106 protein-coding genes and 2 tRNA genes (2 of these 108 running past the window's edge) are annotated in these 111,897 nt (G+C 65.4%); 54 read left to right on the top strand and 54 right to left on the bottom strand.

The window, feature by feature from the left end; genetic code table 11:
• The 5 genes from infB to pnp all read left to right on the top strand — a co-directional run.
• Positions 1–2,380: the 3' portion of a translation initiation factor IF-2 gene (gene infB / locus QOU61_RS00245; RefSeq protein ID WP_289656161.1), read on the top strand. 296 nt of this gene lie to the left of the window's left edge; the window shows 2,380 of its 2,676 coding nt (coding positions 297–2,676); its start codon lies off the left edge, out of view; the stop codon is at positions 2,378–2,380.
• A gap of 153 nt (positions 2,381–2,533) precedes the next feature.
• Complete coding sequence (rbfA, locus tag QOU61_RS00250) at positions 2,534–2,953, top strand: 30S ribosome-binding factor RbfA (RefSeq protein ID WP_289662122.1); 420 nt, start codon at positions 2,534–2,536, stop codon at positions 2,951–2,953.
• Positions 2,950–4,056 (top strand): tRNA pseudouridine(55) synthase TruB, encoded by a 1,107-nt coding sequence (gene truB / locus QOU61_RS00255; RefSeq protein ID WP_289656162.1) that lies wholly within the window; start codon positions 2,950–2,952, stop codon positions 4,054–4,056. Before rbfA ends, truB begins: the two co-directional genes overlap by 4 nt.
• Before the next feature lie 2 nt (positions 4,057–4,058).
• Positions 4,059–4,328 carry a 30S ribosomal protein S15 gene (gene rpsO, locus QOU61_RS00260; RefSeq protein ID WP_289656163.1) on the top strand — a complete coding sequence of 90 codons (270 nt, stop codon included), beginning with the start codon at positions 4,059–4,061 and terminating at the stop codon, positions 4,326–4,328.
• Positions 4,329–4,676: 348 nt separating this feature from the next.
• The gene (gene pnp, locus QOU61_RS00265; protein WP_289662123.1) at positions 4,677–6,833 is read left to right on the top strand and encodes a polyribonucleotide nucleotidyltransferase; all 2,157 of its coding nucleotides are present in this window, start codon (positions 4,677–4,679) and stop codon (positions 6,831–6,833) included.
• A 94-nt stretch (positions 6,834–6,927) separates the two neighbouring features.
• Here pnp and QOU61_RS00270 read toward each other — a convergent pair whose 3' ends face one another.
• Positions 6,928–7,311, bottom strand: coding sequence for a nuclear transport factor 2 family protein (locus QOU61_RS00270; protein ID WP_289656164.1), 384 nt, complete (start codon positions 7,309–7,311; stop codon positions 6,928–6,930).
• Between the two features lie 90 nt (positions 7,312–7,401).
• Complete coding sequence (gene katG / locus QOU61_RS00275; protein ID WP_289656165.1) at positions 7,402–9,555, bottom strand: catalase/peroxidase HPI; 2,154 nt, start codon at positions 9,553–9,555, stop codon at positions 7,402–7,404.
• A 115-nt stretch (positions 9,556–9,670) separates the two neighbouring features.
• Here katG and QOU61_RS00280 point away from each other — a divergent pair, with 115 nt between their 5' ends.
• The 3 genes from QOU61_RS00280 to QOU61_RS00290 all read left to right on the top strand — a co-directional run bounded on the left by QOU61_RS00280 (position 9,671) and on the right by QOU61_RS00290 (position 11,839).
• On the top strand, positions 9,671–10,606 hold the full coding sequence (locus tag QOU61_RS00280) for a LysR substrate-binding domain-containing protein (protein ID WP_289656166.1): 936 nt from the start codon (positions 9,671–9,673) through the stop codon (positions 10,604–10,606).
• A gap of 3 nt (positions 10,607–10,609) precedes the next feature.
• Entirely contained in the window at positions 10,610–11,074 is a 465-nt protein-coding gene (locus QOU61_RS00285) for a GNAT family N-acetyltransferase (protein ID WP_289656167.1), read from the top strand.
• A 168-nt stretch (positions 11,075–11,242) separates the two neighbouring features.
• On the top strand, positions 11,243–11,839 hold the full coding sequence (locus QOU61_RS00290) for a glutathione S-transferase family protein (RefSeq protein WP_289656168.1): 597 nt from the start codon (positions 11,243–11,245) through the stop codon (positions 11,837–11,839).
• 4 nt (positions 11,840–11,843) lie between these two features.
• Here QOU61_RS00290 and fabI read toward each other — a convergent pair whose 3' ends face one another.
• The 3 genes from fabI to fabA all read right to left on the bottom strand — a co-directional run bounded on the left by fabI (position 11,844) and on the right by fabA (position 14,517).
• The gene (gene fabI, locus QOU61_RS00295; RefSeq protein ID WP_289656169.1) at positions 11,844–12,644 is read right to left on the bottom strand and encodes an enoyl-ACP reductase FabI; all 801 of its coding nucleotides are present in this window, start codon (positions 12,642–12,644) and stop codon (positions 11,844–11,846) included.
• A gap of 87 nt (positions 12,645–12,731) precedes the next feature.
• Positions 12,732–13,955: a beta-ketoacyl-ACP synthase I gene (gene fabB, locus QOU61_RS00300; protein ID WP_289656170.1), complete on the bottom strand. Its 1,224-nt coding sequence runs from the start codon at positions 13,953–13,955 to the stop codon at positions 12,732–12,734.
• 40 nt (positions 13,956–13,995) lie between these two features.
• The gene (gene fabA / locus QOU61_RS00305; protein WP_289662125.1) at positions 13,996–14,517 is read right to left on the bottom strand and encodes a 3-hydroxyacyl-[acyl-carrier-protein] dehydratase FabA; all 522 of its coding nucleotides are present in this window, start codon (positions 14,515–14,517) and stop codon (positions 13,996–13,998) included.
• A gap of 367 nt (positions 14,518–14,884) precedes the next feature.
• On the opposite strand from fabA, the gene irrA reads away from it, so the two are divergent.
• On the top strand, positions 14,885–15,376 hold the full coding sequence (gene irrA / locus QOU61_RS00310; RefSeq protein ID WP_289662127.1) for an iron response transcriptional regulator IrrA: 492 nt from the start codon (positions 14,885–14,887) through the stop codon (positions 15,374–15,376).
• A 54-nt stretch (positions 15,377–15,430) separates the two neighbouring features.
• Here the strand turns inward: irrA and QOU61_RS00315 are convergent, their stop codons facing one another.
• Entirely contained in the window at positions 15,431–15,958 is a 528-nt protein-coding gene (locus QOU61_RS00315; RefSeq protein WP_289656171.1) for an SH3 domain-containing protein, read from the bottom strand.
• 335 nt (positions 15,959–16,293) lie between these two features.
• On the opposite strand from QOU61_RS00315, the gene QOU61_RS00320 reads away from it, so the two are divergent.
• On the top strand, positions 16,294–17,295 hold the full coding sequence (locus tag QOU61_RS00320; protein ID WP_289656172.1) for a 2-hydroxyacid dehydrogenase: 1,002 nt from the start codon (positions 16,294–16,296) through the stop codon (positions 17,293–17,295).
• A gap of 167 nt (positions 17,296–17,462) precedes the next feature.
• Here QOU61_RS00320 and QOU61_RS00325 read toward each other — a convergent pair whose 3' ends face one another.
• Positions 17,463–18,383, bottom strand: a complete 921-nt coding sequence (locus tag QOU61_RS00325; protein WP_289656173.1) for a LysR family transcriptional regulator — start codon at positions 18,381–18,383, stop codon at positions 17,463–17,465.
• Between the two features lie 124 nt (positions 18,384–18,507).
• Between QOU61_RS00325 and QOU61_RS00330 the strand changes: the two genes are divergently transcribed.
• Positions 18,508–19,509 (top strand): aldo/keto reductase, encoded by a 1,002-nt coding sequence (locus QOU61_RS00330; protein WP_289656174.1) that lies wholly within the window; start codon positions 18,508–18,510, stop codon positions 19,507–19,509.
• A 177-nt stretch (positions 19,510–19,686) separates the two neighbouring features.
• On the opposite strand, the gene QOU61_RS00335 is transcribed toward QOU61_RS00330, so the two are convergent.
• Positions 19,687–20,487 carry a HesA/MoeB/ThiF family protein gene (locus tag QOU61_RS00335; protein WP_289656175.1) on the bottom strand — a complete coding sequence of 267 codons (801 nt, stop codon included), beginning with the start codon at positions 20,485–20,487 and terminating at the stop codon, positions 19,687–19,689.
• A 141-nt stretch (positions 20,488–20,628) separates the two neighbouring features.
• Here QOU61_RS00335 and QOU61_RS00340 point away from each other — a divergent pair, with 141 nt between their 5' ends.
• Positions 20,629–21,993, top strand: a complete 1,365-nt coding sequence (locus QOU61_RS00340) for a serine protease (protein ID WP_289656176.1) — start codon at positions 20,629–20,631, stop codon at positions 21,991–21,993.
• A 142-nt stretch (positions 21,994–22,135) separates the two neighbouring features.
• On the opposite strand, the gene QOU61_RS00345 is transcribed toward QOU61_RS00340, so the two are convergent.
• Positions 22,136–22,654, bottom strand: coding sequence for a GNAT family N-acetyltransferase (locus tag QOU61_RS00345; RefSeq protein WP_354142500.1), 519 nt, complete (start codon positions 22,652–22,654; stop codon positions 22,136–22,138).
• 19 nt (positions 22,655–22,673) lie between these two features.
• Positions 22,674–23,564, bottom strand: a complete 891-nt coding sequence (gene mutM / locus QOU61_RS00350) for a bifunctional DNA-formamidopyrimidine glycosylase/DNA-(apurinic or apyrimidinic site) lyase (protein ID WP_289656177.1) — start codon at positions 23,562–23,564, stop codon at positions 22,674–22,676.
• A gap of 98 nt (positions 23,565–23,662) precedes the next feature.
• On the opposite strand from mutM, the gene ubiE reads away from it, so the two are divergent.
• The 11 genes from ubiE to trxA all read left to right on the top strand — a co-directional run bounded on the left by ubiE (position 23,663) and on the right by trxA (position 40,715).
• The gene (gene ubiE, locus QOU61_RS00355; RefSeq protein ID WP_289662130.1) at positions 23,663–24,424 is read left to right on the top strand and encodes a bifunctional demethylmenaquinone methyltransferase/2-methoxy-6-polyprenyl-1,4-benzoquinol methylase UbiE; all 762 of its coding nucleotides are present in this window, start codon (positions 23,663–23,665) and stop codon (positions 24,422–24,424) included.
• A complete protein-coding gene (gene ubiB, locus QOU61_RS00360; protein WP_289656178.1) occupies positions 24,421–25,995 on the top strand; it encodes a 2-polyprenylphenol 6-hydroxylase in 1,575 nt (524 codons plus the stop codon). The genes ubiE and ubiB overlap by 4 nt, the downstream gene beginning before the upstream one ends.
• A gap of 58 nt (positions 25,996–26,053) precedes the next feature.
• Complete coding sequence (coaBC, locus tag QOU61_RS00365) at positions 26,054–27,463, top strand: bifunctional phosphopantothenoylcysteine decarboxylase/phosphopantothenate--cysteine ligase CoaBC (RefSeq protein WP_289656179.1); 1,410 nt, start codon at positions 26,054–26,056, stop codon at positions 27,461–27,463.
• Entirely contained in the window at positions 27,460–27,918 is a 459-nt protein-coding gene (gene dut / locus QOU61_RS00370) for a dUTP diphosphatase (protein WP_289656180.1), read from the top strand. The genes coaBC and dut overlap by 4 nt, the downstream gene beginning before the upstream one ends.
• Before the next feature lie 198 nt (positions 27,919–28,116).
• A complete protein-coding gene (locus QOU61_RS00375; RefSeq protein WP_289656181.1) occupies positions 28,117–30,633 on the top strand; it encodes a sensor histidine kinase in 2,517 nt (838 codons plus the stop codon).
• Positions 30,630–32,153 (top strand): tRNA (adenosine(37)-N6)-threonylcarbamoyltransferase complex ATPase subunit type 1 TsaE, encoded by a 1,524-nt coding sequence (gene tsaE, locus QOU61_RS00380; RefSeq protein WP_289656182.1) that lies wholly within the window; start codon positions 30,630–30,632, stop codon positions 32,151–32,153. The genes QOU61_RS00375 and tsaE overlap by 4 nt, the downstream gene beginning before the upstream one ends.
• 116 nt (positions 32,154–32,269) lie before the next feature.
• Positions 32,270–32,578: a PilZ domain-containing protein gene (locus tag QOU61_RS00385; protein WP_289656183.1), complete on the top strand. Its 309-nt coding sequence runs from the start codon at positions 32,270–32,272 to the stop codon at positions 32,576–32,578.
• Between the two features lie 95 nt (positions 32,579–32,673).
• Positions 32,674–33,396 carry a nucleotidyltransferase family protein gene (locus QOU61_RS00390; protein ID WP_289656184.1) on the top strand — a complete coding sequence of 241 codons (723 nt, stop codon included), beginning with the start codon at positions 32,674–32,676 and terminating at the stop codon, positions 33,394–33,396.
• A gap of 282 nt (positions 33,397–33,678) precedes the next feature.
• On the top strand, positions 33,679–36,825 hold the full coding sequence (gene addB, locus QOU61_RS00395; RefSeq protein WP_289656185.1) for a double-strand break repair protein AddB: 3,147 nt from the start codon (positions 33,679–33,681) through the stop codon (positions 36,823–36,825).
• A complete protein-coding gene (gene addA / locus QOU61_RS00400) occupies positions 36,819–40,289 on the top strand; it encodes a double-strand break repair helicase AddA (protein WP_289656186.1) in 3,471 nt (1,156 codons plus the stop codon). The genes addB and addA overlap by 7 nt, the downstream gene beginning before the upstream one ends.
• Positions 40,290–40,394: 105 nt before the next feature.
• Positions 40,395–40,715: a thioredoxin gene (gene trxA / locus QOU61_RS00405; protein WP_289656187.1), complete on the top strand. Its 321-nt coding sequence runs from the start codon at positions 40,395–40,397 to the stop codon at positions 40,713–40,715.
• 66 nt (positions 40,716–40,781) lie between these two features.
• On the opposite strand, the gene QOU61_RS00410 is transcribed toward trxA, so the two are convergent.
• The 11 genes from QOU61_RS00410 to aroA form a co-directional block, all read right to left on the bottom strand.
• Positions 40,782–42,110: a bifunctional folylpolyglutamate synthase/dihydrofolate synthase gene (locus QOU61_RS00410; RefSeq protein ID WP_289656188.1), complete on the bottom strand. Its 1,329-nt coding sequence runs from the start codon at positions 42,108–42,110 to the stop codon at positions 40,782–40,784.
• On the bottom strand, positions 42,107–43,048 hold the full coding sequence (gene accD / locus QOU61_RS00415) for an acetyl-CoA carboxylase, carboxyltransferase subunit beta (protein WP_289656189.1): 942 nt from the start codon (positions 43,046–43,048) through the stop codon (positions 42,107–42,109). The genes QOU61_RS00410 and accD overlap by 4 nt, the downstream gene beginning before the upstream one ends.
• 94 nt (positions 43,049–43,142) lie before the next feature.
• Complete coding sequence (trpA, locus tag QOU61_RS00420) at positions 43,143–43,979, bottom strand: tryptophan synthase subunit alpha (RefSeq protein WP_289656190.1); 837 nt, start codon at positions 43,977–43,979, stop codon at positions 43,143–43,145.
• A complete protein-coding gene (trpB, locus tag QOU61_RS00425; RefSeq protein ID WP_289656191.1) occupies positions 43,976–45,193 on the bottom strand; it encodes a tryptophan synthase subunit beta in 1,218 nt (405 codons plus the stop codon). Before trpB ends, trpA begins: the two co-directional genes overlap by 4 nt.
• Positions 45,190–45,849 (bottom strand): phosphoribosylanthranilate isomerase, encoded by a 660-nt coding sequence (locus QOU61_RS00430; RefSeq protein ID WP_289656192.1) that lies wholly within the window; start codon positions 45,847–45,849, stop codon positions 45,190–45,192. Before QOU61_RS00430 ends, trpB begins: the two co-directional genes overlap by 4 nt.
• Before the next feature lie 53 nt (positions 45,850–45,902).
• Positions 45,903–46,295, bottom strand: a complete 393-nt coding sequence (locus tag QOU61_RS00435) for a lipopolysaccharide assembly protein LapA domain-containing protein (protein WP_289656193.1) — start codon at positions 46,293–46,295, stop codon at positions 45,903–45,905.
• Positions 46,296–46,418: 123 nt separating this feature from the next.
• Positions 46,419–46,715: an integration host factor subunit beta gene (locus QOU61_RS00440; protein ID WP_289656194.1), complete on the bottom strand. Its 297-nt coding sequence runs from the start codon at positions 46,713–46,715 to the stop codon at positions 46,419–46,421.
• Positions 46,716–46,889: 174 nt separating this feature from the next.
• Positions 46,890–47,870, bottom strand: a complete 981-nt coding sequence (gene sppA / locus QOU61_RS00445) for a signal peptide peptidase SppA (protein WP_289656195.1) — start codon at positions 47,868–47,870, stop codon at positions 46,890–46,892.
• 394 nt (positions 47,871–48,264) lie between these two features.
• Positions 48,265–49,971, bottom strand: a complete 1,707-nt coding sequence (gene rpsA / locus QOU61_RS00450; protein WP_289656196.1) for a 30S ribosomal protein S1 — start codon at positions 49,969–49,971, stop codon at positions 48,265–48,267.
• 244 nt (positions 49,972–50,215) lie between these two features.
• A complete protein-coding gene (cmk, locus tag QOU61_RS00455) occupies positions 50,216–50,854 on the bottom strand; it encodes a (d)CMP kinase (protein WP_289656197.1) in 639 nt (212 codons plus the stop codon).
• Positions 50,851–52,188, bottom strand: coding sequence for a 3-phosphoshikimate 1-carboxyvinyltransferase (aroA, locus tag QOU61_RS00460; protein ID WP_289656198.1), 1,338 nt, complete (start codon positions 52,186–52,188; stop codon positions 50,851–50,853). The genes cmk and aroA overlap by 4 nt, the downstream gene beginning before the upstream one ends.
• Positions 52,189–52,363: 175 nt before the next feature.
• On the opposite strand from aroA, the gene QOU61_RS00465 reads away from it, so the two are divergent.
• The gene (locus tag QOU61_RS00465) at positions 52,364–52,774 is read left to right on the top strand and encodes a TIGR02300 family protein (RefSeq protein ID WP_289656199.1); all 411 of its coding nucleotides are present in this window, start codon (positions 52,364–52,366) and stop codon (positions 52,772–52,774) included.
• Positions 52,775–52,918: 144 nt separating this feature from the next.
• Positions 52,919–52,994, top strand: a tRNA-Ala gene (locus QOU61_RS00470).
• 93 nt (positions 52,995–53,087) lie between these two features.
• Here the strand turns inward: QOU61_RS00470 and QOU61_RS00475 are convergent.
• Entirely contained in the window at positions 53,088–53,546 is a 459-nt protein-coding gene (locus QOU61_RS00475) for a MarR family winged helix-turn-helix transcriptional regulator (RefSeq protein ID WP_289656200.1), read from the bottom strand.
• A 148-nt stretch (positions 53,547–53,694) separates the two neighbouring features.
• Between QOU61_RS00475 and QOU61_RS00480 the strand changes: the two genes are divergently transcribed.
• From QOU61_RS00480 to QOU61_RS00515, 8 genes are all read left to right on the top strand, one after another.
• The gene (locus QOU61_RS00480; RefSeq protein WP_289656201.1) at positions 53,695–54,120 is read left to right on the top strand and encodes an organic hydroperoxide resistance protein; all 426 of its coding nucleotides are present in this window, start codon (positions 53,695–53,697) and stop codon (positions 54,118–54,120) included.
• A 121-nt stretch (positions 54,121–54,241) separates the two neighbouring features.
• Positions 54,242–55,447, top strand: a complete 1,206-nt coding sequence (locus QOU61_RS00485) for a CaiB/BaiF CoA transferase family protein (protein ID WP_289656202.1) — start codon at positions 54,242–54,244, stop codon at positions 55,445–55,447.
• Between the two features lie 343 nt (positions 55,448–55,790).
• A complete protein-coding gene (ugpB, locus tag QOU61_RS00490) occupies positions 55,791–57,107 on the top strand; it encodes a sn-glycerol-3-phosphate ABC transporter substrate-binding protein UgpB (RefSeq protein ID WP_502876869.1) in 1,317 nt (438 codons plus the stop codon).
• A 216-nt stretch (positions 57,108–57,323) separates the two neighbouring features.
• Complete coding sequence (gene ugpA, locus QOU61_RS00495) at positions 57,324–58,205, top strand: sn-glycerol-3-phosphate ABC transporter permease UgpA (RefSeq protein WP_289656204.1); 882 nt, start codon at positions 57,324–57,326, stop codon at positions 58,203–58,205.
• Positions 58,205–59,053: a sn-glycerol-3-phosphate ABC transporter permease UgpE gene (gene ugpE, locus QOU61_RS00500; RefSeq protein ID WP_289656205.1), complete on the top strand. Its 849-nt coding sequence runs from the start codon at positions 58,205–58,207 to the stop codon at positions 59,051–59,053. The genes ugpA and ugpE overlap by 1 nt, the downstream gene beginning before the upstream one ends.
• 12 nt (positions 59,054–59,065) lie before the next feature.
• Positions 59,066–60,157: a sn-glycerol-3-phosphate import ATP-binding protein UgpC gene (locus QOU61_RS00505; RefSeq protein WP_289656206.1), complete on the top strand. Its 1,092-nt coding sequence runs from the start codon at positions 59,066–59,068 to the stop codon at positions 60,155–60,157.
• Positions 60,158–60,290: 133 nt separating this feature from the next.
• Positions 60,291–60,716, top strand: coding sequence for an Hsp20 family protein (locus QOU61_RS00510; protein ID WP_289656207.1), 426 nt, complete (start codon positions 60,291–60,293; stop codon positions 60,714–60,716).
• A gap of 53 nt (positions 60,717–60,769) precedes the next feature.
• Positions 60,770–61,033: a BQ00720 family protein gene (locus QOU61_RS00515; RefSeq protein ID WP_289656208.1), complete on the top strand. Its 264-nt coding sequence runs from the start codon at positions 60,770–60,772 to the stop codon at positions 61,031–61,033.
• Between the two features lie 98 nt (positions 61,034–61,131).
• On the opposite strand, the gene QOU61_RS00520 is transcribed toward QOU61_RS00515, so the two are convergent.
• The 3 genes from QOU61_RS00520 to QOU61_RS00530 are packed head-to-tail and all read right to left on the bottom strand — an operon-like array spanning position 61,132 to position 64,710.
• Entirely contained in the window at positions 61,132–62,685 is a 1,554-nt protein-coding gene (locus QOU61_RS00520) for an AMP-binding protein (RefSeq protein ID WP_289656209.1), read from the bottom strand.
• Positions 62,686–62,742: 57 nt separating this feature from the next.
• Positions 62,743–63,864 carry a DUF5938 domain-containing protein gene (locus QOU61_RS00525; protein WP_289656210.1) on the bottom strand — a complete coding sequence of 374 codons (1,122 nt, stop codon included), beginning with the start codon at positions 63,862–63,864 and terminating at the stop codon, positions 62,743–62,745.
• 42 nt (positions 63,865–63,906) lie between these two features.
• Positions 63,907–64,710, bottom strand: a complete 804-nt coding sequence (locus tag QOU61_RS00530; protein WP_289656211.1) for an SDR family NAD(P)-dependent oxidoreductase — start codon at positions 64,708–64,710, stop codon at positions 63,907–63,909.
• Positions 64,711–64,967: 257 nt separating this feature from the next.
• On the opposite strand from QOU61_RS00530, the gene QOU61_RS00535 reads away from it, so the two are divergent.
• On the top strand, positions 64,968–65,606 hold the full coding sequence (locus tag QOU61_RS00535) for a TetR/AcrR family transcriptional regulator (RefSeq protein ID WP_289656212.1): 639 nt from the start codon (positions 64,968–64,970) through the stop codon (positions 65,604–65,606).
• Positions 65,607–65,636: 30 nt separating this feature from the next.
• Here QOU61_RS00535 and ptsN read toward each other — a convergent pair whose 3' ends face one another.
• The 8 genes from ptsN to QOU61_RS00575 form a co-directional block, all read right to left on the bottom strand.
• Entirely contained in the window at positions 65,637–66,098 is a 462-nt protein-coding gene (gene ptsN, locus QOU61_RS00540) for a PTS IIA-like nitrogen regulatory protein PtsN (RefSeq protein WP_289656213.1), read from the bottom strand.
• Between the two features lie 287 nt (positions 66,099–66,385).
• Entirely contained in the window at positions 66,386–66,994 is a 609-nt protein-coding gene (hpf, locus tag QOU61_RS00545) for a ribosome hibernation-promoting factor, HPF/YfiA family (RefSeq protein ID WP_289656214.1), read from the bottom strand.
• 90 nt (positions 66,995–67,084) lie between these two features.
• Positions 67,085–68,686 carry an RNA polymerase factor sigma-54 gene (rpoN, locus tag QOU61_RS00550; RefSeq protein ID WP_289656215.1) on the bottom strand — a complete coding sequence of 534 codons (1,602 nt, stop codon included), beginning with the start codon at positions 68,684–68,686 and terminating at the stop codon, positions 67,085–67,087.
• A 145-nt stretch (positions 68,687–68,831) separates the two neighbouring features.
• Positions 68,832–69,845: an LPS export ABC transporter ATP-binding protein gene (gene lptB / locus QOU61_RS00555; protein ID WP_289656216.1), complete on the bottom strand. Its 1,014-nt coding sequence runs from the start codon at positions 69,843–69,845 to the stop codon at positions 68,832–68,834.
• 191 nt (positions 69,846–70,036) lie between these two features.
• Positions 70,037–70,750: an LptA/OstA family protein gene (locus QOU61_RS00560; RefSeq protein ID WP_289656217.1), complete on the bottom strand. Its 714-nt coding sequence runs from the start codon at positions 70,748–70,750 to the stop codon at positions 70,037–70,039.
• 5 nt (positions 70,751–70,755) lie between these two features.
• Complete coding sequence (gene lptC, locus QOU61_RS00565; RefSeq protein WP_502877004.1) at positions 70,756–71,499, bottom strand: LPS export ABC transporter periplasmic protein LptC; 744 nt, start codon at positions 71,497–71,499, stop codon at positions 70,756–70,758.
• 253 nt (positions 71,500–71,752) lie between these two features.
• Positions 71,753–72,367, bottom strand: a complete 615-nt coding sequence (locus tag QOU61_RS00570) for a ribonuclease D (protein ID WP_289656219.1) — start codon at positions 72,365–72,367, stop codon at positions 71,753–71,755.
• A gap of 181 nt (positions 72,368–72,548) precedes the next feature.
• Positions 72,549–72,707, bottom strand: a complete 159-nt coding sequence (locus tag QOU61_RS00575; protein WP_289656220.1) for a hypothetical protein — start codon at positions 72,705–72,707, stop codon at positions 72,549–72,551.
• Between the two features lie 173 nt (positions 72,708–72,880).
• Between QOU61_RS00575 and QOU61_RS00580 the strand changes: the two genes are divergently transcribed.
• Positions 72,881–73,123: a hypothetical protein gene (locus QOU61_RS00580; protein WP_289656221.1), complete on the top strand. Its 243-nt coding sequence runs from the start codon at positions 72,881–72,883 to the stop codon at positions 73,121–73,123.
• A 71-nt stretch (positions 73,124–73,194) separates the two neighbouring features.
• Here QOU61_RS00580 and QOU61_RS00585 read toward each other — a convergent pair.
• Positions 73,195–73,281, bottom strand: a tRNA-Leu gene (locus QOU61_RS00585).
• 148 nt (positions 73,282–73,429) lie between these two features.
• Between QOU61_RS00585 and QOU61_RS00590 the strand changes: the two genes are divergently transcribed.
• Positions 73,430–74,398: a complex I NDUFA9 subunit family protein gene (locus QOU61_RS00590; protein WP_289656222.1), complete on the top strand. Its 969-nt coding sequence runs from the start codon at positions 73,430–73,432 to the stop codon at positions 74,396–74,398.
• A gap of 88 nt (positions 74,399–74,486) precedes the next feature.
• Here the strand turns inward: QOU61_RS00590 and QOU61_RS00595 are convergent, their stop codons facing one another.
• On the bottom strand, positions 74,487–75,293 hold the full coding sequence (locus QOU61_RS00595) for an undecaprenyl-diphosphate phosphatase (RefSeq protein WP_289656223.1): 807 nt from the start codon (positions 75,291–75,293) through the stop codon (positions 74,487–74,489).
• Positions 75,294–75,490: 197 nt separating this feature from the next.
• On the opposite strand from QOU61_RS00595, the gene QOU61_RS00600 reads away from it, so the two are divergent.
• From QOU61_RS00600 to QOU61_RS00610, 3 genes are all read left to right on the top strand, one after another.
• Positions 75,491–76,183 carry a glutathione S-transferase family protein gene (locus QOU61_RS00600; RefSeq protein WP_289656224.1) on the top strand — a complete coding sequence of 231 codons (693 nt, stop codon included), beginning with the start codon at positions 75,491–75,493 and terminating at the stop codon, positions 76,181–76,183.
• A gap of 144 nt (positions 76,184–76,327) precedes the next feature.
• A complete protein-coding gene (queG, locus tag QOU61_RS00605) occupies positions 76,328–77,476 on the top strand; it encodes a tRNA epoxyqueuosine(34) reductase QueG (protein WP_289662132.1) in 1,149 nt (382 codons plus the stop codon).
• A 50-nt stretch (positions 77,477–77,526) separates the two neighbouring features.
• Positions 77,527–78,324, top strand: a complete 798-nt coding sequence (locus QOU61_RS00610) for an acyl-CoA thioesterase domain-containing protein (protein WP_289662134.1) — start codon at positions 77,527–77,529, stop codon at positions 78,322–78,324.
• 123 nt (positions 78,325–78,447) lie between these two features.
• Here QOU61_RS00610 and QOU61_RS00615 read toward each other — a convergent pair whose 3' ends face one another.
• Positions 78,448–79,242, bottom strand: coding sequence for an alpha/beta hydrolase (locus QOU61_RS00615; RefSeq protein WP_289656225.1), 795 nt, complete (start codon positions 79,240–79,242; stop codon positions 78,448–78,450).
• A 244-nt stretch (positions 79,243–79,486) separates the two neighbouring features.
• On the opposite strand from QOU61_RS00615, the gene infC reads away from it, so the two are divergent.
• The gene (infC, locus tag QOU61_RS00620) at positions 79,487–80,026 is read left to right on the top strand and encodes a translation initiation factor IF-3 (protein ID WP_289662136.1); all 540 of its coding nucleotides are present in this window, start codon (positions 79,487–79,489) and stop codon (positions 80,024–80,026) included.
• Between the two features lie 69 nt (positions 80,027–80,095).
• Here the strand turns inward: infC and QOU61_RS00625 are convergent, their stop codons facing one another.
• The gene (locus QOU61_RS00625; protein WP_502876870.1) at positions 80,096–80,521 is read right to left on the bottom strand and encodes a hypothetical protein; all 426 of its coding nucleotides are present in this window, start codon (positions 80,519–80,521) and stop codon (positions 80,096–80,098) included.
• Positions 80,522–80,784: 263 nt separating this feature from the next.
• Here QOU61_RS00625 and rpmI point away from each other — a divergent pair, with 263 nt between their 5' ends.
• On the top strand, positions 80,785–80,985 hold the full coding sequence (gene rpmI, locus QOU61_RS00630) for a 50S ribosomal protein L35 (RefSeq protein WP_289656226.1): 201 nt from the start codon (positions 80,785–80,787) through the stop codon (positions 80,983–80,985).
• Between the two features lie 74 nt (positions 80,986–81,059).
• Positions 81,060–81,419 carry a 50S ribosomal protein L20 gene (gene rplT, locus QOU61_RS00635; protein ID WP_289656227.1) on the top strand — a complete coding sequence of 120 codons (360 nt, stop codon included), beginning with the start codon at positions 81,060–81,062 and terminating at the stop codon, positions 81,417–81,419.
• Between the two features lie 10 nt (positions 81,420–81,429).
• On the opposite strand, the gene QOU61_RS00640 is transcribed toward rplT, so the two are convergent.
• Positions 81,430–81,846, bottom strand: coding sequence for a hypothetical protein (locus tag QOU61_RS00640; protein ID WP_289656228.1), 417 nt, complete (start codon positions 81,844–81,846; stop codon positions 81,430–81,432).
• Between the two features lie 144 nt (positions 81,847–81,990).
• Here QOU61_RS00640 and pheS point away from each other — a divergent pair, with 144 nt between their 5' ends.
• From pheS to QOU61_RS00660, 4 genes are read left to right on the top strand one after another with little or no spacing between them, the layout of a single operon-like run.
• Positions 81,991–83,073, top strand: a complete 1,083-nt coding sequence (gene pheS / locus QOU61_RS00645) for a phenylalanine--tRNA ligase subunit alpha (RefSeq protein ID WP_289656229.1) — start codon at positions 81,991–81,993, stop codon at positions 83,071–83,073.
• Positions 83,070–85,478, top strand: a complete 2,409-nt coding sequence (gene pheT / locus QOU61_RS00650; RefSeq protein ID WP_289656230.1) for a phenylalanine--tRNA ligase subunit beta — start codon at positions 83,070–83,072, stop codon at positions 85,476–85,478. The genes pheS and pheT overlap by 4 nt, the downstream gene beginning before the upstream one ends.
• Before the next feature lie 52 nt (positions 85,479–85,530).
• On the top strand, positions 85,531–86,307 hold the full coding sequence (locus tag QOU61_RS00655; protein WP_289656231.1) for a sulfite exporter TauE/SafE family protein: 777 nt from the start codon (positions 85,531–85,533) through the stop codon (positions 86,305–86,307).
• Between the two features lie 32 nt (positions 86,308–86,339).
• Positions 86,340–87,284 (top strand): MBL fold metallo-hydrolase, encoded by a 945-nt coding sequence (locus QOU61_RS00660; RefSeq protein ID WP_289656232.1) that lies wholly within the window; start codon positions 86,340–86,342, stop codon positions 87,282–87,284.
• A 20-nt stretch (positions 87,285–87,304) separates the two neighbouring features.
• On the opposite strand, the gene QOU61_RS00665 is transcribed toward QOU61_RS00660, so the two are convergent.
• Positions 87,305–88,708 carry a flavin monoamine oxidase family protein gene (locus tag QOU61_RS00665; protein WP_289656233.1) on the bottom strand — a complete coding sequence of 468 codons (1,404 nt, stop codon included), beginning with the start codon at positions 88,706–88,708 and terminating at the stop codon, positions 87,305–87,307.
• A gap of 287 nt (positions 88,709–88,995) precedes the next feature.
• Here QOU61_RS00665 and QOU61_RS00670 point away from each other — a divergent pair, with 287 nt between their 5' ends.
• Complete coding sequence (locus QOU61_RS00670) at positions 88,996–89,955, top strand: YiiX/YebB-like N1pC/P60 family cysteine hydrolase (RefSeq protein WP_289656234.1); 960 nt, start codon at positions 88,996–88,998, stop codon at positions 89,953–89,955.
• Between the two features lie 40 nt (positions 89,956–89,995).
• Here QOU61_RS00670 and QOU61_RS00675 read toward each other — a convergent pair whose 3' ends face one another.
• On the bottom strand, positions 89,996–90,271 hold the full coding sequence (locus tag QOU61_RS00675) for a metal-sensitive transcriptional regulator (protein ID WP_289656235.1): 276 nt from the start codon (positions 90,269–90,271) through the stop codon (positions 89,996–89,998).
• 48 nt (positions 90,272–90,319) lie between these two features.
• Between QOU61_RS00675 and QOU61_RS00680 the strand changes: the two genes are divergently transcribed.
• Positions 90,320–92,683, top strand: coding sequence for a heavy metal translocating P-type ATPase (locus QOU61_RS00680; protein ID WP_289656236.1), 2,364 nt, complete (start codon positions 90,320–90,322; stop codon positions 92,681–92,683).
• On the opposite strand, the gene QOU61_RS00685 is transcribed toward QOU61_RS00680, so the two are convergent.
• Together QOU61_RS00685 and QOU61_RS00690 are read right to left on the bottom strand one after the other, a co-directional pair.
• Positions 92,684–93,631, bottom strand: coding sequence for a hydroxymethylglutaryl-CoA lyase (locus QOU61_RS00685; protein ID WP_289656237.1), 948 nt, complete (start codon positions 93,629–93,631; stop codon positions 92,684–92,686).
• Positions 93,628–94,785, bottom strand: coding sequence for a CoA transferase (locus QOU61_RS00690; RefSeq protein ID WP_289656238.1), 1,158 nt, complete (start codon positions 94,783–94,785; stop codon positions 93,628–93,630). The genes QOU61_RS00685 and QOU61_RS00690 overlap by 4 nt, the downstream gene beginning before the upstream one ends.
• A 126-nt stretch (positions 94,786–94,911) precedes the next feature.
• Here QOU61_RS00690 and QOU61_RS00695 point away from each other — a divergent pair, with 126 nt between their 5' ends.
• Together QOU61_RS00695 and QOU61_RS00700 are read left to right on the top strand one after the other, a co-directional pair.
• The gene (locus QOU61_RS00695; protein ID WP_289656239.1) at positions 94,912–96,318 is read left to right on the top strand and encodes an MFS transporter; all 1,407 of its coding nucleotides are present in this window, start codon (positions 94,912–94,914) and stop codon (positions 96,316–96,318) included.
• Positions 96,319–96,398: 80 nt separating this feature from the next.
• Positions 96,399–97,151, top strand: a complete 753-nt coding sequence (locus QOU61_RS00700; RefSeq protein ID WP_289656240.1) for a sulfate transporter family protein — start codon at positions 96,399–96,401, stop codon at positions 97,149–97,151.
• Here the strand turns inward: QOU61_RS00700 and QOU61_RS00705 are convergent.
• The 4 genes from QOU61_RS00705 to nth form a co-directional block, all read right to left on the bottom strand.
• Positions 97,148–98,689 carry a DHA2 family efflux MFS transporter permease subunit gene (locus tag QOU61_RS00705; RefSeq protein ID WP_289656241.1) on the bottom strand — a complete coding sequence of 514 codons (1,542 nt, stop codon included), beginning with the start codon at positions 98,687–98,689 and terminating at the stop codon, positions 97,148–97,150. The two genes, QOU61_RS00700 and QOU61_RS00705, sit on opposite strands and share 4 nt — an antisense overlap.
• Complete coding sequence (locus QOU61_RS00710; RefSeq protein WP_289656242.1) at positions 98,686–99,189, bottom strand: isoprenylcysteine carboxyl methyltransferase family protein; 504 nt, start codon at positions 99,187–99,189, stop codon at positions 98,686–98,688. The genes QOU61_RS00705 and QOU61_RS00710 overlap by 4 nt, the downstream gene beginning before the upstream one ends.
• On the bottom strand, positions 99,186–100,238 hold the full coding sequence (locus tag QOU61_RS00715) for a type III polyketide synthase (protein ID WP_289656243.1): 1,053 nt from the start codon (positions 100,236–100,238) through the stop codon (positions 99,186–99,188). Before QOU61_RS00715 ends, QOU61_RS00710 begins: the two co-directional genes overlap by 4 nt.
• Before the next feature lie 162 nt (positions 100,239–100,400).
• Entirely contained in the window at positions 100,401–101,183 is a 783-nt protein-coding gene (gene nth, locus QOU61_RS00720) for an endonuclease III (RefSeq protein ID WP_289656244.1), read from the bottom strand.
• Positions 101,184–101,205: 22 nt separating this feature from the next.
• Here nth and QOU61_RS00725 point away from each other — a divergent pair, with 22 nt between their 5' ends.
• Together QOU61_RS00725 and QOU61_RS00730 are read left to right on the top strand one after the other, a co-directional pair.
• Complete coding sequence (locus QOU61_RS00725) at positions 101,206–101,727, top strand: DUF2244 domain-containing protein (protein ID WP_289656245.1); 522 nt, start codon at positions 101,206–101,208, stop codon at positions 101,725–101,727.
• A gap of 53 nt (positions 101,728–101,780) precedes the next feature.
• Positions 101,781–102,683 carry a methylated-DNA--[protein]-cysteine S-methyltransferase gene (locus QOU61_RS00730; RefSeq protein ID WP_289662139.1) on the top strand — a complete coding sequence of 301 codons (903 nt, stop codon included), beginning with the start codon at positions 101,781–101,783 and terminating at the stop codon, positions 102,681–102,683.
• A gap of 107 nt (positions 102,684–102,790) precedes the next feature.
• Here QOU61_RS00730 and QOU61_RS00735 read toward each other — a convergent pair whose 3' ends face one another.
• From QOU61_RS00735 to dnaK, 8 genes are all read right to left on the bottom strand, one after another.
• A complete protein-coding gene (locus QOU61_RS00735) occupies positions 102,791–103,414 on the bottom strand; it encodes a 2,3-bisphosphoglycerate-dependent phosphoglycerate mutase (RefSeq protein ID WP_289656246.1) in 624 nt (207 codons plus the stop codon).
• Between the two features lie 24 nt (positions 103,415–103,438).
• On the bottom strand, positions 103,439–104,254 hold the full coding sequence (gene dapB / locus QOU61_RS00740; RefSeq protein WP_289656247.1) for a 4-hydroxy-tetrahydrodipicolinate reductase: 816 nt from the start codon (positions 104,252–104,254) through the stop codon (positions 103,439–103,441).
• Positions 104,255–104,320: 66 nt separating this feature from the next.
• A complete protein-coding gene (locus tag QOU61_RS00745) occupies positions 104,321–104,623 on the bottom strand; it encodes a DUF1330 domain-containing protein (RefSeq protein WP_289656248.1) in 303 nt (100 codons plus the stop codon).
• 24 nt (positions 104,624–104,647) lie between these two features.
• On the bottom strand, positions 104,648–105,358 hold the full coding sequence (gene pyrF, locus QOU61_RS00750; protein WP_289656249.1) for an orotidine-5'-phosphate decarboxylase: 711 nt from the start codon (positions 105,356–105,358) through the stop codon (positions 104,648–104,650).
• Between the two features lie 6 nt (positions 105,359–105,364).
• Positions 105,365–105,943: an NADPH-dependent FMN reductase gene (locus QOU61_RS00755; protein WP_289656250.1), complete on the bottom strand. Its 579-nt coding sequence runs from the start codon at positions 105,941–105,943 to the stop codon at positions 105,365–105,367.
• Positions 105,944–105,988: 45 nt separating this feature from the next.
• Entirely contained in the window at positions 105,989–106,591 is a 603-nt protein-coding gene (locus QOU61_RS00760; RefSeq protein ID WP_289656251.1) for a class I SAM-dependent methyltransferase, read from the bottom strand.
• A gap of 185 nt (positions 106,592–106,776) precedes the next feature.
• Positions 106,777–107,910: a molecular chaperone DnaJ gene (gene dnaJ / locus QOU61_RS00765; protein WP_289656252.1), complete on the bottom strand. Its 1,134-nt coding sequence runs from the start codon at positions 107,908–107,910 to the stop codon at positions 106,777–106,779.
• A 140-nt stretch (positions 107,911–108,050) separates the two neighbouring features.
• The gene (gene dnaK / locus QOU61_RS00770; RefSeq protein WP_289656253.1) at positions 108,051–109,946 is read right to left on the bottom strand and encodes a molecular chaperone DnaK; all 1,896 of its coding nucleotides are present in this window, start codon (positions 109,944–109,946) and stop codon (positions 108,051–108,053) included.
• A 392-nt stretch (positions 109,947–110,338) separates the two neighbouring features.
• Here dnaK and QOU61_RS00775 point away from each other — a divergent pair, with 392 nt between their 5' ends.
• Positions 110,339–111,277 carry a hypothetical protein gene (locus QOU61_RS00775; protein WP_289656254.1) on the top strand — a complete coding sequence of 313 codons (939 nt, stop codon included), beginning with the start codon at positions 110,339–110,341 and terminating at the stop codon, positions 111,275–111,277.
• A 260-nt stretch (positions 111,278–111,537) separates the two neighbouring features.
• Positions 111,538–111,897, top strand: the 5' portion of a protein-coding gene (gene pncA / locus QOU61_RS00780; protein ID WP_289656255.1) for a bifunctional nicotinamidase/pyrazinamidase. Its footprint extends 354 nt past the window's final position; 360 of the gene's 714 nt are visible here — the first part of the coding sequence; the start codon lies at positions 111,538–111,540; its stop codon lies off the right edge, out of view.

Here is a 111,897-nt window from a genome sequence, read left to right on the forward strand (position 1 = left end):
CGTGCTGCGCTCGCTGACCGAGGACGAGCATGCCGCGCGCGCCAGCGCGCTGGCGGATGCCAAGCTGCGCGAGATCGAAGAACGCCGCATCGCGGAGGAAGAGGCCAAGCGCCGCGCCAGCCGCGAAAGCATCGAAAAGGCCGAGCGCGAAGCCGCCGAGGCCCGCCGCAAGGCCGAGGAAGAGCGTCACCGCCACGACGAGGAAGCCAAGCGCAAGGCCGAGCAGGAAGCCAAGAAGCGGTTCGGCGAGGGCGAGGCGCAGCAGACCGCCCGTCCGGCAGCGCCGGCCGCGGCACGTCCGGCGACGACGGCTCGTCCTGCAACGACGACGGCCCGCCCGGCGGCGGCAGCGCCTGCAAGCCGCCCTCCGGGAGTTGCCGCCGAGCCGGACGAGGACGAAGGTCCGCGCCTGATTCGCCGCGGCCCCGGCGGCGCCATGCGCCCGGCGGCTGCCCCCAAGACCACCCACCGTCCCGGCCCGCAGAAGCAGCGCGGCCGTCTCACCGTCGTCACTGCGCTCAATGCCGACGACGTACGCGAGCGCTCGATCGCGTCGTTCCGCCGCCGCACCCAGCGGCTGAAGGGGCATGCTTCCAACGAGCAGAAGGAAAAGCTGGTCCGCGAAGTGATCATCCCCGAGGCCATCACCATCCAGGAACTCGCCAACCGCATGTCCGAGCGCGCGGTCGACGTCATCCGCCTTCTGATGAAGCAGGGCGCGATGCACAAGATCACCGACGTGATCGACGCCGACACCGCGCAGCTGATCGCCGAGGAACTGGGTCACTCCGTCAAGCGCGTGGCCGCCTCCGACGTCGAGGAAGGCCTGTTCGACGTCGTCGACGATTCCACCGACACCGAGCCGCGCTCGCCCGTGGTCACCGTGATGGGCCATGTCGACCACGGCAAGACCTCGCTGCTCGACGCACTGCGCCATGCCAATGTGGTGTCCGGCGAAGCCGGCGGCATCACCCAGCATATCGGCGCCTATCAGGTGACCTCGCCGGAAAGCGGCAAGAAGATCACCTTCATCGACACCCCCGGCCACGCCGCGTTCAGCGCGATGCGCGCCCGCGGCGCCAAGGTGACCGACATCGTCGTGCTGGTGGTCGCCGCCGATGACGGCGTGATGCCGCAGACGGTGGAGGCGATCAACCACGCCAAGGCGGCGCAGGTTCCGATCATCGTCGCGATCAACAAGATCGACAAGCCGGATGCGAGGCCCGAGCGCGTGCGCACCGAGCTGCTGCAGCACGAGGTGCAGGTCGAATCGCTCGGCGGCGACGTCGTCGACGTCGAGGTGTCCGCCAAGAACAAGACCAACCTCGACCGGCTGCTCGAAATGATCGCGCTGCAGGCCGAACTGCTCGATCTCAAGACCAATTCGCACCGTCCGGCCGAAGGCACCGTGATCGAGGCCAAGCTCGACCGCGGCCGCGGCCCGGTCGCGACCGTGCTGGTTCAGCGCGGCACGCTCAAGGTCGGCGACATCGTGGTGGCCGGCGCCGAAATGGGCCGCGTCCGCGCGCTGATCTCCGACCAGGGCGAAACCGTCGAGGAGGCCGGCCCCTCGGTGCCGGTCGAAGTGCTCGGCTTCAACGGTCCGCCGGAGGCCGGCGACCGGCTCGCGGTGGTCGAGAACGAAGCCCGCGCCCGCCAGATCACCAGCTACCGCGCGCACCAGAAGCGCGAAAACGCGGCGGCCTCGATCTCGGGCATGCGCGGCTCGCTCGAGCAGATGATGTCGCAGCTCAAGACCGCGGGACGCAAGGAATTCCCGCTGATCGTCAAGGCCGACGTGCAGGGTTCGCTGGAAGCGATCCTGGGCTCGCTGGAAAAGCTCGGCACCGAGGAAGTCGCCGCCCGCATCCTGCATGCCGGCGTCGGCGGGATCTCGGAATCCGACGTAACGCTCGCCGAGGGCTTCAACGCGGCGATCATCGGCTTTTCGGTGCGCGCCAACAAGGAAGCCGCGGCGGCCGCCAAGCGCAACGGCATCGAAATCCGCTACTACAACGTCATCTACGACCTTGTGGATGACGTGAAGAAAGCGATGTCCGGCCTTCTCGCGCCCACATTGCGCGAAACCATGCTGGGCAATGCGCAGATCCTGGAGATCTTCAACATCTCCAAGGTCGGCAAGGTTGCGGGCTGCCGGGTGACCGACGGCACGGTGGAGCGCGGCGCCAATGTCCGGCTGATCCGCGACAACGTCGTCGTCCACGAAGGCAAGCTTTCGACGCTGAAGCGGTTCAAGGACGAAGTGAAGGAAGTGCAGGCCGGCCAGGAATGCGGCATGGCCTTCGAGAGCTACGGCGACATGCGTGTCGGCGACGTCATCGAATGTTACCGCGTGGAGACGATCCAGCGCTCGCTGTAAGTCCAAACCTTAACAGCGTGGTGCGGATTCGAACTTGAGCATCAAACCCTGCGCAAGCCGGGCTTGACGCTGGTCACCGAACTATTTTTGCCACGAAATGCCGGCACAGGCCGCGCTTCGCGCGGACTGTCGCGGCAATTGGGATTATTGACGATGGCTCGTCACAACCAGCGGAAGAGCGCGACGGCCGGCGGCTCGCAACGTCAGTTGCGCGTCGGCGAAGCGGTGCGCCACGCGATTGCCGACATTCTCTCGCATGGTCGTGCGCACGACCCGGACCTCGAGGGCCACATCATCACCGTGCCCGAGGTGCGGATGTCGCCGGACTTGAAGCTTGCGACCATCTACGTGATGCCGCTCGGCGGGCGCGACACCGACGTCGTGATCGCCGCGCTCGAGCGCAACAAGAAGTTCCTGCGCGGCGAAGTCGCGCGGCGCGTTAACCTAAAATTTGCTCCCGATATCCGCTTCCGTGTCGACGAGCGATTCGATGAAGCGGAACGGATCGAGAAATTATTGCGAACACCTGCAGTGCAGAGGGACCTCGCATCAGATCAGGACGAAAATTCATGAGCGTGACCCCGGCAAACAACGCGATTGACCTGCAAGAAGCCGATCAGAAAGACGCGCAGCACGAAATTTTTTCGCAACCGCGTGGTGCCGCCGCAAAGACCAACAACGATCCGCGCGCCGAGCGCAAGCCGCGGCAGAACAACCAGCCGCGGCGCGACCGGCGCGACATCCATGGCTGGGTCGTGCTCGACAAGCCGATCGGCATGACCTCGACGCAGGCGGTCGCGGTGGTGAAGCGGCTGTTCGACGCCAAGCGCGCGGGCCACGCCGGCACCCTCGATCCGCTCGCCTCCGGCGGCCTGCCGATCGCGCTCGGCGAGGCCACCAAGACGGTGGCCTATGTCATGGATGGCCGTAAACGCTACCGCTTCACGGTGCGCTGGGGCGAGGAACGCGACACCGACGACACCGAGGGGCGCGCGGTCGCTACCAGCGATGCAAGGCCCGCCGCGGAGGCGATCGAGAGCCTGTTGCCGCGGTTCACGGGGGTCATCGAGCAGGCCCCGCCGAAATATTCGGCGATCAAGATCCAGGGCGAGCGTGCCTATGATCTGGCGCGCGACGGCGAGCAGGTCGAACTGGCCCCCCGCCCGGTCGAGATTCACTATTTATCCCTTATTGATCAACCAGATAGTGACTATGCCGTATTCGAAGCGGAATGCGGCAAGGGAACCTATGTGCGGGCGCTGGCCCGCGATTTCGGGCGCATCCTCGGCTGCTATGGCCATGTCTGCGCCCTGCGCCGGACCCTGGTCGGCCCGTTCGGCGAGAACGACATGATTCCGCTGGAACAATTGGAGGCTTTATGTCATAGAGCCGCGTCTGGCGAGGGCAGCCTCGCCGACGCGCTTTTGCCCGTTGAGACCGCGCTGGACGACATCCCGGCACTGGCCGTCACTCGGGCTGATGCGGCAAGGCTCCACAGGGGCCAGGCCGTTTTGTTGCGCGGACGGGATGCGCCCAATAGTAGCGGCACAGTCTATGTCACGGTGGCAGGCCGTCTTCTGGCGCTTGCCGAAATTGGCAATGGCGAACTCATCCCCAAGCGCGTGTTCAACCTGACCGGGCTGACCGCCAGCTCCGGTCGCAACGAAAGAGTCTGACGATGTCGATTACCGCGCAACGCAAGGCGGAAGTCATCAAAACCAGTGCAACCAAATCGGGCGACACCGGTTCGCCCGAGGTCCAGGTCGCGATCCTGTCGGAGCGCATCAACAACCTGACCGAACACTTCAAGACCCACGTGAAGGACAATCATTCGCGCCGTGGTCTTTTGAAGCTCGTCTCGACCCGCCGTTCGCTGCTCGACTACCTGAAGAAGACGGACGAAGCGCGCTACAAGGCGCTGCTTGAAAAGCACAACATTCGTCGTTGAGCTTTTGAGAAGGACACGCGCGCCGTTTCAGCGCGCGTTTTTGCATGATCTGGCGAAGCCCGTGCGTTTGCGGCCTTCGCGTCGAGATCGCGCACAGGGCACGGCCCGGACAATCGACGCCGATTTTCCGACAAGGGTCATGCTCAATCGAGAGCCCGGCGGCAATCCGGCGGCTGGGCAGGACGGGCAAGATGCCCGTGAGCACGAGAGGATGGCCGCCATCCGAAACATCAAGACCATGGCAGGATCGCCGGACGCTGACCGCTCGTCAGCGTCCCGCAATCTTGCGCATGGTTTTTGTGCTTTGGGGCAGCCCTCCTTTCGTGACAACCATGAAAGAAGACCATGATGTTCAATATACATTCAGTCGAGATCGACTGGGGCGGACGTCCCCTCAAGCTTGAAACCGGAAAGATCGCCCGCCAGGCCGACGGCGCCGTGAAGGCCACCTATGGCGAGACCGTCGTGCTCGCCACCGTGGTGGCGGCCAAGACGCCGCGCGAGGGCGTCGACTTCCTGCCGCTCACCGTCGACTATCAGGAGAAGACCTATGCCGCGGGACGCATCCCCGGCGGCTATTTCAAGCGCGAAGGCCGTCCGACCGAAAAGGAAACGCTGGTTTCCCGCCTGATCGACCGCCCGGTCCGCCCGCTGTTCGTCGACGGCTGGCGCAACGAGACCCAGGTGATCATCACCACGCTGTCGCACGACATGGAGAACGATCCGGATGTGCTGGCGATGGTTGCCGCGTCGGCGGCGCTGACGCTGTCCGGCGTGCCGTTCAAGGGCCCGATCGGCGCTGCGCGCGTCGGTTTCATCAATGACGAATACGTGCTGAACCCGGTGCTCGACGAGATGATCGAGAGCAAGCTCGATCTCGTCGTGGCCGGCACCACCGACGCCGTGCTGATGGTGGAATCGGAAGCCAAGGAGCTCAACGAGGACATCATGCTCGGCGCCGTGATGTTCGGCCACCGGCACTTCCAGCCGGTCATCAAGGCGATCATCGAGCTTGCCGAGAAGGCGGCCAAGGAGCCGCGCGAGATTCAGCTGACCGACCAGAGCGCGCTCGAAAAGGAAATGCTCGGCGTGATCGAGCAGGACCTGCGCTCCGCCTACGCCATTCCGGTGAAGCAGGACCGCTACGCCGCGGTCGGCGTCGCCAAGGAAAAGGTGATGGCGCACTTCTTCCCGGAAGGCCAGGAGCCGCGCTACGAGAAGCTGCGCGTCACCGACGTGTTCAAGGAGCTGGAAGCCAAGATCGTCCGCTGGAACATCCTCGACACCGGCAAGCGCATCGATGGCCGCGACGTCAAGACGGTGCGCAACATCGTCTGCGAGGTCGGCGTGCTGCCGCGCACCCACGGCTCGGCGCTGTTCACCCGCGGCGAGACCCAGGCGCTGGTGGTCACCACGCTCGGCACCGGCGAGGACGAGCAGTATGTCGACGCGCTGTCGGGGACGTACAAGGAGACGTTCCTGCTGCACTACAACTTCCCGCCCTTCTCGGTCGGCGAGACCGGACGGCTCGGCGGCACCAAGCGCCGCGAGATCGGCCACGGCAAGCTCGCCTGGCGCGCCATCCACCCGGTGCTGCCGCCGCATCACGAGTTCCCCTACACCATCCGCGTGGTCTCGGAGATCACCGAGTCGAACGGCTCGTCGTCGATGGCGACCGTCTGCGGTTCGTCGCTGGCGCTGATGGATGCGGGCGTGCCGATCAAGCGGCCGACCGCCGGCATCGCCATGGGCCTGATCCTGGAAGGCTCGCGCTACGCGGTGTTGTCCGACATCCTCGGCGACGAGGACCATCTCGGCGACATGGACTTCAAGGTGGCCGGCACCGACCAGGGCGTCACCTCGCTGCAGATGGACATCAAGATCGAGGGCATCACCGAGGAGATCATGCGCGTCGCGCTCGCCCAGGCGCGCGACGGCCGCATCCACATCCTCGGCGAGATGGCCAAGGCGCTCACCGCGGCGCGCGCCGAGCTCGGCGAGTACGCCCCGCGCATCGAGACCTTCAAGATCGCAACCGACAAGATCCGCGAAGTGATCGGCACCGGCGGCAAGGTGATCCGCGAGATCGTGGAAAAGACCGGCGCCAAGATCAACATCGAGGACGACGGTACCGTGAAGGTCGCCTCCAACGATGGCGAGGCGATGAAGGCCGCCATCAAGTGGATCAAGTCGATCGCCTCCGATCCGGAGGTCGGCCAGATCTATGACGGCACCGTGGTCAAGGTGATGGAGTTCGGCGCGTTCGTAAACTTCTTCGGCGCCCGCGACGGCCTCGTCCATATCAGCCAGCTCGCGGCCAACCGCGTGCAGAAGACCTCCGACGTCGTCAAGGAAGGCGACAAGGTCAAGGTCAAGCTGCTCGGCTTCGACGACCGCGGCAAGACGCGGCTGTCGATGAAGGCGGTCGACCAGACCACCGGCGAGGATCTCGAGGCCAAGCCGAACAAGGGCGAGGCGCCGCCGCGTGAAGCCGCCGGCGAGTAAGCTCGCTCGCATGATGAAATCGAAAAGGGCGGCCTCGCGGCCGCCCTTTTTGCTTGAATTCGCAAATCTCGGACTTTGGCGACGAAGGTCGCGGCTAGCGCTCGATGATCTTGAAGTAAGTATCCTTCAGCACAATCATGTTGTCGCGGAAGGTGAAGAGGTCGCAGCCGAGCCAGTCCTGCTTCTCGCCGCTGGCCGTGGTCGCGGTGCGATGCCACTCGGCGACGCCGTGGTTGCCCGAGACGTATTCGGCCGAGGCGCGCCACTCGATGTCGGGGCTGCTCGCGAACAGCTTCTCGAAGAAGGCGCGGATTTCCTTCCTTCCCCTGTAGGTGTTGCCGGCTCCGTCCGAGCCCATGGCGTTGCGAAAGACGCCGTCTTCCGCAAAGGAGTCGACGATGAAATCGATGTCGTGGCGGTTGAAGGCCAGCCCGATTTCGTGGACGCGCTCGAGCGAAACGTGGTTGGACCCGTGCATTTCCTTTCCTCCCTGCCTTGTTTTGGTTGACGCTGCGTACCCGGCGGCGGGGGCTTCATACGGAAGCTCCCCGCCGTCGTTTGTGCGTGTTCAGGCGGCGATGTCGAAGCGATCCGCGTTCATGACCTTGTTCCAGGCCGCCACGAAGTCCTTCACGAACTTCTCCTTCGCGTCGGCGCAGGCGTAGACCTCCGCGAACGCGCGGAGCTGCGCATGCGAGCCGAAGACCAGGTCGACGCGCGTGCCGGTCCACTTGACCGCATTCGTCTTCCGATCGCGGCCTTCGTAGGTGCCGTCGGCAGCCGGCTGCCAGACTGTCGCCATGTCGAGCAGGTTGACGAAGAAGTCGTTGGTCAGCACACCCGGTTTCGCGGTGAAGACACCGTGCTTGGATTTGCCCGTGTTGGCGCCGAGCACCCGCAGGCCGCCGACGAGAACCGTCAACTCAGGCCCCGTCAGCGTCAGCAGTTGCGCACGGTCCACCAACGCCTCCTCGGGCGCCATGAACTGGTGCTTCTTGCCGCTGACATAGTTGCGGAAGCCGTCGGCACGCGGTTCGAGCGGGGCAAAGGACTCGACGTCGGTTTGATCCTGCGAGGCGTCCGCCCGCCCCGGCGTGAAGGGAACCTTCACGTCGATGCCGGCGTCCTTTGCAGCCTTTTCGACCGCCGCGCAGCCACCGAGAACGATCAGGTCGGCAAGCGAGATTTTCTTGCCGGACTCCTTCTGGATCGCTTCGAGCTTCGAGAGGACGGCCTTGAGCTCGGCCGGCTGGTTCACCTCCCAGTCCTTCTGGGGGCTGAGACGAATACGCGCACCATTCGCACCACCGCGCTTGTCGGAGCCGCGGAACGTCGACGCCGACGCCCAGGCGGCTGAGACCAGCTGGGACACGGACAGGCCGGAGGCGAGAATCTTGCCCTTCAGCGCGGCGATGTCCTGCTCTCCGACCGGCGGATGATCCGCCGCCGGAATCGGATCCTGCCAGATCAGCGTCTCCTTCGGCACCAGCGGGCCGAGATAGCGCGCGATGGGGCCCATGTCGCGGTGCGTGAGCTTGAACCACGCACGCGCGAATGCGTCCGCGAACTGGTCCGGATGCTCGTAGAAGCGGCGCGAGATCTTCTCGTAGGCCGGGTCCAAGCGCAGCGACAGGTCGGTCGTCAGCATGGTCGGCACATGCTTCTTCGACTTGTCGAAGGGGTCCGGGATCGTGGCTGCGGCATTCTTTGCCCGCCACTGCTTTGCTCCGGCCGGGCTTTTCGTCAGCTCCCACTCGTTCTCGAACAGGTTCTTGAAGAACAGATTGCTCCACTTCGTCGGCGTCTGCGTCCAGGTGACCTCAGGGCCGCCGGTGATGGCGTCGGCTCCGATGCCTGTACCATGCTTGCTCTTCCAGCCGAGGCCCTGATCCTCAATGGCACCGCCTTCCGGCGCCGGCCCCACCAGCGACGGATCGCCGGCACCATGGGTCTTGCCGAAAGAGTGGCCGCCGGCAATCAGCGCGACGGTTTCTTCGTCGTTCATCGCCATGCGGAAGAATGTTTCGCGGATGTCCTTGGCTGCCGCGACCGGGTCCGGATTGCCGTTCGGCCCTTCCGGATTGACGTAGATGAGCCCCATCTGCACGGCACCGAGCGGTTCCGCAAGCTGGCGTTCGCCGCTGTAGCGTTCGTCGCCGAGCCAGCTGCCCTCAGGCCCCCAATAGAGCTCTTCCGGCTCCCAGACGTCGGTGCGTCCGCCGGCGAAGCCGAAGGTCTTGAAGCCCATCGACTCCAGGGCGACGTTGCCTGCGAGAATCATCAGGTCGGCCCACGAAATCTTCCGGCCGTACTTCTGCTTGACGGGCCACAGCAATCGGCGGGCCTTGTCGAGGTTGGCGTTGTCGGGCCAGCTGTTCAGCGGTGCGAAGCGCTGCTGACCTGCGCCGGCGCCGCCGCGGCCATCCGTAATGCGGTACGTGCCCGCGCTGTGCCACGCCATGCGGATCATCAGGCCGCCATAGTGCCCAAAGTCAGCCGGCCACCAATCCTGCGATTCCGTCATCAACGCATGCAGGTCCTTGACCACGGCGTTGAGGTCGAGACTCTTGAACTCCTTGGCGTAGTCGAACGCCTCGCCCATCGGATCGGACAAGCCGGAATTCCGGTGGAGAACCGAGACGTCCAGCGCCTCCGGCCACCAGTCACGGTTGGTATGCGCGCGTTTGCCGCCCGGGAACGGGCACTTCGTTGTGTCATCCATGATTATCTCCTCGAGTGGTCAGGGAATTACGCCCTTAACCAGGCGAGGCGCAATCTACGCATCCCAATCCATCAGGTAAAGTTGACTTTAATGATCGTCGCGATAGGATTTTCTGATGATCAACGTCACGCTTCGGCAGCTTCGGTATTTCGATGCGCTGGCCCGGCATGGCCACTTCGGACGGGCCGCGGAAGCATGTTCGATCTCCCAGCCGGCGCTGTCGATGCAGATCAAGGAACTGGAAGAGGCGCTCGGCGGCGCGCTGCTGGAGCGAAGCGCCCGGCAGGTCGCGCTGACGACGTTCGGGGCCGAGCTCGCCCAGCGCGTTCGCGACATCCTACGCTCGGTCGATGAATTAGGAGATTTCGCCCGCGCGTCACGCGATCGGCTTGCGGGACGGTTGCGCGTCGGCATGATCCCGACGATTGCCCCCTATTTGCTGCCCAAGGTGATCGAGAACCTCGCGCGCATCCATCCCGAGCTCGACATCCACGTCCGCGAGACGGTGACGCCGAAGCTGATCCAGGAGGTCGCCGAAGGCAGGCTCGACACGGCGATCGTCGCTCTGCCGGTGTCCGAACCGTCGCTGGCCGAGGTCGCGCTGTTTTCGGAGAAGTTCCTGCTGGTGCGGCCGGGCGCGGACGAGGGCACGCCGGTGCCGAGCCACGAGATGTTGCGCGAAATGAGGCTGCTGCTGCTGGAGGAAGGGCACTGTTTCCGCGATCAGGCGCTCGCGTTCTGCAACATGCAGTCGCCGCCGCGCGAGGTGCTCGATGCGAGCTCGCTGTCGACGCTTGTTCAAATGGTGGGCGCCGGCATTGGCGTCACCCTGATCCCGGAAATGGCCGTGGCGGTCGAAACGCGCTCGGCGCCGGTCTCTGTCGCCCGCTTCAGGAATCCGCAACCTTCGCGAACCATCGGCATGGTCTGGCGCAAGACCAGTCCGCTGGCGAGACAGCTTCTGCAGATCTCGGAGGTGGTGTGCCTGTCGGCCGGCAAGGTGCGCGGACGGCAGGCGAACGGATCACCATCACGCAATCCGCGGAGCTGAACCATGTTCGACCCCGTGATCCGTCCCGCTCGCATCGACGAGTATGACGAGGTCGGGCGCATCTGGATGGAGAGCTGGGTGTCGACCGGCCTCTCCGAACCCAGCCCGTTTCTGCTCGCCAATTTGCGCGCCCGCGTCCGCCATGAGATGGAGCGGGGCTGGAGCCTTTTCGTCGCTGACGACGCGGAACGGCTGGCGGCGATGCTCGCGATCAAGCCTGACGAGGCCTATCTCGACCAGCTCTTCGTCGCGCCCGGATATCAGGGCCGTTCGCTCGGGCGGAAGCTGCTCGCCTTCACCCGCACGCTGCTGCCGGACGAAATCTGGCTGCGCTGCGTGCGCGAGAACGAGAAGGCCTGGCGCTGGTACGAGCGCGAAGGCTTCGTGTTCGAGAAGGAGCAGGTCGAGCCCATGACCGGCTACATGATGAAATATTACCGGTGGCGGAAGCAGCAGCCCACCGGGTAGGATATTCCCGGCCTGGCCCTCAAGCTTGCGTGACGGCGCGCGACTTTCTAACGCAGAGACCGGACAAAATTCTGCCGGTTTGCTTCAAAGAGTAGCGCATCTCGCGAAAGGGCGCGACCTGGCGTCGCCTACAGCAACCCTCGACACAATGACGAAGGAATTTTGGCCATGATCAAGCTCTACTGGTCGCCGCGCTCGCGCTCGTTCTCCGCAATCTGGCTCCTGGAGGAAAGCGGACTGCCGTATGAGCGCGTGCTGACCGACATCACCAAGGGCGCGCAGAAGGCGCCGGAATTCCTCAGGATCAACCCGATGGGAAAGGTGCCTGCGCTGACGGATGGCGATGCGGCGCTCGGCGATTCGGCGGCGATCTGCACGTATATCGGCGATCGTTATCCCGAAACCGCACTCGCCCCGGCGGCCAATGATCCGCTGCGCGCCCGCTACCTGCAGTGGCTGTTTTTTTCGCCGGGCTGCATCGAGCCCGCAATGATTCAGATCTTCACCAAGATCGAGGTGCCCGCCAGCACCGCGGCCTGGGGCAGCGCGACGCAAACGTTCGACGTGCTCGATCAGGCGCTGGAGAAAGGGCCCTGGATTCTCGGCGAGCGGTTTTCCGCCGCCGACATCATGATCGGCTCGGGCCTGATCTTCGCCGTGCGCCGCTTCAAGATGGTGCCGTCGCGGCCGGCGTTCGAGCGCTACATGGATCTCTGTGAGGCACGCCCCGCCTACCAGCGCGCCGACAAGATCGCGGCAGGCTGATGGCCTATTCCGGCTTGAGGGTTTCCGGCCGCGGCATCGAGATGATGTTGTAGCCGGAATCCACATAGTGGATTTCGCCGGTGACGCCGCCGGACAGGTCCGACAGCAGATAGAGCGCCGAACCGCCGAGCTCCTCGAGCGTCACGCCGCGCCCCAACGGCGAATGCTTCTGCTGGAACGCGAACATCGCCCGCGCATCGCCGATGCCGGAGCCGGCAAGCGTGCGCACCGGACCCGCCGAGATGGCGTTGACGCGAATGCCGCGCGGCCCGAAGTCGGCGGCAAGATAGCGCGTGGAAGCCTCCAGCGCCGCCTTGGCCACGCCCATCACGTTATAATTGGGCATCACCCGCTCCGATCCGCCGAAGGTGAGCGTGATCATCGCGCCTCCGGACGCCGGCATCATGTCGGCCGCGCGCCTGGCAAGCTCGGTGAAGGAGAAGCAGGAAATCAGCATGGTCCGCGAGAAATTCTCGCGCGTGGTATCGGCGTAGCGTCCCTTCAGCTCGTTCTTGTCGGAGAACGCGATGGCGTGGACCAAAAAATCGAGCTGGCCCCATTTGGCGCGCAGCGCATCGAACATGCCGTCGACGCTTGCGAGATCCTCGACGTCGCAGGGCAGCACCGTCTCGACGCTGAGCGACTGCGCCAGCGGCTTGACGCGCTTGCCGAGCGCCTCGCCCTGATAGGTGAAGGCGAGCTCGGCGCCGTGGGCGGCGAGCGTGCGGGCAATGCCCCAGGCGATCGAATGATCGTTGGCGATGCCCATCACCAGACCGCGCTTTCCCTTCATCAGATCCTGCATGGCGCTGTGCTCTCTCCTTCAAGACGTCGATGGCCGGGACAAGCCCGGCCATGACAGTTCAAACGGCCTTCAGTCTGCAAAAGCCTCTCACGCATCCATCCGCTTGAAGACCAGCGTGGCGTTGGTGCCGCCGAAGCCGAAGGAGTTCGACAGCACGGTACCGACCTTGGCGTTGTCGATGCGCTTGCGCACGATCGGCATGTCGGCGAAGACCGGATCGAGCTCGGTGATATGGGCGCTCTCGCAGATGAAGCCGTTGTTCATCATCAACAGCGCGTAGATCGCCTCCTGCACGCCGGTGGCGCCGAGCGAATGGCCGGTCAGCGCTTTCGTCGCGGAGATCGGCGGACACTTGTCGCCGGTGCCGAACACCTTGCGGATCGCCTCGATCTCGGGCGGGTCGCCGGCCGGCGTCGAGGTGGCGTGGGGATTGATGTAGTCGATCTTGCTCTTCACGGTCGACAGCGCCATGCGCATGCAGCGCTCGGCGCCTTCGCCCGAGGGGGCGACCATGTCGTAGCCGTCGGAGGTCGCACCATAGCCTACGATCTCGCCATAGATGCGCGCGCCGCGCGCTTTCGCATGTTCGAGCTCTTCCAGCACCAGCACGCCGGCGCCGCCGGCGATCACGAAACCATCGCGGCTGACGTCATAGGGACGCGAGGCGGTCGCGGGCGTGTCGTTGTATTTCGAGGACATCGCGCCCATCGCGTCGAACAGCACCGACAATGTCCAGTCGAGCTCCTCGCAGCCGCCGGCGAAGATCACGTCCTGCTTGCCGATCTGGATCGTCTCATAGGCGTTGCCGACGCAATGGTTCGAGGTCGCGCAGGCCGACGAGATCGAATAGTTGACGCCCTTGATCTTGAACCAGGTGGCGAGCGTGGCCGATGCGGTCGACGACATCGCCTTCGGCACGGCGAACGGGCCGACCCGCTTCGGCCCCTTGCTCCGCGTGATATCGGCGGCTTCGACGATGGTGCGCGCCGACGGGCCGCCGGAGCCCATGATGATGCCGGTGCGCTCATTCGAGACCTCGGAGGCTTCGAGCCCGGAGTCCTGGATCGCCTGCTCCATCGCGACGTGATTCCAGGCCGCGCCCTGACCGAGGAAACGCATCGCGCGGCGATCGATCACCTCGGCGGGATCGAGCGTGGGAGCGCCCTGAACCTGCGAACGAAAACCGAGTTCGGCGTATTTCTCCGCGCGCGTGATGCCCGACTTTGCCTCATGGAGGCTGGCAAGCACTTCCTGGGTGTTGTTACCGATGGACGAGACAATGCCCATCCCCGTGATGACAACCCGCCTCATGTTCGCCTCACCCTGTCGTTTGGTCCTTGCAATGTGCCGTTCAGTTCGGCGCCGTGCCTTGCTTGAACAGGCCGACCTTCAAATCCTTGGCGCGATAAATAATCTCACCATCCATCGAAAGCCACCCGTCGGCGATCCCGAGCACAAGCTTTGAACGCATCACGCGCTTGATGTCGATGTTGTACACAACCTTGCGGACGTTCGGCAGCACCTGACCGGCGAGTTTGAGCTCGCCCAGGCCCAGCGCGCGGCCGCGGCCCTCGCCGCCGACCCATCCCAGGTAGAAACCCACCATCTGCCAGAGCGCGTCGAGGCCGAGGCAGCCGGGCATGACGGGATCGTTCTTGAAATGGCAGCCGAAGAACCACAGGTCGGGCTTGACGTCGAGTTCGGCACGGACCAGGCCCTTGCCGTACTCGCCGCCCTTATCCGTAATTTCACTGATGCGGTCGAACATCAGCATCGGCGGCAGCGGCAATTGTGCATTGCCGGGGCCGAACATCTCGCCACGGCCGCAAGCCAGCAAATCCTCGTATTCATAACCGCTGCGCCGATCCAGCATCAAACCAGCCTCTTTCAAATCCTGATGGAGCATTTTGGGGCGAAACGGACCCATTTTCATGAGAAGCGCGGCCAATTGCCGTGGCGACGCACCAGCCGCGGGTCACGGTGCTCCCGCGGCGACCAGCGTCCGCCCTGACCCAATCCGCCTTGGCCGATGAAGGTTAAGCAGGTCCGCGCGCTCTCTATCACAGGGCCACTCCCGCCGCAAAGCGCCGACCCATCAGCTAAATCGCCGCATCAGCGCTCTGGTTCCTCCGTTTTCACCCGGTGCCGCTTCTAGTTGCGAGAAACTTGCATCTAAAGCATTTCCTCCTTATATTCCACCGCGATAGTGCCAGAAAACGTGTGCGGTGCCTGACGTGGAAATGCGCGAGGACGGTTCGATTTTGAACGATGACGCTGCTCATTCGGCGTCCCCTCACGGGGGACGGCAACCTTCATTGACCGGTTGCCCATGGCACGACGTCAACGAAATGCTGCAGGCGGCAGGCCTGCGTCCGACACGCCAGCGCATGGCGCTCGGCTGGCTGCTGTTCGGCAAGGGCGCGCGGCACCTCACCGCGGAAATGCTCTACGAAGAGGCGACGCTCGCCAAGGTTCCGGTGTCGCTTGCCACCGTCTACAACACGCTCAACCAGCTGACCGATGCGGGCCTGCTGCGCCAGGTGTCGGTCGACGGGACCAAGACCTATTTCGACACCAACGTGTCGGACCATCACCACTTCTATCTCGAGCACAATCACGAGCTGGTCGACATTCCCGATCCGCATGTCGCGCTGTCGAAGATGCCCGACGTGCCCGAAGGCTACGAGATCGCGCGCGTCGAGATGGTGGTGCGCCTGCGCAAGAGGCGCTAGCGCGTCGCCCCGGCGTTTGCCGGGACGACCCAGAGTTTTGCACTGCAAATAATCTCAATCCACCTTTTCGTCGGCGTAGACGCCCCACAGCCGTTCCTGCTGGATCCAGCCATCAAAACCGCTGCCCGCGATATGGCACCAGCCGGACGCGCATTTCTTCACCTGCGCGACGACGCCGGCCTGCAGCCGCGCGGCGACAGCAGCGGCCTGATCGGCGCGATCATACAGCGCGGCGAGATCGTCCTTGCTCTTCATGGTGACGACGGCGGTGCGGCGGCCGGACAGCAGCGAATGATAGACCCAGCCCTCGGCGCCTTCGGAATCGCGCACGCGCCGCCAGTTCTCGTATTCGGCCGTGATTTCGACCGGGAGGCCGGAACGGGTGTAGACCCAGGCCACGTCATTGTCCTTGGTCGGGCCGGCCCGCACGTTCACATGATCGGACTTGAGGCTGACATAGCGCGGCACCGGCAGGCCGCTCGCGGTTGGGGTCGAATCCTTGGCCGAAGCCCCCGCTGTTACTGACGCGCCGAGCAAGCCCCCGGCAAGCACGACCCCCAACCAAACCCGTCCCAACGCCATTCACGCGTCTCCCACCGAGTACTCTCAAGCTCACATTGGTCGAGCCAGACTGCCCAACGCCCCAAATGCCCTGCGCCGCGTCCCCGATCGCCTCGGCTTGTCGTTCCCTGATGGCTGTTCGGTGGTTCTTGTTTTGCCCCGGCCTTCTGCTAGAGAGGACGGAACAAAGCCCCAGGAACGACCTCAAGAACCAGCACGATCCGCCTGTTTCGCGAGGAAATGGCGGGGCGCCAGGGAAACGCCGGGACTACGCGGCAAACGGCAGTTTCGAACAAGCGGGTTAATGAGGTCTGAATGACGCCGGGCCGCGCGCGGCGCCGCTTGAAGAGCAGGACATGTCGGTTAAGAAAAAGCCTCTCGTTGTCGTCACGCGCAAGCTGCCGGACTCGATCGAGACGCGCATGCGCGAATTGTTCGATGCAAGGCTCAATCTCGACGATACGCCGCTGACGGAGGCGCAGCTTGCGGAAGCCGTGCGCACCGCGGACGTGCTGGTTCCGACCGTCACCGACGAGATCACCGAGGAGCTGCTCAAGCAGCCCGACTGCAAGCTGCGCCTGATCGCCAATTTCGGCAACGGCGTCGACAATATTGATGTCACCGCGGCGCATGCCCGCGGCATCACCGTCACCAACACGCCAAAAGTCCTGACCGAAGACACCGCCGACATGACGATGGCGCTGATCCTCGCGGTGCCCAGGCGGATGATCGAGGGCACGGCGGTGCTGACCGAGGGCAAGCACTGGGCGGGCTGGTCGCCGACCTGGATGCTCGGCCACCGCATCGGGGGAAAACGGCTCGGCATCATCGGCATGGGGCGCATCGGCCAGGCCGTGGCCCGCCGCGCCCGCGCCTTTGGCCTGCAGATCCACTATCACAACCGCCGCCCGGTGGCGCCCGTGATCGCCGAGGAACTGGGCGCGACCTACTGGGAGAGCCTCGACCAGATGCTGGCGCGGATGGACATCATCTCGGTGAACTGTCCGCATACGCCCGCGACCTTCCATCTGTTGTCGGCGCGGCGGCTCAAGCTGATCCGCAAGGAGGCCTATATCGTCAACACCGCGCGCGGCGAGGTGATCGACGAAGATACGATGGTCAGGCTGATCGAATCCGGCGACATCGGCGGCGCCGGCCTCGACGTGTACGAGAACGAGCCGGCGGTGAACCCGAAGCTGGTGCGGCTCGCCAAGCAGGGCAAGGTGACGATCCTGCCGCATATGGGCTCGGCCACCATCGAAGGCCGCGTCGAGATGGGCGAGAAGGTCATCATCAACATCAAGACCTTCCTCGACAACCACAAGCCGCCGGACCGCGTGCTGCCGAGCATGCTGTAGGCGGGCGGCGGCTGTTCTGATCCAAGTTTTCAAAGAGCTACGCGATGTCGTCGCCCGGCTTGACCGGGCGACCCAGTATTCCAGAGACATCCGTATTCATCTGCGACGCCTGTGGAATATTGGATGCCCCGCCTTCGCGGGGCATGACGGGGAAGGACGATGACGAACTATGGCGCGCCACCCTTCCGCCGCTCCTGCTTGCGCCATTCCGCGACAAAGGCGACGAACGCCGCGAGCGCCGGCGGCGGCTGACGCCGGCTCGGATAATAGAGGAACGGTCCCGGAAACGGCGCACACCAATCGTCGAGCACGCTTGTGAGTTCGCCGGAGGCGATGCCCTCGCGCACATAGCCTTCGAAAGTCAGCCAGAAGCCGAGCCCGTCACAGGCGGCGCGTTGCGCGAGCCCGGGATAGTTAACGATCAGTTTCGCCGGCGGCGATACTTTCACCACCCGCCCCGCCTTCTCGAACTCCCAGTCCAACAGCGTGCCCCGGCCGAAGCGGACGCGGATGCAACCATGGTCGAGCAGGTCCTTCGGATGCTTCGGCTTGCCGTGCCTGGCAACATAATCGGGCGAGGCCACCACGGCGTAGCGCTGCGGCGGACCGAGCGAGACCGCTATCATGTCCTGCGCCAGATGCTCGCCATAGCGCACGCCGGCGTCGTACCCTTGCGCGACCACGTCGACGAACGAGCTCTCGCCGACGATCTCGAGGTCGATCTGTGGATAGGCCTCGATGAACGGCGCGACCATCGGCGCCAGCACCAGATCGATCGCCGGCGGCGGCGCATTGATGCGCAAGCGGCCTGACGGCAGGCCGCGCAGGCCACGCACGTGGGTGAGCGCTGCGCCGACCTCGATCAGCGCCGGCGCGACTCGCGCCAGCAGCATTTCGCCGGCTTCGGTGAGCGCCACGCTGCGGGTGGTGCGGTTCATCAGGCGCACGCCGAGGCGCTCCTCCAGGTCGCGCAGGCGCTGGCTGAGGCTCGAGACCGAGACGCGGCTCTCCACCGCCGCGCGGCGGAAGCTTCTGAAACGGGCGACGGCGACGAAGGCGTCGAGATCGCGGAGATCGGGCACGGCCATTGTTCAATATAATGAACAAGCTCTTTAGTATTGTCCAGCTTATCGCCTCAATGGAAAGGGCGCATATCGGCGGCACCAGATAACCGCGCGGGATGCCCCCGCGGCACCTTTCAGGAGAGCGATCATGGAACAGCGCAAACTCGGTTCAACCGGCCCCACCGTCTCCGCCATCGGGCTCGGCTGCATGGGCATGTCGGATTTCTACGGCCCCACCGATCGCAGCGAGAGCGTCGCAACCATTCATGCTGCGCTCGATGCCGGCATCACCCTGCTCGACACCGGTGATTTCTACGGCATGGGTCACAACGAGATGCTGATCCGCGAGGCACTTATCGGCCGCAACCGCGACAAGGTGCAGATCTCGGTGAAGTTCGGCGCGCTGCGCGACATCGAGAAGAATTTTCTCGGCTATGACAGCCGGCCGGCGGCAGTGAAGAATTTTCTCGCCTATTCGCTGCAGCGGCTCGGCGTCGATCATATCGACATCTACCGTCCGGCGCGGCTCGACCCGGATGTGGCGATCGAGGAAACGGTCGGCGCGATCGCGGACATGATCAAGGCCGGCCATGTCAGGCATATCGGCTTGTCCGAAGTGGGCTCCGAGACGATCCGCCGCGCGCATGCGACCCATCCGATCGCCGATCTGCAGATCGAATATTCGCTGGTGTCGCGCGGCATCGAGAGCGACATCCTGAAAACCTGCCGCGAGCTCGGCATCGGCATCACGGCCTACGGCGTGCTGTCGCGCGGATTGATCTCGGGCCACTGGTCGAAAGATCGCGGCAAGGCCGACTTCCGCGGCCGCAGCCCGCGCTTCCAGGGCGAGAATCTCGACGCCAATCTGGCGCTGGTCGATACGCTGCGCGCGATTGCCGCCGATGTCGGCGCTTCACCGGCGCAGGTCGCAATCGCCTGGGTCAAGGCGCAAGGCGCCGACATCGTGCCGCTGGTCGGTGCGCGCCGCCGCGACCGCCTCACCGAGGCCCTCGGCGCGCTCGAGGTGAAGCTGACGCCGAAGCATCTTGCCGCGCTCGCCAAGGCGTTTCCGCCCGGCGTCGCATCGGGCGAGCGCTATCCGGAATCGCAGCTCGCGCACATGGACAGCGAAAGGCCGATGACGAGGTGAGGCTCCCTGCCACCCTCCCCTGGAGGGGGAGGGTCGGCTCTCATTGAGCAAAGCGAAATGTGAGACGGGGTGGGGTGAAATTACCGAGCGAGGGCTCACCCCACCCCGATCGCTCATTTTATTCGCGATCGACCCTCCCCCTCCAGGGGAGGGTAAGAGGACAAATCGAGCTCGCAACTACCTATGCCCGCTCAGATCGGTGACGATCGCGTTGTCGCCGTTGAGCGGGTTTTGCGGATCGCGCGCATAGCGCAGCGTCTCGAAGCGCATGGTGCGCGCATCGATCATCAACAACCGGCCCACCAGGCCCTCGCCGAATCCGACGATCTCGCGGATCGCCTCCAGCGCCATCATCGAACCCAGCACACCGGCGAGCGCCCCTAACACCCCGGCTTCCGCGCAAGGTGGCACCGTGCCGGGCGGCGGCGGCTCGGGAAACAGGCAGCGATAGGTCGGGTTGAACTCGCCTTGCGCGTTCTGCTCATGCGCGCGGATCGTGGTCAGCGATCCATCGAAGGTGCCGAGCGCGGCGGTGATGAGCGGTCGCGCCGCCAGGAAGCAGGCATCTGAAACCAGATAACGGGTCTCGAAATTGTCGGAGCCGTCGAGCACGAGATCATAGCCGCCGATCAGCGCCAGCGCGTTGTTGGCGTTGATCCGCGTCGCGTGCGCGGCGAATTCGACATGCGGGTTGAGCGCCTCGATCTGCTCGGCGGCGCTGTCGACCTTGGGCTTGCCGATGTCGCGCGTGGTGTGGATGATCTGGCGCTGCAGGTTGGAGAGCGAGACGACGTCGTCATCGACCACCCCGAGCCGGCCGACGCCGGCCGCCGCAAGGTACATCAGAGCCGGCGCGCCGAGACCGCCGGCGCCGATCACGAGCACGGAGGCTTCCTTCAGCGCGGCCTGTCCGGGTCCGCCGACCTCGTGCAGCACGATGTGGCGGGCATAGCGTTCGAGTTCGTCGGCGGTCAGCATCTTCGCTCGGTTCCTCGTCTCACCATCGCCGATCCTCTACCCTGAGGATACCGCGCCATCTCCTGAACCCCGGCACCGTTGTTGCCGACCAAATAGATGTGTTTCATTATCGAGCTATTCAATCACCTTCCGGGATTTGTCATGAGACCGCGGTTCGCAGCAACACTGATATTCGTCGCCGCGGCCTCTTCCGCGCAGGCGCAGATGACCGCGCCGACGACCGCGGGCGCCCGGCCGAAGACGGTCGCCACCGTGCCGGTCAAGCCGCCGGCGACCCAGACGCCCGCCGATACCGCCAATGCGATGGCGCAGGCCGAGCGGCTCGCGCTGCAGTCGGACCTCGCCTGGGTCGGCCAGTATAACGGCGCGATATCAGGCGATGTCAGCGAGCGCATGGTCGCCGCCATCAAGGAGTTCCAAAAGGAGCGCGGCGGCAAGCCGACCGGCGTGCTCAATCCGCAGGAGCGCAGCGTGCTGGCCGAGACGGCGCGGCGGCGGCAGGACAATGTCGGCTGGAGGATCGTCACCGAGCCGACGACCGGCGCGCGGCTCGGCATCCCATCAAAGCTGGTGCCGCAGCTCGCGAGCGACGCCAATGGCGCGAAATGGACCTCGCCGACCGGCACGGTGCAGATCGTGCTGGCACGGCGCAAGGAGGCAGGCCCCACCACCGCAAAACTCGCCGAGCGCGAGAAGAGGGAGCCGGCGGGCCGGCAGATCGACTACAGCGTGGTCAAGCCCGATTTCTTCGTGCTGTCCGGGCTGCAAGGCCTGAAGAAATTCTACCTGCGCGGCACCTTCAAGGGCGACGAGGTGCGCATTCTCACCATCCTCTACGACCAGGCGATGGAGAACACCGTGGAGCCGGTGGTGATCGCGATGTCGAGCGCCTTCAACCCGTTCCCATCAGGCGCGCAGGCCGGACCGCCGCCGCGCAAGACCGTCGACTACGGCACCGGCATCGTGGTCAGCGACGACGGCGCTGTCGTCACCGACCGCGAGATCGCCGACGGCTGCCTCGCGATCACCATTGGCGGCCTCGGCCAGGCCGAACGCGTTGCCGATGACCGGGAGCGCGGGCTCGCCTTGCTGCGCATCTATGGCGCGCACGGGTTGAAGCCGCTCGGCGTCGCTGGCCACAGCGCCAAGGCGGCCGTCGAACTTTCCGGGATCGCCGATCCGCAAAGCCAGGGTGGCGGCGCGGCCGCAAGCAGCGTCAAGGCCTCGGTCTCCCCGGTCGGCGCGGGCGGAGATCTTGCGCTGTCGCCGCCGCCGGGTCCGGGCTTTTCCGGCGCCGCCGCAATCGAGGACGGCCAGTTCGCCGGGATCGCACTGCTCAAGCCGGCCCTGGTCGCGGGACCGGCGAACGCCACCCCGTCGGCACAGGCCGTGCTGGTGTCACCCGACGGCGTCCAGGAGTTTCTCAAGGCCAGCGGCGTCACGGTATCGGCCGGTGGCACGGACGCCAAAGCCGCCGCGGTGCGCGTGATCTGCGTGCGGAAGTAGCGGGGGCTGCGCGAGGCCCAGGCGGGTCCCCACTGGATAGCCGAAACGTTCGACCACAGCGGCTGCTGATTCGAACTTCCCGCTATTCCACCCTGGCGTCAGACCGAACTGGTTGAGCTTCGGCTCAACCAGCCTTCACGCGTCACTTTCCATTTTTCCGCTTTGACTGGCCGTTGTGGTGTGGGATCTCGACATGGTCGACGAATTCGGCGCCGGTCTTCTGCTTGACGCGGCGAGACGCCGTGTTGGAAGCCGCGTTGCAGACGTAGAAGCTCTCGATCCCGAGAGTGGTGAAAGCGAAGTCGTTGACCGCCGCGACGGCCTCCGTCATTAGCCCCTTGTTCCAATACGGCTCCGCGAGCCAAAATCCGCGATTGCCCTTCGGCGCGTCGGAGCCGGGGCGGAAGCGGATGTTTCCGATGGCCTCGCCATCGCCTGATCGCAGCACCAGCACCCAGTTGTAGATTTCTGCGGTGGCAGCGGCCTGAAGCTCCAGCCTGATGAACGTCTCCGCACCGTCGTCGGGATACGGCCAGGGCACGACGGTCGCGAGATTCTGGATGATGTTCCAGTTGTTGAAGTGGCGCTGGATGGCCGGCGCATCATCAAGTGAAAGCGGTCGCAGGATCAAACGCGGTGTTTGCAGCACTGGCACGTTCATGGCGTTTCAATCCGTCCAGCTACTTCTGGCATTTGGGGCACCAGAAGGTCGAGCGCCCGTTCTGGGTGAAGCGGCGGACGATGCCGCCGCAGCCGCGTGCCTGGCACTTCTCGCCCTCGCGGTCATAGACCTGGAACGAATGCTGGAAATAGCCGAGCTCGCCCGTGGTCTGGCGATGATCGCGCAGCGACGAGCCGCCGGCCTTGATCGCCTGATTGAGCACCGCGTGGATCGCCTCCACCAGCCGCCGCGCATGATCGGTCGGCTCACCTTTCTTGGTCGATAGCGTGGCGGCAAGCCGCCGCGGCGCGAGATGCGCGCGGAACAGCGCCTCGCAGACATAGATGTTGCCAAGCCCCGCCACCACGCGCTGGTCGAGCAGCGCCGCCTTCAGGCTCGTCTTCTTGTTGTGACAGGCGCGCGCCAGCATCGCGGCGTCGAACTCGTTGCCGAGCGGCTCGGGACCGAGCCCCTTGAGCAGCGGCTCGTCTTCCAGCGCGTTGCGCGCGATCACCTTCATGTAGCCGAAGCGGCGGGGGTCGTTGAAGATCACGTCGGCGCCGGATGACATCCGGAACAGCACATGGTCATGCGCGCGATCCTCGCTGCGCGGATGATGGAATTGGCCGGGCTGGTCGCCGGCCGCGCCATCGCCGTTCCTGACGACGCGGAACGAGCCCGACATGCCCAGATGCATCAACAGCACGTCGCCGGAGGCGAGATCGGCCATCAGGTATTTGGCGCGCCGGCCGAGCCCGGTGACGGTCTGGCCCTGCAGCCGCGCGACGAAATCCTTCTGAAACGGAAACCTCAGGTCGCCGCGCCGGGCCTCCGCTTTCAGGATTCTCGCGCCTTCCATGGCCGGCTGCAGGCCGCGACGAACAGTCTCGACTTCGGGCAGTTCAGGCATTCTTGTTCACCTTACGACGGTGACGTGATAGCGCCATTGCGGCGGGGACGCTATGGTCCCGGCGCGAGGAGTTCAGTGTGACAGATCGGTTGAGTGCGATGGATCGGCCGGAAGAAACCACCCATTTCGGTTACCGCGACGTCCCCCTGCAGGACAAGCAGGCCATGGTGAACGACGTGTTTCACAGCGTGGCACAGCGCTATGACCTGATGAACGATCTGATGTCGATGGGCCTGCACCGGGTCTGGAAAGACATCATGATCGACCAGCTTGATCCGCCGCGCGGCGAGCGGCCGTTCAGGCTGCTCGATGTCGCCGGCGGCACCGGCGACATCGCGTTCCGCGCAGCAAAGGAGGCGGGCCCGAACTTCCACGCTACCGTCTGCGATATCAATGCCGACATGCTCGGGGTCGGGCGCGAGCGCGCCGTCGCGCAACACCTCGACGACAAGGTGTCGTTCGTGGAGGGCAATGCGGAGGCGCTGGGCTTTCCCGACCGCTCTTTCGACGCCTACACGATCGCCTTCGGCATCCGCAACGTGCCGCGGATCGATGCCGCACTGCGCGAGGCCTACCGCGTGCTCAGACCCGGCAGCCGCTTCCTGTGTCTCGAGTTCTCCACCGTCGACGTGCCCGGACTCGACCGGCTCTATGAGCTCTTCTCTTTCAGGGTCATTCCGCCACTCGGCCGCCTGGTGACGGGCGATGCCGAGTCCTATCAGTATCTCGTCGAATCGATCCGCAAGTTTCCCAGAGCCGGCGCCTTCGCGGACATGATCCGCGCCGCCGGCTTCTCCCGCGTCAACTGGCAAAGCCTTTCCGGCGGCATCGTGGCACTGCATTCGGGCTGGCGTTTGTGATTTCAGCAGCCACTCACATCGGACGCGTGCTGCGCGCCGGCTTCATCTTCGCGCGCGAGGGCGTGTTCGGCGCTGTCGATCCCTCGCTGGTGCCGCCACCCGGACAACTCGCGCTCAAACTCGCGCGACTGATCGAGCGGCGCGGCGCCAAGTCGGGCCCTCGATTGTCCCGGGCGCTGACGCGGATGGGCCCGGCCTACCTGAAGCTCGGCCAGTTTCTCGCCACCCGCCCCGACGTCGTCGGCGTCATCATGGCGCGCGATCTCGAGAGCCTGCAGGACCGCCTGCCGCCGTTTCCGCAACACGAGGCCGAGGTCGTGATCACGGCTTCGCTGGAACGGCCGGTTTCGCAGGCCTTTGCCAGCCTGGGTCCGCCGGTTGCGGCGGCCTCGATCGCACAGGTGCATCGCGGCGAGGTGCTGCGCGACGGCGTGCGCCATCCGGTCGCGGTGAAGGTGCTGCGCCCCAATGTCGCCGCGCGCTTCCGGCGCGACCTTTCGGATTTCTTCTTCGTCGCGCACAAGGCGGAAGCCCATTCCGCGGAAGCGCGCCGGCTGCGGCTGGTCGAGGTGATCAACACCATGTCGCGCTCGGTCGCGATGGAGATGGATCTGCGGCTGGAGGCGGCCGCGCTCTCCGAGATGGCGGAGAACACCCGCGACGATCCGGATTTCCGCGTGCCGTCGGTCGACTGGGACCGCACCACGCATAATGTGCTGACGATGGAATGGGTCGACGGCATCGCGCTGTCCGACCATGACGGGCTTGCGCGCGCGCAGGTCGACCTGCCCGATCTCGGGCGCAAGGTGATCCAGAGCTTTCTGCGCCACGCGCTGCGCGACGGCTTCTTCCATGCCGACATGCACCCCGGCAATTTGTTCCTCGACGAGCAGGGGCGGCTGGTCGCGGTCGATTTCGGCATCATGGGCCGGCTCGGCGCCAAGGAGCGGCGCTTCCTCGCCGAAATCCTGCTCGGCTTCATCACGCGCGATTACCGCCGCGTCGCCGAGGTGCATTTCGAGGCCGGCTACGTCCCCGCGCATCATTCGGTGGAGAATTTCGCGCAGGCGATCCGCGCCATCGGCGAGCCGATCCACAATCGCACCGCCGAAGAAATCTCGATGGCCAAGCTGCTCACACTGCTGCTCGAGGTCACCGGCCTGTTCGACATGCGCACCCGGCCCGAGCTGATCCTGTTGCAGAAGACCATGGTGGTGGTCGAAGGCGTGGCGCGCTCGTTCGATCCCAAGCTCGACATCTGGCGGATCGCCGATCCGGTGGTGCGCGAGTGGATCGAGCGCAATCTGGGTCCCATAGGCCGCATCCAGGGCGCGATGTCCGGCGCCAGCGACCTCGCCCGCGTCGCGGCCGGCCTGCCGCGGATTACAAGCCGCGCGTTGGCCGTGCTGGAGCAGCTCGAGACCATGACGCGCGAGGGCGTGCTGCTGTCGCCGGAGACGATCGCGGCGATGGGCCAGACCGAGGCCAAAAAGAACCGCTGGCGCACGCTGGCGCTGTGGATCATTGCCGGCACGTTCATCGCGATCCTGGTCGCCATCCGGCAATTGTGATTGCAATGCAAGCGGAATATGCTAGCATTGCTAGCATATTCTCTGGCCGGAGGCGCTCATGGCCAACCTTACCATCCGCAAGCTCGACGACGCGATCCGGGACGAATTGCGCCTGCGCGCGGCCCGCAACGGCCGCTCGGTCGAGGATGAGGTCCGGGTGATCCTGCGCGAGGCAGCCCAGCAGCCCGCCGCGGGCGCGCCCGAGGCCGCCGAGCCCCATCCCGCGCGGACCCACACGGCGGCCGGGGGTCAGCCGCGCATCACCCTGATCATCGGGGGCGGTATAGCCGCCTACAAGGCACTCGATCTGATCCGGCGGCTGAAAGAGCGCGGGATAGCGGTCCGCTGCGTGCTGACCAAGGCAGCGCAGCAATTCGTCACGCCGCTGGCCGCGAGCTCCCTCTCCCATGAGCGGGTCCATACCGACCTGTTCGACGCCGAAAGCGAGTTCGACGCCGGCCATATTCGCCTGGCGCGCGAGGCCGACCTCATCGTGGTGGCGCCCGCCACCGCCGACCTGATGGCGAAGATGGCGCAAGGCTCAGCCGACGACCTCGCCAGCGCCATCCTGCTTGCGGCAAGCGGTCCGATCCTGCTCGCGCCGGCGATGAACCCGCTGATGTGGAACAATCCGGCGACCCGACGCAACGTCATGCAGCTTCGCCGCGACGGCGTCCTCACCGTCGGCCCCAATGCCGGCGAGATGGCGGAAGCGGGCGAAGCCGGCGTCGGCCGCATGGCGGAGCCGACCGAGATTGCCGCTGCCGCCGAGCACATCCTGCGCCCGCCGCGGCCGCAGCCGCTGAAGGGCAGGCGCGTGCTGATCACCGCCGGTCCCACCCATGAGGCGATCGATCCGGTGCGCTACATCGCCAACCGCTCCTCCGGCAAGCAGGGTTTTGCCATCGCTGCGGCCGCTCACGCCGCGGGCGCCGAGGTGCTCCTGATCTCCGGGCCGGTGACGCTGTCAGATCCGCCCGGCGTGCTGGTGAGCCGGGTCGAATCGGCGCGGCAGATGCTGCAGCGGGTGGAAGCGGCGCTGCCGGTCGACGTCGCGATCTTCGCCGCCGCGGTCGCCGACTGGCGCGTCGCGCATGAAGGCGGCCAGAAGCTGAAGAAGACGGCCCACGGCATGCCGCCGCTCGAACTCGTCGAAAACCCGGACATCCTGGCGACGATCGCCAGATTGAAGGATAATCGCCCGCCGCTCGTGATCGGCTTCGCCGCCGAGACCGAGCACCTGATCGACAACGCCAAGGCGAAATTTGCGCGCAAAGGCTGCGACTGGATCCTCGCCAATGACGTATCGCCGGAAAGCGGCGTGATGGGCGGCGACCGCAATCGCGTGCATCTATTGTCGCGGAGCGGCAGCGAGATCACAGTCGATTCCTGGCCGGTCATGACCAAGGAGCAGGTCGCGGCCGAGCTCGTCGCCCATATCGCCAAAACCCTGGAGACGCCTGCGTGAACGCCACGGTCACGGTCGAGGTCCGGCAACTGCCGCATGGCGAGGGCCTGGCGCTACCGGCCTATCAGAGCACCGATGCCGCGGGGCTCGATCTCGTCGCCGCCGTGCCTGACGAGGCGCCGCTGACGCTGTCGCCGGGTCAGCGCGCGATGGTGCCGACCGGGCTTGCCATCGCGCTGCCCGCAGGCTTCGAGGCGCAGGTGCGGCCGCGTTCCGGGCTTGCCGCCAAGCATGGCGTCACGGTGTTGAATTCGCCGGGCACGATCGATGCGGACTATCGCGGCGAGATCAACGTGATCCTGATCAACCACGGCGCGTCGCCGTTCGTGATTCGCCGCGGCGAACGCATCGCGCAGATGGTGATTGCGCCCGTCGTGCAGGCGCGCCTTGTTCCGGTCGATACGCTTGCCGACACCGCGCGCGGCAGCGGGGGATTCGGGTCGACCGGTCGGTAAAAAGCGATTCATTTTTGTCGAATTGCGAACGTTGTTCGCATTTTCCCCCGCTTGCGCCCTCGTTCACGATCTGGACTCTTACCCCTCGAGTCCCGATGGGGATATTGTTCTTTGATTCGCGAACGGCGGCGGGCGACGCGATCTGCACCGGGCGCAAATTCGTGCGGTCTTCTTCGTACGTTCGGTCTTGGGGCAATCATGTCAGGCGTGATCGTGGCGATGCGTCGGACGTTGCTGTCGTGCACTTCGTTAGCGCGATCGGTGCGTAGCGGCCTGACCGGCCTCGCCTTCTCGGCGCTGCTGCCGGCATACCCCGCCAAGGCCGGCGACCTGTTGTTCCTGGACGTGATCACCACCTTCTACAATTTCACCCACCAGGAAATCGCGGCGCTGACGGCGGCGTTCTCGCTGCTCGGCTTCTCCGTGGTCGCAGCGATCCTCCTGATGCATACGCGGGTGCGCGCGGCAAAGAGCGACGCCGGGCTGCGCGCCGAGATCGCGCGGCTCCAGGTGGCAGCCGACCGCTACCGCGCGCTGCTGTTCGCCGAGCCGCAGATCCTGATTGCCTGGGCCGCCGGCGATAACCGCCCGCAGATCTCGGGCGATGTCAGCCTCCTCGTCCCGCCGGAACAGCCGCAGCGCGTGCTCGCCTTCGGAACCTGGCTGCCGCCGGAACCGGCGCTGCAGATGGATCATGCCGTCGACGGCTTGCGCGAATCCGGCGAAAGCTTCCTGTTGCACCTGACGAGCTCGAACGGTCATGCGATCGAGGCGATGGGGCGGGCCGTCGGCGGCGAAGCGATCGTGCGGATCCGCGAATTGAGCGGGCTGCGGCGCGAGCTCGCCGAAACCAATCGGCGGCACAAGGCGCTGCTCGAAGAGACCGAGATGCTGCTCGGCTTCGCCGCCGCGGCGCCCTGGCCGATCTGGGCCAAGGGCAGGAAAGGCGAGCTCACTTACGCCAATGCGGCCTATGCCCGCGCCGCCGACGCGGCCAGCATCGACGACGCGATGTCCCGCAACCTGGAAGTCCTCGACAGCGACGACCGCGGCGCGATGGAGCGGGCGCTGGCCGGCCACGCCGATTTCAGCGCGCGGCTGCCGATCGTAACCGGCGGCGAGCGGCGCATCTACGACGTGCGCGCGATCAATATCGGCGACGGCAGCGTGGGCGTCGCGATCGACGCCAGCGAGGCCGACGCGCTGCGTTCGGCGCTGGTGCGGATGGCGGAAGCGCACCGCCGCACGCTCGACCAGCTCTCCTCCGGCGTCGCCGTGTTCGACGCCCAGCGACGGCTTGCCTTCTACAACGATTCCTATCGCAGGCTTTGGGACCTCGACCGCGCCTTCCTCGATTCCAACCCCGACGATTCCAGCGTGCTCGACCGCCTGCGTGCGTCGCGCAAGCTGCCCGAGCAGCCTGATTTCCGCGCCTGGAAGGCCAAGCTTCACGAGGCCTATCGCGCGGTGGAGGCCGCCAAGGACACCTGGTACCTGCCGGACGGACGCGCGCTCAGCGTCGTCACCACGCCAAGCCCCGAAGGCGGCGTCACCTACCTGTTCGACGACGTCACCGAGAGTCTCGACCTCGCCCGTCGCTTCGACGGCCTGATCCGGGTGCAGCGCGAGACGCTCGACAGCCTCGCCGAGGGCGTCGCGGTGTTCGGCTCGAACGGTCGCGCGCGACTGTTCAACCCGACTTTCGCGCGGATGTGGAGACTTTCGCCCGAGGCGATGCGCGAGGAGCCGCATATCGACACGGTCGCCGACTGGTGCCGGCCGCTGTTCGACGACCCCGAAGCCTGGCGGGCGATCCGTGCGGCGATCACCGGGATCGAGAACCGCGTCGACGTGCCGCTGAAGCTCGAGCGCAAGGACGGCAGCGTGTTCGACTGCATGATCCGGCCGCTGCCCGATGGCGCGACCATGCTGACCTTCCAGGACATCACCGATACCGAGAATGTCGAACGCGCGCTGCGCGAGCGGAACGAGGCGCTGGAAGCCGCCGACCAGATGAAGGTGGATTTCGTCCACCACGTCTCCTACGAGCTGCGCGCACCGCTCACCACCATCATCGGCTTTGCGCATTTCCTCTCGGACCCCTCGACCGGCCCGCTGACGCCAAAACAGGCCGAATATCTCGATTACGTCACCAAATCGACCAATGCGCTGCTGGCGCTGACCAACAACATCCTCGACCTCGCCACCATCGATGCCGGCGCCATGAAGCTGGAACTCGGCCCGGTCGACATCATCAAGGCGATCGAAGCCGCAGCCGAAGGCATCCAGGACCGGCTCGCCACCGACCGCATCCGCCTGCGGGTCGAAATCGAGCCCAATATCGGCAGCTTCGTCGGCGACGAGCGGCGCGTCGTCCAGGTGCTCTACAACCTGCTCGCCAACGCCGTGGGCTTCTCGCCCCAGGGCGCCACCGTCGGTATTTCCGCCCGGCGGACCGACCGTGCCGTCGTGTTCGCGGTCAGCGATTCCGGCCCGGGGATTGCGCCCGACCTCCAGGACAAGGTATTCGACTGGTTCGAGAGCCACTCCCACGGCTCGCGCCACCGCGGCGCGGGCCTTGGGCTTTCCCTGGTGCGCTCCTTTGTCGAACTGCATGGAGGCAAGGTGCGAGTCGATTCGATCGTAGGACGAGGCACGACCGTGACCTGCGACTTCCCGACCGATCAGGCGGCGCAGCGCAACGCCGCTGAATGACCGCGCCCACGACATTCTCACTGGCCCTGAGCAACGAAGCGGCGACCGCGCACCTGATGGCGGATCTCGCGCTTCTGACCGGTCCTGGCGACGTCATCACGCTGTCCGGCGACCTCGGCGCCGGCAAGACCGCAGCGGCGCGAGCCATGATCCGCTATCTCGCCGGTGACGACACGATCGAGGTTCCAAGCCCGACCTTCACGCTGGCGCAGACCTACGACCTTCCGTCATTTCCGCTTGTCCATGCCGATCTCTACCGCATCAACGATGCGAGCGAGCTGGAAGAGATCGGATTGTCGCCGCTGCCGGAGGCGACCGTGGTACTGATCGAGTGGCCGGAGCGCGCCGCCGACGCGCTGCCCGCGGACCGCATTGACATCGCGTTCAGCCACCGCCCGGCGTTGGGCAGCTCGGCGCGCGCGGCCGAGATCACCGGCCACGGCAAGGCAGCGGCGCAGGTCGCACGGCTCCAGGTGCTGCGCGAATTCCTCGACGCATCGGGCTTTGCGGACGCGCAGCGGCAGCGCATGGCGGGCGACGCCTCGATCCGCTCCTATGCGCGGCTGATCCGCGGCGACGGCGTCTTCATCCTGATGAACTTTCCGCGGCGGCCGGACGGCCCCGCGACCTATGCCGGAAGGTCCTATAGCGCCGCCGTGCATCTCGCCGAGGACGTCAAGCCGTTCGTCGCGCTGGCGGGCGGCCTGCGCGCACAGGGCCTGTCGGCGCCCGCGATCATGCATGCCGATCTCGATTCCGGCTTGCTGATCACCGAGGATTTCGGCAGTGCCACCTTTGTGGCGGGCGATCCGCCGGAGCCGATCCCCGAGCGCTACGAGGCGGCGGCCGAGGTGCTCGCGGCCCTGCATCACCAGAGCCTGCCGCCGACCTTGCCGCTCGCGCCGCAGCTCGCCTATACGATACCGGCCTTCGACGTCGACGCGATGCTGATCGAGATAGGCCTGATGGTCGAATGGTATCTGCCGGACCGCGGTGTCGCGCTCGATGATGCCGGGCGCGCCGAGTTCGTCGCGATGTGGCGGGAATTGCTGGCAAAGCCGCTGGCCGCGCCGCCGACCTGGGTGCTGCGCGATTTTCATTCGCCGAACCTGATCTGGCTCGCCGGGCGCAGCGGGATTGAGCGCGTCGGCGTGATCGACTTCCAGGACGCGGTGCTGGGCCCGCCCGCCTACGATCTCGTCTCGCTGCTGCAGGACGCCCGCGTCGACGTTCCCGAAACGCTCGAGCTCGCGCTGCTGACGCGCTACATCAAGGCGCGGCTCGCGGCGGGCGAGGCCTTCGATCCCGCCGCCTTCGCCGAGCACTACGCCATCATGTCGGCACAGCGCAACACGCGCCTGCTCGGCACCTTCGCCCGGCTCAACCGGCGCGACGGCAAGCCGCATTATCTGCGGCACCAGCCGCGGATCTGGACCTATCTGACGCGTTCGCTCGCGCACCCGGCGTTGGCGCCGGTCCGGGAATGGTACGCCGCCAATGTGCCGCCGCCGGGCGCCTAAAGCGCGATGGCCTTAGGCCGAACCGCACAGATTTACCTGTTGTTAGCCTCAGCTCCGCTACCGTCGGGGGCGGCGGCGCCAGGCAAAGCGGCGGCCGCCACGCAGGAATTGGGACCATGCTGACTGAACAGCGCAAGGGCGATCGCGTCACGTTCGAGCGCGGCATTGCCGCGCGCATGATGGGGATCGACGGCACCTGGCGGCGCGACTGCACCATCGAGGACGTTTCCGAGATCGGCGCCAAGCTCACGATTGAAGGTTCCGTCGAAGGCCTGCACCTGAAGGAATTTTTTCTGCTGTTGTCGTCGACCGGGCTGGCCTATCGGCGCTGCGAGCTCGCCTGGGTCAATGGCGACCAGATTGGCGTCAACTTCCTGAAACAGGGCGAGAAGAAGAAGAAGCGCCGCGCCTCTGCGGAGGCGTGAATTTCGGCCGATGCCGTCGTACAACCGTCATGTCCGATGACTATGGCCTCATCCGCATGATATGATTGCTTCAACTGCTTCGCGATTGTAGAGGAATGTCCGTTCATCCCACCAAAGCCATGGTGCTCGCCGCAGGTCTCGGCCTGCGCATGCGCCCGCTCACCGACACGATGCCGAAGCCGCTGGTGCCGGTCGCGGGCCAGCCGCTGCTCGACCATGTGCTCGACAAGCTCGCCACCGCCGGCGTGACCGAGGCCGTGGTCAACGTCCACTATCTGCCGGACCAGATTATCGCGCACACCAAGGGCCGCAGCCGCCCCCGCGTCATCATCTCCGACGAGCGCAATCAGGTGCTCGGCACCGGCGGCGGCGTGGTCAAGGCGCTGCCGCTGCTCGGCGCCGCGCCGTTCTTCCATGTCAACTCCGACACGATGTGGATCGACGGGGTGCGCTCGAACCTGGCGCGGCTTGCCGAAGCGTTCGATCCCGCGCGCATGGACATCCTGCTCCTGATGGCGCCGACCACCAACAGCATCGGCTATTCCGGCCGCGGCGATTACGCGATGCTGCCGGACGGCGCCTTGCGCAAGCGGCGGGAAAACCAGGTCGTGCCGTTCGTCTACGCGGGCGCCGCGATCATGTCGCCGGCGCTGTTCGCAGATGCGCCCAAGGGCGAGTTCTCGCTGACAAAAATGTTCGACCGCGCCAACGAGCAGGAACGCCTGTTCGGCCTCCGCCTCGAGGGCGTGTGGATGCACGTCGGGAGCCCCGACGCGATCGCCGCCGCCGAAGAGGCGTTTCTGGAAAGCGTGGCGTAATAAAGCCTGTCGTCCCGGACAAGAGAGCTCCCGGCAACGCAGTTGCGTTGTCCGGCGGGCGCGATCCCCGAGCCATAACCACGAACGTCTGTGTGGCGCGACGCTGGCGCCGCCGCCTTGCTGCACCACGTGCAGCGGTGGCTACGGGTCCCCGCTCCGTGCGCAATGGCGCACTGGGCGGGGGATGACCACTTGTGAGATGTGGGCGTAAGTGGACGAGGCCCATGACCAACGCGCGATCGCTTCCTATATTGGCCCCTGATTGAGTCTACTCAGGAAGCCATGCGGGTCTTCAGCGTTCCCCTGTCCGTCCCTTTCCTGCGCAGTGTCGTGGCCGCGCTGGTCGACGGCCGCCTGGTCGAGGGATTCGAGGCACGCCAGGAACCGGCGAATCTCGCGAGGGCGACGCTCTATCTGCCGACACGGCGCGCGCTGCGCGTCGTGCGCGAGGTGTTTCTCGACGAGTTGAAGCTTGATGCCGTCGTGCTGCCGCGCCTCGTCGCGCTCGGCGATATCGACGAGGACGAGCTGGCGTTTGCCGAAGCCGCGGAACAGTTCAGCGGTCCCGCGCCGCTCGACGTCCCGCCGAAGCTCGGCGAGCTCGACCGCCGCCTGACGCTGGCCCGGCTCGTCGCGGCCTGGGCGAAGAGCGCGGTCGCCTCGCCGCTGGTCGTCGGCGGACCGGCCTCGACGCTTCAGCTCGCCGGCGACCTGGCGCGGCTGATGGACGACATGGTGACGCGCGGCGTCGACTGGGATGCGCTTGACGGGCTGGTGCCGGACCAGCTCGACCAATACTGGCAATATTCGCTGGAGTTCCTGCGCATCGCGCGCAAGGTCTGGCCGGATCATCTCGCCGAGATCGGCAGGATCGAGCCGGCGGCGCGGCGCGATCTCCTGATCACGGCGGAAGCCGCACGACTGACCGCCAACCGCGATGGCCCTGTGATCGCGGCGGGCTCGACCGGCTCGATGCCGGCGACGGCAAAATTCCTGCACGCGGTGGCCTCCCTGCCGCACGGCGCCGTGGTGCTGCCGGGGCTGGACATCGACCTCGACGAGGAGGCCTGGCGCGAGATCGGCGGCGTCAGGGATTCCAAAGGCGATTTCGCAATCGAGCCTTCCTCGAACCATCCGCAGTTCGCCATGCATGCGCTGTTGCAGCGCCTCGGCGTCAAGCGCGGCGACGTCGAAATCCTCCATCCGCCCGCGCCCGATGGCCGCGACCTGCTGGCTTCCGAAGCGATGCGGCCTTCGAGCGCGACCGCGCAATGGCACGAGCGGCTGAAAAATCCGCAGGTCGCGGAAAAGATCGCCTCCGGCATGCAGGGCCTGACGCTGATCGAGGCGCCTAACCCGGAAATGGAGGCGCTTGCGATTGCGGTCGCGATGCGCGAGGCGCGGGCCTTGCAAAGATCCGCAGCCCTCGTGACGCCCGATCGCGCGCTGGCGCGGCGGGTGATGGCGGCGCTGGCACGCTGGAATCTCGATTTCGACGATTCCGGCGGCGATGCGCTGCTCGACACCCTGCCCGGCAGCTTTGCGCGGTTGGCCGCGGAAACCGCGACGAGGGGACTGGAGCCGCCGGCGCTGCTTGCGCTGCTCAAGCATCCGCTGTGCCGCCTCGGCGGTGCCAAAGGCGAATGGCGCGACGCGATCGAGACGCTCGAGCTTGCGCTGCTGCGCGGCACGCGGCCGCAAGCCGGCAGCGCCGGCCTTGCGCAGGACTTCGCGCGATTTCGCGAGCAGCTTGCGAAACTTCGCGACGGCGAAGCATCGTCGCTGCACGCCGCCGAACCCCGTGCGCGCCTGAAACCCCACGCGCTCGATCGCGCCGATGCGCTGATCGCGACGTTGCGGCAGGCACTCGCGCCGCTTGAGAGCATGGGCGCCACCAGGCAGCCTGATTTCGCCGAGCTCGCACGCCGCCACCGCGAGATCCTGATCGCGCTCTCCCGCGACGAGCATGACATCCCGCTCGCCTTCGAGGAGCGCGAGGGACTGGCGCTGGCGTCCGCCTTCGACGACCTGCTCGCCGAACAGAAGCCGAGCGGGCTGGTCGTGCCGCCTTCCGACTATGCGGACGTGTTCCAGACCGCCTTTGCCGATCGCGCGGTGCGGCGCGTGGAAAGGCCCGGCGCGCAGCTTCATATCTATGGTCCGCTGGAATCGCGGCTGATGCAGGCCGACCGCGTCATCATCGGCGGGCTGATCGAAGGCGTATGGCCGCCGGCGCCAAGGGTCGATCCCTGGCTGAGCCGGCCGATGCGGCATCAGCTCGGGCTCGACCTGCCGGAGCGGCGCATCGGCCTTTCCGCCCACGACTTTGCGCAACTGCTCGGCGGCAATGAAGTGATCCTCAGCCATGCGGCGAAATCCGGCGGCGCGCCGGCGGTCGCCTCGCGTTTCCTGCATCGGCTGGAAGCCGTCGCGGGCGACGAAGCCTGGAAGGCCGCTCAGCGCGCCGGCGCGCAATATGTGCAGTTCGCCCATGCGCTCGACCAGCCCGACGAGGTCAAGCCGATCGCGCAGCCTGCGCCGCGCCCGCCGCGCGCGACGCGGCCGTTGCGGCTTTCGGTGACGGCGATCGAGGACTGGCTGCGCGACCCCTACACGATCTATGCCCGGCATATCCTCAAGCTCGATGCGCTCGATCCAGTCGACATGCCGCTGTCGGCCGCCGATCGGGGCTCCGCGATCCACGAGGCACTCGGCGAATTCACCCAAGCATTTGCCGACGGCTTGCCGCGCGACCCCGCGGAGACCCTGCGCGAGATCGGCCAGAAATATTTCGCGCCGCTGATGGAGCGGCCCGAGGCGCGCGCGCTCTGGTGGCCGCGCTTCACGCGCATCGCCCGCTGGTTTGCCGAATGGGAGCGTGGCCGGCGCGATGACATCGCCAAGATCGATGCGGAAATCCGCGGCGAGATCGCGATCACGCTCGACAGCGCGCGCAGCTTCATCCTCTCGGCGCGCGCCGACCGCATCGAGCGCCGCCGTGACGGCTCTTTTGCGATCCTCGACTACAAGACCGGCCAGCCGCCCACCGGCAAGCAGGTCCGCATGGGCCTGTCGCCGCAGCTTACGCTGGAGGCGGCGATCCTGCGCGAGGGCGGCTTCGCCGGCATCGACGCCGGAGGGACGGTCGGCGAGCTCGCTTATGTCCGCCTGAGCGGCAACAACCCGCCCGGCGAGCATCGTACGCTCGAACTGAAGATCAGACCGGGCGACGCGCCGCAGCCGCCGGACGACGCTGCCGATCATGCGCGCCGCGAGCTGGAGAAGCTGGTGCGCACCTTCGAGGACGAGGAACAGGCCTACACCTCGCTGAACCTGCCGATGTGGACTGCGCGCTACGGCACCTATGACGACCTCGCCCGCATCAAGGAATGGTCCGCCGCTGGCGGCCTGGGGATCGAGGAATGGTGAAGGCGCTGCGTCCGATTCCCGACGAGGTGCGCGACCGGCAGACGCGCGCGTCCAATCCGGCCGCCTCCTCCTTCGTGTCGGCGAATGCCGGCTCGGGCAAGACGCATGTCCTGGTTCAAAGGGTGATCCGGCTGCTGCTGTCAGGCGTGCCGCCGGAAAAGATCCTCTGCATCACCTTCACCAAGGCGGCCGCCGCCAACATGGCCGAGCGCGTATTCACCACGCTCGGCCACTGGGTCACGCTCGACGACGACGCGCTCGATGCCGCGATCCGCGCCGTCGGCATTCCCCACCCCAACGCGAAGCTGCGACAGTCGGCACGCAAACTATTTGCCTGCGCGCTGGAGACGCCGGGCGGGCTGAAGGTGCAGACCATCCACGCGCTGTGCACGCGACTTCTGCAGCAGTTTCCGTTCGAAGCCAATGTGCCCGCGCGCTTTGCGGTGCTCGACGAGCGCGACCAGAACGAGATGATGGAGCGCGCCAACCTGAAGGTGCTGCTGGAGGCCTCACGCGACCCCGACAGCGCGACCGGGCGCGCGCTATCGACCGCGATGGCGAGCGCGGCCGACGTCACCTTCAAGGATGTGGTGCGCGAGGCCTGCCTCTCGCGCGATCATTTCATGGCATGGACCGATGCCGCCGGCGGCGTGGATGCGGCGGTCGCACAGCTCTCGACCGCGCTCGGGGTTGTGGCGGGTGACCGCATCGAGACAATCGAGCAGGAGATCGTCGACGGGCCGTACTTGCGGCGCGCGCGCTGGGACGAGATCGCGACCGCGCTCGAGATCGGCAGCAAGACCGATGGTGAACAGGCCGCACGCCTGCGCGAGGCGCAGCGCGTTTCCGGCAGCGAGCAGGTCGACCGCTATCTCTCGCTGTTCCTCACCGACACCGAGCGCACGCCGCGGAAATCGGTGGTGACAAAAAAGTTTGCCGACGCCAATCCGGCGATCGGGCGGCTGTTCGCCGCGGAGATGGACCGGCTTCTCCCGCTGGTCGAGCGCCGGCGCGCGGTTATCGTCCGCGACCGCACCGAGGCGCTGCTGCATATCGCGACCGCCGCGGCAGCGAACTATCGCCGCGAGAAGCAAGAGCGCGGACTGCTCGACTATGACGATCTGATCGACAAGACGCTCGCGATGCTCAACCGCGTATCGGCCGGCTGGGTGCATTACAAGCTCGATCGCGGCGTCGATCACGTCCTGATCGACGAGGCGCAGGACACGAGCCCGCGACAGTGGGACATCGTCGACCATATAATCTCCGAGTTCACCGCCGGCGAAGGCGCGCGCGACGGCGTCACCCGCACGGTGTTCGCCGTCGGCGACGAGAAGCAGTCGATCTTCTCGTTCCAGGGCGCAGCACCCCATGAATTCGACCTGCGCCGCCGCGCGCTGCACAGGAAGTTCACCGACGCCGGCCTGCAGTTCGATGCGGTGTCGTTCACCTACTCGTTCCGCTCGGGACCTGCGATCCTGCAATCGGTCGATCATGTGTTCCGCGAGCATGCGATCTACAGCAGCATCCATTCGCCCGACATCGGCTACCCCATCCATCATGCGCTCGCCGATGCCGGGCCAAGCCTGATCGAATTCTGGCCGCTCGCACAGGCCGACGACCGGCAGGACATCGAGGGCTGGCGCGCACCGTTCGACGGCGTCTCCGTGACGAGCCCGGAGGTGAAGCTGGCGCGGCGCATCCAGACCGAGATCAAGCGCCTGGTCGCAAGCGGCACGCTGATCGGACCTGCCGGCGATCGCCGTGCCTTAAGCTATGGCGACATGCTGGTGCTGGTGCGCCGGCGCGGTAACGCCTTCGACGCGGTGATCCAGGCACTGAAGCACGCCGGCATTCCGGTCGCCGGCGCCGACCGCCTGAAATTGACCGAGCACATCGCGATCATCGACCTGATGAATCTGGCGGATGCGCTGTTGTTTCCGCAGGACGATCTGGCGCTTGCGGTGGCGCTCAAGAGCCCGCTGTTCGGGCTCGATGACGACGACCTGTTCACGCTCGCCTGGGATCGCAAGGGCTCGCTGCGGCGCGCGCTCACCCTGCACGCACCTGACGATGCGAAGCTGGCCGCCGCGCTGAGGCGGCTCGAAGCATGCGAGCGGCGTTTCGCCGGCGAGACGCCGTTTGCGTTCTATGCCTGGCTGCTCGGCGGCGACGGCGGACGCGCGCGCATCCTCAAGCGCCTCGGTCACGAGGCCAATGACGCGCTCGACGAGTTCCTCGAGCTCGCGCTGAACTACGAGCGCAAGGCTCCGGCCTCGTTGCAGGGCTTCCTGGCCTGGCTGCGCGCCGCCGACACCGAGGTGAAGCGCGACATGGAGATCTCGCGCGACGAGGTCCGTGTCATGACCGTGCACGGCGCCAAGGGGCTGGAGGCCTCCGTGGTATTCATGGTCGACACCACCTCATCGCCAACCGACCAGCAGCGTCTGCGGCTGGTCCATGTGCCGCAGGCGGGCGACGGCGAGGTCGTGGTCTGGGCCGGCAAGAAGGCGGAAGATCCCGCAGCGGTCATCGCGGCGCGCGCGAAAATGCTCGAGGAGGTCGAGGACGAATACCGCCGCCTGCTCTATGTCGCGATGACGCGCGCAGCCGACCGGCTGATCGTCGGCGGCTGCATGCCCGGCAACATGAATAGCGTGCGCAAGCTCTCCTGGTACGATTTGATCGACAAGGGGCTTGCCGCGTCCGGCCTGCACCAGGAAGTCATCGAGACAGACGACGGCCCGATCAAGCGCTTTTCACGGAGCGAGGACACAGCGCTCGCCACCGGCGAGGCGGCCTCTCCAGTGGGTGAGGTGGCGGCCGCGCTGCCGCCGTGGCTGCGGACGGCTGCGCCCGAGCTGCCGACTGAAAGCGCCATCCGTCCATCCTCCGCGGGCGAAGACGATAGCCGCGTCGTGCGCACGGGCGAATCGCTCGCCTCCCGTGCGCTCGCGCTGCAGCGCGGCACGCTGGTACACCGCCTGCTGCAATCGCTGCCCGATCTGGCCGCCGCTCGCCGCCGCGAGGCCGCGCTGCAATTCCTGGCACGCAACGCAGCCGCATGGAGTGATCGCGACCGCGAGCTGCTTGCCGAGCGGGTGCTGGCGCTGATCGCGGACCGCCGCTTTGCCGCGGTCTTTGCCCCCGGCAGCCGCGCCGAGGTCTCGATCGTGGGGCGGCTATCGCGCCCCGATGGGGGCACAGCGCTGGTGTCGGGCCAGATTGACCGCCTGGTGGTGGGCCCGGAGGAAGTCCTGATCGTCGATTTCAAGACCAACCAGGCCCCGCCCATCAACGCCGCCGCGGCGCCGAAAGCCTATATCCGGCAGCTTGCCCTTTACCGGGCGGTGCTTGCGAAACTTTATCCCCAGAGGGGCGTCCGGGCCGCGCTGCTTTGGACCGAAACGCCTGAATTCATGGAAATTTCTGCTCCCGCGCTGGACGCTGCACTGGCATCCTAGGATGCGAACTTGACCCGGCAAGGTCGCATTCATAGGTTTCCCCCATGATCCCTGGGCGCGATTCTCTAGCGGTCGCGCCCTTTCTCTCACTGAACGAGGTATCCCATGGCCGTTGGCAAGGTTTCTGACGCCAATTTCGAAGCCGAGGTGCTCAAAGCGCAAGGGCCTGTCGTGGTCGACTTCTGGGCGGAATGGTGCGGCCCCTGCCGCATGATCGCACCCGCGCTCGACGAGATTTCCGGCGCGATGGGCGACAAGGTCAAGATCGTGAAGCTCAATGTCGACGAGAGCCCGAAGACGGCCTCGAAATATGGCGTGATGTCGATCCCGACCCTGATGATCTTCAAGGACGGCGAGATGGCCTCGCGCCAGGTTGGCGCCGCACCAAAGCAGAAGCTGCAGCAGTGGATTTCCGCCGCGGTCTGATCGCTTCGAGACGAGATAAATTCGACAACGGCCGGCTCAATGCCGGCCGTCTTGTTTTGCGCGGGCCTATTTTGGCGGCGTGCCGTTGAGCGCGAGCACGTGGCCGGCAAGATAGAGCGAGCCGGTGATGAGAATGCGCGGCGGCACTTCGTAGGCCAGCTTCGCCAGCCCGCGGAGGGCGGCTTCGACGCCGGCGGCGATCTCGACGCGCATGCCGAGCGCGCGCGCCGCGTCCGCCAGCCGCTGCGGCGGCATCGCATTGTCCTCGCCGGGAATTTCGACCGCGATGATGTGGCGCGTCAGCCCGGCGAAATTGGCGAGGAAGGTGTGCGGATCCTTGTTCGCCATCATGCCAGCGATCACGACCAGCGGCCGCGACACCCGTTCTTCGAGATCGCCGAGCGCCGCGGCCGCGACGCGGCCGCCTTCGGCATTGTGTCCACCGTCGAGCCATATCTCGCAGCCGGGCGGGCCCATCTCGCCGAGCGCACCCGACGACAGCCGCTGCATCCGCGCCGGCCAGTCGGCATTGACGATGCCGACTTCGAAGGCCGCGTTGGCGATCCTGAACGTTCCGATCGCGCGCAGCGTCGCGATCGCAAGCCCCGCATTGTCGAATTGATGCCGCCCGAACAGTTTTGGCGCAGCGAGATCCATCAGCCCGCGATCGTCCTGATAGACCAGCCGGCCGCGCTCGACGCTGACGTGCCAGCTCTCGCCCGCGGCAAAAAGTGGCGCGTGCAGGCGTCGCGCCTGCGCGGCGATGACGCCCATCGCCTCGGGTGTCTGTTCCGCCGAGATCACCGGCACGCCGCGCTTGATGATAGCCGCCTTCTCGCCGGCGATCGCGGTCAGGGTATTACCCAGGAACTCGGTATGATCCATGCTGATCGGTGTCAGGACCGTCGCGAGCGGCTTCTCGACCACGTTGGTGGAATCGAGCCGGCCGCCGAGCCCGACCTCGAGTAGCAGCAGATCGGCCGGATGCTGCGCGAACAGCCAGAACGCCGCCGCGGTCTTCGCCTCGAACACGGTCAGCGGCGCGCCGGCATTGGCGCGCTCGGTTGCTTCGAGCGCTGCCGTCAGTTCGGCGTCGCCGACCAGCTGGCCGGCAAAGCGAAAACATTCGTTGACCCGTACGAGATAGGGCGAGGTGTAGACGTGGACGCGCAGGCCCGCGGCTTCCAGGATCGCGCGCAGATAGGCGACGGTCGACCCCTTGCCGTTGGTGCCGGCGACGTGAATGACCGGCGGCACCTTGCGCTCGGGGTGATCGAGCCGCTCCAGCACCCGGTTCATCCGTGAAAGATCGAGATCGATCCGCTTCGGATGCAGCGCGGACAATCGCGCGATCACCTCGTCGAGCGGAGACGGCTTTGCGGCAGGCGCACTCACGCGTGCGGCGCGGCCGGCGCCGTGTCGGGCGCCGAAACGATCTGCGCGGCCGAGGTGACCTGCGGCGCCGGCTTCGACGGGGTTTCCAACGCCGGCGATTTCGTCAGCAAGCGGCAAAGCCGTGCCAGCGTCGGGCGCAGATCATGACGATGCACGACCATGTCGACCATGCCGTGGTCGAGCAGATATTCGGCGCGCTGGAATCCTTCCGGCAGTTTTTCCCGGATGGTCTGCTCGATGACGCGCGCGCCGGCGAAACCGATCAGCGCGCCGGGCTCGGCGATATGGACGTCGCCCAGCATGGCGTAGGACGCGGTGACGCCGCCGGTGGTCGGATTGGTCAGCACCACGATGTAGGGCAGCTTGGCCTCGCGCAGCATCTGCACCGCAACCGTGGTGCGTGGCATCTGCATCAGCGACAAAATGCCTTCCTGCATCCGCGCACCGCCGGAAGCCGCGAACACGATGAAGGGCGACTTTTTCTCCAGCGCGAGCTCTAGCCCGCGCACGATGGCCTCGCCTGCGGCCATGCCGAGCGAGCCGCCCATGAAATCGAAATCCTGCACGGCGACCACGACCGCGGCCCCTTCGAGCTTGCCATAGCCTACCTTGACCGCGTCGTTCAGCCCGGTGCGGGCGCGCGCATCCTTGACGCGGTCGACATATTTCTTCTCGTCGCGGAATCGCAGCGGGTCCGGCGTCACCTCGGGCAGCGCGATGTCATACCAGGTCTCGTTGTCGAAGATCGATTTCAGCCGCGCCACCGCGCCCATGCGCATGTGGTAGTTTGAGCCGGGAATGACGAACTGGTTTGCCTCGACGTCCTTGTAGAACACGAGCTGCCCGGAATCCGGACACTTGATCCAGAGATTCTCCGGCGTCTCCCGCCGCAGCATGTTGCGGATTTTCGGCCGGACCACATTGGTGAGCCAGTTCATGATTCAAGCTCCGTCATCGCTGATGTCACCGCCTGTAGCTATATGGCGGCTGCCGCAAAGCCCGGCAAGCCGCTTCTCCCGCCTGTCAACGCGACTATTCGGCCGCCTGCTTGGCGCCCCGTACACCTTCGGCGAGCGCGGCGGCAAGCTCGGCCACGGCGTTGACCGTCGCGGCGGTCGCGCGGCCCTGCGCATCGAGGCTCGCGCGCAAGGCATCGACCAGCGCGGTGCCGACCACGGCACCGTCGGCATGTTGGGCGATCGCGCGCGCCGCCTGCGGCGTGCGGATGCCGAAGCCGACACAGACCGGCAGATTCGTATGCCGCTTGATTCGCGCCACCGCCTCGCCGACCTCCTTCGAATCGGCGGCGGCGCTGCCGGTGATGCCGGTGATCGAGACGTAGTAGACGAAGCCGGAGGTGTTGGCGAGCACGGCCGGCAGCCGCTTGTCGTCGGTGGTCGGCGTCGCCAGCCGGATGAAGTTGAGCCCGGCCTTGAGCGCGGGCACGCAGAGCTCGGTGTCTTCTTCCGGCGGCAGGTCGACAATGATCAGGCCATCGACGCCGGCGCTCTTCGCGTCGGCGAGGAATTGGTCGACGCCGTAGATATAGATCGGGTTGTAGTAGCCCATCAGTACGAGTGGCGTCGCGTTGTCGTCCTTGCGGAAGCTGCGCACCATCTCGAGCGTCTTCCTGAGCGTCATGCCGGCCTTGAGCGCGCGCAGGCCGGCAGCCTGGATCGACGGGCCGTCCGCCATCGGATCGGTGAAGGGCATGCCGATCTCGATGATATCGGCGCCCGCCGCAGGCAACGCCTGAATGATCTTCAGCGACGTGGCGGGATCGGGATCGCCGGCCATCACGAAGGTGACGAAGGCCGAGCGGCGCTGGCGCTTCAGCTCGGCAAAACGCGCGTCGATGCGGGTGGTCACTTTTTGCGGCCCTTCAGGATATCGCCGACTTGCGGCACGTCCTTGTCGCCGCGGCCGGAAAGGTTGACGACCATCAGATGGTCGTTCGGCCGCTTCGGCGCGAGCTCCATCACCTTGGCAATGGCATGCGCCGGCTCCAGCGCCGGAATGATGCCCTCGAGCCGCGACAGCAGCTGGAAGGCCGCCAGCGCCTCCTCGTCGGTCGCGGAGAGGTAGTTCACCCGGCCAGTCTCGTGCAGCCAGGAATGCTCCGGCCCGATGCCGGGATAATCGAGGCCCGCCGAGATCGAATGCGCCTCCTGGATCTGGCCATCCTCGTCCATCAGCAAATACGTGCGGTTGCCGTGCAGCACGCCGGGCCGGCCGCCGGCGATGGAAGCCGCATGAAGTTGCGTGAGCCCGTGGCCTGCCGCCTCGACGCCGAAGATTTCCACGCTGGGCTCATCGAGGAAGGGATGGAACAACCCCATCGCGTTGGAGCCGCCGCCGATGCATGCGACCAGCGAATCCGGCAGGCGTCCTTCGGCTTCCTGCAGCTGCCGGCGCGTCTCGACGCCGATCACGGACTGGAAGTCGCGCACCATCATCGGATAGGGATGCGGCCCCGCCACCGTGCCGATGCAATAGAAGGTGTTGTGCACATTGGTGACCCAGTCGCGCAGCGCCTCGTTCATGGCGTCCTTCAGCGTGCGCGCCCCCGACTGCACCGGAACGACCCTGGCGCCCAGCATCTCCATGCGGATCACGTTGGGCTGCTGCCGCTCGACATCGACCGCGCCCATATAGACCACGCATTCGAGCCCGAACCGGGCGCACAGCGTGGCGGTGGCGACGCCGTGCTGGCCGGCGCCGGTCTCGGCGATGATGCGCTTCTTGCCCATGCGGCGCGCCATCATGATCTGGCCGAGCACGTTGTTCACCTTGTGCGAGCCGGTGTGGTTGAGCTCCTCGCGCTTGAAATAGATTTTCGCGCCGCCGAGATGCTCGGTCAGCCGCTCGGCGAAATAGAGCGGCGACGGCCTGCCGACATAGTGCTTGAGATAACCGTCCATCTCGGCCTGGAAGGCGGGGTCAGCCTTGGCCTCGGCATAGGCCTTTTCCAGATCGAGGATCAGCGGCATCAGCGTTTCCGCGACAAAACGCCCGCCGAAGATGCCGAAATGGCCGCGCTCGTCGGGGCCGCTGCGGAAGGAATTGGGCCGGTTCTGGTTCATCGCACACTCAGCTCTTCGCTCGCCCGCGCCGCACGGACGAAGGCGCGGATCATCTCGGGGTCCTTGACGCCGGGGGTAACCTCCACGCCGGAGGACACGTCGACGCCGCCGGCGCGGGTGACGCGCACGGCTGCGCTGACGTTGTCGACGTTGAGCCCGCCGGACACCATGAACGGCAATTGCAGATCGAGATCCTCCAGCACATGCCAGTCGAACACCGCGCCCAGTCCACCCGGGCGCGTGGCGCCCCTCGGCGGCCGGGCATCGAACAGGATGCGGTCGGCCGCATCGGCATAAGCCGGCAGTGACGCGAGATCCGCCTTGCTCTCGACCGCCAGCGCCTTCATGACGGGACGGCCGAATTGTTGCCTGATATCGCGCAGCCGCGCCGCGGTTTCCTTGCCATGAAGCTGCAGGATGTCGGGCTGCAGCGCTTCGACGATGGCTTTGATCGTCGCGTCGTCGGCATCGACGGTCAGCGCCACCTTGAGCGCGCGGTCCTTGACCCGCGCGCCAAGCGTGCGCGCGGCCTCAAGCGAGAGATGCCGCGGCGAGGGCGGAAAGAACACGAAACCGACCATGTCTGCGCCCGCGTCGAGCGCGACATCGAGCGTCTCCGATGTCGACAGGCCACAGATTTTGACGAGCAGGGACATGGCTCTCGGGGTTCGTGCTTTCCGCACCGGGCAGAGGGGCGGCGGGCCGGGTTCTACAACGTCGCGCCCTGCTTGTCTCGCCCGGAAACCCCGTAAAAGCCGCTATTTGGCGGCGCCGGAAGGCGGTTCTGGTCATGGCGGGAGGCAGCGGCGGCAGCCCGCAGGTCCGCCAGTTCCATCCGCGCCGTCCGCGCGTCTGCTTCGTGCTGTCGCGCCGCGCGACGCCAGCGCCGCTGCCGGAACCAGGTGGCCGCGCCGCCGGCGATCACGCCCAGGATCGCGACCAGGATGATCACGACAAACAGCGGCAGCCTGATCGCGACCGACGGATCGGTCGAGTTGAAGGGATCGAACGAGACGGTGACGAAATGACGGTTCGCCACCGCGAAGACGATGAAGATGAGACCGAGCGGAACGACGATCAGGGCGTTGAGGAATTTTCGCATGGCCATCGCTCGGGTTGATCGGCGCCATCAGCGCCACGCTTCGCCGACGACAAGTGCCGCCGATCTGAAGTTCCCGCACCGCGTGCCGCCAATTCATCTCACTGGTGCGGCGACGAAAGCGCTTCAGGCGCCTTCCGGATTGTCGCGATTAAGCCGCTCGCGCATTTCCTTGCCGGTCTTGAAGAACGGAACGCATTTTTCATCGACCGGCACATGCGCGCCGGTGCGCGGATTACGGCCCGAACGCGCCGGGCGGTACTTCACCGAAAATGCGCCAAAACCGCGCAGCTCCACCCGGTCGCCGCGCGCAAGTGCGGCGACGATTTCGTCGAGGATCGCGTTCACGATGTTCTCGACATCCCTCTGGTAGAGGTGAGGGTTGTGCTCGGCGATGCGCTGAACGAGTTCGGATTTGATCATAGGAGGGTGAGACCCGGGAGCGTCGGTGCGTCCATTTCCGTGAAAATACCTTGAACTGTCAAGACGCTAAATCAAGTTTGCGCAGCGCGAAAGGCTGTCACAAACGGCCCCCCAGGCCAAAAAAGCCGACACCCGCTTAACGCGAAGGCGGCTGCGGGTGCGCCTTTTCCGATTTCAATTGGTCCCGGCAGGCTGCCAGAGCGCCAGCATGCCGTCGAGGCCGAGGCGGTCGACCGCCTGGCTCACGCCAGCCTGTTCGAAGTGGCGCGCAATCGCGCCCAGGCCCACCGCATCGAGGGTCACGTTGGCCGCCGTGCGCAGGAAGGTGAGGTCGCCGAAGCGCGGATTGAGCTTGTAGTCGCGTACCGGCAGGTCGCTCTTGACATTCTTGTTGGCCACGAGCCACGCCACCGCCGCTTTCTCATCGCCGAGCTGGTCGACCAGCTTGAGCTCGATCGCCTGGCGGCCGGTGAAGACGCGCCCGTCGGCGACCTTTTCGAGCTGCCCATCGTCCATGCCGCGCCGCTCCTTCACCAGCCCGCGAAACCAGGCATAGGAATCCTTCACCAGCGCGTCGAGCGCGGCGCGCGCTTCCGGGCTGGTCGGCTCGAACCCGTTCGGCGCGGCCTTCAGCGGCGAGGATTTCACCTCCTCGACCTTGACGCCGATGGTCTTCAGGAGCTCGCTGACATTGGGGTACTGGAACAGCACGCCGATCGAGCCAACCAGCGAGCTCTGCTGCGCGATGATGTGGTCGGCGGCGATCGCGGTGATGTAGCCGCCGGACGCGGCGAGACCCTCCACCACCACGACCAGCGGCTTCTTCGCCTTCAGCCGCGACAGCGCGTCGAACAGCTGCTCGGAGCCCGCGGTGGTGCCGCCGGGCGAATTGATGTGCACGATGACGGCAGCGGCCTGCGACTTCTCCAGCCGCTCCAGCGCCTCGACGCGTTCCTGGTCGCTGCGGATCAGGCCCTCGATATTGATGCGGGCGATCGAGCCCGACGTGGTGAGCGAATTGCGTCCGCCCGGTGTGACGAGCACGCCCAGCGTCGCGATGGCAGCGATGGCGATGACGGCGGCGGTCACGCGCCAGAACGTCAGCTTGCGTCGAATCCGGCGGCGGTCGACGATCACATCCGAATCAAGCGACATGAAAATGCTCCTGGTGTCCCGGACCCGAAGTTCGCATCATTTTGCGGCAGGTCCTTTTGCGAACTTCGGGCCGAAAGGACACTAGCAAATCTATGATTCTAGTGTGGTTTTGGTTCGGAAGTTCTCTTGACGAGCTCGCGGCACAAATGAAGAGAACTTCCGAACCACCACACTGGTGGCCCAAGCCTTTTACATTCGTAAGTGACCAAAGCCTTATCGGTTTACATCAATTGCGGTGCAATTTGAAGAAATGAAGGCCCCTCCCGCGAGCGAAGCCGGCGGTACGGATTCGCCGGCGCATCGCACGGTGCGCCCTCAGGCCAAAAGGTGCCGCTGAAGAAAAAGGCCCCGGCCGTGGCCGGGGCCTTTTGCCGCAAGCGCGGCGCGTGAGGCTTTACTTGTTGTCGCGATTCTTGAGCGCGGTGCCGAGAATGTCACCCAGCGTAGCACCCGAATCGGAGGAGCCGTATTGCGCGATGGCTTCCTTCTCCTCGGCGACTTCGAGCGCCTTGATCGACACCTGCACCTTGCGCGCCTTCTTGTCGAACTGGATCACGCGCGCATCGACCTTCTCGCCAACCGCGAAGCGGTCGGAGCGCTGGTCGTTGCGGTCACGCGCGAGTTCCGAGCGCTTGATGAAGGTGGTGAAATCGGTGCCGACGATCTTGACGTCGATGCCGCCGTCCTTGACGTCGAGCACCTCGCAGGTAACGACCGCACCCTTCTTGACGTCGCCAGGCTCCGCGAAGGGATCGCCCTCGAGCTGCTTGATGCCGAGCGAGATACGCTCCTTCTCGACATCGACGTCGAGCACCACGGCTTTCACCATGTCGCTCTTCTTGTAGTTGTCGATGACCTGCTCGCCGGGCTGCTTCCAGTCGAGGTCGGACAGATGCACCATGCCGTCGACGTCGCCTTCGAGCCCCAGGAACAGGCCGAACTCGGTCTTGTTCTTGACCTCGCCCTCGACCACCGAACCGACCGGATGCTTCTCGACGAAGACCTCCCAGGGGTTGCGCATGGTCTGCTTGAGGCCGAGCGAAATGCGGCGCTTGATCGAATCGACCTCCAGCACCTGCACCTCGACTTCCTGCGAGGTCGAGACGATCTTGCCGGGATGCATGTTCTTCTTGGTCCATGACATCTCGGAGACGTGGATCAGGCCTTCGATGCCGGGCTCGAGCTCGACGAAGGCGCCGTAGTCGGTGATGTTGGTGACGCGGCCGGTGAAGCGCGCGTTCAGCGGGTACTTCGCTTCGATGCCCTGCCACGGATCGTCGAGCAGCTGCTTCATGCCGAGCGAGATGCGGTGGGTCTCGTGGTTGATCTTGATGATCTTGACCTTCACCGTCTGGCCGATCGAGAGCACCTCGGTCGGATGGTTGACACGCCGCCAGGCGATGTCGGTGACGTGCAGCAGGCCGTCGATGCCGCCGAGATCAACGAACGCACCGTAATCGGTAATGTTCTTGACCACGCCGTCGATCACCTGACCCTCTTCGAGGTTCTGCACCAGCTCCTGGCGCTGCTCGGCGCGGGTCTCTTCCAGCACGGTGCGGCGCGACACCACGATGTTGCCGCGGCGCCGGTCCATCTTCAGGATCTGGAACGGCTGGGCGTTGTTCATCAGCGGCGCGACGTCGCGGATCGGGCGGATGTCGACCTGCGAACGCGGCAGGAAGGCCACCGCGCCGTCGAGATCGACGGTGAAGCCGCCCTTGACCTGGTTGAAGATCACGCCGGTGACCTTCTCGTTGTTCTGGAACGCCTTCTCGAGCTTGCCCCAGCTCTCCTCGCGGCGCGCCTTGTCGCGCGATAGCACGGCCTCGCCGAGGGCGTTCTCGATACGGTCGAGGAACACCTCGACCTCGTCGCCGACCTTGAGATCGCTCTCGCGGCCGGGACCGGAAAATTCACGCAAGGCCACGCGGCCTTCGGTCTTCAGGCCGACATCGATGACGGCCATGTCCTTCTCGATGGCAACCACCTTGCCCTTGACGACGGAATTTTCGTGCAGGTTGCCGCGCGAAAAGGACTCGTCGAGCATCGCGGCGAAATCGTCGCGGGTGGGGGTATACGTACTCGCAGCAGTCGAAGCCATTGGTTCTCCAATTGCGGTGAATTTGCCGGCCATTTCGGTTGCATGCGTATCGGACGTGAAGTGTCGAGGTCCGCAAACCCTAACGACCGCTCGTTGCGCTATTCACGCAAGAGCGGGCCGGCAGCTGCCTGCACGATCGATACGTTGATATCTGGTCCGGAAGCGAATGAGCTCGACCGAAAAAAATCGAGCTATCGACGCATCTGAGGGCGGGAGCAGGCTCTACCTCCAATGACGGCAGGGTCTAGACCCGCTGCCGGCCTGCTCGAACGGCCTCGACAATGTCGATGGCGGCCCGGACGCCGCCTTCTATATCCAGATTGGAGTTGTCTAGCAAGTAAGCATCCGGGGCCGGCTTTAAAGGGGCAATCGGCCTGTTCTGGTCGCGTTCGTCGCGACTGAGGATGTCCGCGAGCACCGCCGCCTCGTCGGCCTCCTCGCCCCTCGCCCTCGCCTCGAGCGTGCGGCGGCGGGCGCGTACCCGGGGGTCGGCCACCACGAAGATCTTCACATCGGCATGGGGGCAGATCACGGTGCCTATATCGCGGCCGTCGAGCACCGCGCCGGGCGGGTCGGCGGCGAACTGGCGCTGGAAATTGACCAGGGCCTCCCGCACCCGCGCGATCGCCGAGACGACGGAGGCGGCCTCACCCACCTTCTGGGTCTTGAGGACCGGATTGCCGAACTTTTCCGGATCGAGCTCCAGCGCGGCCGCGACCGCGCGCGCCTCGTCCTTCAGGTCCGCGCCCTCGCTCATCAGCGCATAAGCGACCGCACGGTAGATCACGCCGGTATCGAGATGGCGATAGCCATAATGATGGGCGAGGCGCTTGCCGAGCGTTCCCTTGCCGGACGCCGCCGGCCCGTCGATGGCGATGATCATGAGAACTCGGCTCCCAGCGAACGCATCATCGGGATGAAATCCGGAAAGCTGGTGGCGATGAAGGCGGTGTCGTCCACCTCCACCGGCTCATCCGACGCAAGTCCCATCACCAGCGCCGACATGGCAATGCGATGGTCCATGTGGGTGGCAACGAGGCCGCCGCCGGGAACATGGCCGCGCCCCTCGACGATCAGGTCGTCGCCGGAAATCTCGACCCGGACGCCGTTGACCCGCAGCATGTCGGCGGTCGCCGCCAGGCGGTCGGATTCCTTGACCCGCAGCTCCTTCAGGCCCCGCATCACGGTGGTGCCCTCGGCATAGGCGGCCGCCACCGCCAGCACCAGATATTCGTCGATCATCGCGGGCGCCCGCTCCGGCGGCACCTCGACGCCGCGCAGCTTCGAGGCGCGCACCCGCAATTGCGCCATCGGCTCGCCGGTATCACTCCTCGCGTCGCTCTCCTCGATCGAGCCGCCCATCTCCCGCAGTGTGGTCAAAAGCCCGGTCCGCAGCGGATTGGTCATGACGTCGGACAGGACGAGGTCGGAACCCTCGACGACCAGCGCCGCCACGATGGGGAACGCCGCCGAGGACGGATCGGCCGGCACCACGACCTCGGCGCCACGCAGTTCGGCTTCCCCCGTCAGCGCGATCTTGCGCCCATGCAGCCCTTCCGGCGTGGAGACGATCTCGGCGCCAAAGTGTTTGAGCATCCGCTCGGTGTGATCGCGGCTCGCCTCCTGCTCGATCACGGTGGTGATGCCGGGTGCGGCGAGCCCGGCCAGCAGCACGGCGGACTTGATCTGTGCCGAGGCAACCGGGGTGCGGTAGGTGATCGGCACCGGGTTCCGCGCGCCGTTCAGCGTCACCGGCAGGCGGCCGCCCTCCCGGATGTCGGCAATTCTGGCCCCCATCAGTTCCAGGGGATCGAGAATCCGCCGCATCGGGCGGCTGCGCAGCGAGGCGTCGCCATCGAAAACCGCCGATATCGGGCAGCCGGCGACCGCCCCCATCACCAGCCGGCAGCCGGTGCCGGAATTGCCGAAATCCAGCGCCTGGCGGGGCTCGGCGAAGCCGGCGACGCCCACGCCATGCACGGACCACGCGAAATCGCCGGTCCGCTCGACCCTGGCACCAAGCGCCCGCATCGAATTCGCGGTGTTGATCACATCTTCGCCCTCGAGCAGACCGGAAATCCGCGTTTCGCCGACCGAAAGCGCCCCCAGGATCAGGGCCCGGTGGGAAATCGACTTGTCGCCGGGCACGCGGACCCGGCCTGCGAGCGGACCGCTGCATCGGGCTTCCAGGGGGGTCGGTTGGGCGGAATCGGTCAAGATTGTGTCCTGTTGCGAGGGGACAGCCCGCGCATTGGCGGGACCTGCGGCCGCAGGTAACACATGGGCAAGATCGCGTCACGCGGCCGTCAAATGCCCGCAAACCGCTATTGACAGCGGCCCCTCAACTAGCCAAGTGAAGCTCCGTTTTCGAAAAATCCCTGGGATTGCGCACGTGGCCAAAGCCGACCTCGGAACCAAACGCATTTGCCCGACCACGGGCAAGAAGTTCTACGATCTGAACAAGAATCCGGTGATCTCGCCCTATACCGGCGAGGTCGTGCCGATTGCGCCGGTCGCGCCGCCGCGGACCCGCGCCGACACCCGCGCGCCTGCGGCCGCTCCTGCCGACGCCGTGCCGGAGACGGTGGAGTCCGAAGAGTTGGTGTCCCTCGAGGAAGCCGACGCCGAGGAGTCGACCGGCAAGGTCAAGGCGGTCGTTCCCGAATCCGAGGACGACATCGAGGTCGACGAGACCATCGAGGACGACGAGGACGATGATTCGACCTTCATCGCCGACGAGGAAGAGGGCGACGAGGACGTGACCGACATCATCGGCGATGTCGGCGGCGACGAGGAGACTTGAGATCGGCCCGGAACTGTGTTCTGGGTCTCCCGCGCGCGGCCCAACGCGCGCGAGCAGCATGATCCGGCCTTCGGTCCGGATCGAATGCAAATTGGGCTAGAGCGCAATCGCGATCTGGTCTAATCCATTCGCCTCAGGCGACATGGGGCCATAGCTCAGCTGGGAGAGCGCTTGCATGGCATGCAAGAGGTCGGCGGTTCGATCCCGCCTGGCTCCACCAGCCTTCGCTGGCTTCGCCAGCTTCAGCTCGGCAAGCCCTATCGTAGCGAAGCCGGGCTGCGAGCCGTCAGATGAATACGTCTACAGCCGGCCGCTACTCCTGCATCATCGCGTTGAGCCTGTCGCGCAAGGCAACAAGCTCATTCTTCATGGTTGCGAGTTCGGCCACGGAACATGCGGAGGCGGCGAGGATCGCCTGCGGCACCGCCCTGGCCTTCTCCTTCAACGCCTGACCCTGCGCGGTGAGCGAGATCAGGACCTGCCGCTCATCATCCGCGCTGCGCGTCCGCCTGACGAGACCGGTGGCCTCGAGCCGCTTGAGCAGCGGCGTCAGCGTGCCGGAATCGAGGAACAGCCGATCGCCGATGTCCTTGACCGCCACGCCGTCGCGCTCCCACAGCACCAGCATGACGAGATATTGCGGATAGGTCAGGCCGAGCCGGTCGAGCAGCGGCTTGTAGACGCGGTTGAACGCGTGCGCGGTGGAATACACCGCGAAGCAGATCTGATTGGTGAGTTGCAGCAGGCCATCGCCTGCCTGTTTCCTGGCCATTGGCATCCTCATCAGCCCGCCATTGTGGGGCACCGGGGGCGCCCAATCAATTGCGGACAATTAAATGTGACCCGCTATTATTTCTATTGTGCACAATTGAATTGTAGGCAATATAAGCGCATCGAAACCGCAAGCAAGGGAGACCGCGATGTCCGTGAATGTGCTCTACAAGACCACCGCCAAGGCGACCGGGGGCCGGGATGGCAACGCCGCCACGCTCGACGGCGCACTCGACGTCAAGCTGACCACGCCGAAGGAGCTCGGCGGGGCCGGCGGTGCCGGCAACAACCCCGAACAGCTTTTCGCGGCCGGCTACGCCGCCTGCTTCATCGGCGCAATGAAATTCGTCGCGTCGCAAGGCGGCCCGAAAGTTCCGGCCGACGCCTCCGTGACGTCGACGGTCGGGATCGGACCGCGCTCCGAAGGCGGCTTCGGCCTCGATATCGATCTTGCAGTGTCGCTGCCTGGCGTTCCGCGCGCCGAGGCCGAAGCCCTGGTCGCCAAAGCGCATCAGGTTTGCCCCTACTCCAACGCCACGCGGGGCAATGTCGACGTCCGCCTGAAGGTTGTCTGAGCGCCGAGAGGCCCACTTCCCCAGCCCGCGGCGGCATGCGCCCAGCCGCGGGCTGGGGTATTTGCGTGACCGCCTCCGGAATGCTTAATGGTTTCAACCTTTCCTGAAGCCAGATTGAGCCATGACGACTGAAACAGCCCCCGGCGCGATGACGGGCTTGCGCGTGATCGACCTGACGCGCGTGCTCGGCGGTCCCTACTGCACCCAGATCCTCGCCGACCACGGCGCCGACGTGATCAAGGTCGAGCCGCCCGCCGGCGACGAGGTGCGCGACTGGGGTCCTCCCTTCCACGATGAGGATGCGGCCTATTTCGTCGGCATCAACCGCAACAAGCGCTCGATCGGGCTCGACCTCGCCTCCGAAGGCGGGCGCGCGGTCTTGATGAAGCTGCTCGAAGGCGCCGACGTGCTGATCGAGAATTTCAAGCCGGGCACGCTCGACAAATGGGGCATCGGCAACGCGGTGTTGCGCGAAAAATTTCCGCGGCTCGTGCATTGCCGGATCTCCGGCTTCGGCGCCGACGGCCCGCGCGGCGGCAATCCCGGCTATGACGCGATCATCCAGGCCATGACCGGCATGATCGCGGCGACGGGATCGAAAGAAAGCGGACCAATGCGGATCGGCGTGCCGCTGGTCGACATCACCACCGGGCTTTACGCGGCGATCGGCATCCTGATGGCGCTCTCCGAACGGCAGAAATCGGGCCTGGGACAGTTCCTGGAGACCACGCTCTACGAGACCGGCCTTGCCATCATGCATCCGCACACCGCGAACTATTTCATGCATGGCAAGCCGCCGTCGCTGACCGGCAACGAGCATCCGAACCTCGTGCCCTATTCGATCTTCCCGACCAAGACCGACGACATCTTCATCGGCGTCGGCAATGACGGCACCTTCCGCAAGCTCGCCAAGGAGATCGGCAAGCCCGAGCTCGGCACCGATCCGCGCTTTGCCCGCAACAAGGACCGCATCGCCAACCGCGAGGCGCTGCGCGCCGAGCTCGCGGCGGTGTTTTCCCGGCACGAGGCCGAGCCCCTGTGCAACCGCCTGCTGGCGGCCGGCCTCCCCGCGGGCCCGGTGCAGAAGATCGACCAGGCGCTCACCAACGAGCACACGGTCTATCGCGGCGATATCATCTCCAAGGACTGGTACGAGGGCGTGGCGTCCCCGATCCGGATGGACCGCAGCAAGCCCAGCCTGCGCCTGACGCCGCCGAAGTTCAGCCAGGATACCGCCGAGGTGCTCGGCGAGTTCGGCTATTCGAAGCGCGATATCGAGGCGCTGATATCAGAGGGCGTGGTCTGCGGTCCCGTCAGGAAGCGCTGAGCGCATCATTCGCGACCGCACTCGCGAAAGCCGGGACGATCGCCGCCGGCTCCGTTCGCCCATTGTACCGCTTCCATTGGGCGGCATTTCCCGTACCATCCCGGCCCAGTGGAGCGGATTTGGCGTTCGCTGACGGTTCGCCGCGATTTTCTTCGTGCGAACGTCGAATCCAAAGCTCCACGCGAACAATAATTGCTGGTGGACCTCTGATTCCAGCTTTCGCAAAACCGCCTCTCAAAGCGGGGAGCGAATGTTAGAATCGAACCACTGGCGCGGTCATTGACGCGTCATCCGGCGCTGCTAACGCGCAGCCCGCAAAGCATGATGCAACGGGAGGGCTTTGATGGTTTTTCGTTTCGGTGCCGCGGCTGCGACCGCATTTGCGCTGGCGCTTGCCGCTTCACCCGCGTCGGCGGTGACGGAAATCCAGTGGTGGCACGCCATGACCGGCGGCAACAACGACCTGATCGTCAAGCTCGCCAACGACTTCAACGCCTCGCAAGGCAACTACAAGGTCGTCCCGACCTACAAGGGCGGCTATGCCGACACCATGAACGCCGGCATCGCGGCGTTCCGCGCCGGCAATGCGCCGGCCATCATACAGGTGTTCGAGGTCGGCACCGCGACCATGATGGCGGCGACCGGCGCGGTGAAGCCGGTCTACAAGCTGATGGCCGAGACCGGCGAGAAGTTCGATCCCAAGGCTTACCTGCCGACCATCACCGGCTATTACTCGACCTCGAAGGGCGAGATGCTGTCGTTCCCCTTCAACTCGTCCTCCACCGTGATGTGGATCAACCTCGACGCGCTGAAGAAGGCAAACATCGCGGAAATTCCCAAGACCTGGCCCGAGGTGTTCGACGACGCCAAGAAGCTGAAGGCCGCGGGCTACGACAAATGCGGCTTCTCCAATGCGTGGGTGACCTGGGTCAATCTGGAGCAGCTCTCGGCCTGGCACAACGTGCCGCTCTCGACCAAGGCCAACGGCCTCGATGGCTTCGACACCGTGCTGGAGTTCAACAGCCCGCTGCAGGTCAAGCACCTGGAGACCCTGGTCGAGCTGCAGAAGGACAAGACCTACGACTATTCGGGCCGCACCAATGCCGGCGAAGGCCGCTTCACCTCGGGCGAATGCCCGATCTTCCTGACCTCGTCGGCCTTCTTCGGCAACGTCAGGTCGCAGGCGAAGTTCAACTTCACCAACGCGCCGATGCCTTATTATCCCGACGTGAAGGGCGCCCCGCAGAACTCGATCATCGGCGGCGCATCGCTCTGGGTGATGGGCGGCAAGTCGGCGGACGAATATAAGGGCGTGGCGAAATTCCTGGCCTTCCTTTCCGACACCGACCGTCAGGTCGAGATCCACAAGGCGTCAGGCTATCTGCCGATCACGCGCGCCGCCTATGAGAAGGCCAAGGACCAGGGCTTTTACAAGGACCAGCCCTACCTCGAAACGCCCTTGAAGGAGCTCACCAACAAGGAGCCGACCGAGAACTCGCGCGGTCTTCGCCTTGGCAACATGGTGCAGTTGCGCGAGGTGTGGGCGGAGGAGATCGAGCAGGCGCTGGCCGGCAAGAAGACCGCTAAGCAGGCGCTGGACGCCGCCGTCGAGCGCGGCAACCAGATGCTCCGACAGTTTGAAAAGACGGCGGTGCACTGACAGCAGCGAGGCAGGTGGCGGCCGGTGGAGCGGATTTGACGTTCGCTATCCCTTGCCGCGATTCCGTGATGCGAACGTCAAATCCAAAGCCCCGCTGGAAACAATAAATTGCTAGTGGTCCTTCTGATTCTAACATTCGCGAAACAGCCTGCTGCAACGGGATGCGAATGTTAGAATCGGACCACTAGGAGCCGCCTGCCTCTTTCGCCGGGTCTCATGCAGAAGCAATCGATCTTCCAGTCACGTTTGCTCCCCTACGCGCTGGTCGCGCCGCAGCTCGCGGTCGTCCTGATCTTCTTCTATTGGCCGGCAGGCCAGGCAGTGCTGCAATCCTTCCTGCTGCAGGATGCGTTCGGGCTGTCGACGACCTTCGTCTGGTTCGACAATTACCGTGAACTGCTGAGCCAGGCCGATTACTTCGCCGCGATCCTGCGCACCTTTACGTTCTCCTTCGCGATCGCGGTTACCTCGCTGTCGCTGGCGCTGCTGTTCGCCGTCATGGCCGACAAGCCGATGCGCGGCGGCACGCTGTACCGCACGCTGCTGATCTGGCCCTATGCGGTCGCCCCGCCCGTGGTCGGCGTGCTCTGGGTGTTCATGCTGCACCCCTCGCTCGGCATTCTCGCGCGCGGGTTGCAGGCGATGGGTGTCGACTGGAACCCGCTGCTTGACGGCGACCAGGCGGCGGCCCTGATCATCCTGGCGGCGGCCTGGAAGCAGATCTCCTACAATTTCCTGTTCTTCCTCGCCGGCCTGCAAAGCATTCCCAAAAGCGTGCTCGAGGCCGCCGCGATCGACGGCGCGCGCCCGATGCGGCGGTTCTGGACCGTCACCTTCCCGCTGCTGTCGCCGACCATCTTCTTTCTGCTCGTCGTCAACATCGTCTACGCCTTCTTCGACACCTTCGGCATCATCGACACCATGACGCGCGGCGGCCCGGCCAAGGCCACCGAAACCATGGTCTACAAGGTCTATGTCGACGGCCTGCTCGGCGGCAATCTCGGCGGCTCGGCGGCGCAGTCGGTCATCCTGATGGTGATCGTGATCATGCTGACCGCGATCCAGTTCCGCTTCGTCGAGCGCAAGGTGACCTACTGATGGTGGAACGCGAGGGCATCCGCCGCTATGTCGCCCACCTGATCCTGTGGATAGGGATCGCGATCGTGGCGTTTCCGGTCTATCTCGCCTTCGTCGCCTCGACCCAGGACAATGCCGTGATCGCCAACGGGCAGATGTCGCTGTTGCCCGGCGGGCATTTCCTCGAAACCTACTACAAGACGATCTTCGTCGGCACCAGCGGCTCGACCCGCGAGCCGGTCGGCACCATGCTGTTCAACTCGTTCGTGATGGCGATGCTGATCGCGCTCGGCAAGATCGCGATCTCGATCATCTCGGCCTACGCCATCGTCTATTTCCGCTTTCCCTTCCGCATGACGATCTTCTGGCTGATCTTCATCACCTTGATGCTGCCGGTCGAGGTGCGCATCTACCCGACCTACAAGATCGTCGCCGACCTGCATTTGCTCGACAGCTATGCAGGGCTTGCGCTGCCGCTGATCGCGTCGGCTACCGCGACGCTGCTGTTCCGCCAGTTCTTCATGACCGTGCCGGACGAGCTGCTGGAGGCGTCCCGCATCGACGGCGCGGGCCCGTTCCGCTTCTTCTGGGATACGCTGTTGCCGCTGTCGCGTACCAACATGGCGGCGCTGTTCGTGATCCTGTTCATCCTTGGCTGGAACCAGTATCTCTGGCCGCTTTTGATCACGACCCGCGACGACATGCAGACCGTTCAGATCGGCATCCGCAAGATGATCACGACCACCGATGCGCTCACCGAATGGCCTGTGGTGATGGCGACCGCCGTCCTTGCGATGCTGCCGCCGGTCTTCGTCGTGGTGGTGATGCAGAAGCTGTTCGTGCGCGGGCTGGTCGAGACGGAAAAATGAACGGGCGAACGCATGGCTAACGTCACCCTCCGTAATGTCCGCAAGACCTATCCGGGCGGGCTCGAAGCCATCAAGGGCGTCGATTTCGAGGTCGGCGACGGCCAGTTCTGCGTGCTGGTCGGCCCCTCCGGCTGCGGCAAGTCCACGCTTCTGCGCATGGTGGCGGGGCTCGAGACCATCACGAGCGGCGAGATCGACATCGGCGGGCGCATCGTCAACACGGTCGAGCCGGCCGAGCGCGACATCGCCATGGTGTTCCAGAACTACGCGCTCTATCCGCATATGAGCGTCTACAACAACATGGCCTATGGCCTGCGCAACCGCGGCATGGCCAAAGGCGAGATCGACACCCGCGTGCAGGAAGCGGCGCGCATCCTGGAGCTGTCCGCGATGCTCGAGCGCAAGCCGCGCCAGCTCTCCGGCGGCCAGCGCCAGCGCGTCGCGATGGGCCGCGCCATCGTGCGGCAGCCCAAGGTGTTCCTGTTCGACGAGCCGCTCTCCAACCTCGACGCCAAGCTGCGCATCGCGATGCGCGTCGAGATCCGCAAATTGCAGCGCAGGCTCAACACGACGTCGATCTACGTCACCCACGATCAGCTCGAGGCGATGACGCTGGCCGACATGCTGGTCGTGATGAACGCCGGCCAGGTCGAGCAGATCGGCCCGCCGCTCGCCATCTACCAGAAGCCGGCGACCACCTTCGTCGCGGCCTTCATCGGCGCGCCGCCGATGAACCTGATCGCGCTGCCCGACGGGACAATCCAGCTTCCAGATCCCGGCGCCGAGGCCGGCATTCTCGGCGTCCGCCCCGAGGACCTCCAGCTCGCCAACGGCAGCGCGCCCGACGGCGGCGTGGCATTCGACCTGACGGTGGAGGCGATCGAACGGGTCGGCGCCGAGACCTATGTGTACGGCCTGCGCGCCGCCGAGCGCGACCGGCCGGCGGCGGTCAGCGCCAGGCCCGGGGAACTGCCACCGGGGGAAATCCTGGTCCGTATTCCCGGGCAGAGCGGGCCCGCAATCGGCGAGCGCATCCGTGCGGTCGCGCCGCGGGACAAGTTGCATCTGTTCTCGGCCGACGGCCGGCGGCGCGTCGGCCTTTAACGGGTTAAGGATCGGCTGTGGGGCAATTTCCTGAGGCGCTTGAACAGCCTACAAATCATGCCCATATTGTTCCGCAAGGGGTGCCGGAAGGGCCCTGAAACGTCAAAGTCGCTTCGAGAGGACTTTGTAAACTATGTCTCGTGTTCCTACGTTATCCAGTCCGTTCCTGCTTGGATTTGACGAAATCGAGCGCGTGCTCGATCGCGTCGTCAAAGGCGCCGACGGCTACCCGCCCTACAATATCGAACGGTGCGAGCGGTCCAACGGCCAGCCCGAACGGCTGCGAATCACGCTGGCGGTGGCGGGATTTACCCGCGACCAACTCGATGTAACGATTGAGGAAAACCAGCTCGTGATCCGCGGCCGGCAGCAGGAGGAAAAGGCCCGGCAATACATCCATCGCGGCATTGCGGCGCGCCACTTCCAGCGCACCTTCGTGCTCGCGGAAGGCATGCTGGTGCTGGGCGCGGATCTGAAGAACGGGCTGTTGTCGATCGATCTGGCCCGGCCGGAGCCGGAGAAGGTCGTTAAGACAATCGCTATCAATGAACACGAATAATGGATGGAACGAGTAGCGGACTCGACCGCTTAAGTCTCAGAGGAGTCGAGACCATGACTGAAGGTAATGTTGCGTTGGAACCGCCCGTCTCGCTGGAGGCGCTGGCTACCTTGGGCGAGGGTCACATCGCCTATGTGAAGCAGATTCGCTCCGAGGACGTGCCGAGCCTGTTTCCGCAGGCGCCGAAGATCGCGCCGGGCCTGAAACTGTTCGCCCTGCACGCCGCGGACGGCACGCCGATCATGCTGACCGACTCACGCGAGGCCGCGGTCGCGAATGCCTGGAGCAACGAGCTGCAGGCCGTCAGCGTGCACTGACGCCGGAAACGGCAGCGCGAACCGCTGCCGCAGCCCATCGAATTCGGAAATAGCGGGCCTGCTCCTGGTCGACCGGGAGCAGGCCTTTTTTTGCCTCGTCAGCCTTTGCCGGCGGTTGTCGCCGCGACGCCCAAAAGCCGTGCGCGGATGTCGGGCTTTGTCACCTTGCCGACCTTGGATCGCGGAAGGTCATCCCAGATTTCGATCTGCTTTGGCGTCTTCACGCTGCCGATCCGCGCCTTGACAAAGGCTGCCAACGCATCGGTATCGGCGATGCGGCCGGCGCGCAGCTGCACCACCGCGACGATCCGCTCGCCCCACTTGTCGTCAGGGAGGCCTACGACCGCGCAGTCCTGCACCGCCTCATGGGCGCGCAGCGCGTTTTCCACCTCGACCGAATAGACGTTGAAGCCGCCGGTGATGATCATGTCCTTGGCGCGATCGACGATGTAGAGGAAGTTGTCGCCGTCGAGATAGCCGACGTCGCCGGTGTGGTGCCAGCCGAAGGCGGAGGCCTCCGCCGTGGCCTGCGGGTTCTTGTAGTAGCCGTCCATGACAAGGGAGCCGCGCACCACGATCTCGCCGCGCTCGCCGGTCGGCAGCAGCCTGCCGCTTTTGTCCATGATGCCGACCTGAACCAGCGGTGAGACCCGGCCCGCGGAGGACAGGCGGCCGACGGCGATCGAGCCGTCGGCATTGTAATGCGCCGCCGGCGGCATCATCGAGATCATCATCGGCGCTTCGGTCTGCCCGAACAACTGCGCCATCGGGCCGATACGCCTCAAGGCTTCGGCGAGCCGTGCTGCCGAGATCGGTGCCGCGCCGTACCAGAAACATTGCAGTGACGTCAGGTCCGCCGCGTCAAGCTTGGGATGGTCCAGCAGCATGTAGATCACGGTCGGCGGCAGGAAGGTGTGCGTGACCCGGTAGCGGCCGATCAGGTCGAGGAATTCCCCGATATCGGGGTGGTGCATGATCACGATCCGCCCGCCAAGCGTCATGATCGGGAAGCAGAGCACGCCGGCGGCATGCGTCAGCGGCGCCAGCGCCAGGTAGATCGGGCGGCCCGCGAAGGGATAGCCCATCAGGGTCAGCGCCGTCATGGCCTCGAGGTTGCGACCGGACAGCATGACGCCCTTGGGCTTGCCGGTGGTGCCGCCGGTGCCGGGGATCATGGCGAGATCGTCGACCGGATCGCGCTGCCAGGCGCTGTCGTCGAGGCCGGTGAGCCAGCGCTCGAAGGACGGGGCGGAGGGCAGTTCGGCATCGAGGCACACCAGCGCCCGAAGCTTCGGCAACTGGTCGCGCATCTGCTCGACCATCGGCGCAAAGCTCGAATGGAACAGCAGCAGGCCGCAGTCGAACTCGTCGAGGATGAACCGGTTCTCCGCGGCTTCGTTGCGCGGATTGATCGGGCACCAGACCGCGCCGGCGCGGGAAATACCGAACACGCAGGCAAAGGCGACCGGGTCGTTGCCGGAGAGGATCGCAACCTTGTCGTCTGCGGCCACGCCGGATCGATCAAGCCCGCGTGCGACCCGGTAGCTGAGGCGCTGCACGTCGGCATAGCTGAGGTCACGGCCGTCCATGGTCAGGCACGGCGCATCCGCACCCAGTGAGGCGCCCTTGTCGAGATAATCGATCAGCCGCACGGATCGTCTCCGCTGGTGGAAAAAGCGGCGCGAGATTATTTGCGCCGCTTCATCTCGTCACGCATGGACCGTCAGGATCGGATTCATCACGAGGCCAAAGCTGCGCAATTGCCCGAGCAACTCCCGATGTCCGAACGCCTGGCAGCCGGAGGCAAAGCCGACCCTTTTCGGTGGTTGCTGCAGCAGCACGTAAGCGGCGTAGGCCTGCAGCATGCCGGTCTGCTTGTAATTGCAATTGCCGTGGATCACGCAATGGGCACGGCCGAGCGGTCCGGAAGCGTGGACCGAATCGATCGAGGTGTTGATGCGCGGATTCTCGCGCGGCGGCATCGAGGCCTGCAGCGTCGCCGCGATGTCGGCAAGCGCCTTCTCCTGCTCTGCCGGTGGCAACGGCTTGATCTTCTCTTTCACCATCTGGGTGGTCTGCACCACGCCTTCCATGACAGGACGGGCAAGCACGCCGCCGAGAACCTTGCAGTTGGCGACACGCGGATCGTTCTTGAACCAGACCGGGTGCGCCGTGCCGCCCCACGGCACCGCGATCGCGGTCTCGTGCTGGCCGGGCACCACGACATCGGCGCGCGCGGTGACGTCCCATTCGGCATATTTGTTCTGCTCGAGATAGTACCAGTTCGCCTTGAGGATGGTGAAGATGGTCTGCGTCGAGGCGTAGGTCGGAAAGCCCTTCCAGAACACCAGAATGTCGAGCGTGTCGAGACCCGGCGTTTCCAGGCAGATATTGGCGGCGATTTCGCCGGTCGTGTACATCTGCGCCAGGTTCGGCGACAGCAGCAGGCCCTTCTGGGCGAACTGGGCGCCCCAGCGTTCCTGCGCCATCAGCACCCAATCCTGCTCGCCCGTGGTGTCGGTGTAGTGACAGCCGGCCTGCAGCGCGGCCTCCACCACCTCAGGGGCATATTTGATGAACGGGCCGACCATGTTGCTGACGACCCTGGAGCCCTTGAACAGTTTGGTCAGCGCCTCGACCGTGTGCTCGACCTGCACGACCTCGTGCTCGACGGTGTCGATGCCGGGAATCTTCTCCACCACCGCCTTGACCTTGGTGCCGTCGCGGCCGGCGGCGATGAAGGGAATGTTGTACTCGCGCAAATATTCGCAGACGAGGCGGCCGGTATAGCCGGACACGCCATAGACGACGACGGGTTTCTTCTCGCTCATCTTCCGTATCCTCCGAATTGATTGTTGGCGCGCGAGCGCGCGTTACATGCCCATGCCGCCGTCAACCGGCAGTCCGATGCCGGTGATGAAGCGCGCATCGTTCGAGCACAGGAACACCGCGGAATCGGCGATGTCGCTGACCTCGGCAAGCCGGCCGAGCGGGGTCTGCTCCACCACCGAACCGACCGCCGCGTTGATATCAGCCGCGAGCCCGATCCCGACGATGTCGTTGGCGAGCTGCATTCCCATGTCGGTCGGGATGAGGCCCGGATAGATGCAGTTGACGCGCACCCCGAAGCCGAGCTTGCCGGCTTCCATCGCCGCTACCCGCGTCATGCGATCGACCGCGGATTTGGTGCCGGAGTAGACCGCGATGCTCGGAAAGGCGATGGTCGCCGCGACGGAGGCGATGTTGACGATGACGCCGCCTTTGCCGGCCGGCCCGCCGGGCCGCATCGCGCGGAACGCGTGCTTCATGCCTAGCACGGTGCCGACGATGTTGACGTCGCACATCCGCCGCGCATCCTCCGCCCTCACCTCGCTCACCAGCGAGGTGATCTCGATTCCGGCATTGTTGATGAGAATGTCGTAGCCGCCGAGCGTGGCGATGGTGGCCGCCACCGCCCTTTCCCATTGCGCGTCGTCGGCCACGTCGAGCCTGGCGAATCCGGTCTTCACGCCGGCCTTCGCGATTTCAGCAGCGCTCGCCTTCCCGGCATCCTCCAGAATGTCGGCGATCATGACCGATGCGCCGGCACGCGCCAGCGCCTGCGCGATCGCAGCCCCGATGCCTCGGGCGCCCCCGGTGACCAGCGCCCTTTTGCCGGCGAGATTGTTCCCGTTCATGACGTGCTCCTCCCTGCTGATGTTGTTGGGCCCGGCTGTGCCGGCGGTTTGCAGCTTGCGCGCTCCGGCGCCGGCCCGGCCGGCTGCCGATCGTCCTCCCCGGACTGGAATGATCTTGACGACCGTCAAAATTTATTTTGACAAACGTCCAATAGAAGCTTGACGATTGTCAAGGCGAAACTTGACGACCGTCCGGAAAGATGGTTGCGGTGACTGCGGACGCCGCCACAGTGGATCGCGGCGAGGAAGGAAACGGAATGGCGCGGCGGGCATTGAGCGCGGCGGAGCGGGTGTCGGAAGCCGCCGAGGCGCTGCGGGAGGAGAAGTTCAACGCGCGTCGCATCGAGCTCGCGGAAGCGGCGCTCGAGACGCTTGCCGAGCTTGGCTTCGCGCGCACGAGCCTGCGCGACATCGCGCAGAACTCCGCGTTCACGCACGGCGTCTTCCACTATTATTTCAGCGACAAGCTCGACCTGATCTGCTGCTGCGTTCGGCACTACAAGGCGAAATGCGTGACGCGGTACGATGAGGTCACCGCAACGGCGCAAAGCCGCGACGAACTGATGGAAGGCTTTCTGGCGAAGCTCGCCGCCACGCTGCGCGATGACGCGCGGATGCATCGGCTGTGGTACGACCTGCGCGCCCAGGCACTGTTCGAGGCTGCCTTCCGCAAGGACGTCACCGAGATCGACAAGAGCCTCGAAAACATGGTCTGGCGCGTTGCATCGCGCTATGCGGAGCTCGGCGGGAAGCAGCCGGCGGTTTCCTCCAGCGTGCTCTATGCGCTGTTCGACGGCCTGTTCCAGAACTATCTGCTAAAGCAGCTGTCGAACGATCCGGAGGCTGTCTCCGGCCTCATCGACGAGGTCAGGCGGCTGCTGCCGACCATCTGCTGAAGACGGATAGCGGAAGCGGAAAGCGCGAAATCAGGCCGCGCTTGCCGGCGGCAGCGCCAGCACCGAATAGATCGCGTGCGCGTCGCGCGAGGCGCGCAGCTTCTTGGCGATGTCCTGGTCGCGCAACAGGCGCGCGATCCGCGCCAGCGCCTTGAGGTGATCGGCGCCTGCGCCTTCGGGGGCAAGCAGGAGGAAGACCAGATCCACGGGCTGGCCGTCCATCGCCTCGAAATCAATCGGGCGCTCGAGCCGCGCGAACAGGCCGAAGATCTTCTCGAGCTTCGGCAGCTTGCCATGGGGGATGGCGACGCCGTAGCCGACCGCTGTGGTGCCGAGCTTCTCGCGCTGCAACAGCACCTCGAAGACCGCCCGCTCGTTCTGCCCGCTCAGGCTTGCCGCGCGCGCGGCCAATTCCTGCAGCGCCTGCTTCTTGCTGTTGACCTTCAACGCCGGGAGAATCGCCTCGGGTGCGACCAGATCGGTAATCGTCATGGGGCGTTCCGAGGTGAATGAACCGTCAGGTTGCGAAATAGGCCTTGGTGGGCCAGCGTCAAGGTGAGGATGGGGGAGGCGGGCCTCATGCCCGGGTCCTGATTGGGGGGGCTTCTACTCCAACGCCAGCCCCCTGCCAACACCCGCGACGCTGTTCCTGCACCATATCCTTAAATCCCGTAGATCCCCGGAATAGGCTCCAAAGAGGCCGATTTCGGCCGCGGTTGCCTGCTCGCGATCCGAGGCCGCTCCTGTGCCGGGCAGCGCCCCATGACCCTTTCAGCGTTTCACGCGCCGCCATCGACGACGGGCGGATCGACCCAGCCGACATTGCCGTCCGCGCGCCGGTAGATGACGTTCACCCGGCCACTGGAGCCGTGCTGAAACACCAGACAGGGGGCGCCGGTCAAGTCCAATTCCAGCACCGCCTCGCTGACCGACATCCGCTTCAGCGTGGTGGTGGCTTCCGCAATGATGACCGGATTGTAGCCGGTGACCTCGTCATCGCCTTCCGCAGGGGCCTCGATCACGTAGCTCGACGCGTCGAGCGTCGGCGCCTCGATCTCGGCAAGCGCAGCCGAGGCCGCATAGGCCTTGCGCGCCGAACGGTCCTTGAGCCGGCTCTTGTAGCGGCGCAGCCGCTTCTCGATCATCAGCAGCGCCTGGTCGGCGCTGGCATAGGCGTCGGTCGCGTTCGACTCGGCCTCGAGCGTGATGCCCGAATCGAGATGCAGCGCGCAGTCGGTGCGGAAGCCGAAGCCGTCCTTGCTGAGCGTGATGTGGCCCGAGTAGTTGCCGTCGAAATACTTGCGCAGGACTTCCTCGGTACGCGCGTTGACGCGGCCGCGCAGCGCCTCGCCGACGCTGATGCTCTTGCCAGAAATCCGAAGGGTCATGGCGATGCCTCGATCGATCTTTTCAGCAGGAGCAAGACTAATCCGATTTGGCAAAGGAGCAATATGTGGTGCAGCGCCGCTCTGCCGAAGTCAGGTCGGAAGCAGCAGCGAGCTCTGCTTCTCGCGACGCCGCTGCACCGACGAGGGGATGCGCATGGCCTCGCGATATTTCGCTACCGTCCGGCGGGCGATATCAATGCCGCCCTCGCGCAATCGTTCCACGATGGTATCGTCGGACAGGATGGCGGTCGACTCCTCTGCGTCGATCAGCCGCTTGATCTGGTGCCGCACCGCTTCCGCCGAATGCGCCTCGCCGCCATCGGCCGAGGCGATCGAGGCGGTGAAGAAATACTTCAGCTCGAACGTGCCGCGGTTGGTCGCCATGTATTTGTTGGCGGTCACGCGCGATACCGTCGATTCATGCATCTGGATCGCGTCCGCTACCGCCTTCAGATTGAGCGGGCGCAGATGCGCTACGCCATGGGTGAAGAAACCGTCCTGCTGGCGCACGATCTCGGTCGCCACCTTGAGGATGGTGCGGGCGCGCTGGTCGAGCGCGCGCACCAGCCAGGTCGCGTTCTGCAGGCAATCGCTGAAATAGGATTTGTCGCCGTCCTTGCGGATCGTCCGGGACAGCTCCGTGTAGTAGGTCTGGTTGACCAGCACGCGCGGCAACGTGTCGCTGTTGAGCTCGACATGCCAGCCGCCGTCCGCTCCGGGACGCACATAGACGTCGGGCACCACGGTCTGCGTCCGCGCGGTCGAGAATTTCAGCCCCGGCTTCGGATCGAGCCTGCGGATCTCGGCGATCATGTCGGCGATGTCGTCGTCGTCGACGCCGCATAGTTTGCGCAAGGCCGCGAAGTCGCGCTTCGCCAGCACGTCGAGATGCTCGACCAGCGCCTGCATTGCGGGATCGTAGCGGTCGAGCTCGCGGAGCTGGTTGGCGAGGCATTCGCTCAAATTCCGCGCGCAGACGCCGGGCGGATCGAATTTCTGCAGCGCCGCGAGCACTGCGTCGACGTCCTGCTCCGCAGCACCGAGCCGTTCGGCAACCTGGCCGAGGTCGGGCGGCAGGTAGCCGGCCTCGTCGACGAGATCGATCAGGTACTGGCCGATCATGCGCTGGGCCGGCGCGGACAGCGCCACCGCAAGCTGCTCGGCAAGATGGTCGGCAAGCGTCACCTCGGCGGCGACGAAAGCCTCGAGGTTGTATTCCTCGTCATTGGAAGCACCGCCGCCCCATTCGGTATAGGTGGTGGGCGCGGCGTCCTGCGCGTTGCGCGCCGCAGCCTCGGCCGGCTCCTCGGAAAAGACGTTGTCGAGCCCGGTGTCCAGCGTCTGCTCGATCTCGGCGCGGCTGCCGAGATCGCGGTTCATCCATTCTTCGGCCGTCGGCTCGAAGCCGTCACCGGCCCCGTTCAGCGCCTCGCCGTGGTCGGAGTGGATGCCGTCGGCAAAGTCCGACGGCTCGTCGGAGGCCGCGGAGCCGGCAGGCTCGGCCTCGCCCGCGACCGGGGGCTCGTTGGCGTCGCTGGCGCGCTCCAGGAGCGGATTGCGCTCGAGTTCCTCTTCCACGAAAGCCGAGAGGTCGAGATTGGAGAGCTGCAGCAGCTTGATCGCCTGCATCAGCTGCGGCGTCATCACCAGCGACTGCGACTGGCGGAACTCCAATCTTTGCGTCAGGGCCATGGAGGCAAGAACGATCCGTTAAAACTGGTCCGATTCTTGCTTATCCTAGTCCAAAGCCGATGTACACGGCTTGACGGATCGGAAAAACGGGCTAGCGCCGACCTGCTGTCGGCATGGTTTAGAGACCGATACAGGCCTCCGGGGCCTAAAGCCGGAACTCCTCGCCCAGATACAGCCGCCGCACGTCGGGGTCGTTGACGATCTCCTCGGGGCTCCCCTCGGTCAGGATTTCGCCGGCATAGACGATATAGGCGCGGTCGGTCAGCCCGAGCGTTTCCCGCACATTGTGGTCGGTGATGAGAACGCCGATGCCGCGGTTGGTGAGGTGGCGCACCAGGTCCTGGATGTCGCCGACCGCGATCGGATCGATGCCGGCGAAAGGCTCGTCGAGCAGCATGTAGTTCGGGCGGGTGGCGAGCGCGCGCGCGATCTCGACACGGCGCCGCTCGCCGCCGGACAGCGCGATCGACGGGCTTTTGCGCAAGCGCGTGATGTTGAATTCGTCGAGCAGCGAATCGAGCTCGTGCTCGCGCTTCTTGCGCGAGGGCTCGACGACCTCGAGCACCGCGCGGATGTTCTGCTCCACGGTGAGGCCGCGGAAGATCGAGGCTTCCTGCGGCAGATAGCCGATGCCGAGCCGCGCGCGCTGGTACATCGGCAGCTTGGTGACGTCATGGCCGTCAAGCTCGATCGCGCCGCGATCGGCCTTGATCAGGCCGGTGATCATGTAGAACACGGTGGTCTTGCCGGCGCCGTTGGGGCCCAAGAGGCCAACGGCCTCGCCGCGGCGAACATAGATGCTGACGCCGCGCACCACCTGGCGCGTGCCAAAACTTTTTTCCACGCTATGCACAGCGAGATAGCCGGGACGGCGCAGCAGCTGCGGGCCGCCTGCGCCGTTGCCCTTCGTCGCGGGCTTGGCCGGCGGTTTTGCTCGCGGTCGCGGCGGTTCGTTCCGCTGCGGCTGCTCGGCGCGCACCGGGGCCGGCTGCAGGCCGGGCATCTCGCGCGCGATCGGCGGGGCGTCGCGAACCGGGCCGGTCAACAGGCCGCCCAGGGAATCGCCGAGCGCGGTGATGTCGTCCGGCGCGCGGGCAAAGCCGGGACGGCCGCGCTGTTTGGCGGGGCGCCGACGGAACATGCCGAGTAGATCCACCATCCCCGCTTCGCCTTAACTGTCCGCTGGTCGTCCCAAAATGTGCCGGAGCGCCCCGATTCGCCCGGCAGCATGAATGAATGGACGTCCCTTGCCCAGTGAACGCCTGGGATATTCGCGGCCCACCTTCCCAAAGGCTAGATACAGGCTCGCCCCCGGTGCTTCAACCTCGACGGACCGCGTTCATGAGCAAGTTATTGATTTTGCTTTTGTTTGGACGAACCACCGGAAGCGCCGCCTGCACTGGTGCTTCCGGGGGTCCCGGGGGTGTTGTTCTGGCTGGGCAGGAACAGGCCCTGAACCCGCCCCGAATCGGATTCGACCCGCGACACGCCTGTCGTCATATCGACCAGCAGGCGGTCGCCGCGCAGGACGTTCTTGCCCTGGGTCAGCACCACACCGCCGAGCATGGTGACTAGGTTGGTCTTGGTGTCGAACACGGCACTTTCGCCCGTCACCACCTGGTCCTTCTGGGTCACGACCACATTGCCGCGCGCCTCCAGCCGCTTGATCGACGAGCTGCCGCCGGGGCCTGGCGTGCTGGACTGCATCGGCGCCGCCTTGGCGCCCTTGGCTGCCGGCGCGGCAGCGGGCTGCGCCGCGCCCGAATTCGATTCGTAGAACACCACCAGCGTCTTCGACGTCATGGTGGTGTCGCCCTGCACCACCTTCACATTGCCGGAGAAGGTCGCTTCCTTTTTCTTGTCGCGCATTTCCAGCGAAGCCGCCTCGATCTGGATCGGCTGGTCGCGGTTCTGCGAAAAGCCCTGCATGGCGTTGGGGACGCCCTGCACCGCGCTCTGGCCGCGCGCCGCGGCAGCGCTTGCGATCAGAAGCGCGCAGGCGAGCGTCGCTGCATGGTGCATGCCACGTCGGACCGAACCGCTGCGCTGAAAACGAGTGGTCATCATGATCACTTCGAGCTCGTTGATTTGGCCGGGGTGGATCGCGCCTTCGCCGATGCCGCAGCGTCCTGCTGCGGCGGCGTGGTGCTGCTGGTGTCGTCGGACGTGCCGAGATTATCCAGATGCATCACCACATTACCCTCGAATCTCACGACCTCGCCGCCGCCGGTGATCCTGAGCCGATCGGCGCTGATCGTGCCGTTGGTCAGCGTGACGTCGACATGATCGTCCGAGGTGACGATGCCCTTGCCCATGTCGATGAAGGCCTGGTTGAGCTTTGCCTGATACCCGCTGGAGGTCTGCAGGAACACGTCCTTCTGCAACTCCATGGTCTGCTGCTTGTTGTCGAAAACGCCGCTGCGGGCGTCCAGCATCACGGTGGACTGATCCTCCGTCAGGAGCTTCGCGCGCAGGGTCTTCAGCTCGACGTGGTCGGGATTGGTGATGTCCTGGGTCGCGGTCTTGGCCCAGAGCTCGTAGGGTCGCCGGTCGGTCGTGTAGCCGGAGAGATGCGGCGATTCCATCGTGATCTTGGTGCCGGAGACGACCAGATTCTCCATGTTGATCGGCAGCTTCGGAATCAGCATGCGGAACGGATTGAACACCGACACCAAAATCACCGCGGCCATCGCCACGATCACCGCCGCCGGCACCGCGACGCGCAGGATCCGCACCAGCCGGCTGTGGCGCTCGGCAAGCGCAAAGCGCGCCTCGAGGCTCGCCTGAGGCGCCGGCTTCTGGACCGAATTCACCGCTGCTCCGAACGAGGACATCCCGCCATTCTACCCGCCCCCGGCCGAATATGCAGCCTGGACAGGCCTGAGGACTATGACCGAAACGGGGCGTTAACGCTGCCAAATGCCGCATCGGCGGCCGGCCACCCCCAAGCACGGTCGCTTCAGGTCGAATCACCATCGCGCTTTATTGATTGCGCATGATCCCCGCGCAAACGCGTTCCGCGTTTGTCGCAAGGGAAAACCGGTGCCCACTTGTCCGGATCACGCGCTATGAATGCGCGAAGATGTCCTCGGCCTCCCAGCCCGACAGGTCGAGTTTCGCCCGCGTCGGCAGGAACTCGAAGCAGGCCTGTGCAAGCTCGGTGCGGCCCTCGCGCGCCAGCATCGCGTCGAGACGCTCGCGTAGCGCGTGCAGATGCAGGACGTCGGAGGCGGCATAGGCGAGCTGCGCGTCGCTCAAGGCGTCACTGCCCCAGTCGCTCGACTGCTGCTGCTTGGAAAGATCGATGTTGAGCAACTCGCGCACGAGGTCCTTCAGACCGTGGCGATCGGTATAGGTGCGCGCCAGGCGTGAAGCGATCTTGGTGCAATAGATCGGCTGCGCCATCACGCCGAAGGTCTGATACAGCACGGCGATATCGAAGCGGGCGAAATGGAAGATCTTGGTGATCGCGTCGTTCGCCAGCAGCGCCTTCAAATTCGGCGCGTCGCGCTGATCCGCGGGAATTTGCACCACGTCGGCACTGCCGTCGCCGTTCGACAACTGCACCACGCACAGCCGGTCGCGATGCGGGTTGAGCCCCATCGTTTCGGTGTCGATCGCCACCGAGCGGGTGTAGCGGGAGAGATCGGGCAGGTCGCCGCGATGCAGGCGTACGGTCATCAAGGCCTCTGGTGTCGATTCGAAGCGAGACACTACCGCCCAAATTCGCAACAGGCGAGCGGCGGCAACGGCGTTTTGGACCGGAAAATCGCGGCGGAGAAGGCAAAGGCGACGGGCATATCCCGCCGCGCGAATCGCGGCGCAGCCGCCGCCATCCCGGCGCGCCGTCGAACGCGACGGCTCAGCGATTCGGATCGTCCAGCGGCTTCGGCGGCTGCAGGCCCGGGCTGTTGGCCCAGAGATCGATGTTTTCGATGACCTTCTGATGGCTCGGTCGTCGGGGCGCAGGCGGCTCCCGCTCCTCGGAGAGCTTGCGCGGCAGCTTGATTTGTTCCGTCATCGGCGTGCTCCGTTGACGGGGAGCATGCGCGCGACGGAGCCCCAAATCAAGAACTAACTTATTGTTATTATTGCGAAATTTTACTAATTTTGTGCTTGAATCGACTTTGGCGGAACCGTCGCGCCTTACATTTGTTGAGTAAATTACTCAATTGGCTAACCCTGGAAATTCCGATGAACGACGTGCGCGACGAACGCCTCCAAGTGATGCTTTCTCCGGACGAACTGGCGGCGGTTGATGATTTTCGCTTCAAGCACCGGATGCCGACCCGGGCGGCGGCCGTGCGCGAGCTGTTGAAGCTCGGCCTGACAGTGGTGGCGCCCGCCGCGGGAGCCGGCATGAAATCCAGCAGTTACGGCGTATTCAGCCGCGGCCCGGATGGGCATTCGCCCGGCCCGTCTGAGTCGGCGGAGTAGCAGCCGCAAGGCTGCCCCGGACCGCGCGGACTGACGCCGCGCACCGCCGGCATTTTTCGGGCTGGGCAGGATGGTGCCCAGGAAAGGACTCGAACCTTCACGGCTGTGAGGCCACTGGCACCTGAAGCCAGCGCGTCTACCAATTCCGCCACCTGGGCCCGGGCCGGTTACTACGGATCGGTCGCGCGCTTGTCAAATTGGCGAAGAGGTCGCCGAATAGACTTGTGCAGGGCGGGCCGGATGGCGTATCGCGAAACCCGCATAATTGCGCGCAAACCCTCCCTTTGACCGGCAGGAATTGATCCCATGGCTTCGAATCTCGACACCCTGGTCACGGTTTTCGGGGGATCGGGCTTCCTCGGCCGCTATGTGGTCCGCGCGCTCTGCAAGCGCGACTATCGCGTCCGCGTCGCGGTGCGGCGCCCCGAGCTCGCCGGCCACCTGCAGCCGCTCGGCCGGGTCGGCCAGATCCATGCCGTGCAGGCCAATGTGCGCTATCCCGCCTCCGTCGAAGCCGCGATGCGCGATGCCCGTGTTGCCGTCAACCTGGTCGGCACGCTCACCGAGAGCGGCGGGCAGACGTTCGACGCCGTGCAGGCCAAGGGCGCCGAAGCGGTCGCTAGGGCGGCAAAGGCGGCGGGCGCCGGCATGGTGCATGTCTCGGCGATCGGCGCCGACGACAAATCCGCGTCGCGCTACGCCCGCAGCAAGGCGGAAGGCGAGAAGGCCGTGCTGGCAGCGCTGCCGCAGGCCGCCATCCTGCGGCCCTCGCTGATGTTCGGCCCGGAGGACCAGTTCACCAACCGCTTTGCGGCGCTCGCACGGATATCGCCGTTCCTGCCGCTGGTCGGCGGCGGCGCCACCCGCCTGCAGCCGACCTATGTCGCCGACGTCGCAACCGCCGTCGCCGACGCCGTCGACGGCAAGACGAAACCCGGCGCCACTTACGAGCTCGGCGGCCCGGAAGTGCTGACGATGCGCGAGATCATGCAGATCATTCTCGACATTACCGATCGCAAGCGCATGCTGCTGTCGCTGCCGTTCGGCCTCGCCAGGCTCCAGTCCTACTTCCTGCAATTCGCGCCGGGGCCGCTGAAGCTGACGCCGGATCAGGTGGAATTGCTGCGGCTCGACAATGTCGTCTCGGATGCGGCAAGGGCCGCGGGCCTGACGCTCGAGGGCTTGGGCATCGCACCGGACTCGCTCGAGGCCGTCGCCCCGCAATATCTCTGGCGCTTCCGGCCGGCCGGCCAGTTCCAGCGCCGCAACGCCTGAAAACAAGCCCGCCCTTTCATAGCGTTTTCGAGCGAAGCGGGCGCCGGTTCGCGTGAAGAAAACGCGTCAAACAAGAACCGAAAATACTCTAGTGCCCCATCGCCAGGGCGATCAGGCCGAGCGTGCCGACGATCACGCGCCACCAGGCGAACAGCGTGAAGCCGTGGCGGGTGACGTAGTTCAGGAACGTCTTGACGACAATGATCGCGGTGATGAAGGACACCACGAAACCGATCGCGATGATGCCGAGATGATCGATCGTCATGTCGGCACGGCTTTTGTAGAAGTCGTAGGCGAAAGCGCCAATCATGGTCGGGATCGCCAGGAAGAATGAGAATTCGGCCGCCGACCGCTTGTCGGCCCCGAGCAGCATCGCCGCCACGATGGAGGCGCCGGAACGCGACACGCCGGGGATCATGGCAAGACACTGCGCGACGCCGATCCACAGATACATCAGAAGCGGAAACCTCGTCGCGTCATGCTCGTGCGGCTTGTGGTCGATCTGGTCGACCCACATCAGGATGGCGCCGCCGACGATCAGCGAGAAGCAGACCACCCATGGATTGAACAGAACTTCCTTGATGTATTTTCCGACAATGAGGCCGATGACGACCGCGGGCAGGAACGCCACCAGCACGCCGATCACGAAGCGGCGATCGTCGGGATTGGAAAACATGCCGAGCGCGATGCGCCAGAGCTTGGCGAAATAGATCACGACGATCGCGAGAATCGCGCCGAGCTGGATCAGGATCGCAAAGCTCTTCCAGAAATTGTCCTCGCCGAGGTTGAAGAAGCGCTCCGCCAGCAGCAGGTGGCCGGTCGAGGAAACCGGCAGAAACTCGGTGACGCCTTCGACGATGCCGAGAATCACCGCCCGCATTGCATCTGACATCATGGGATCAGGTCCGCTGGTCTTGAGGGATTCGCCTGCAAAAGCCGGGTTCTTCTCGCCTATTCGCATCCCCACCGCAATCGCAAAATGCGAATGCAAAAGGCGGGGTTGCCTCGGGCGCGCGCTTGGGTAGTTTGGCGCCGCGTCGCGGGCTGGGAGTTGAACGTTTGCACGGCCGCCGCGACAAACCGTAAGGGCTCATGTTCACGCTGTTCCACCATCCCTTCTGCCCGCATTCGCGATTCGTCCGGCTCGTGCTCGGCGAATATGGCCTCGACTTGCGGTTGGTCGAGGAGCGGTCCTGGGAACGGCGCGAAGCGTTCCTTGCCCTCAATCCGGCGGGAACCACGCCGGTGCTGATCGAGGAAGGCCGGCCCGCGATCCCCGGCGCGGGGATCATCGCCGAATATATCGACGAGACCCATGGCGGCGAGATGGCCGACCGGCGGCTGTTGCCGACCACCATGGCCGAGCGCGTCGAGGTGCGGCGGCTGATGGCCTGGTTCAACGACAAGTTCTTCGAGGAGTCTTCCAGCCCGCTCGTCACCGAACGCATCTACAAGCGCTTCATGAGCGAGGAGACCGGCGGCGGCGCGCCGTCGACCGACGTGATCCGCGCGGCCAAGACCAATGTGCGCTATCATCTCGCCTATATCGGCTGGCTGGCGCGGACACGGAATTTCCTTGCCGGCGACCGGCTGACCTATGCGGATCTGGCCGCCGCGGCGCATCTGTCGGCGATCGACTATCTGGGCGACGTGCCATGGAGCGAGGACGACGCAGCAAAGGCGTGGTACGCGCGGGTGAAGTCCCGCCCGTCGTTCCGTCCGCTGCTCAGCGAGTGGCTGGCGGGCGTGCCAGCCTCGCGCACCTACGTGGACCTCGACTTCTGAACGATCTAGTGGTCCGATTCTAACATTCGCACCCCATCTGGGAGACACGTTTTGCGAATGTTAGAATCATAGGACCACTAGCAAATTATTTGTTCTAGTGGAGCTTTGGATTTGACGTTCGCATCGAGGAATCGCGGCGAGGAGATGGCGAACGTCAAATCCGCTCCACTAGCAGAGCTGAAGGGCAGGCTCGCCGGGCAGGCCCGCGCGCATGGCTTTGACTGCATCGGCGTTACCGGCGCCGATGCGATCGGCGACGCCGCCAATCACTTCCACGCCTTTCTCGCTTCAGGCGGCCATGGCGACATGGATTGGCTCGCCGCCAACCCTGCGCGCCGTGCCGATCCGCGCACGCTGTGGAACGAGGTACGCAGCGTGATCATGCTCGGCGTCAACTATGGCCCGAGCGAGGATCCGCTCGCGATCCTCGCGCAGCGCACGCGCGGCGCGATCTCGGTCTATGCGCAAGGCGACGACTATCATGACGTCATCAAGAAGAACCTCAAGGCGCTGGCGCGCTGGCTGGTGCAACAGACCGGCTGCGACGTGAAGGTCTTTGTCGATACCGCAGCCGTGATGGAGAAGCCGCTCGCGCATGCCGCGGGGCTCGGCTGGCAGGGCAAGCACACCAACCTGGTGTCGCGCGAATTCGGCTCCTGGCTGTTTCTCGGCGCGATCTACACCACACTCGACCTGCCCCACGACGAGCCGGAGACCGACCATTGCGGATCGTGCCGCGCCTGCCAGGACATCTGTCCGACCGCGGCCTTCCCGGCGCCCTACAAGCTCGATGCGCGGCGCTGCATCTCCTACCTCACGATCGAGAACAAGGGTGCGATCCCGATCGAATTCCGCCGCGCGATCGGCAACCGCATCTATGGCTGCGACGATTGCCTCGCAGTGTGCCCCTGGAACAAGTTCGCGCAGGCCGGGCGCGAGACCAAGCTTGCCGCGCGCGACGCGCTTCGGGCGCCTTCGCTCGCGACGCTGGCGCGGCTCGACGATGCCGCGTTTCGCGCACTGTTTACGAAATCGCCGGTCAAGCGGCTCGGCCGCGACCGCTTCATCCGCAATGTGCTGATCGCGATCGGCAATTCCGCCGATGCAACGCTCGCGCACGAAGCCGAGCAATTGCTTTCCGACGCAAGTCCGCTGGTGCGGGGTGCTGCGATATGGGCACTCTCGCAGCTCGTGCCGAAGCAGCGCGTCGCGGCGCTGGCGGCGCAGGCCGCGGTCGCCGAACCGGACGCGCAGGTGCGCGAGGAGTGGCGGATGGCAGCCGCCTGCCCTTGATTTCATCGCGGCAAATCCGCCATGGTCGCTGGCTCATGACCAACCAGCCTATGACCAACCAGCCTTTCTTCACCAAAAACCAGGACAGCTTCATCCCCACGCCGATGGCGAACGGCTTCTGGGACCCGAATTCGATGCACGGCCGCGTCGTGATCGGGCTCCTCGCCTTCGTCATCGAGCAGCGCCACGGCGGCGAGGATTTCCTGCCCGCGCGGCTCACCGTCGACATGTTTCGCCTGCCGAACATCCTCACCCCAGTCGAGGTCAAGACGCGGCTGATCCGCGACGGCCTGCGCATCCGCATGGTCGAGGCCGACTTCCTCTCGGGCGGCGTCGTGATGGCGCGAGCCTCCTGCCAGCTCCTGCGCCGGACCGAGAATCCGCAGGGAAAGGTCTGGTCACCGCCGAACTGGGACGCACCGAAACCAGCCGCCATTCCCGCGCCGACCGATCCGCGGCTCGGCATGAACGGCAAATGGACGACGCGACCGATCGTTGGTCACATGGGCTCGCTCGGCCCACGGCGGCTCTGGATGAGCGAGGTGCGCGATCTCGTCGAAGGCGTGCCGATGACGCCGTTCGTGCACGTCGCGCTGGCCGCGGATTTCGCCAGCCCCTTTGCGAATGCCGGCGATCAGGGGCTCGGCTTCATCAATAGCGACGTCACGCTCTATCTGCACCGCCTGCCGGCGACGCGATGGATCGGCTTCGAGGTGGTGAACCATCACGCGACAAGCGGCATCGCGATCGGCGAATGCTGGCTCTATGACGAAGAGGGCGCGATCGGCTCCTCGACGGTCGCGGCGCTGGCGCAGCGCAAGCCGATGAAGCGGCCGCCGCCGCCTTGATCTCGACTGTCATGCCCCGCGAAGGCGGGGCATCCAGAAATCCGTGAAGATCGAGATCAGTCCGATAAGCCGCGGCGTACTCGTCCGCGTTCGCGGACGATGACAATGAAAGAACCGGGCGCTTCACCCGATCTCGGCCACTGCGGCCATGATCCGCGCGATGTCCTGCGGACGCGACAGGCGATGATCGCCGTCCTGGATCATGGTCAGCACCACGTCGTCGGCCGGCAGCCGGTGCGCCAGCGCAAAGGCATGCTTCCAGGGCACGTCGGGGTCTTGTGCGCCCTGCAGGATGCGGACCGGACAGCCGACATCGATGGAACTGCCGAGCAACAGATGGTTGCGGCCTTCCTCAATCAGCGCGCGGGTGATCGGATAGGGCGAGCCGTCACCATATTGTGACGGACGCAGCCACACGCCCTTGCTTTCGATCTCCTGGCGGACCTCGGGCGAAAAGCCCTTCCACATCAGCTCTTCGGTAAAATCGGGCGCCGGCGCGATCAGCACCAGCCCTGCGAGCGAGGCGGCATCCGCCGGTTGCCGCGCGAGTTCGCGCGCCAGCAGCAGCGCCATCCAGCCGCCCATGGAGGAGCCGACCACCACCTGACGCCCGCTGCAGAATTGCCGGAATAAAGCCACGCTCTCCTCGAGCCAGCGCCCGATGGTGCCCTCGGCGAAATCGCCGCCGGATTCGCCATGGCCCGAATAGTCGAACCGCACGCAGGCGCGACCGCGCTCCGCCGCCCAGGCATCGAGCGCCAGGGCTTTGGTGCCCGCCATGTCCGACTTGAAGCCGCCGAGCCAGAACAATCCGGGTGCTGCGCCCTTGCGGGCGCGAACCGCGATCCGCCGAGCGGCAGCACCGCTTCCGACCTCGATGAAAACAGGCGGCTCGGCACTATCTGCGGAACTGGTCATGGTCATCCGTCGTTACTCTGCCTTCTCGCGGCTGTTTGGGCGCGGTCGTTCGATCCGTCAACCGACCGCAGGGGTGAAGGCATCCCTGCGACTTGCGCGAGGCGGCAGCGGTATCTATTTCGCTCGCGTGACCAAAATGCCGCGCATTTGAGGGTTTTGACACCAAACCGCGCGAGTTTGCTTGCCGCCAGCGGCTTCTTCCTTCAGACTACTGCCCTTCGTTCACAACTTTGGAGAGTTACCCATTCGCCGTCCCAACAGAGCCCCGCCCGCTGCCGCCAAAGACGGGCCGCGCACCAATGATGAGATCCGCAACGCCCAGATCCAGCTAATCGACCAGAGCGGTACCAACCTGGGTACCGTCGAGACCGTCGTCGCCATCAGGATGGCCGCCGAAGCCGGCATGGATCTGGTGGAGATTTCGCCGAATACGACCCCTCCCGTCTGCAAGATCATGGACTACGGGAAGTTCAAATATTCGGCGCAAAAGAAAGCCGCCGAGGCCCGCAAGAAGCAGAAGGTCGTGGAGATCAAGGAGATCAAGCTGCGGCCGATGATCGATGATCACGACTATGACGTGAAGATGCGCGCGATGCAGCGCTTCTTCGAGGAAGGCGACAAGGTCAAGATCACCCTGCGCTACCGCGGCCGCGAAATGGCACACCAGGAGATCGGCACCAAGCTGCTCGACAAGGTGAAGGCCGACGTCGCCAACATCGCCAAGGTGGAGCAGGACGCGAAGTTCGAGGGCCGCCAGGTCGTGATGGTGCTGGCGCCGCGCTGACCGGACCATAGCTAATGGACTATCGGAAACGGCCCGCGGGAAGCGTCTCGCGGGCCGTTTGCATGGTCCTCAGCCGCGCGTGGCTTGCCACGTGCCGCTGCAGCGGTCGCCGGTGATGATGCCGCTCCAGGAGCCCGCTCCGTAGTTGCCGGCGAGCCGGCCGCCACCGCTGGCCCTGGAGGCGCCGACCGAAACCCGGACCGCAACGGCGCCGCCACGATTCACCGAGCCCGCGACGCGGCCGCCGCCCGCGGACGAAACCCGACCGCCACTAACGGTGAAGGGAACGCTGTAGCCCGAGCTGCAGACGCCACGGGTGGTGGCGAAAACCACGTTCCAGACGCCGTCATAGCGGCCGGCGACTCGGAGGGGTCGGGCATCGGCGGACCCCGGCACGACGACGGCCGCGATCGAGAAAGCGGCCAGCATCAGGCACAAGGGGCGGCGGGCGGAAAAAGCGACGGAAGCGGCAATCGGCTGGCAAATCGTGGTCATTTCATCCCTCCCTGGTTCGTCCGTGCAGGCCAATCGCGGAGTAGTCGGGCCACGCGATGGCGCGGTTCATCATTGCCAATTCGCGCATCCTCTGCCATAAGCCCAGCCTTCGATCGCCCGGCTGATCAAGGGCTGCCGTGGCGCTCACCCATGCGGGTTGCTTGCTAGACAAATAACCCAGCATTTTCAACGCTCTAACGAGCATTTTAGCCGGCCGCACGCGCTTTACGCGCGCGTTTCTATTGCGGCCAAAGGAGAGCCAAATGCCCAAGCTGAAGACCAAATCGGGCGCCAAAAAGCGCTTCAAGGTGACTGCCACGGGTAAAGTGGTCCACGCCCAGCGCGGCAAGCGCCACGGCATGATCAAGCGGACGAAGAAGCAGATTCGTCAGCTCCGCGGCACCCGCGTGCTGTTCAAGACCGACGGCGACAACATCAAGAAGTACTTCCTGCCGAACGCGTAACAGCGTTCCCGTCGCCAACAGCCAGGCCGCGTCCACGCGGCGATCCCGTCACCTTAGTCTGAAGGATTTTAGTCATGTCTCGCGTCAAACGCGGTGTGACCTCCCACGCCAAGCACAAGAAAGTCTTCAAGGCCGCCAAGGGCTATTACGGCCGCCGCAAGAACACGATCCGCGCCGCCAAGCAGGCGGTGGAGAAGGCCGGCCAGTACGCCTTCCGCGATCGCAAGCGCAAGAAGCGCACCTTCCGCGCCCTCTGGATCCAGCGCCTCAACGCCGCCGTCCGTCCGTTCGGCCTGACCTACAGCCGCTTTATCGACGGCCTGTCGAAATCGGGCATCACGGTCGACCGCAAGGTGCTGTCGGATCTCGCCATCCACGAGCCCGCGACGTTCCAGGCGATCGCCGAGAAGGCCAAGGCGGCGCTCGCAGCCTAGATGCGGCGGATCAGCGGGCGCCTGCCGCGCCCGCGTGTTTCCGCGTGCGCTGCGCATAGCGCTGGGCGACTTCCGCGCGACAGAACGCCGTGAACGAACGATACATCGTGCCGTCCTCGTTCTGGTATTTGCGGTCGCAGGCCCGCATCTCGCGCCGGTAGGTCAGCATCTCGGGCGCCTTGAGCTGCGCAAGAAAGTCGGCTTCGCACTTCTTCTCGACGGCGGCGCCAAGCTGGATGTCGCCGCTCGTGCCGAATTCGCAGGCTTCGAACAGCTTCATCGCACGTTCGCATCCGGACGAGACGCTGATGGTGTCGACGATCTCCTCGAGCGTCATGGATTTGTCGAGACAGACCGCGGCGAGTGCCGGAGCCCCGGCAATCGACAAAACGGTGGCCAGAACAGGCAAACGGGGTCCAAACCGCATCGCTTTCTCCCTCCCTCATTCACTTTGGTAGAGCGCGCATGCGAGAGGGTTCAAGGAGCCTCGCCGCGCGGCTTTAGGCCTTGACGTTTCGACCCGGCCGCAGCCACAACCAGCGGCCTTCCTGGGCAAAACAGGGAATTGACCGTGTCCGACCTCGCAACGCTCGAACAATCCATCCTCGATCAGATCGCAGCCGCTGGCGACGAAGCCGCGCTGGAGACCGTCCGCGTCGCAGCCCTCGGCAAGAAGGGCTCGATCTCGGCGCTTCTTTCCACGCTGGGAAAAATGTCGCCGGAGGAGCGCAAGACGCAAGGTGCCGCGATCAACCTCGCCAAGGACAACGTCACGCAGGCGCTCGCAGCGCGGCGCGACATCCTGAAATCAGCAGCACTCGACGCCCGGCTCGCCGCCGAGACCATCGACGTCACGCTGCCGGTGCGCGAGCCGCCAACCGAGACGGGGCGGATTCACCCGCTGAGCCAGGTGATGGACGAGTTGACGGCGATCTTCGCCGACATGGGCTTTGCGATTGCCGAAGGCCCCGACATCGAGACCGACGACTACAATTTCACCAAGCTGAACTTCCCGGTCGGCCATCCGGCGCGGGAGATGCATGACACGTTCTTCTTCAATCCGAAGGACGACGGTTCGCGCCTGTTGCTGCGCACCCACACTTCGCCGGTGCAGGTGCGCACCATGCTGAGCCAGAAGCCGCCGATCCGGGTGATCTGCCCGGGCCGCACCTACCGAATCGACTCCGATGCGACGCATACGCCGCAGTTTCACCAGGTCGAGGGCCTCGTGATCGACAAGGGCTCTCATCTCGGCCACCTCAAGTGGATCCTGCACGAATTCTGCAAGGCCTTCTTCGAGGTCGACCACATCAACATGCGTTTCCGGCCGTCGTTCTTCCCGTTCACCGAGCCGTCGCTGGAGGTCGACATCCAGTGCCGTCGCGACAAGGGCGAGATCCGCTTCGGCGAAGGCGAGGACTGGCTGGAGATTCTCGGCTGCGGCATGGTGCATCCGAACGTGCTGCGCGCCTGCGACATCGATCCTGATGTCTACCAGGGCTTTGCCTGGGGCATGGGCATCGACCGCATCGCGATGCTGAAATACGGCATGTCGGACTTGCGACAACTGTTCGAAAGCGACGTGCGCTGGCTGTCGCATTACGGCTTCAAGCCGCTGGAAGTGCCGACGCTCGCGGGAGGGCTGAGCTCGTGAAATTCACCCTCTCCTGGCTGAAGGACCATCTCGACACCGACGAGCCCCTGGAAAAGCTCGCGAACAAGCTCACCATGATCGGGCTCGAGGTCGAGAGCATCGAGGACAAGGCGAAGGCGCTGCAGCCCTTCACCATCGCGCGCGTGATCTCGGCCGAGCAGCATCCGAATGCCGACCGCTTGCGCGTTTGCATGGTCGATACCGGAGGCGGCGCTGCCCCCGTGCAGGTCGTCTGCGGCGCGCCCAACGCGCGCGCAGGGCTGATCAGCGTATTCTCGGCGCCGGGCACCTTCATCCCCGGCAAGAACATCACGCTTTCGGTCGGCACCATCCGCGGCGTCGAGAGCCGCGGCATGCTGTGCTCGGCGGCTGAACTTGAGATCTCCGATGATCATGATGGGATCCTGGAGCTGCCGGCCGACGCGCCGGTCGGCGCCGCCTACGCCGAATGGGCGGGGCTCGGCGATCCCGTGATCGAGATCAACCTGACGCCGAACCGGCAGGACTGTGCCGGCGTGCATGGCATCGCGCGCGACCTTGCCGCGGCCGACATGGGCAAGTTCAAGGATCCCGCGATCAAGCCGGTGAAGGGCGAATTCCCCTGCCCGGTGAAGGTGACGGTCGAGGACGAGAAGCTTTGTCCGGGCTTCGCGCTGCGGCTGGTGCGCGGCGTCAGGAACGGCCCGTCGCCGAAATGGCTGCAGGACCGTCTCACCGCGATCGGCTTGCGCCCGATCAACGCGCTGGTCGATATCACCAACTTCATGACATATGACCGTTCGCGGCCGCTGCACGTGTTCGACGCCAGGAAGGTCAAGGGCAATCTCGTGGTGCGCCATGCCCGCGACGGCGAGACGCTGCTCGCGCTCGATGGCCGCACCTACACGCTGGACAGTTCGGTCTGCGTGATAGCGGACGATCACGGCGTCGAATCGCTCGCCGGCATCATGGGTGGCGAGGCCTCGGGCTGCGACGAGAACACCACCGACGTGCTGATCGAATCGGCGTTGTGGAACGAGATCAATATCGCGCAGACCGGCCGCAAGCTCGGCATCAATTCGGACGCGCGCTACCGCTTCGAGCGCGGTGTCGACCCGGCCTTCATGGTGCCGGGACTCGAGCTCGCCACCCGCCTCGTGATGGAAATGTGCGGCGGCGCACCGTCGGAAACCATCGTCGTCGGCAACCGTTTCGGCGACGACCGTGTGATCGATTTCCCGCTTTCAGAAGTGAAGCGGCTCGCCGGCATCGACGTGCCGCTTCCGGAGATGCGCCGCATCCTCTCCCATCTCGGCTTCATGGTGGCCGGCAACGGCCCGGTGGTGAAGGTCGCCGTTCCTTCCTGGCGCACCGACGTCCACGGCAAGGCCGACATCGTCGAGGAGATCGTGCGCATCATCGGCGTCGACAAGGTGCCGGAGACGCCGTTCGAGCGTGGCGAGGACGCGCGCAAGCCGGTCTTGACGCCGATCCAGCGCCGCACCCGCCGCGCCAAGCGGGCGCTCGCCGCGCGCGGCATGGTCGAGGCGGTGACCTGGTCTTTCATCTCGAAGCAGGCCGCCGAGCTGTTCGGCGGCGGCAAGGCGGAGCTCGCGCTCGCCAACCCGATCGCGTCCGATCTCTCCGACATGCGGCCGAGCCTGTTGCCCGGCCTGATCGCGGCGGCGCAGGCCAATGCCGACCGTGGCTTTTCCGATGTGTCGCTGTTCGAGGTCGGCCAGGTCTTTGCCGGCGACCGTCCGGAGGATCAGTGGACCGCGGCCGCCGGCGTGCGTCACGGCTTTGCATCGTCGCAGGGTCTCGGACGGCACTGGTCGGGCTCGAAAACCGCGGACGCCTTCGACGCCAAGGCCGATGCGCTCGCGGTGCTGGCGGCTGCCGGCGCGCCGATGCAGGCGCTGCAGATCGTGCCCGGTGGCGCGAGCTGGCTGCATCCGGGGCGCTCCGGCACGATCCAGATCGGACCGCAGAATGTGCTCGGCACCTTCGGCGAGCTGCACCCGCGCGCGCTGGAAGCGTTGCGGGCCGACGGCCCGATCATGGCCTTCGAGGTCATTCTCGACCGGATTCCCGCGGCCAAGCCGAAGGTCACGCGCGCCAAGCCCGCGCTTGAGCTTTCCGCCTTCCAGCCGGTGTCGCGTGACTTCGCCTTCATCATCGACCGCAGCGTCAAGGCAATCGACATCGTGCGCACGGCGCAGGGCGTCGACAAGAAGCTGATCACCGACGTCACCGTGTTCGACGTCTACGAAGGCAAGGGCATCGATCCCGCGAAGAAATCGGTCGCGATCGCCGTGACCATGCAGCCGCGCGAGAAAACCATGACCGACCAGGAGATCGACGCGGTCGCCGAGAAGATCGTGGCCGAGGTGATCAAGAAGACCGGCGGCACGCTGCGCGCATGATCTTGGCGGGCGGCGCGGCTCGTCGGCACATCGTGCGCGGGACCGGGGGTTCATGAGTGTCCTCGGCCTGATCCCGCCTGACATCGGCATCAACACCGCGATTGCGCTTTGCGCGATCGCCTTCGTCTCAGGCACCGCGCGCGGCTTTTCCGGATTCGGCTCGGCGCTGATCTTCATGCCGCTCGCGAGCAGCATCGCCGCGCCACAGCTCGTCGCCGCACTTCTCCTGATCATCGATTTCGTTGCCGCCTTGCCGCTGCTGCCCGGCGCCTGGCGACAGGCCGATCGAAGAGCGACGGCGGTCATGGTGCTCGGCGCGCTGATCGGCGTGCCCATCGGCACCTTTCTCCTGACCCGGCTCGATCCTGTCACGACGCGCTGGATCATCTCCGGCTTCGTCGCCGCGCTGCTCGCGTTACTCGCATCCGGCTGGCGCTATCGTGGCAAGGACCACACCGCGCTCTCGGTCGGCATCGGCGGCCTGTCCGGCTTCTGCAGCGGGCTGGCGCAGACCGGCGGACCGCCGATCGTCGGCTACTGGCTCGGCCGGCCGGTCAAATCCGAGATCGCGCGCGCCAATATCCTGTTGTTCTTCGGTGCCTCCGATTTCTTCTCCGCCGCGAGCTATGCGGCCGCCGGCCTGATTACGGCGGACGCGATCAGCTTTTCGCTGGTCGTCGGCCCGGTCTATGCGCTTGGCGTCGGCTTTGGAGTGGCGCTGTTCGGACGCGCCAGCGAGAAAGTGTTCCGCACCATCTGTTACGGGCTGATCGCAGCGGCCGTCATCGTCGGCCTGCCGCTACTCGACGGCATCCTCCGCGGGCGATAGGGTTCGATCCTCGAAGAGAACCGGAGGAATGCATGATCGATCGCCGCAATGCGCTCAAGCTCGCGCTCGGCAGCGCCGCCATGTTCGCCGCGCCGCGGGTGCTGGCGCTCGACGCAAAGCCGCGCACGAGGATCGTGTTCCTGGGCACCAAGGGCGGACCGCGCGTCGGCACCGGCGCATCCAATCCGGCCAACCTGGTGATGGTCAACGAGGTGCCGTTCGTGATCGATTGCGGCATGGGCGTGAGCCGTCAGCTCGTCAACGCCGGCGTGCCGATTCCCTCCGTCAAATACATCTTCATCAGCCACCACCATTCCGACCACAACCTCGAATATGGCAATCTGGTCTACAATGCCTGGGCAGCGGGCCTGTCGACGCCGATCCATTCCTTCGGGCCGAAGGGCCTGGAGGCGATGACAAGGACCTATTGGGAACTGAACAAATTCGACGTGGAGACGCGGATCGAGGACGAGGGCCGGCCCGACCCGCGCCCACTCCTGATCGCCAAGGACATCACCGAGGACGGCGTGGTGCTGCAAACCAGCGACGTCAAGGTCACCGCCTTCCGCACCCCGCATCCGCCGATCACGGACAATTTCGCCTACAAGTTCGAGACACCCGACGGCACCATCGTGTTCTCCAGCGACACCGCCTACAACCCGAAGCTTGCGGAGTTCGCCAACGGCGCCGACGTGCTCGTGCACGAATGCCTCTACCCTCCGGCGGTCGACCAGCTCGTGCTGAAGACCAGGAACGGCGCGACCTTGAAGAAGCATCTGCTGGAAAGCCACACCACGACCGAGGATGTCGGTCGCATCGCGCATGCCGCAAACGTCAAGGTGCTGGTGCTCAGTCACTTCGTGCCGGGCGACTTCCCCGACATCACCGACGACGACTGGACGCGCGACGTGCGGAAGAATTTTGCCGGCCGCATCGTCGTGGCGAAGGATCTGATGGAGCTGAAGCTGCCGGTGTGAGACGCGGCGGCGCGTCCCGCTCAATAGCCACGTGGTGGCGCCGCCCGCCGGGCGCGGTGTCCTCGCGCCGGCGCTTCCGCGGGCTCGGTCGCCGCGAGCGCGCCGATCTTGCGCAGCGCCGCTTCGGCCGCGCGCTCGCCGCTTTCCCAGGCGCCGTCGACCGTGCCCCACAGCGTCTCGTGGGTTGCTTCGCCCGCAAGAAAGATCGAACCAAGCGGCTCGGTCAGGATTTTCCGCGACGGCTGACCGCCGGGCGAGGCCGCCGACATCGCGCCCAATATGAACGGCGCCTCGTTCCAGCGCGTCGCGCTCGACTTCTTCACCGCCTTGGTTACCTCGCTGCCGAACAGCTTTGCCAGCCACTCCATTGCGAAGGCAATCATCGCCTGCTCGCCCTGGGCGGAAAGGTCGCGCCCGAACGAGCCGCCGACGTCGATCGAGCACAATGACGAGCCGCCGATATTGGCGAGCAGGAGCGCCGTGCGCGTCGAGCTGCTCTGCTCGATGACGACTTCGTCGCGCGCGAGGCCAAGCGGATTGCCCGGCATCTGCAGGGCGATGTGATCGTAGCTGCCGAGGCTGAGCCGCGCGGCGGCATCGAGCGTGCGCTTGGGCAGATCAGGCGCGAATTTGATGTTTCCGGAAACCAGCGCGTTCGTCGAAAGTGTGATGACGGCGGCGCGCGCCGCGATTCGTCCCGCCGGTGTCTCGACCGCGACATCGCGGCTGCCCCAGACGATGCGGCTCGCCGGCGTCGACAGCGCCAGCGGCACCGTCTCGCCGAGCTTCGCGATCAGCGTGCCCAGCCCCTGGCGGCAGGCGAACACCGAGCCGCGATCCTGGCCACGGGCCTTGTCCACGGTCGAGAGATCCTTGAGGTCCTTGCCGGTCGCGCTGGCACCGAGCACGAATTCCGCGGTGCCCGCCCAGTCGCCGAGATCCTTCGGCAACGCGGCAGCGCAGGACACATCCAGCTTGCGCGAGGCGTCGTCGATCGCGTGGTTGGCGCGCACCAGCATGGCCAGAAATTCTTCGATCTCGCCGGGTCGCGCATTGCGGCGGCCGATCCGGATCTTCTGCCCTGCCGGCGCGCTCGTGATCTCGAGGCCTGCGCCGCGCGCCAGCTTGATCAGCGGATTGATGTCGGGATTGTGCATCCACCGCGCGCCGCGATCGAACGGCGCCTCGAAGGTCGTGGTGTCGGTGAGACAGCGCCCACCGGCCTGGCCGGCCGCCTCGACCACGATCACCTTGCGATTTGCCGCCATGACGCGGCGCGCTGCGGCGATGCCGGCGGCGCCGGCGCCGATCACGACAATGTCAGCCTCGCGCGACGGAGCGGCCGCAGCCGCCCCTCGCAACAAAGCCGGCGCCGACGCCAATGCCGCGGAAGCGGAAAGAAAGCCGCGGCGCGTCATTGTCATGGCATGGTTTCCAGAGCTTTGAGGAGCAGGGGAACGGCTAGTGTCCCGAATCCGACGTTCGCAACATTCGCGGCGAGGACTTTACGAACTTCGGATTCCAGACACCAGAAAACTGATGATTCCAGCGTGTTTTTGGTTCACCTTGCCGCATCCACGCGGGACCGGCAACACTCATGGTGAATCAATCATGATTGATCCGCTTCACGCATGAACCAAATTGCAACGGCTTTTGGCCATGCTAAGGAAGGAAAAAAGCGGCCGGCAAAGCCGCTGGGGGGAATGCAACTATGGGCGTCATGCTCGATAAGATTGGCCAGCTGATTGCCGGCTACCTTCAGAAGGAGGTACCGGGCTATGAGCCGTTCACGCCGAGCGACCCGGAGCACCTGCGCGGCATCATCCAGCCGGGCGATGTGCTGCTGGTCGAGGGCAACAACCGCATTTCCGGCATCATCAAGTACCTCACCCAGTCGACCTGGTCGCATGCCGCGCTCTATGTCGGGCCGGTCGACGGCGCGCGGGAGCCGGACGGCGAGCCGCATGTGCTGATCGAGGCCTATGTCGGCGAGGGCGTGGTTTCGGCGCCGCTGTCGAAATATTTCCCCTACCACACCCGCGTCTGCCGGCCGGTCGGCCTGTCCTACGAGGACCGCACCACGGTGTGCCGCTACGCCATCAACCGCATCGGCTTCGGCTACGACACCAAGAACATCCTCGATTTGATGCGCTTCCTGATTCCGATGCCGATTCCGCAGCGCTGGCGTCGCCGCATGATCGCGTTCGGGTCCGGCGATCCCACCAAGATCATCTGCTCGGCGCTGATCGCGCAGGCCTTCGATGCCGTGCGGTACCCGATCCTGCCGAAGATCACCCGTGCAGGCTCGCGCCAGGCGCGCCGCGAAATCCTGCACATTCGCGATTCCTCGCTCTACATGCCCCGCGACTTCGACATCTCGCCCTATTTCGAAGTCGTCAAACCCACCATCGTGCACGGTTTCGACTACACCGCCCTGCACTGGGCCGACAAGCAGAAGCCGCTCGAGGAGGTGGCGGGCGAATTCGGTGTGTTTCAGGAAACGTCGCCGCCGCTTGCTCCTGAAGAGATTGACGAAACGACGCCGCTTCCGGCTGAAGCTGAGGAAATAGTCGTCACCACGACCCACATCGAGGTTGTCGTGGAACAACGCATCGAATTCATTGAAACCGACCGGTCCGAGCCACCACGGCTACGACAGGCGGCGGAGTAGCCGGTCCCTAGACCAAGCCAGCAGCGTCGGTCTCGCCTCGTTACCGGTCCGACCGACCGATCACTTCCATCAATTCCACGATCTTCTGGCGCTGATCGGCCTTGTTGCCGCTCGTGATCGCATGCTCGACGCAATGGGCGACGTGGTCGCGCAGCACCTCCTCCTCGACCCGGCGCAGCGCGGCCCGCACCGCCGAGATCTGCGTGACGATGTCGATGCAGTAGCGGTCGTCCTCGACCATCCGGGCGAGGCCGCGCACCTGGCCCTCGATCCGGCTCAGGCGCTTCTGACAGGAAGCCTTGATGTCTTTTCGCATACGGCCTATATACCCCTACAGGGTATAGGTTTCAAGGGTCATTTCGAGATGTCAGAGGGTTCCTGCTGCGGCGGTCACGCCGGCCACGGCCACCATCATCACCATGCGCACGATGCGGCAACCGTGCACGATCCCGTCTGCGGCATGACGGTCGACCCGGCCACCTCGAAGCACCGTTTCGAATACCGAGGCGAAACCTTCCACTTCTGCTCGGCCGGCTGTCGCGGCAAATTTGCCGCCGACCCCGAAAAATATCTCGACAAGGACAAGGCCCAAGCGCGCCACGCCGACGCGCCCAAGGATGCGATCTACACCTGCCCGATGCACCCCGAGGTGCGTCAGGTCGGACCCGGAAGCTGCCCGATCTGCGGCATGGCGCTGGAGCCCGAAGTCGCGAGCCTCGACTCGGGTCCTAATCCCGAACTCGCCGATATGACGCGACGGTTCTGGATCGGCCTCGTGCTGGCGCTGCCCGTCATCGTGCTCGACATGGGCGCGCATCTGGTCGGTCCGCATGGCTGGGTCGATCCCGCTCTGTCGAACTGGATCCAGCTCGTCTTCGCGACGCCCGTGGTGTTGTGGGCCGGCTGGCCGTTCTTCGTGCGCGGCTGGCAATCGCTGGTGACGCGCAACCTCAACATGTTCACGCTGATCGCGATGGGCACTTCGGTCGCCTATCTCTATAGCCTCGTCGCAACGATAGCCCCGCAGCTGTTCCCGGAAACCTTCCGTGAGCATGGCGGAGCGGTTGCAGTCTATTTCGAGGCGGCCTCGGTCATCACCGTGCTGGTGCTGCTGGGACAGGTGCTGGAGCTGCGGGCGCGCGAGGCGACGTCAGGCGCGATCAAGGCACTGTTGCAGCTTGCGCCGAAGATAGCACGCCGCATCGATGATTCCGGCGCCGAGCACGAGGTCGAGATCGATCGCATCGCGGCCGGCGACCGCCTGCGGGTGCGTCCGGGCGAAAAGGTGCCGGTCGACGGTGTGGTCCTCGAAGGCCGCTCGTCGCTGGATGAATCGCTGGTGACGGGCGAATCGATGCCGGTCACCAAAGATGTCGGCGCCAAGGTGATCGCTGGCACGCTCAATCAATCGGGCGGTTTCATCATGCGCGCCGAGAAGGTCGGCCGCGAGACGTTGCTGGCGCAGATCGTGCAGATGGTCGCCGATGCCCAGCGCTCGCGCGCGCCAATCCAGCGCCTCGCCGATCAAGTCGCCAGCTGGTTCGTGCCTGCCGTGATCGCAGCCGCCGTCATCGCCTTTGCGGCCTGGGCTTGGTTCGGGCCGGAGCCGCGGTTCGCCTTCGGCATGGTCGCTGCCGTCAGCGTGCTCATCATCGCCTGCCCCTGCGCGCTCGGGCTCGCGACGCCGATGTCGATCATGGTCGGCGTCGGACGCGGCGCGCACGCCGGCGTGCTTATCAAGAACGCCGAGGCGCTGGAACGCATGGAGAAAGTCGACACGCTGGTGGTCGACAAGACGGGTACGCTGACCGAGGGCAAGCCAAAAGTCACCGCGATCGTCACTGCCGAGGGCTTCGAGGAGAACGAAATCCTCCGGCTTGCCGCCAGCATCGAGCAGGCGAGCGAGCATCCGCTTGCGGCAGCGATCGTGCGCGCGGCCGCCGAGCGCAAGCTCGCGCTCGGCAAGGTCACGGACTTTAACTCTCCCACCGGCAAGGGCGTGACCGGCAGGGTGGATGACAAGACGATCGCGCTCGGCAACAGCCGCTATCTCGGCTCGATCGGAATCGATACCCAGGCCCTCGAGACGGATGCCGAACGCCTGCGCCAGGACGGTGCGACCGCGATCGCGATCGCGATCGACGGCCGATTGGCCGGCCTGTTCGCGATCGCCGATCCCGTGAAGGCATCGACGCCAGCGGCGCTGAAGGCGCTCGCAGCCGACGGCATCAAGGTGATCATGCTGACCGGCGACAATCGCACCACGGCGGCCGCGGTTGCGCGCCGGCTCGGCATCGCGGAAGTCGAAGCCGAGGTGTTGCCGGAGCAGAAAAGCGCCGTGGTCGGCAAGCTGAAGCGGGCCGGCTGGACGGTCGCGATGGCGGGCGACGGCGTCAACGACGCGCCGGCGCTGGCCGCGGCCGATGTCGGCATCGCCATGGGCACCGGCACCGATGTTGCGATGGAGAGCGCCGGCGTCACCCTGCTGAAAGGCGATCTCAACGGCATCGTGCGCGCGCGTAAGCTGTCCCAGGCGACGATGGCCAATATCCGCCAGAACCTGTTCTTTGCCTTCGTCTACAACGCAGCCGGAATTCCGATTGCGGCCGGCGTGCTCTATCCCGCTCTGGGCATCCTGCTGTCGCCGGTGGTGGCGGCCGCCGCGATGGCGCTGTCGTCGGTCAGCGTGGTCGGCAATGCGCTGCGGCTGCGCGCGACAAAGCTCTAGCTAGGCCGCTCGCTCGGCCGTGCCTCGCGGCAGCCCGGCACGGGCGAGCCCGCCATAGAGCGGCTCGTTCGGCATAGCCTTGCGCAGGATCGCGCGCACCTCGACCAGGCGCTCGATGTCGATGCCGGTCGCAAATCCCTTGCTCTCGCACAGGAACACCAGGTCCTCGAACACGATATTGCCGGTGGCGCCGGGTGCGAACGGACAGCCACCGAGCCCGCCGAGCGAGCCATCCAGGATACGCGCGCCGCTGTCGAGCGCGGCCGATGCGTTGGCGATGCCCATGCCGCGGGTATCGTGCAGGTGGACACAGATCGGCTTTGTGCCGGCGATCCGCACGGCCGCCTTGGTCAATTCCCCCACCTGTTTCGGTCCGGCATAGCCGACGGTATCGGCAATGCCGACACCGTCGACACCCGCCTCGAAGCATTCTTCGACCAGACGCAGCACCTCCTCCGGCGCGACGGGACCTGCGATCGAGCAGCCCAGCGCCATCGAGATCGCGGCATGAACGATCGGCCTGTGTGGCGCGGCATCGCGCAGCGCGCAGAGCCGCCGGATGTTGTCGATCGCCGCCTCGCGCGAGCGGTTGGCGTTGGCCTGGCTGTGCTCCTCGGTCGCCGACACCACCGAGGCGATTTCGGCAACGCCTGACGCGAGCGCCTCGTTGGCGCCGCGCTCATTGAGCACGAGCGCAATCCCGTGCGCGTCGGGAAGCGACGCCACCGTCTGGACGATGTCGCGCACGTCAGCAAATTGCGGAAACGTCTTCGCCGGCAGGAACGAGCCTACCTCGAAATGCCGGACGCCTGCGGCATATTCCTCGCGCACCCAACGCTCTTTCGCGTCGGTCGACGGAAAGGTCTTCACGAGCTGCAGGCCGTCGCGCAGGCCGACTTCGCGCAAGGTGACGCGGTCTTGCGGATAGATTTTTTCAAGGCGGCTCATGCGCGCCTCCTTTCCGTCCTGGCGAGCTCGGCTTTGACCGCCGGCGTATCGGCGCCGAGCGCCGGCACCTTGAGTCCCTCGCCGAGATGACCGCCGTTCCACTCGATCGGCAGCGCCGGAACGCGGAACGGCTTGCCGTCGGCATTGACGTTGTTGACGAGGCCGCCGGGACGCAGCACATGCGGGTCGTTCAACAGATCTTCGGGCCGGTTGATCGGCGAGAAGCAGATGTTGAGGCGGTCGAGTCTTGCCGACAATTCGTCGACCTTCCAGCGCCTGATCTCGTCCGCCACGCGCGGGATGATCCTGGCGCGCGCCAGGATCCGGTCGGTGGTGGTGCGCAACGCCGGATCGTCCAGAAATTCCTGCAGGCCGAATTCGCGGCAAAAGCTCTGCCAATGGCCCTCGGTGACGACGCCGATGAAGATACGGCTGGCGTCCTCGGTGTCGAAGATGTCGTAGATCGGCCAGGCATGCTCGCGCTCGGGCATCGAGCGCGGCTTGTTGCCGGTCATCTCGTATTCGACCATGTGCTGCGCCACCAGGAACAGGCAGTTCTCGAACAGGCCGATGCGGATGTCGGCGCCATCAGACTTGCCGCCACGCTTCTGGTAGAGCGCGGCGAGAATCGCGATCACGCCGAACAGCCCTCCCATGATGTCGTTGGCGGAGGAGCCGACGCGCTGCGGCTTCTCGCGCGTGCCGGTCATGGCGGCAAGACCCGACATCATCTGCACGACCTCGTCGAGCGCCGGCCGGTGCTCGTAGGGACCGGACATGAAGCCCTTGTGGCCGGCGATGATCAGATGCGGATGCCGCTCGCGCAGCGCATCCGCGCCGAGGCCCTGGCTTTCGAGCTGACCGTCGCGAAAATTTTCCAGGAAAACGTCGGCACTCGCCAGCAGCTGGTGCAGCGCCTCGCGATCATCAGGTCTGGCGAGATCGAGCACGACGCTGCGCTTTCCCCGGTTGAACAGCGGAAAGAACGAGGTCCCCATGCCGCCGAGTGAGCGGGTCTTGTCGCCGGCCGGCGGCTCGACCTTGATGACGTCGGCGCCGAGTTGTGCGAGCACCATGCCGCAGCTCGGCCCCATCACCATATGGGTCATCTCGATGACCTTTACGCCGTCAAGCGGCAGTCCCGTCCCGGTCATCGTCTTCTCCCGCCATCGCTGCAGCCTTTCCCGATAGACTAGGCTTTCGGGCGCGATTGGGAAAATATAATCTGCGCCGCCAAAGCCAGAGCCCGCGGCAACGGGCCCGCTATCGGGGAGGCATTCATGAGCTCGGTCAGTATCGAGGCGGGAACCGGCGTTGCGGCCGCGGCAGCTGCGCCGGACGACATCTCGCGCCGCCTCGAAGACCTGCCGGCATCAGCCTATCTCTGGCGGCTTGTCATCCTGCTCTCGCTCGGCGGCTGTTTCGAGATCTACGACCTGTTCCTGACCGGCTACATCGCGCCGGGATTTGCCCGTGGCGGCCTGCTGACCACGACCACCCAGGCGTTCTTCGGCTTCTCGGGCGTCGGCGCCTTCGTCGCGGCGACCTTTTCCGGCCTGTTCGCCGGCACCTTCTTCCTGGGCTTTCTCGCCGACCGGTACGGACGGCGGGCGATCTTCACCTTCGCGCTGCTCGGCTATTCCGCCGCCTCCGTCGTCATGGCGCTCCAGACCACGTCCGAAGGCCTGCTGCTGTGGCGTTTCATTGCCGGCATCGGTCTCGGCGTCGAGATCATCACCATCGATGCCTATATCACCGAGCTCGTGCCGAGCTGGCTGCGCGGCCGCGCCTTTGCCATCAATCAGGCCGTGATGTTCACCGCGGTGCCGGTCGTGGCGTTCCTGTCCTGGTGGCTGGTGCCGCTGTCGCCTCACGGCCTCGACGGCTGGCGCTGGGTGGTGCTGATCGGCGCGGCCGCCAGCATGGTGATCTGGGTGCTGCGGCTCTACGTGCCGGAAAGCCCGCTCTGGCTCGCGCGCCACGGGCGAACCGAGGAAGCGCTGAAGATCATGGCGAGGATGGAGGCCGCGGCCGGAATCACGCCCGCGAAAGCTGCGAGCAAGATCGCGCCGGTGAACGTGGCGACGCAGGTCGGTTTTGCCGAATTGTTCAGGCCGCCTTATCTCTCGCTGGTCGCGCTCTTCATGGTGTTCAATTTCTGCCAGGCGTTCGGATTCTACGGCTTTGCCAACTGGGTGCCGACGCTGCTGATCGAGAAGGGCATCACCGTCACCAAGAGCCTGCAATATTCCTTCATCGTCGCTTTCGCCTATCCGATCGCGCCGCTTTTGGCGTCGAGCTTCGCCGACCGGTTCGAGCGCAAATGGATCATCTGCGGCGCCTGCACCGCGATCATCGTGTTCGGGCTTGCCTTCGCGCAGCTTGCCGAGCCTGCGCTATTGATCCTCGCCGGCGTGATGCTCACGGCGGCGAACACGACGATGTCCTATGCCTACCACGCCTACCAGAGCGAGGTGTTCCCGACCGCGATCCGGGCGCGCGCCGCCGGCCTCGTCTATTCGATGAGCCGGATCAGCGCGACCTTCTCGGGTTTCATCGTCGCCTACATGCTCAGGGTTGCCGGCGTGAACGGCGTGTTCGGGCTGATCACCGCGGCCATGGCTCTGGTCATCATTGTCATCGCGGCATTTGGCCCCAATGTGCGCGGCAAGCCGCTCGATACATGACGCGCAACGCCTCGTCGGGTCTTGCCGAAGCCATTCTCCATGGCTACCTCTCGCGGAACCGTTTGAGAGGTGAACCCGCCATGATCGACGCCGCCGTCAAGGCGCTATCGCAAATCCTGTCGCCGCCGATGCGCTCGATCCTGTGGCGATCGATCGCTCTCGCGCTGGTGCTGGTCACCGTTCTCGCGATCGGCCTGCAGCGGCTGCTGAGCTGGCTCGCCACGTCAGGCGAAGGCTGGGCCGAGGCGCTGCTCGGTCCCGGCTTCCAGACCCCGCTCAACGTGCTGTTCTGGATCATCTCGATCGCCGCCGGCCTCGGCATCGTGCTCGGCGGCATCCTCCTGATGCCGGCGATCACCTCGCTGGTCGCAAGCGTGTTCGTCGACGAGGTCGCCGACCATGTCGAGCGCGAACACTATCCGGCGGAGCCGCCCGGCGTCGCTCTGCCGCTGGGGCTCGCGATGCGCGAGGGCATCAAGACTGCGCTCCTGACGATCCTGGTCTATCTGATCGTGCTGCCCTTCGTGTTCGTCGCCGGCGCGGGCTTCCTCATCTTCTTCATCGCCACCGCCTGGCTGATGGGGCGCGAGTATTTCGAGCTCGCGGCGATGCGCTTCCGCTCGCCAGAGGAAGCCAAGGCGATGCGCCGGCAGAACGCGGCGACCGTTTTCGCCGCGGGCCTCATCATCGCGGCCTTCGTCTCGATCCCGATCGTCAACCTGGCGACGCCCCTGTTCGGCATGGCCTTCATGGTCCACATGCACAAGCGTCTGTCCGGTCCGCGGCCGGAGCTGATCGAGCCGGTCCGGCGGACCAGCGTGCCAACGGTCTAGATTTTCTTGTTATCACGCGCGAGGGGCACGAGCAGCAGGCCCGCGAGCGCGACGCAGGCAAGCATCGCCCAGGCCTCGTTGACGCTGAGCGCGAGCGCGGCCTTTTCCACCATCGGTCGCACATAGGCGATCGTGGCCTCGTCCGGTGGGCCGGGCGGGCGGTTGATCAGGAGCGACGGATCAAGTCCGATCGCCTTGGCCGCGCTGATATCACCGGCGAGCAGCCGCACGCGAAAATCCTCGGCATGGAGCGGGCCGCGGCCATAGAGGATGGTATCGATCAGCGCGATTCCGATGGCGCCGCCGAGGTTGCGCATCAAGTTGAACAGGCCGCTGGCATCGGCGATCTCGCCTTCCGGCAGGCTGCCGAGCGCGAACCTCGTCGGGGGCAACAGGCAGAACATGATGGCGACGCCGCGCACGAGCTGCGGCCAGAACATCTCGTCGAAATCGGCGGTGCGCGGCTGGAATGCGCTCATGGAAAGCCCGAGCGCGAACAGCGCGAAACCGACCGCCGTGAGTGGCCGCGCGCCGATCCGGCTTTCCAGAAGCGCGACGAACGGCGCGGCGGCGAGCTGCGCGATCCCGGTCACCAGCATGATGGTGCCGATCTCGAAGGCGTCGTGACGGCGCACAAAGGCGAGAAACACCGGCATCAGATAGACCGAGCCGAACAGGCCGACGCCTAGGCAGAAGCTCAGGCCGCAGCCCGCTGCAAAAGAGCGGCGGCGCAATGACAGCAATCGCACCACCGGATGCGATGCACGCAGTGTCCGGCGAATGAAGAGCACAAGCGCCCCCGCGCTTGCCGACAGCAGCGCCAGGCAGAACGGCGACAGCCATCCGCGCTGCGGCGCGTCCTTCAAGCCGACCTCGAGGCTTGCCAGCGCCACCGCCAGGAGCGCCAGCGCAACACCGTCGAGCTTGGCGAGTTCGGCAAGATTGGTCTTGCCGCGCGGCAGCAGGAATGGCAGCGCGAGCGCTGCGACGAGGCCGGGACCGACATTGATCAGAAACAGCCACGGCCATGACCAGGTGTCTGTGATCCAGCCGCCGATCACCGGACCAATGGTCGGCGCAAGCACTGCGACCACACCGCCGATCGTGGTCGCGACCGCGTGCAGGCGTGACGGGAACAGCAGGAACACCGCGGAAAACACCGCGGGGATGAGGACACCGCCGGCATAGCCCTGGATCACGCGGAAGCCGAGCAGCACGGCAAAGCTACGGCTCGCCGCGCAACCGATCGACGCCAGCGTGAACAGCGCGAGCGCGGCGACGAATAGCCAGCGCAGCGTCAGCACGCGGGTGAACAGGCCGGTCAGGGGGATCGCGATCACTTCCGCGATCAGATAGGCGGTCTGGATCCAGCTCATGGCGTCCGGCGAGATCGCCAACGCGCGCTGGATGGTCGGCAGCGAGGTCGCGACCACCTGGATGTCGAGGATGGCCATGAACATGCCAAGACACATCAGGAGGAAGCCGGCCCATGTCGCCAAAGCGGGACTGTCCGTCCGGGCGGCGCCGCGCTCGCTCATGAAATGCCGTGTGCCGCGCTTGCCAGTGCCCGTGATTCCGCGCGAATGCGAATGGCGAGCGCCGCAGCATTGAGAATCGAGAAGATCAGCGCGATCCAGGGCAGATGCAGCGCAAGCGGAAGCGCGGCGATTTCGCCGGCGACGACGACGTAATTGGGGTGTGCGACGTAGCGGTACGGGCCCGAGGTCACGAGCGGAGCACCTGACAGCACGATGATGCGCGTGGTCCACCGCTCGCCGAGCGTTGCGAGGATCCACACGCGCAGGCCCTGCAGCAGGATAAACACGGCGAGCGCGGCGAGGTTCACGCGCGCATCAAAGCCCCAGATCCACAGCGTGATCAGCCAGCCGGCATGCATCGACACGATGAGCGGATAATGCTGCGCGCCGATCTCGATTGCGCCGCGCGCCAAGAGCTTCGCGGTGTTGCGGCGAGCCAGCACGAGCTCGCCGAGCCGCTGCAGCGTGACCAACGACAGAATGATCGCAGCGAGGCTCACGCCGCGTGCCGCAACGCGACGCAGCTCGCGGTGAAGCCAGGCCCGAGCGCCGTGAGCAGCGAGCGTTTCGGCAGCCCTGCCGTGCGCAGCCGTTCAAGCACGAACAGCACCGTCGGCGCGGACATGTTGCCGTAGTCGGCAATCACCTCGCGCTCATGGTCGAGCGTGCCCTGATCGAGCGACAGCGCCCGCTCCAGCGCCATGATCACCTTGGTGCCGCCGGGATGACAGACGAAGCGGTCGATATCGGCGACCGAAAGCTCCATCCGCGCCAGGATTTCAGTGACGGCGTCGCCCATGTTTTCCAGGACGAAATCGGGGATCGTGCGCTGGAAGATCACGCCGAAGCCTTGCGGATCGACGCTCCATCCCATGACGTCGAGCGTATCGGGCCAGAGCTTTTCGCCCGACGCCTCGATCCGCGTGGCGCCGCCGTCGCCGGCCCGCAGTACCAGCGCAGCCGCGCCGTCGCCGAACAGGCTTGCGGCGACGATATTGGCCTTGGTCAGCTCGTCGTGGCGCACTGCGAGCGTGCAGAGTTCGAACGCGACCATCAGCACATTGCTTCCGGGGCGCGATTGCGCGAGCCGCGCGGCAGTCGCAAGCCCCGACACGCCGCCGGCACAGCCGAGGCCGAACACCGGCACGCGCGCAGCGTCCGCGCGCAGGCCGAGCTTGCCGGCAAGACGCGCCTCCAGCGTCGGCGTCGCAATGCCGGTCGAGCAGACCGTGACGACGGTGTCGATCTCGGCAGGGCTCAGGCCGGCCTCCGCGATGGCCTTGCGCGCGACCTCGAGAAACAACGCTTCAGCGCCTTCCAGAAAGGCGCCGGTGCGTTCCGGCCAGCCGCGCTGCGCGAGATACCACGCGATCGGCTTGACGCCGTAGCGGTGGCGAATCCCGGTGTTGGCGAACAGGCTCGCCAGCGTCTCGAACTGCGGATAGCGGTCGGCCAGAAGCGCGTGCGCCGCTGCCAGGATCTCGTTCTGATGAAACAGATGAGGTGGAACCGAGGTCGCGAGCGAAACCAGTGCGGCCGTTTGGTCCATTTGGTGTCCTGCCGTGAAGTCCCCAAAGGGGTAGAACCGCGCAGCAAGACGAATATTTCGAGACCGCGCACGGCCCGAGGGGCGACGCGCAGTCACTATAAGTTGAATAATGTTGGAATCGGACCACTAGGCCGGCAGCGCTGCGGCCAAATGGGGAGAGATTCAGACCGTCTTTTCCGGCCAGCGGCAGAGGTCGTTGATCAGGCACACCTCGCAGCGCGGCTTGCGCGCGAGACAGGTGTAGCGGCCGTGCAGGATCAGCCAGTGATGTGCGTGCAGCATGAACTCAGGGGGGATCACCCTTTCAAGGCCGAGCTCGACCTCGAGCGGTGTCTTGCCGGGCGCAAGTCCGGTGCGATTGGCGACGCGAAACACATGGGTGTCGACGGCCATGGTGTGCTCGCCATAAGCCATGTTGAGCACGACGTTGGCGGTCTTGCGCCCCGCACCGGGCAGCGATTCGATCTCGGCGCGCGTGCGCGGCACCTCGCCGCCGAAATCGCGGATCAGCTTCTCCGACAGCGCGATCACGTTCTTGGCCTTGTTGCGGTAGAGGCCGATGGTCTTGATGTAGTCGCGCAAGCGTTCCTCGCCGAGCGCGAGCATTTTTTGCGGTGTGTCGGCCACCTCGAACAGGTTGCGCGTCGCCCGGTTGACCCCGGCATCGGTCGCCTGAGCCGACAGCACCACGGCAACCAGGAGCGTATAGGGATTGAGATGTTCGAGCTCGCCCCTAGGCTCCGGGTTGGCCTTGCGGAAGCGGCCGAAAGCCTCCCGCACCTCGGCCTCCGTCCAGGGTTTTATCGGTTTGGATTTGGCAGCTTTCGGCGAGCGCTTCGACTTCGACGGAGCCGTCGACCTGGCCTTGGCCTTGCCTGCTGCTTTTTTGGGCGCCGATCGAACGGCCGGATTTTTCGCGCGTTGGGGACGGATGATTTTGGCCATGGCGGGGATATACTGATACGTGATGACCGCAGGCAACGATTTTGATCCAGGTGCCCCCGAGCCGATGCTGTTCTCGGCGCTGCTGACGCCGCACCGCTCGCTGAACCGCACCGGCTTCGTGGTGCTGATGGTGCTGTTGAGCGCGATCAGCTTCGCCGCCGGCGTGGTGTTCCTGATGATGGGCGCCTGGCCGGTCGTCGGCTTTCTCGGGCTGGACGTGCTCGCCATCCATTTCGCGTTCAGGATCAATTTCCGCCGCGCCGCAGCCAGCGAGGAGATTTCGGTGACGCCGTCCGAATTGCGCGTGCGCCGGACCAGCCACCGCGGCCATGTGGTGGAGTGGGTGCTCAATCCGCTGTGGGTGCGCATCGACCGCAAGGCGGACGAGGAATTCGGCATCGAGCGGCTCTATCTGGTCTCCAGAGGACGCCATTTGTCGATCGCCAGCTTCCTGGGGCCTGACGAAAAGGCAAGCTTTGCCAATGCCTTAAGCGCCGCGCTGGCGACCGCCCGGCGCGGCGTCACCTATAATCCCGTCTCCTGAGCTTGTCGGGAATCGGGTGGTTTGGGCGTCCAGTGAGCGCTACATCCGATACCATGATGACCCTCGCGATCCATGACATCAGACTGACCAGGCCGGGCCCACAGCAGGCCGCGCTGCGCGACTATGATTCGGTGCGCCGCGCGATCGCCTTCATATCCGAGCGCTGGCGCGACCAGCCGACCATCGAGGCGATGGCGGACGCCGCCGCCGTGACACCGGACGAGTTGCATCACCTGTTTCGCCGCTGGGCGGGGCTGACGCCGAAGGCTTTCATGCAGGCGCTGACGCTCGACCACGCCAAGAGCCTGTTGCGCGGCTCCGCCAGCGTGCTCGACGCGGCGCTGGATTCCGGCCTCTCCGGTCCCGGCCGGCTGCACGACCTGTTCGTCACCCACGAGGCGATGTCGCCGGGCGAATGGAAGAACGGCGGCGCGGGCATGACCATGCGTTACGGCTTTCACCCCTCGCCGTTCGGCACCGCGATCGTGATCGCGACCGAGCGTGGGCTCGCAGGACTTGCCTTCGCCGACTCCGGCGAGGAGCAGGCCGCGCTCGCCGACATGAAGGGACGCAGGCCGAATGCGACCTATGTCGAGGATTATCTGAGCACGGCGCCGCTGGCGCAGCGCATCTTCGACCCGAAACTGTGGCGGCCGGACCAGCCGCTGCGCGTCGTGCTGATCGGCACCGATTTCGAGGTGCGGGTGTGGGAGACGCTGCTGAAGATCCCGATGGGCCGCGCCGTCTCCTATTCGGACATCGCGAGCAAGGTCAACAATCCGAAGGCCTCGCGCGCCGTTGGTGCGGCGGTGGGACGCAATCCGGTGTCGTTCGTGGTGCCCTGCCATCGCGCGCTCGGCAAGGACGGCAAGCTGACCGGCTATCACTGGGGCATCACCCGCAAGCAGGCGATGCTGGGCTGGGAAGCCGGCCGGGTGGAATCTCAGGCGGCGTAAGGCGGCCATAGCGTTTTCGAGCGAAGTGGCTGCCGGTTCGCGTGAAGAAAACGCGTCGAAACAAGAATCTGGAGCATCGGTTCTGATTCGATCGAACCGATGCCGCCTCAATCGGCGAGATCGAGCTTCGAGGCGACCGTCGAATCCGCATTGAGGCGGTAGATGACAGGCGCCCCGGTCGCGAGCTCACGCTTGAGGATCGCCTCCGGCGACAGCTTCTCCAGCACCATGATCAGCGCGCGCAGCGAATTGCCGTGGGCCGCGACCAGCGTGCGCTCGCCGCGCAGCACGTGGGGCAGGATCTCCTGCACGTAATAGGGCAGCGTGCGCGCCAGGGTATCCTTCAGGCTCTCGCCGCCCGGCGGCGGGACGTCATAGGAGCGGCGCCAGACATGCACCTGCTCCTCGCCCCATTTCTTGCGCGCTTCGTCCTTGTTCAGCCCCGAGAGATCGCCGTAGTCGCGCTCGTTGAGCGCGAGGTTCTTCTCGGTGCGAAGGCCGGTCTGTCCGATCTCGGCAAGCATCAGGTCGAGCGTGCGCTGCGCGCGCTTGAGCACGGAGGTGAAGGCGATGTCGAACGTGAAGCCCTGCGCCTTCAGCTTGCGCCCGGCGCTTATCGCTTCCGCGACACCCTGCTCGGTGAGATCGGGATCCTTCCAGCCGGTGAAGAGATTCTTCAGGTTCCACTCGCTCTGGCCGTGGCGCACGAGCACAAGGAGACGTTCGCTCATTCGAAATCCGTATCGTGTTGATTGCTAGAAATCGGCAAGCCCGAGCACATCGGCCATCGAATAGAGGCCGGGCTTCTTGCCATGCGCCCACAGCGCCGCCTTCAGCGCGCCGTGGGCGAAGATCATGCGGTCCTCGGCATGGTGCGACAGCGTAAGGCGCTCTGAGGGGCCGGCGAAGATCACGCTGTGGTCGCCCGCCGCGGTGCCGCCGCGCAGCGAGGCAAAGCCGATGTCGCCGGGCTTGCGCGCGCCGGTATGGCCGTCGCGGCCGCGCGCCGAATGCTGGCCGAGGCCGATGCCGCGGCCGTCGGCGGCGGCTTCGCCGAGCATCAAGGCGGTGCCCGAGGGCGCATCGATCTTGGCGCGGTGGTGCATCTCCACGATCTCGATGTCGAAGCTCTCATCGAGCGAGCGGGCCACGCGTCTGACCAGGGCGGCGAGCAGGTTCACGCCGAGGCTCATATTGCCCGACTTCACCACGATGGCGCGCTGGGTCACGCTCTTGATCACCGCATCGTCCGAGGCCGAGAGGCCCGTGGTGCCGATGACATGGACGAGGCCGCGTTCAGCCGCGATCGCGACATTGGCGATGGTGGCGGCCGGCACGGTGAAATCCAGGATGCCGTCGGCATTGGCCGAGAGCGCCCACAGGTCGGCCGACAGCTTGACGCCGTTGGCAGGCAGGCCGGCCAGCATGCCGGCATCCTGGCCAAGCAGGTCGGAGCCCGGCGCTTCCAGGGCGCCGGCAAGCACCGCGCCCGGGGTTTCCGAGATGGCGCGCGTCAGCGCCCGGCCCATCCGGCCGCCAGCCCCCGCCACGATCAAGCGCATGTCAGCCATCGCTCACCTCTTTGCAGGCGGTATAGCCGCCGGAGCCAGTTCCGGCAACCGACCGCGGACCCGATATCAGGGCTGCGGGCCGTCATAGCCCTCGACGATGATGAGGTCGGCTATCGAATGCGGCCGCCGCACCTTGATATTGGCCTGATATTCCGGCGACCGATAACAAGCGAGCGCGGTTTCATAGTCGGCAAACTCGATCACCACGTTGCGTGCGCGGCTCTGGCCTTCGACGCCCTCATGCTTGCCGCCGCGCACCACATAGCGGCCGCCAAATTTCTTGAAGATGGCCGGATTGGCCGCCGCATAGGCCGTGTAGCCTTCATCGTTGTGAACGTCGACGCGTCCGATCCAGTAGCCTTTTGCCATGCTGCTTGGTCCTTTCGTGCTTCGTCACCCCAGCGCTTCTCTGATCTCGGCCTGGATCGCCTCCGCCGCCGCCCTGGGATCGCTGGCTTCGACGATCGGCCGTCCGACAACGAGATAATCCGCGCCGGCCGCGATCGCGCGCGCCGGCGTCATGATGCGCTTCTGGTCGCCAGTGGCAGCACCCGCCGGACGGATGCCCGGCGTCACCAGCCTCATCTGGTGGCCGACGATCTTGCGCAGGCCGGCCGCCTCCTCCGGCGAGCTCACAAGGCCGTCGACGCCGAGCACCTGCGCCTGCTGGGCGCGCGCCGCGACCAGATCGGCGACGTTGAGGCGATAGCCCGCCGCGTGCAGGTCGTCGTCGTCATAGGAGGTCAGCACGGTGACGGCGAGGATCTTCAGGCTCGAGCCGGCGCGCGCTTCGACGGCCGCTTTCATCGTTTGCGGATAGGCGTGCACGGTGAGGAAGGTTGCGCCGAGCTTTGCGACGCTCTCGACCCCGCGTCCGACCGTGTTGCCGATATCGTGCAGTTTCAGGTCGACGAAAACTTTCTTGCCGGCGTCCGCAAGCTGTTTCGCCAGCGCGAGCCCGCCGGCAAAGCCGAGCTGATAGCCGATCTTGTAGAAATTCACGCTGTCACCGAGCCCTGCGATCATCGCTTCGGCCTGCGCCACTCCGGGCAGGTCGAGCGCGACGATCAGGCGGTCACGTGGCGGGATCGTTTGTGGTTGCATCTCACCTCACATCATGTGCTGGGCGGTTTCGATGAGCTGCCGCACCATGGCCGTCATCGCATCGATGTCGGCCGGATGTTTCAGCCGGTCGTTATCGTCATAAGCCTGGTCGGCAAAGGACAGGCCAAGCTGGTTGGCGACGACGGTCGCGCGGCAGGCGGTCAGGATCAGCCGCAGCGCGGCGAGCGCCCGCGTGCCGCCGAGCCGGCTTTCGGAAGCAGCGGCAAGCGCGAACGGCGTGTCGCGGAACACCTGTCCACGCACTTCATGCGGATCCTGGACCCGGCTGACCCAATCGACGGTGTTCTTCACCAGCGCCGGCACCGAGGAATTATATTCCGGCGTCACGATCACGACGCCATGATGGCTGCCCATCATGCGCTTCAGGTTGACGGCGTTCTTCGGAACGCCGGACTTGTTTTGCAGGTCGCCATCATAGATCGGCAGCGGAAAATCGGCGAGCGAGATCCGGGTGACGTCGGCGCCGGCCTGCGCGAATTCATAGGCGGCAGCCGCAGCCAGCTTCGCATTGTGCGAGCCGGTGCGCAGCGAGCCGGGAATGACCAGGATTTTCAGTGCAGACATGAAACGCATTCGGGGCTAATCCACCCGGCGAATGCGCCGGACGGGTCAATCCTTGCGATACACCCAGACACGGGCGGGCGGAAGGTTCATCCAGATCCGTTCGGACGCCTCGGTGGATACGCCGGGCAGCGATTTCGGGATCGGCGGCGCCACCGAATAGGTGAACTGGATGAAGGGCGCGCCGGGCGCGAGCGCCACGAAGGCATCGCGGATCAGCTTCATCCGGATCAGCATCGGCTTGGTCACCAGCGGCAGGCCCGATACGACGGCGGCGGCCGGATCGTCGAGCACATTCCACAACGTGTCGCGCAGGCGATAGGCGTCGCCCTGTACCACCTTGGCTTGCGGATAGCGGTCGCGCAGCAGCGCGCAAAAGGAGGGGTTGTATTCGACCAGCACCAGCCGCTTCTGATCGACGCCGCGATCGATCAGTGCATTGGTGATCGCGCCGGTGCCGGGCCCGAGCTCGACGACAGGCCCGGTGGCCTTGACGTCGACATATTGCGCCATGGTGCGCGCGAGCAGCCGGCCCGACGGCATGACCGCGCCCATGTGAAGCGGCTTCTCTATCCACGAACGGAGAAAACGAACCTCGTCGTCAAGACGAAGAGGCTTTTTCGACGCACGCACGGACGACTGCAATGGCATTTCGCTACCAGACGGGGCGCGCGCGTTCGCGCGGCAATGTCAGAAAACAGTCACAAAGAGGTATAGGGCGGCAGCGATACGGTCAAGCCGAACGTAGTCCGGGCGCATATGCGATTCGGCGGTAAAGCCATGCGTCTTCTTGAATTTTGCGTGCTGGACAAATCCGCAGCCACCCTCGCCGCGCCTCAGTTCGGACGACTGCCAAAGAAGTCCTTGACCTTGGCGAAGAAGCCCACCGCCTCGGGCTGCGTAGCGCTGTTCGATAATTTTTCGAACTCGGCCAGCAATTCCTGTTGCTTCTTGGTGAGATTCTGCGGGGTCTCGACCACGACCTGCACATACATGTCGCCGGTCTGGCGCGAGCGGAGTACCGGCATGCCTTTTGATGCAATGCGAAAACGCCGGCCGGATTGCGTGCCGGCGGGGATTTTGACCTTGGTCTTGCCACGATCGATGGTCGGCACCTCGAATTCGCCGCCGAGCGCTGCCGCCACCATCGAGATCGGCACGCGGCAGTGCAGGTCGGCACCGTCGCGCTGGAAGAATGCATGCGTCGACAGCGACAGGAAAATATAGAGGTCGCCGGGCGGGCCACCGCGGACGCCAGCCTCGCCCTCGCCGGCGAGACGAATGCGGGTGCCGTCCTCGACGCCTTGCGGAATGTTGACCGACAGCGAGCGATCGCGCGTCACCCGGCCCGAGCCTGAGCAGGACGGGCAGGCGTCCTCGATCATCTGGCCGCGGCCCTGGCAGCCGGGACAGGTGCGCTCCAGCGTGAAGAAGCCCTGCGCCTGGCGGATGCGTCCGGCGCCACCGCACATCGAGCAGGTCTTCGGCTTGGTGCCGGCCTTGGCGCCGATGCCTGAGCAGGATTCGCAGGTGACGGAAACCGGGATTTCGATCTGCGCGGTCTTGCCGAGATACGCCTCTTCGAGCGTGATCTCCATATTGTAGCGCAGGTCGGCGCCGCGCTCGCGGCCGCCGCGGCCGCGCTGGCTCGCCATGCCGAACAGGTCTTCGAAAATATCGGAAAAGGAAGAGGCGAAGCCGGCGCCGAAGCCGGCACCGCCGCCGCCGTTCATGCCGCCATGTTCGAAGGCGGCGTGGCCGAAGCGGTCATAGGCGGCGCGCTTCTCGCCGTCCTTCAGGACCTCATAGGCCTCGTTGATTTCCTTGAAACGGACTTCGCTCGTGGCATCGCCCGGATTCTTGTCCGGATGCCATTTCATCGCGAGCTTGCGGAACGCCGCCTTGAGCTTTGAATCGTCTGCGTTGCGTTCGACTTCAAGGGTTTCGTAGTAGCAGCGCTTGGTGGACATCTCTCAAAATCCGCCCGAAATTTCGCTCATTCCGAAGCCATGCGCCAAGAATGCAAGGCTCGGCTTAACGAAAAATGACCCCCACCCATCGAGACGCGCTGCGTGCTCTTTGGCATGAGGGTCATTGGTTGCAAGCCCGCTTAAGCAGACTTCTTCTTGTCGTCGTCGACCTCGGTGAATTCCGCGTCGACCACATCATCCTTGGCAGCGTCCTTGGCGGCATCGCTTTCGGCCTGCTGCTTGTACATGGCCTCGCCGAGCTTCATCGAAGCCTGCGCCAGCGTGTTGGTCTTGGCCTTGATCGCCTCGGCGTCGTCGCCCTTCAGCGCTTCCTTGAGGTCGCCGACCGCGTCCTCGATCGCGCGGCGCTCGCTTTCGGCGATCTTGGAGCCATGCTCGGCCAGCGCCTTCTCGGTCGAATGCACCAGCGCGTCGGCATGGTTCTTGGCGTCGACGGCTTCGCGGCGCTTCTTGTCCGCGGCCGCGTTGACCTCGGCCTCCTTGACCATCTTATCGATGTCGGCTTCCGACAGACCGCCGGACGCCTGGATGCGGATCTGCTGCTCCTTGCCGGTCGCCTTGTCCTTGGCGGAGACGTTGACGATGCCGTTGGCGTCGATGTCGAAAGTCACCTCGATCTGCGGCATGCCGCGCGGTGCCGGCGGAATGCCCATCAGGTCGAACTGGCCGAGCATCTTGTTGTCGGCCGCCATTTCACGCTCACCCTGGAAGACGCGGATGGTGACCGCGTTCTGGTTGTCCTCGGCGGTCGAGAACACCTGGCTCTTCTTGGTCGGGATCGTGGTGTTGCGGTCGATGATGCGGGTGAACACGCCGCCCAGCGTCTCGATGCCGAGCGACAGCGGCGTGACGTCGAGCAGCAGCACGTCCTTGACGTCGCCCTGCAGAACGCCGGCCTGGATCGCAGCGCCGATCGCCACGACCTCGTCGGGATTGACGCCCTTGTGCGGCTCCTTGCCGAACAACTGCTTCACCACTTCCTGAACCTTGGGCATGCGGGTCATGCCGCCGACCAGCACCACCTCGCCGATTTCGCCGGCCGTGAGCCCGGCATCCTTCAGCGCCTTGCGGCAGGGCTCGATGGTCTTCTGCACGAGGTCGTCGACCAGCGCCTCGAACTTGGCGCGCGTCAGCTTCATCGTCAGATGCTTCGGTCCGGTCTGGTCCGCCGTGATGAACGGCAGGTTGATCTCGGTCTGCGTGGTCGAGGACAGCTCGATCTTGGCCTTCTCGGCGGCCTCTTTCAGGCGCTGCAGGGCGAGCTTGTCGTTGCGCAGGTTGATGCCCTGCTCCTTCTGGAACTCGTCGGCCAGGTAGTTCACCAGGCGCATGTCGAAGTCTTCGCCGCCGAGGAAGGTATCGCCGTTGGTCGACTTCACCTCGAACACGCCGTCGCCGATCTCCAGGATCGAGATGTCGAACGTGCCGCCGCCAAGGTCGTAGACGGCGATGGTGCCGGATTTCGACTTGTCGAGGCCATAGGCGAGCGCAGCCGCGGTCGGCTCGTTGATGATGCGCAGCACTTCAAGGCCGGCGATCTTGCCGGCGTCCTTGGTGGCCTGGCGCTGGGCGTCGTTGAAATAGGCAGGAACGGTGATGACGGCCTGTTCGACCTTCTGGCCGAGATGCGCCTCGGCGGTCTCCTTCATCTTCTGCAGGATGAAGGCGGAAATCTGCGAGGGGGAATAGGTCTTGCCGTCGGCCTCGACCCAGGCGTCTCCGTTGGAGGCCTTGACGATCTTGTAGGGGACGAGCTTCTTGTCCTTCTCGACCATCGGATCGTCATAGCGGCGGCCGATCAGGCGCTTGACGGCGAAGAAGGTGCGCTCGGGATTGGTGACGGCCTGGCGCTTGGCCGGCTGCCCGACCAGCCGCTCACCATCATCGGTGAAAGCGACGATCGAGGGCGTCGTCCGCATGCCCTCCGCATTTTCGATGACTTTTGCTGTTTTGCCGTCCATTACGGCAACGCACGAATTCGTCGTGCCGAGATCGATCCCGATGACCTTTGCCATGGTCGTGATGTCCTTCCGTTTGCGGCAGGTCGGCTGGGCCCTGGCGGCACCCAATCCAAAACCCCCTAAGATCAAAAACCCGCGATATTGCGACGGTCAGCCTCATATAGGAGGGGGGTATGGGCCCGCAAGGACCGGACGCAACCTTGAGGCATGAAATCATTGGACCTTTGAAAGATCATACCGCCCGAATCGTTGGGCATCGCCCGCCTCCCGAGGGAGGAACGCAAGGCGAAAGGGGACGTCGGCCTGCCCTGTTGCAGGGCCCGCAAAACCGTTAAAAGCGGCCCGGTCCGAATCCCGCGAGGGGCTGCGGCCGACCACCGGCCAAGGGATTCGGGCCAAAGATCCCGCAAAGGATCGCGCAAAGGATCAAGCCAGACAGGTTCTTCATGATGCCCTTTCGACTATTGACCGCGGTCGTTCTTCTCGTCGCCGCCGCTTCGACCGCATTTGCAGCCGATCCCGTTTTTCCCCCGGGGTCCCGGATCGGCATGACGCCGCTGGTCGGCCTCGCCCCGGCCAAGGGCTTTGCCGGCTTCGAAACCGAGGATCACGGCGTGAAGATCCTGATCGCGGAGCTTCCGGCCGAGGCCTATGGCGAAGTGACGAATGCGTTCAAAGCTAATCCGGCAGGCACGGGGGGCATCCGTCCGGAGAGCCTCGAGACCGGATCGGGCCTTGCCTACTACACCGTCGAGAATGGCAAGGACGGCGCCACCAATGTGCGTCGCTATTCGATGATCCTGTCGGGCGGGACTTTCTCCGGCTATGTCGCCGCGCAGGTCCCCGAGAATGCCGGCAAGATCTACACCGACGATGCGATCCGGCAGATGTTCGCCTCCGCCACGGTCCGCAAGGAAGTGCCGGTCGACGAGCAGCTCGGCCTGATGCCGTTCAAGGTCACCGAGCTCGGCGGCTTCAAGAACGTCCGCACGCTGGCCACCGGCGCCGCCCTCATTCTCGCCGACAATGACGAGGTCAAAGGCTTCGAGCCGGCGCCCTTCATGGTGATCGGCATCATCGGCGCGACCGCAGCCCAGCCCGACGATCGCGGGCGCTTCGCAGCGCAGGCGGCGACGCAAATCCCCGGCGTGCGCGACGCGCGGATCACGATGTCGGAACCGATCCGCATTGACGGTCAGCCCGCCTACGAGACGCGGATCGACGCCATCAGCGGCAAGGACAACACCCAGGTGACTGTGGTGCAGTGGCTGAAGTTCGGCTCATCGAGCGCGCTGCGCATCATCGGCAGCTCGCCGCGCGATCAATGGTCGAGCGCCTTCCCGCGGTTCCGTGCCGTCCGCGACGGCATCCAGCCGCGGAGCTGATGGGCAATCGCACGCGGCTGCGGCCGGCGCGATCCGCTTTACGCCTGGTGTGTCGGTTCAGAAATTCGCTTCATTTATCGGCGAGTGCGTCAGGAGAATTTCTGAACCAAAACCACACTAGAATCTTAGGATTCCTGGTGTCCTTCGAATGCGAAGTTCGCTTAAGAGGTTGCCGCGAAATGATGCGAACTTCGGATTCGGCACACTGCCGGGTGAGCTGATTCGCTGACGCCGCGCTGAACCGGACGGGGAGACGCAACATGTGGGATCGAAGACGGATTCTGGCAGGTCTCGGCGTCGGCGCGGCGTCAGGCGTATCGCGGCGGGCGTGGGCGGCAACGCCGATCAGGCCGGACGAGGCGTCAGCGCTGCTGGTGATCGACGTGCAGAACTGCTTCCTGCCCGGCGGCAGCCTTGCAGTGAAGGACGGGGATCAGGTCGTTCCCGTCATCAACAAGATCGCCAGAAGCTTCGCCAATGTGGTGCTCACGCAGGATTGGCACACGCAAGCGCATGTCTCCTTCGCTTCCAGCCATCCCGGCAAGAAGCCGTTCGAGACCATCGATCTGCCCTACGGCAAGCAGGTGCTGTGGCCGGACCACTGTGTGCAGGGCTCGGAA

The organism is Bradyrhizobium sp. NP1 (genome assembly GCF_030378205.1).
Classification (GTDB): domain Bacteria; phylum Pseudomonadota; class Alphaproteobacteria; order Rhizobiales; family Xanthobacteraceae; genus Bradyrhizobium.

What these genes read in the sequence shown, in the direction of transcription:
- rbfA (WP_289662122.1), top strand. Translation starts at nt 2,534, where the DNA reads ATGGCTCGTCACAACCAGCGGAAGAGCGCGACGGCCGGCGGCTCGCAA.
- truB (WP_289656162.1), top strand. Translation starts at nt 2,950, where the DNA reads ATGAGCGTGACCCCGGCAAACAACGCGATTGACCTGCAAGAAGCCGAT.
- rpsO (WP_289656163.1), top strand. Translation starts at nt 4,059, where the DNA reads ATGTCGATTACCGCGCAACGCAAGGCGGAAGTCATCAAAACCAGTGCA.
- pnp (WP_289662123.1), top strand. Translation starts at nt 4,677, where the DNA reads ATGTTCAATATACATTCAGTCGAGATCGACTGGGGCGGACGTCCCCTC.
- QOU61_RS00270 (WP_289656164.1), bottom strand. Translation starts at nt 7,311, where the DNA reads ATGCACGGGTCCAACCACGTTTCGCTCGAGCGCGTCCACGAAATCGGG.
- katG (WP_289656165.1), bottom strand. Translation starts at nt 9,555, where the DNA reads ATGGATGACACAACGAAGTGCCCGTTCCCGGGCGGCAAACGCGCGCAT.
- QOU61_RS00280 (WP_289656166.1), top strand. Translation starts at nt 9,671, where the DNA reads ATGATCAACGTCACGCTTCGGCAGCTTCGGTATTTCGATGCGCTGGCC.
- QOU61_RS00285 (WP_289656167.1), top strand. Translation starts at nt 10,610, where the DNA reads ATGTTCGACCCCGTGATCCGTCCCGCTCGCATCGACGAGTATGACGAG.
- QOU61_RS00290 (WP_289656168.1), top strand. Translation starts at nt 11,243, where the DNA reads ATGATCAAGCTCTACTGGTCGCCGCGCTCGCGCTCGTTCTCCGCAATC.
- fabI (WP_289656169.1), bottom strand. Translation starts at nt 12,644, where the DNA reads ATGCAGGATCTGATGAAGGGAAAGCGCGGTCTGGTGATGGGCATCGCC.
- fabB (WP_289656170.1), bottom strand. Translation starts at nt 13,955, where the DNA reads ATGAGGCGGGTTGTCATCACGGGGATGGGCATTGTCTCGTCCATCGGT.
- fabA (WP_289662125.1), bottom strand. Translation starts at nt 14,517, where the DNA reads ATGCTGGATCGGCGCAGCGGTTATGAATACGAGGATTTGCTGGCTTGC.
- irrA (WP_289662127.1), top strand. Translation starts at nt 14,885, where the DNA reads ATGCGCGAGGACGGTTCGATTTTGAACGATGACGCTGCTCATTCGGCG.
- QOU61_RS00315 (WP_289656171.1), bottom strand. Translation starts at nt 15,958, where the DNA reads ATGGCGTTGGGACGGGTTTGGTTGGGGGTCGTGCTTGCCGGGGGCTTG.
- QOU61_RS00320 (WP_289656172.1), top strand. Translation starts at nt 16,294, where the DNA reads ATGTCGGTTAAGAAAAAGCCTCTCGTTGTCGTCACGCGCAAGCTGCCG.
- QOU61_RS00325 (WP_289656173.1), bottom strand. Translation starts at nt 18,383, where the DNA reads ATGGCCGTGCCCGATCTCCGCGATCTCGACGCCTTCGTCGCCGTCGCC.
- QOU61_RS00330 (WP_289656174.1), top strand. Translation starts at nt 18,508, where the DNA reads ATGGAACAGCGCAAACTCGGTTCAACCGGCCCCACCGTCTCCGCCATC.
- QOU61_RS00335 (WP_289656175.1), bottom strand. Translation starts at nt 20,487, where the DNA reads ATGCTGACCGCCGACGAACTCGAACGCTATGCCCGCCACATCGTGCTG.
- QOU61_RS00340 (WP_289656176.1), top strand. Translation starts at nt 20,629, where the DNA reads ATGAGACCGCGGTTCGCAGCAACACTGATATTCGTCGCCGCGGCCTCT.
- QOU61_RS00345 (WP_354142500.1), bottom strand. Translation starts at nt 22,654, where the DNA reads ATGAACGTGCCAGTGCTGCAAACACCGCGTTTGATCCTGCGACCGCTT.
- mutM (WP_289656177.1), bottom strand. Translation starts at nt 23,564, where the DNA reads ATGCCTGAACTGCCCGAAGTCGAGACTGTTCGTCGCGGCCTGCAGCCG.
- ubiE (WP_289662130.1), top strand. Translation starts at nt 23,663, where the DNA reads ATGGATCGGCCGGAAGAAACCACCCATTTCGGTTACCGCGACGTCCCC.
- coaBC (WP_289656179.1), top strand. Translation starts at nt 26,054, where the DNA reads ATGGCCAACCTTACCATCCGCAAGCTCGACGACGCGATCCGGGACGAA.
- QOU61_RS00375 (WP_289656181.1), top strand. Translation starts at nt 28,117, where the DNA reads ATGTCAGGCGTGATCGTGGCGATGCGTCGGACGTTGCTGTCGTGCACT.
- tsaE (WP_289656182.1), top strand. Translation starts at nt 30,630, where the DNA reads ATGACCGCGCCCACGACATTCTCACTGGCCCTGAGCAACGAAGCGGCG.
- QOU61_RS00385 (WP_289656183.1), top strand. Translation starts at nt 32,270, where the DNA reads ATGCTGACTGAACAGCGCAAGGGCGATCGCGTCACGTTCGAGCGCGGC.
- QOU61_RS00390 (WP_289656184.1), top strand. Translation starts at nt 32,674, where the DNA reads ATGTCCGTTCATCCCACCAAAGCCATGGTGCTCGCCGCAGGTCTCGGC.
- addB (WP_289656185.1), top strand. Translation starts at nt 33,679, where the DNA reads ATGCGGGTCTTCAGCGTTCCCCTGTCCGTCCCTTTCCTGCGCAGTGTC.
- addA (WP_289656186.1), top strand. Translation starts at nt 36,819, where the DNA reads ATGGTGAAGGCGCTGCGTCCGATTCCCGACGAGGTGCGCGACCGGCAG.
- trxA (WP_289656187.1), top strand. Translation starts at nt 40,395, where the DNA reads ATGGCCGTTGGCAAGGTTTCTGACGCCAATTTCGAAGCCGAGGTGCTC.
- accD (WP_289656189.1), bottom strand. Translation starts at nt 43,048, where the DNA reads ATGAACTGGCTCACCAATGTGGTCCGGCCGAAAATCCGCAACATGCTG.
- trpB (WP_289656191.1), bottom strand. Translation starts at nt 45,193, where the DNA reads ATGAACCAGAACCGGCCCAATTCCTTCCGCAGCGGCCCCGACGAGCGC.
- QOU61_RS00430 (WP_289656192.1), bottom strand. Translation starts at nt 45,849, where the DNA reads ATGTCCCTGCTCGTCAAAATCTGTGGCCTGTCGACATCGGAGACGCTC.
- QOU61_RS00435 (WP_289656193.1), bottom strand. Translation starts at nt 46,295, where the DNA reads ATGCGAAAATTCCTCAACGCCCTGATCGTCGTTCCGCTCGGTCTCATC.
- QOU61_RS00440 (WP_289656194.1), bottom strand. Translation starts at nt 46,715, where the DNA reads ATGATCAAATCCGAACTCGTTCAGCGCATCGCCGAGCACAACCCTCAC.
- sppA (WP_289656195.1), bottom strand. Translation starts at nt 47,870, where the DNA reads ATGTCGCTTGATTCGGATGTGATCGTCGACCGCCGCCGGATTCGACGC.
- rpsA (WP_289656196.1), bottom strand. Translation starts at nt 49,971, where the DNA reads ATGGCTTCGACTGCTGCGAGTACGTATACCCCCACCCGCGACGATTTC.
- cmk (WP_289656197.1), bottom strand. Translation starts at nt 50,854, where the DNA reads ATGATCATCGCCATCGACGGGCCGGCGGCGTCCGGCAAGGGAACGCTC.
- QOU61_RS00475 (WP_289656200.1), bottom strand. Translation starts at nt 53,546, where the DNA reads ATGGCCAGGAAACAGGCAGGCGATGGCCTGCTGCAACTCACCAATCAG.
- QOU61_RS00480 (WP_289656201.1), top strand. Translation starts at nt 53,695, where the DNA reads ATGTCCGTGAATGTGCTCTACAAGACCACCGCCAAGGCGACCGGGGGC.
- QOU61_RS00485 (WP_289656202.1), top strand. Translation starts at nt 54,242, where the DNA reads ATGACGACTGAAACAGCCCCCGGCGCGATGACGGGCTTGCGCGTGATC.
- ugpB (WP_502876869.1), top strand. Translation starts at nt 55,791, where the DNA reads ATGGTTTTTCGTTTCGGTGCCGCGGCTGCGACCGCATTTGCGCTGGCG.
- ugpA (WP_289656204.1), top strand. Translation starts at nt 57,324, where the DNA reads ATGCAGAAGCAATCGATCTTCCAGTCACGTTTGCTCCCCTACGCGCTG.
- ugpE (WP_289656205.1), top strand. Translation starts at nt 58,205, where the DNA reads ATGGTGGAACGCGAGGGCATCCGCCGCTATGTCGCCCACCTGATCCTG.
- QOU61_RS00505 (WP_289656206.1), top strand. Translation starts at nt 59,066, where the DNA reads ATGGCTAACGTCACCCTCCGTAATGTCCGCAAGACCTATCCGGGCGGG.
- QOU61_RS00510 (WP_289656207.1), top strand. Translation starts at nt 60,291, where the DNA reads ATGTCTCGTGTTCCTACGTTATCCAGTCCGTTCCTGCTTGGATTTGAC.
- QOU61_RS00515 (WP_289656208.1), top strand. Translation starts at nt 60,770, where the DNA reads ATGACTGAAGGTAATGTTGCGTTGGAACCGCCCGTCTCGCTGGAGGCG.
- QOU61_RS00525 (WP_289656210.1), bottom strand. Translation starts at nt 63,864, where the DNA reads ATGAGCGAGAAGAAACCCGTCGTCGTCTATGGCGTGTCCGGCTATACC.
- QOU61_RS00530 (WP_289656211.1), bottom strand. Translation starts at nt 64,710, where the DNA reads ATGAACGGGAACAATCTCGCCGGCAAAAGGGCGCTGGTCACCGGGGGC.
- QOU61_RS00535 (WP_289656212.1), top strand. Translation starts at nt 64,968, where the DNA reads ATGGCGCGGCGGGCATTGAGCGCGGCGGAGCGGGTGTCGGAAGCCGCC.
- ptsN (WP_289656213.1), bottom strand. Translation starts at nt 66,098, where the DNA reads ATGACGATTACCGATCTGGTCGCACCCGAGGCGATTCTCCCGGCGTTG.
- hpf (WP_289656214.1), bottom strand. Translation starts at nt 66,994, where the DNA reads ATGACCCTTCGGATTTCTGGCAAGAGCATCAGCGTCGGCGAGGCGCTG.
- rpoN (WP_289656215.1), bottom strand. Translation starts at nt 68,686, where the DNA reads ATGGCCCTGACGCAAAGATTGGAGTTCCGCCAGTCGCAGTCGCTGGTG.
- lptB (WP_289656216.1), bottom strand. Translation starts at nt 69,845, where the DNA reads ATGGTGGATCTACTCGGCATGTTCCGTCGGCGCCCCGCCAAACAGCGC.
- QOU61_RS00560 (WP_289656217.1), bottom strand. Translation starts at nt 70,750, where the DNA reads ATGACCACTCGTTTTCAGCGCAGCGGTTCGGTCCGACGTGGCATGCAC.
- QOU61_RS00570 (WP_289656219.1), bottom strand. Translation starts at nt 72,367, where the DNA reads ATGACCGTACGCCTGCATCGCGGCGACCTGCCCGATCTCTCCCGCTAC.
- QOU61_RS00575 (WP_289656220.1), bottom strand. Translation starts at nt 72,707, where the DNA reads ATGACGGAACAAATCAAGCTGCCGCGCAAGCTCTCCGAGGAGCGGGAG.
- QOU61_RS00580 (WP_289656221.1), top strand. Translation starts at nt 72,881, where the DNA reads ATGAACGACGTGCGCGACGAACGCCTCCAAGTGATGCTTTCTCCGGAC.
- QOU61_RS00590 (WP_289656222.1), top strand. Translation starts at nt 73,430, where the DNA reads ATGGCTTCGAATCTCGACACCCTGGTCACGGTTTTCGGGGGATCGGGC.
- QOU61_RS00595 (WP_289656223.1), bottom strand. Translation starts at nt 75,293, where the DNA reads ATGATGTCAGATGCAATGCGGGCGGTGATTCTCGGCATCGTCGAAGGC.
- QOU61_RS00600 (WP_289656224.1), top strand. Translation starts at nt 75,491, where the DNA reads ATGTTCACGCTGTTCCACCATCCCTTCTGCCCGCATTCGCGATTCGTC.
- queG (WP_289662132.1), top strand. Translation starts at nt 76,328, where the DNA reads ATGGCGAACGTCAAATCCGCTCCACTAGCAGAGCTGAAGGGCAGGCTC.
- QOU61_RS00610 (WP_289662134.1), top strand. Translation starts at nt 77,527, where the DNA reads ATGACCAACCAGCCTTTCTTCACCAAAAACCAGGACAGCTTCATCCCC.
- QOU61_RS00615 (WP_289656225.1), bottom strand. Translation starts at nt 79,242, where the DNA reads ATGACCAGTTCCGCAGATAGTGCCGAGCCGCCTGTTTTCATCGAGGTC.
- QOU61_RS00625 (WP_502876870.1), bottom strand. Translation starts at nt 80,521, where the DNA reads ATGACCACGATTTGCCAGCCGATTGCCGCTTCCGTCGCTTTTTCCGCC.
- rpmI (WP_289656226.1), top strand. Translation starts at nt 80,785, where the DNA reads ATGCCCAAGCTGAAGACCAAATCGGGCGCCAAAAAGCGCTTCAAGGTG.
- rplT (WP_289656227.1), top strand. Translation starts at nt 81,060, where the DNA reads ATGTCTCGCGTCAAACGCGGTGTGACCTCCCACGCCAAGCACAAGAAA.
- QOU61_RS00640 (WP_289656228.1), bottom strand. Translation starts at nt 81,846, where the DNA reads ATGCGGTTTGGACCCCGTTTGCCTGTTCTGGCCACCGTTTTGTCGATT.
- QOU61_RS00655 (WP_289656231.1), top strand. Translation starts at nt 85,531, where the DNA reads ATGAGTGTCCTCGGCCTGATCCCGCCTGACATCGGCATCAACACCGCG.
- QOU61_RS00660 (WP_289656232.1), top strand. Translation starts at nt 86,340, where the DNA reads ATGATCGATCGCCGCAATGCGCTCAAGCTCGCGCTCGGCAGCGCCGCC.
- QOU61_RS00665 (WP_289656233.1), bottom strand. Translation starts at nt 88,708, where the DNA reads ATGACAATGACGCGCCGCGGCTTTCTTTCCGCTTCCGCGGCATTGGCG.
- QOU61_RS00670 (WP_289656234.1), top strand. Translation starts at nt 88,996, where the DNA reads ATGGGCGTCATGCTCGATAAGATTGGCCAGCTGATTGCCGGCTACCTT.
- QOU61_RS00675 (WP_289656235.1), bottom strand. Translation starts at nt 90,271, where the DNA reads ATGCGAAAAGACATCAAGGCTTCCTGTCAGAAGCGCCTGAGCCGGATC.
- QOU61_RS00680 (WP_289656236.1), top strand. Translation starts at nt 90,320, where the DNA reads ATGTCAGAGGGTTCCTGCTGCGGCGGTCACGCCGGCCACGGCCACCAT.
- QOU61_RS00685 (WP_289656237.1), bottom strand. Translation starts at nt 93,631, where the DNA reads ATGAGCCGCCTTGAAAAAATCTATCCGCAAGACCGCGTCACCTTGCGC.
- QOU61_RS00690 (WP_289656238.1), bottom strand. Translation starts at nt 94,785, where the DNA reads ATGACCGGGACGGGACTGCCGCTTGACGGCGTAAAGGTCATCGAGATG.
- QOU61_RS00695 (WP_289656239.1), top strand. Translation starts at nt 94,912, where the DNA reads ATGAGCTCGGTCAGTATCGAGGCGGGAACCGGCGTTGCGGCCGCGGCA.
- QOU61_RS00700 (WP_289656240.1), top strand. Translation starts at nt 96,399, where the DNA reads ATGATCGACGCCGCCGTCAAGGCGCTATCGCAAATCCTGTCGCCGCCG.
- QOU61_RS00705 (WP_289656241.1), bottom strand. Translation starts at nt 98,689, where the DNA reads ATGAGCGAGCGCGGCGCCGCCCGGACGGACAGTCCCGCTTTGGCGACA.
- QOU61_RS00715 (WP_289656243.1), bottom strand. Translation starts at nt 100,238, where the DNA reads ATGGACCAAACGGCCGCACTGGTTTCGCTCGCGACCTCGGTTCCACCT.
- nth (WP_289656244.1), bottom strand. Translation starts at nt 101,183, where the DNA reads ATGGCCAAAATCATCCGTCCCCAACGCGCGAAAAATCCGGCCGTTCGA.
- QOU61_RS00725 (WP_289656245.1), top strand. Translation starts at nt 101,206, where the DNA reads ATGACCGCAGGCAACGATTTTGATCCAGGTGCCCCCGAGCCGATGCTG.
- QOU61_RS00730 (WP_289662139.1), top strand. Translation starts at nt 101,781, where the DNA reads ATGATGACCCTCGCGATCCATGACATCAGACTGACCAGGCCGGGCCCA.
- QOU61_RS00735 (WP_289656246.1), bottom strand. Translation starts at nt 103,414, where the DNA reads ATGAGCGAACGTCTCCTTGTGCTCGTGCGCCACGGCCAGAGCGAGTGG.
- dapB (WP_289656247.1), bottom strand. Translation starts at nt 104,254, where the DNA reads ATGGCTGACATGCGCTTGATCGTGGCGGGGGCTGGCGGCCGGATGGGC.
- QOU61_RS00745 (WP_289656248.1), bottom strand. Translation starts at nt 104,623, where the DNA reads ATGGCAAAAGGCTACTGGATCGGACGCGTCGACGTTCACAACGATGAA.
- pyrF (WP_289656249.1), bottom strand. Translation starts at nt 105,358, where the DNA reads ATGCAACCACAAACGATCCCGCCACGTGACCGCCTGATCGTCGCGCTC.
- QOU61_RS00755 (WP_289656250.1), bottom strand. Translation starts at nt 105,943, where the DNA reads ATGTCTGCACTGAAAATCCTGGTCATTCCCGGCTCGCTGCGCACCGGC.
- QOU61_RS00760 (WP_289656251.1), bottom strand. Translation starts at nt 106,591, where the DNA reads ATGCCATTGCAGTCGTCCGTGCGTGCGTCGAAAAAGCCTCTTCGTCTT.
- dnaJ (WP_289656252.1), bottom strand. Translation starts at nt 107,910, where the DNA reads ATGTCCACCAAGCGCTGCTACTACGAAACCCTTGAAGTCGAACGCAAC.
- dnaK (WP_289656253.1), bottom strand. Translation starts at nt 109,946, where the DNA reads ATGGCAAAGGTCATCGGGATCGATCTCGGCACGACGAATTCGTGCGTT.
- QOU61_RS00775 (WP_289656254.1), top strand. Translation starts at nt 110,339, where the DNA reads ATGATGCCCTTTCGACTATTGACCGCGGTCGTTCTTCTCGTCGCCGCC.